This window comes from Streptomyces sp. NPDC034111 (genome assembly GCF_055575375.1).
Window position 1 is genome coordinate 112,870 of sequence record NZ_JBVIST010000010.1, and the last position, 111,923, is coordinate 224,792.

Genomic DNA, 111,923 nt, shown 5'->3' on the forward strand with positions numbered 1-111,923 from the left:
GCTCAAGGCCGGCAAGAACAAGAAGGCCGGCATGGAGCTGGTCAAGTACCTCGCCACGCCGGAGGCGTCGGCGATCTGGGCCAAGGCCGGCGGCTACATCTCCCCCAACAAGAAGGTGCCCGCGGGCGCCTACCACGACGAGGTCACCCGCGATGCGGCCAAGTCGCTGACCGGTGCCGGAAACACCGTGCGGTTCGACATGTCCGACCAGGCTCCCGCGGCCTTCGGCGGCACCCAGGGCGCCGGCGAGTGGAAGCTGCTCCAGGACTTCCTGCGTGACCCCTCCGACCCCGAGGCCACGGCCCACAAGCTCGAGGCCTCCGCGGCCAAGGCGTACGGAAAGTAAGGACCAAGGGCTCCAGCCATGCCTGCCACCACTTCAGCGGTGCCGCCCGCGACCACGCGCGGCGGCCCGCCCCACCCCCCAGGCGGCGCATCCCGCCGGACGGCCGCCCCTGCGCGGCGCGCCGTCCGGCGTCGCCGCCAGATCGCCGCGGTGTTCCTCTTCCCCGCTCTGTTGCTGCTGGGGGCGCTCGTCGCGTACCCCATCGTGTTCTCGATCATCCGCAGCATGTACGACGCTTCGGGTGACAGCTTCGTCGGGGTCGGCAACTACACCCAGATGTTCCAGGACCCGGCCACGCTCCGGGCCATCCGCAACAGCGCGATCTGGGTCGTCTTCGCCCCCGCGCTGCTGACCGGACTCGGCCTGGTGCTCGCCGTGCTGACCGAGAAGATCCGCTGGAAGACCGCCTTCAAGCTGCTGATGTTCATGCCGATGGCGATCTCCTTCCTCGCCGCCGGCATCATCTTCCGGCTCGCCTATGAGCAGGACCCCCAGCGCGGGGTGCTGAACGCGGCCACCGTCGGCATCCACAACAGCTTCCAGGGCGAGTCCGCCTCCTTCCCGACCGCCAAGGCGCGGCTGGGCGACAAGCAGCTGACCAAGCGGCCGGACGGCGGCTACCGCACGTCGCACCGCACCGACCCCGGCAACACCGTCAACCTCGGCCTGGTCGGTGTGGCGCCGAAGGACATGCCGCACGCGGCCAAGCCCGCGGCGCAGGCCGCCAAGGCCCCGGCCGGCAACGGTGAACTGCGCGGTGTGGTCTACCTCGACTTCACCCCCGGCGGTGGCGGCAAGCCCGGCACCGTGGACCGCAGTGAACGCGGGCTGCCGAAGCTCACCGTCGAGGCCGTCGACTCCCACGGCAAGGTGAAGGCCACGGCCACCACCGCGGCCGACGGCTCCTACCGGATCAGTGGTCTGGCTCCGGGGTCGTACGCCCTCCAGTTGCCCGCCAAGGACTTCGCCCCGCCGTACGAGGGCATCTCCTGGCTCGGCCCGGCCCTCATCACCCCCGCCATCATCGGCGCCTATATGTGGATCTGGACCGGCTTCGCCCTGGTCCTCATCGGCGCCGGGCTCTCCTCGATGCCGCGGGACGTGCTGGAGGCCGCGCGGATGGACGGCGCGAACGAGTGGCAGGTCTTCCGCCGGATCACCGTGCCGCTGCTCGGCCCCGTCCTGGGCGTGGTGTTCGTGACGATGGTGATCAATGTGATGAAGGTCTTCGACCTCGTCTACATCATCGCTCCCGGGCCCGTACAGCAGGACGCCAACGTCCTGGCCCTGCAGATGTGGCTGGTCTCCTTCGGCGGCGGCAACAACCAGGGACTGGGCAGCGCCCTCGGCGTCTTCCTGCTGCTCCTGGTGGTGCCGGCCATGGCCCTCAACATCCGACGCTTCCGCAGGAGCCAGTCATGACCACCGTCCAGCAAACCGCCACGCCGCGCAGGCGGTCCGCCGCCCGGCCGGCAAAGCGGGTCAGCCGTGCCGTGATCCAGCTGTTCCTGCTCGTCATCGGCCTGATCTGGCTCACCCCGGCTGCCGGCCTCTTCCTCTCCTCGCTCCGTACGGAGGAGGCGAACGCCAGCAGCGGGTGGTGGACCGCGCTGACCGCGCCCGGCCGGCTGTCGCTCGACAACTACGCGGCGCTGCTGAAGGACACGGGCATCGTCCAGGCCTTCTGGAACACCGTGCTGATCTCGGTGCCCACCACGATCGCCGTCGTGGCGATCGCGGCGCTGGCCGGATATGCCTTCGCCTGGATGGAGTTCCCCGGCCGGGACTGGGTCTTCCTGATCGTGGTCGCCATGCTGGTGGTGCCGATCCAGATCGGACTGCTGCCGGTGGCCAAGCTGTTCGGCTCGCTCGGACTGTTCGGCTCCATCCCCGGTGTGATCCTGTTCCATACCGCGTACGGTCTGCCGTTCGCCATCTTCCTGCTGCGCAATTACTTCGCGGAGATCCCCAAGGAGATGCTGGAGGCCGCGCGGATGGACGGCGGCGGGGAGTGGCGGATCTTCTCCCAGTTGATCCTGCCGCTGGGCCGCCCGGCCATCGCCAGCCTGGCCATCTTCCAGTTCCTGTGGGTCTGGAACGACATGCTGGTCGCCCTGCTCTTCGCGGACAACGAATCGCAGCCGCTGACGGTCGCCCTGCAATCGCAGATGCGGCAGTTCGGCAGCAACATCGGGGTGCTGGCGCCCGGCGCCTTCCTGTCCCTGATCGTGCCGCTGATCGTGTTCTTCGCGTTCCAACGGCACTTCGTCCAGGGGATCATGGCCGGTTCGGTCAAGTAGCTCCTGGTGTGACGCCCCCGGACATCGGGGCCCGCTGTGGTGGACAGCGGGCCCCGGCGCCCGGGGGCGTCTGCGTGTGCCGGGGTGCGGATCCTGCCCTGATGCCTACTGCTCCGGGTCCGGGAGGGGGACCGCCTGCCCCGTGACCCGTACGCGTGCGTCGTCGGGGTGCAGATCGACATAGAGGTCGCTGGGGCGGCCCATGTCCTCGCCCTGCCGGATGTGCACCCGCAGCGGCTCGGTGACCAGGCCCAGGGTGCGCAGATAGCCGCCGAAGGCCGCGGCGGCGGCGCCGGTCGCCGGGTCCTCGATGACACCGCCGACCGGGAACGGGTCGCGGGCGTGGAAGTCCAGGCGGTCCGGAGCCGCGCGGTGCACGAGGTGCACGGTGGTCCAGCCGTGGAGCCGCATGAGGTCGTGCAGCGCGTCGAAGTCGTAGTCGAGGGCGGCCAGTTGTTCCCGGCTCCGGACCGCGAGCACGAGGTGGTCGTTGCCTCCGAAGGCGATGTGCGGCGGGAGTTCGGGGTCCAGGTCGTCCAGGCTCCAGTGCAGCGCCCGCAGCGCCGGCTCGACCTGGGTGGCGTCGGCCGGGTGGGAGTGCGCCGGGACGCTGGTCAGGGTGGCGCGGAGCGGCCCGCCCCCGTCGTCGGTGGTCCCCACCCAGATCTCGCCCGCCGGGGTGTCGAAGACGAGTTCACCGGTTCCGGTCCGGGAGGCGAGGGCGACCGCGGTGGCGATCGTGGCGTGCCCGCAGAAGGCGACCTCGGCGCGGGGGCTGAAGTAGCGCAGCCGGTAGCGGCGGGCGGCGGGGTCATGGGCCGTGACGAACGCGGTCTCGGAGTACCCGACATGGGCGGCGATCGCCAGCATCTGCGCCTCGTCGAGCCCTTGGGCGTCGAGCACCACACCGGCCGGATTGCCCCCTGCGGGGTCCGTGGTGAAGGCGGAGTAGCGCAGTACGGCGGGGGCGGCGGCGAACGGGCGGGAAGCGGTGGGGGACTTCTGTGTGGTCATGGGTTCACCGTGCCACCCGTGGTCGATCGCGTCCAACGATGGTTCTTGCTGGAGCCCATCGGAGGGAGCGATAGCCTGCGCGGGTGGACACCAGACTTCTGCGGACGTTCGTCACCCTCGCCAGGGCGGGCAGCTTCACCGCGGCGGCCCGCTCGCTCCATCTCGCGCAGTCCACCGTCACCGTCCAGATCCGCACGCTGGAGCGGGAGTTGGGGGTGCCGTTGTTCGACCGGATGCCGTCGGGGACGGTCCCGACCCGCGCCGGACTGCGGCTGCTGGAGGAGGCCGAAGCGGTGCTCGATGCGGTGGCCAGGCTGCGCGCGACGGCCGCGTCCGGGCAGGGCGCGGCGGCGGGCGGACCGGTCGAGGGCGAGGTCGCGGTCGGCGCGGGTGATTCGCTGTGCTCCTCACGGCTGCCCGGGGTGATCGCCTCCCTGCGGCGTGAGCACCCCGGGCTGGACGTCCATCTGCGCGCGGCCGACACCGCCACTGCGGTGGACGGATTGCGGGCCGGCCGGCTCGACCTCGCACTGCTGCTGGAGCCGGAGGTCGGCGAGCCGGATCTGCTGGCCCGCAGGATCGCGAGCGAGCCGCTGGCGTATGTGGCGGCTGCGGGCCATCGGCTCGCCGGACGGGCGGCCGGCTGGGACGAGCTGGCGCAGGAGAGCTTCTTCGTGCACGAGGAGGGGTGTTCGTACAGCGACCGGCTCGTCCGCACGTTGCACGGCATGCCTGGTATACGCCCCAGAATCACCCGGTTCGGCAGTATTGATGCGGCCCGGTCGTGTGTCGCGGCGGGTCTCGGGCTGACCCTGCTCCCCCGCATCACGGTGGAACACCACCTGGCGGAGGGCAGGTTGGCGGTGGTGGAGGGCCCGGAGGCCGAGCCGGTGCCCGTCCAGCTCGTACGGCACCGCAGGCGGTGGGTGTCACCTGGCGCCCGGGTGGTGGCGGAGGAGCTGACGCGGGTCTTCGCCACGGGGCCCTGAGGCCGCCCTCGGCGCCCCCTGTGACATCCCTCATAACCGGCCGGGGCGGCAACTAGGCCAGGTAGTAGACCAGCGCCCTGGCGACATATGGGATTTGTCCGTCTTGATAGCGGAATTTCTCACACCGGCCGGAACGGCATTCCGCCCGTCCGGGACTTTCGTCCGCGCATTCGGCGTATAAGGCCTCCTGACGGACCAACAGGAATTCCCCGAAGATCCAGTGCGCAATCAGCACGGCATTACGCCGATGACAAGAGTCGGTGCCGACTACTAAGCGAGGTAGTACATACCTTTCTTGCCTTGCGTGAGAGCGGTCCCAAGAATGACGAGCCCCGGCATCTCCGCAGCTCAGAGGCGGCGCTCAGACCGATCCAGCCGCCCCTGGAGCTCTCCGCGCATATCGAGTGAGGTCACGGATGACGAAGCACCGCAGGACGAGGCATTACCGGAAGATAACCGTCGCCGCTATCGCCATAGGCGCCGTGGCCATTCCCTCCGCAGCCATGGCATGTTGGGGTGACCCGGGGCAGGAGGGGAAGCAGTCGTACGGCCACTGGAAGAGTGGCCAGGAGAAGAACGAGCACTGGAAGAACGGCCACTGGAAGCACGACCACTGGAAGCATGGACACCACCGGCCGGGGAAGGCCGGGGGCAGCGCGAAGCCGGCTGCGGGAGCATCGCAGACCCCCACCGCGTCCCCGAGCCCTTCGTCGACCGCCACCGCGTCCCCGAGCCCTTCGTCGACCGCCACCCCGGGGTCCAGCGCCACCGCCCGCGTGGTGGAGCTCGTCAACAGCGAGCGCAGCAAGGCCGGATGCTCGCCGCTGACCGTGAACGCAAAGCTGACAAAGGCCGCACAGGACCACAGTGCGGACATGGCGCAGCACAAGAACATGTCCCACACGGGCTCCGACGGCTCCTCCCCCGAGGACCGGATCAGCCGTGCTGGCTACAACTGGAGCGCCTACGGCGAGAACGTGGCCTACGGCTACTCCACCCCGGAGAGCGTGATGAAGGGCTGGATGTCCAGCCCCGGTCACAAGGAAAACATCCTCGACTGCTCGTTCAAGGAGATCGGCGTCGGTCTTGCGCAGCCCGGCGACTACTGGACGCAGGACTTCGGCACGGCCGGCTGACGGAGCGCCGGCACTCCGGTCACCTCACGCCCCCGCCCGGTCGTACTCGATCAGCAGATGCCGCGGGCCGCGCAGCACCGGGCTGCGCCGGTATGGCGGCGGATCCTCGACCAGGCGGGGCGCCTCGAGGTGCCGGATCAACTCGGTCAGCGCGATCTGGGTCTCCAGACGGGCCAGCGGGGCGCCGAAGCAGCTGTGGATGCCGCTGCCGAACCCGAGGTGCTGGTTGTCCGCGCGGTCCGGGGCGAAGCGGTCCGGGTCGCCGAACCGCTGCGGGTCCCGGTTGCCGGAGGCGAGCAGCAGGATGAGCGGGGCGCCCTTGGGGACGGTGACGCCCGCGACCTCGATGTCGGCGAGCGGGGTGCGCTGCGGCAGCATCTGGACGGGCGGCTCGTAGCGCAGCAACTCCTCGACCGCTTTGGGCATCAGTGCGGGTTCGCTGCGCAGCCGCGCCAGCTGGTCGGGGTGGCGCAGCAAGGTGAGGACGCCGTTGGTGATGAGGTTGACGGTGGTCTCGTGGCCGGCGATCAGCAGCAGGACCGAGGTGGCCATCACGTCCCACTGCGTCATGCGCCCGCCGGGGGCGTCGCCGTCACCGCTGACGAAGTCGGAGAGCATGTCGTCGGACGGCCGGCTGCGGCGCTGCTCGGCGAGCTCGCCCAGATAGAGGCCCATGGCCTTGCGCGCCTCGGATGCCGCACGTTCCCGCTCCGCGGGGTCCTCGCCCGGCGTGGGGTCGAAACCGGCCACGATGGCGTCCGCCCACTGGCGGAACTGCGGCTCGTCCTCGGTCGGCACACCCAGCAGCCGGCAGATCACGGTGACCGGCAGCGGGTAGGCGAAGTCGTCGACGAGGTCGATCCGGTCCTTGCCCCGGAATCCGGCGATCAGGTCCCCCACGATCCGGGTCATTTCGCCCTGGAGGGCGTCGATCCGGGCCGGGGTGTGGGGCGGGCCGAAGGACCGCATCGCGAGGCCGCGGAGCCGGTGGTGTTCGGGGTCGTCGAGCCCGATGAAGGACGGCGGGAGGTCTCCCCCGGCCGCGGCCTGGTCCGGTGCGGTGCGGTTGCGGCGGTCGGAGCTGATCCGGGGATCGTGCAGCAGGGCCACGATCTCGTGGTAGGTCCCGACCAGATAGCTGCCGTCGTCCTGCCGTGCCACCCCCGCCTCGCGGAGCTCTGCGTAGAGGGGGTACGGGTCGGCGCGGTGGGCGTAGTCGGTAATCCGGTGGAACAGGGTGTCCGCGGGCATGGGCGGGGCTCCTCATCGCTCTGCGTCGCCGGGGAGTGACGGGTCTCAGCGGGCCGGTTGCACAACGGTCAGGCGCCGGTCCGGCAGATGACCGGTCAGGGCGACGGTCGGACCGTGGGAGAGCACCTTCGGGTCCGGTACGTCGGAGGGGACGGGGACCGGGGACTCGGCCTGGTCGGCGATCCCCGGGCCGGGCGGAAAGGGCGCCGCCGTCTCGATCAGGCGCTGGTAGTACTCCAGCGATCTGGCCTGGTTGACGCTGACCGCGGCGGTGACCCGCCCCCGGTAGCCGTAGACGGCGACCAGCCGGGCCTCCTTGAGCGAGCCCTGGGCGATCACCACCTGGTCGGAGAAGGTGGGCACCCCCACCGACTTGATGTTGAGGCCGAACTGGCTGGACCAGAAGGCCGGTACGGTCAAGTGCGGGCGTCTGCGCGGTCCGGGGCTGACCATGTTGTGGGCCGCCACCTCGGCCTGGGCGACCGCGTTGCCCCAGTGCTCCAGGGACAGCAGCTGGTACTCGAAGAGCGGATGGGGGAAGCGGGCCACATCCCCGGCCGCGAAGATGTCGTCGGTGACGATCCCGTACATGTCGAAGGCGCGGCACCCCGCGTCGCAGGTCACGCCCCGAGGACCGGCGGCTAGTCCCGATTCGGCCAGCCACTCGGTGTTGCGGACGGCGCCCAGCGCGACCACGGCGATGTCGGCGGCCACGCGCGTACCGTCGGAGAACCGTGCACCGGTGAGCCGTCCGCCGTCGCCCTCCAGGGCGGTGACCGTCACTCCGCATCGCAGGTCGACGCCGTGGGCGCGGTGCAGCTTCGCGGCCAGTGCGCCGAGCGTCCCGCCGAGCGCACCGACCAGCGGGGCCGGTCCCCGCTCCGCGACCGTCACATCGAGGCCGCGCTCCCGGCAGGCGGAGGCGATCTCCGAACCGGTGAAGCCGGCTCCGATGACCAGCACCCGCCGCGGCCCGGCGTCGAGGCGGTCGGCGAGGCGCCGCGCATCATCGCTCGTGCGCAGGGTGAACACTCCGTCCAGTGCGGCCTCGTCCGGGTTCGGCCAGGGCCGGGCACGGGTGCCGGTGGCGATCAGCAGCCGGTCGAAGGGCACCTCCGTGCCGTCGGCGAGCAGCACCCGCTTGCCGACCGGATCGAGCCCGGCCGCCCGCACACCGAGCTTCCACCGGGCGTCCAGTGCCCGGCGCTGCGGCAGGCCGGTGTGCTCCGCCGGCACCCGGCCGAGCAGCACCTGTTTGGACAGCGGCGGCCGGTCGTACGGCGGCCGCCGTTCCTCCCCGATCAGGGTCAGCGAACCGGCGAACCCCTTCGCGCGGAGCGTCTCGGCGGCCCGCAGCCCGGCGAGCGACGCGCCGACGACCACGATCCGGCCGTCGCGTGGTTCACCGTTCACCGGTGCCCGCCTCCTCCCCCATGAGGATGGCCTGTACCGGACACGCCGCGGCGGCGCGGCGCACCCGTTCCTCCTGCTCCTGGGGGACGACCGGCGTGTACAACAGGGCCTCCTCGCCGTGCAGGGTGAACACCTCGGGCGCGAGGAAGGCGCACTGCGCATAACCCTGGCAGCGGTTGAGGTCGACGACGATGTTCATCCCGCGCACCCACTCCTCCCGCCGCCACGCCCGTCACCTCCGTCCTACTGGCGACCCCCGCGTACGGCAGGCGGCGCTGGCCCATCGGAGGGGTGACGCGGGGTGACGGGGGCGGGGCGACGGGGTGTGGCGGCCGGGGTGCCTCAGAACGGCTTGGTGGGCAGGTACTTGCCGTCCAGGGTGATCACGGCACGCTCACCGCCGTCGGGGTCGGCGACCTTCCGCACATCGAGCCTGAAGTTGATCGCGCTGATGATGCCGTCCCCGAACTGCTCGTGGACCAGGGCCTTCAGCGTGGTGCCGTACACCTGGAGGATTTCGTAGAAGCGGTAGATCGTCGGGTCGGTCGGCACCGTGCCGTCGAGTGAGCCGCGGGTGGGGACGGTCTGGAGGAGCAGCGCGGCGTCCTCGTCCAGGCCCAGCAGCTCGGCGACGGCCTCGGCCGAGGGCCGCGGAAGGGCGTGCTGTCCGAGGACGGCGGCGGTGACGAAGGCGACCGACAGTCCGGCGGCGTCCGCGATCTGCTGCCAGGACAGGTCCTTGCGGGTCTTGGCCGCGACCGCGGTGGTGGCGAGCTCCCGGCGGGCGGTGGGGTCGAGCTGTGCGTGTGCCATGAAAGGGGTCCTTCTGGAGAGGGGTGGTGGTCTCAGGGTGCTGTTCCCGGCGCTCCGCACCGGGGAGGGGTCAGGGGGTGGCCGCCAGCGGGACGAACCGGTCCCGGGACGGCTCGAACGCCTCGACGGTGCCGGTGGCGATGTCGAAGACCCAGCCGTGCACGGACACGGTGTTCCGCGCGAGGGCGCGGGCCACCGAGGGGTGGGTGGCCAGGTTGGCGAGCTGCGTACGGACGTTGTCCCGTACCAGGGCGTCGACGGCGCCGCCGTCCGGCGCGGGCCCGGCCGTACGGGCCCGGGCGGCGTCGGCGTGGCGCAGCCAGTCGGCGACGGCGGGCAGCGTCGAGAGGTCGTGGCCGTGGGCCAGGGCCGTCATCGCTCCGCAGCCGGAGTGCCCGCAGACGATGACATCGGCGACGCCCAGCACGCTGACGGCGTACTCGATGCCGGCGGCCACACCGTCCGCACCAGGGGTGTGGGCGGGGACGAGGTTGCCGGCGGTACGGATGACGAACAGTTCACCCGCCGCGGCCTGGGTGATCGCTTCCGGGACGACCCGGGCATCGGAGCAGCTGATGAACAGCGCGCTCGGGTTGTGGGTGGTGGCGAGCCGGGCGAAGTGTTCCGCCTGGGCCGGAAAGACCTCGCGCCGGAAGCGCTCGACGCCCGCGGCGAGGTGCTGCATGGTGACTCCCTTCGATCGGTCGCCGGTGTGTGAACCGGCGTTGTCGACTGCTCCACCACCCTCGCCGACCTGGACCTATAGGTCCAAGACGAAGAATCCATGGCAGCTATTGGTCTCATCTATAGCGCGCCTATAGTGGGAGCCGTGGCTATCGAACTGCGTCATCTGCGGTATCTGCTCGCGGTCGCCGAGCACGCCGGCTTCACCCGTGCCGCCGAGGCGCTGCACATCTCCCAGCCCACGCTCTCGCAGCAGATCAAGCAGCTGGAGCGCGCGCTGAAGGTGCAGCTGCTCGACCGCACCGGCCGCGGCGTGCGGCTGACCGATGCGGGCGAGGCCTACGTCGCCTACGCACGGCGGGCCCTCCAGGATCTCGCCGCGGCGGAACGTGCCGTGCTCGACGTCCAGGACCTCTCGCGCGGCACGCTGCGGCTGGCGATGACACCGACGTTCACCGCCTACCTCATCGGCCCGCTGGCCGCTGCCTTCCACACCCGGTACCCGGAAATCTCCCTGGAGCTACGGGAGATGACGCAGGATCATATGGAGTCGGCCCTGCTCGCCGACGAGCTGGACCTCGGCATCGCCTTCAGCGGGAGCCACCTTCCCGGCATCGAAGCGACCGCACTCTTCACCGAGACCCTGAGCCTCGTCGTCGGCAACGCCCACCCTCACCGCCGGCGCACCCGTCCACTGCCCGTGGAGGAGCTGGCCGGCCATCAACTGGCCCTGCTGAGCGGCAACTTCGCCACCCGGGTGCATATCGACGAGTACTTCACCCGGCACCGGGTCGCCCCGCGCATCGCGGTCGAGGCCAACTCCATCAGCGCCCTCACCGAGATCGTCCGGCGCGGCACCCTCGCCACGGTCCTGCCCGACGCCCTCACCGTCGGCCACCCGCGCCTCCACCCCGTCCCGCTCAGCCCTCCCCTCCCCGCCCGCACCGTCACCCTCCTGTCACGCGAGGACGCCTACCGCAGCGCCGCGGCCCGGGCGTTCAGCAGCCTGGTCCGCACCTGGGACCCCACCTCCTCCCCCTCGGATCATGGACATGACGAGCAGCCCGCGGACAGGCGGTGAGAGGGGCGGTCGCCGCAAGAAACAAGATCTGACGCTCCTTCCACTTTGCGCGGCCACCGGCGAACCTCGTGGTCACGGGGCCGGAGAGCCCCGGTTTCGGCTACCGAACACACAGGAAGTGGTCACACCGTGGACGAGGCACACACCCCCCACCCCGGGCAGGCGACCGGCACCGGAACGGCCGGCCCGGAGGCGGACGGAGCCGCCGGCTGGTACGTGGACGAGCGCTGCACCAACTGTGACGTCGCCCGCCAGCTCGCGCCCGGGCTGATCTGTGAGGTCGACGGACGCTCCCGGATGCTGCGCCAGCCGCGGGACACGGCGGACGAACACCGGTTGTACGCCGCCGCGTTCGCCTGCCCCACCCGTTCCGTCCGCCCCGCCTCCCGCCGGCTGGAGGCGGCCCGGGACCCGTTCCCGCTGCCGCTCGACGACGACGGCACCGTCCATCTCTGCGGGCACAACTCACCGGCCACCGCGGGCGCCAACTCCTATCTCGTACAACGCCCTTCCGGGACCTTGATGATGGTCGACACCCCGCGCTGGAGCGAGTCGCTGGCCGCACGGTACGAGCAGCTCGGTCCGGTCACCGATGTCCTGCTCACCCACCGGGACCATGCGGCGCACGGCCGCCGGTACGCCGACCGCTTCGGCGCCAGGCTGTGGATCCACGAGGGCGATCTCGATGCGGCCCCGGACGCCGACCGGGTGCTGCGCGGTACCGGGACCGTCGAGATCGCCGAGGGGATGCTCGCCCATCCGCTTCCCGGGCACACCGAGGGGAGCGTGCTCTATGTGGCCGATGAGCGGTACTGCTTCAGCGGTGACAGCTTCTACTGGTCACGCACCCGGGACGACCTGGAGGTGGCGGAGAGCGTCACCTGGTACTCCATCGAAGAGCTGGCCGCGTCGTTGGCCCGGACGGCCGACCGGCTGCGCTTCGAGTGGCTGCTGCCCGGTCACGGCGACCGCAAGCGCCTGCCCGCGCCGCAGATGGCGGAGCGGATGCGGGAGTTGACGTCCCGCGTCCGCCGGCTGCGGCCCCGCCCGGTCGACTTCACCGCGGTGCGCTGGTGAGCCGTCGCCCGCCCCCTCCTCACCCCGGCACGGGAGCCGGTGCCGAGGCGGTTGCCGTCCCTGCGTCGTGTGCCGTACGGCTCTCACGGGCGAGGAGCCGGGTGAGTGCCCGCGCCAGGTCGCCGGTGGGGTTCTCGGACCGGGTGGCCGAACGCCAGCCGACGAACTGGTCGGGGCGCACCAGCAGCGCACCGCTCCCGTCGAGACCGGCGCTCTGCGGCCACCTCCCGTGCGGATCGGTCACCTCAGCACCCGGGGCGATCTTGTACGCACCGAGCTCCACCCCGAGCCGGTCCGCCGCCTCCCGTGCCGCCTGGATCCACCGGTCGCCGTCGGCGCCGGTCAGCAGGGTGAAACGGGACCGCACCAGGTCGAGCGTGGAGAGCCGGCGGCCGTCCCGCTCGACCCACAGGTGCGGGAGGCGGGAGCCGGGGGTGCCGTCCAGGGTGAGGGTGACGTCCTCGCGGGAGGGCAGCTCCGGTTGCGCGCCGATCACGGCGGCGGAGTCATAGCGGTAACCCAGATGCACGACCGGCGCGTTGACGACACCGGCGTCGGCGCGCGCCGACGCCATCTGCGGGCTCTGGTCCCAGTGCAGCCGTGGATCGGCCAGTCGCAGCAGGGACTGCTCCAGTGCGAGCGCCGCCACCGGGCGGCGTTCGGCCGGATAGCTGGTGAGCAGCGCGGGCCCGGCCTGACCGCGCAGTACGGCGGCCAGTTTCCAGGCCAGGTTGTGTGCGTCGGCGATCCCGGTGTTCAGGCCGAAGGCGCCCAACGGCGGGTTGGTGTGCGCCGCGTCGCCGATCAGGAACACCCGGCCGTCCTGGAAACGGTCGGCCAGCAGCCCCCGCGGTCGCCACGGCAAGGTGCTCAGCACCTCCACATCGAGTTCCGGGGCGCCGATTGCCGTACGGATGAGTGCGCGGCAGCGTTCCGGCGTGAAAGCGTCCGCCGAGCCGCCGGTGCTCGGGTCGTACACGGTGTGGAAGATCCACTCCTGCTCGCCGTCGACGGTCACCAGCAGACCGGGCGCGTCGGGGTGGGTGAGGTCGCAGGCGACGAAGGACCGGCCCTTCGTGTAGGCGGCGAGGTCGGCCCGGAACAGGATGTTCACCATGGGACTGCCGAGTTCGCCCGGCCCTGAGGTGGCGATGCCGAGCGCATCCCGTACGCCGCTGCGCGCACCGTCGGCGGCCACCAGGTAGTCCGCCCGGACGACTTGGCGGTCGTTGCTGCCGTGGTCGTGGGCGTGGCCTTCGATGATCGCGGTGACGCCGTCGTCGTCCTGCTCGAAGGACAGCAGCCGGGCCGAGTGTCGGACGAGGGCGCCCCGGTCGCGGGCCGCCGGCAGCAGGACGGAGTCCAGCCGGTTCTGCGGGCAGGTGCCCCGCAGATCGCTCGGGCTGACCTGGCCGCCCGGCCGGGGCGCGGATCCCGTACCCGCAGGCGAGGAGGGCGGCGCGGGCAGTTCGGCCTCGGCCAGGGTCCTGGCGGAGATCTTTCCGAGGCGGCCGGCCGACATATCGACGGCGACCGCGTCGACCGCCTCGTCGATGCCGGTCTCGCGGAGGAATTCCACGGTCCGCGGTCCGAGTCCGGTGGCCCGTGGGTGGCGGGACGGCCCGGCCTGGCGCTCCACGACGAGGCACGCCACCCCGTGGTGGGCCAGGAAGAGCGCGGCGGACAGACCGACCGTGCCACCGCCGGCGATGAGGACGGGAATACGGATTTCGGCCATGACATCTCCCCCGTAATGGCTGAGGACAACAGCGCTCATGGCCATGGCGCCCGGGCTGTGACGCCCAGGGCCACGGCACTTATGGATACAGCGTTTCCACAACGGGTACACCGTAGCCATTGCGCTACGCTGTGCGCAACGGCCCGGACAGGAGGACCCGATGACCGATGCGGCGCAGGAGCCGGCCCCGGCCCTGGTGTGGCAGAAGGACCGGCGCACCCCGCGGCGCCAGGCCCCGAGCGTGGAGCGGATCGTGCAGACCGCCCTCGCCATCGCCGACCAGGAAGGGCTGTCCGCCCTGTCGATGCGCCGGGTGGCCACCGCGCTCCGCTCCGGTACGGCCTCGCTCTATCGCTATGTGGCGAGCCGGGACGAACTGCTGGATCTGATGATCGACGAGGTACACGGCGAAGCCGCCCCGCCGGCCCTCTCCGGCGACTGGCGCCTGGACCTCACCCACGTCGCCCGGGACGTACGCGCCACCCTGCTCCGCCACCCCTGGCTCGGCTCCGAGCTCACCGGCCGCCCCGCGCTCGGCGCGAACTCACTGCGCCGGCACGACCTCGCGCTCACCGCTGCCGCCGCACTCACCCCGGACATCACCTTCGCCACCCGTGCCGTGGACACCGTCATGGCGTACGTCTTCGGGACGGTCGCCCAGGAACTGGCCGAGCTTCAGGCGCAGCGGCGGTCCGGACTGACCGAGGACCAGTGGCGGGCCGCCGTCGGCCCCTACATCCGCGAGGTCATCGACAGCGGCACCTATCCGCAGTTCGCGCGCAGGGTGATCGAGGCCGAAGACGCCACGCCCGCCGAGCAGTTCGAGTTCGGCCTGGCCTGCGTCCTTGACGGCCTCGCGGCCAGGGCCGGCACCACGGGTGCCGCATCGCCCGGTGCCGCTTCCCGCGGAGCCGCGGCCCCCGGGGCCGGGCCCGCCGGCGAGGAGTGAGGAGACGTACCGGGGCTCAGCGCAGGGCGGCGGCCGGAGGACGTTCCCGCACCGCGCCATAGGCCAGGAAGTACGCCGGCACCCGGTTCAACCACCGTGAGGTGGTGAGCAGTTCGGCCGCCCGCTGCGCCCGCCGGGGGTTGCCGAAGGGCGGCTCCCCGGCCAGCACCGGCCCGATGACCCGCCGATGGGCGAGCCGCTGGAGCGCCTGGGTCAGCGCCGTGGTCGGCCAACGGCGGCGCTGGATGGCGCGTACGTCCCGCAGGCCGACCGTGCCCGCATGCAGGGGCCCGACGAGATGGCGGGCGGCGGCGACCGCGTCCTCGACGGCGAGGTTGATACCGATGCCGAAGACCGGCGACATCGCATGCGCCGCATCGCCGATGCACAGCAGACCCGGCCGGTGCCAGCGGCTCAGCCGGTCGAGCCGTACGTCGAGCAGCTTGACCTCGTCCCAGGAGTTCAGCGCCCGCACCCGGTCGGCGAGCCACGGGGCGGCCACCCTGAAGTTGGCCATGAAGGGCGCCAGACCGGCGGCGCGGCGCTCGGCGTCGGTCCCCTTGGGAATCAGCGCGGCGCACTGCCAGTAGTCCCCGCGGTCGATCATGGCGGCGAGGAGACGGTCGCCGGCGCCGCCCACGAGGCCGTGCGGGTCGCCGTCGCGCCGCGGCAGCCGGAACCACCAGGCGTCCATGGGGCAGGCGAAGCTCCGCAGCCCCAGCTCGGGCAGCGACCGGGCCAGTGAGCCCCGGCCGTCGCAGGCGACGGTGAGGGTGGCGCGGAGTTCACCGGTACCGCCGTCGGAGGTGCGGTAGCGCACGCCCACGACCCGGCCGCGGTCCAAGAGGAACGAGGTCGCCCCGGTGCTCATCCGCAGCGAGAAGGACGGCTCCCGCCGGGCCTCGTCCGCGAGCAGGTCGAGCAGGTCCCACTGCGGCACCATCGCGATGTAGTTGAACGCGCCCGGCAGCGCGCCGATGTCTCCGACGGTGACCAGCGAACGGTCCGGCCCCAGCGGCAGTTGAACCGTCGTCACCCGCCGCTGGGGCAGCCGGGCGAACCGCTCGGTCAGCCCGAGGTCGTCCAGCAGGGCGAGCGTGGAAGGGTGCACGGTGTCACCGCGGAAGTCGCGGAGGAAGTCCTGATGCTTCTCCAGGACGGTGACCGCGATGCCCGCCCGGGCGAGCAGCAGTCCGAGCACCATGCCGGCCGGGCCGCCGCCCACCACACAGCAAGTGGTCCGTTCCATGGCCACCGCTCCCTTCCACGAGGTCCCGCGCACCGCGGACGAGCCGCGGGCAGCCGGCGGCACCCCACGGGCGCCTGCGCGGATGCCCGCACCTCACCATCGCACCGCAGTCACCCGCCCCGCACATCCACGCGCTCAGCGGGCGGAGCACGGAAGGCGGGCCCCCGGTACGTCCGCGGTCCGCGGTGCCAGGGCGAGGCCCTAGGCCCTGACCTGCACGGTTACCAGGTGTGGGCGACGTCCACGATCAGCGTGTGCCCGGACTGCTGCACGCGGAACGGCAGCTTCCCGCGCACGCCGAGGCCGACCTGGGTCTGCCCCTCGAAGCTCGCACCGAACTTGGTGTCCTTGAACGTGCGGTAACCGCTGATGTTCACACCCGGCAGCGGCTTCCCGGCCACGCCCGCGTAGGTCTGCTTACCGGTCGACGGGTCATGGCTCGGCACGGACACATAGATCTCCAGAATGGCGCCGCCCTTGACCGGTATCCGCTCACCGGAGCCGTCCTGGTGGAACGCGTCGACATAACCCACGTGGTAGCCGGCCTTGCCCTTGGCACCGAGGTCGAAGACCATCCGGTCGTAGCACGCGCTCCGGCTGGTCTTGATGTTCTTCAGCGAACCGCCGTTCGCGTCCGTGGCCGACTTGGTGCCGCTGCCCCAGTTCACCGCGCAGGCGGCCGCCGAGCCGGCCTTGCCGACCGGGCCGGTCGCGGCGCCGGCCATCCCGGCCGTGCCCAGCAACCCGGCGCCCGCCAGGGCGACCACCGCGGTCGCTGCCCCGAAACGTCGCATGACATACCCCCACAAGAAGAGTTCATTACAGGTGCGTCCGATAGGACGGGTGCCCCGGCCCTCGCGTTGTGCGAACGGTCGATATTCAGCCGTACCGTGGCGAAGTTGTCGTGAAAGCGGGCCCGTTGATCATCTTGCGGCCGCAACCGGGGCACCATGCCGGCCTTCAGTGCACACCGCGCGGACGGAACTGGATGCTGATCCGGGGGCCGGCGGCCCGGGTGCTCTTGGGGATGGCGTGCTCCCAGGTCCGCTGGCAGGAGCCACCCATCACGATCAGGTCGCCGTGTCCGAGCGGCCGCCGTACGGCACTCCCGCCGCGCCGCGGGCGCAGCAGCAGATCGCGCGGCGCGCCCACGGACAGGATGGCAACCATCGTGTCCTCGCGCCTGCCGCGGCCGGTCCGGTCACCGTGCCAGGCCACGCTGTCCCGGCCGTCGCGGTAGTAGCACAGGCCGGCCGTGGTGAACGGTTCCCCGAGCTCAGTGGCGTAATGGGCGGAGAGGGCGTCCCGCGCCTCTTCGAGCACGGGGTGCGGCAGCGGATCGCCCTCGCCGTAGGAGGCGAGCAGCCGCGGCACGTCGACCACGCGCTCGTACATCTGCCTGCGCTCGGCCAGCCAGGGCACCTCGGTGGCGAGCCGCACGAAGAGGGCGTCGGCCCCGCTCAGCCACCCGGGCAGCAGATCGATCCAGGCACCGTCGCCGAGCTCGGTACGGCGCAGCCCGTGGAGCGGGCCGAGACGGATGTCGTCGGTCTGGTCGAAGAGCGAGCCCTGGAGATGCGTGCCCATGCCTCCAGCGTAACCGTTAAATCGAATGCATGTTCTGACCGGTGGGTGCGGTGAGCCGGTCCGGCCCGGTCCCCTGGGCCTCCGGGAGGCGTTTTAACCCGTTGCGGACGCTCCGGCCATGGACTGGATGGGCCACCAGAGCCGTGCCGGACGGGGGCGTGGGCCGAGCACTTCGGCCTCCTCACCGGCCTGCCCGGCCGGGGCGACACCGTGGTCGGCCATGACGTCTGGTTCGGCTACCGGGCCACGGTGATGCCGGGCGTACGCATCGGTCACGGCGCCGTCATCGCCTCCGGCTCCGTCGTCGTCGAGGACGTACCCCACTACGGCGTCGTCGGCGGCAATCCGGCACGCCTCATCCGCCGCCGCTACGGCGACGAGGACATCGCGCGCCTGCTGGACGTCGCCTGGTGGGACTGGCCGGCCGAACACCTCACCGCGCACATCAGCACCCTGATGTCCGGCAGCATCGACGAGCTGGAAGCCGCGGCGCCCACCAGGCAGTAGCCGCCGCCCCCGTTCAGCGGGCGTGGCCCGACGTCACCCCTCCCCCGGGCGCCCGGCCGGCCACCCGCTCGTCGGCCCGTTGAACCGCCCGTTCGTCCGCGGGCGCCAGCCAGAAGTACAGCGGAGGCAGGACGAGTTCCACGGCCGTCAGCACGACCTGGAACCACTGTGGCCAGCCGTGCACGGCCACGGACACGAGCCGGCCCACACCACCGAGCAGAAAGATCCCCGCAAGCCACCGCACCGCCTTCGCGGGGATCGGTGACTGCCGGCCGGCCCAGATCCAGGCGAGGCCGTACCCGAGGAAGACCGGCCCGTAGAACCGCTCCCGGCTGTCGACGGTGGCACCGGCCGAGCCCTCGCCCGGCACCGAGTCGATACCGAGGACGAGGTGGAAAGCACCGATCGCCACGCAGGCGAACCCCATGCTCAGCACCAGCCACTTGAGAACCCTGGCCACGATCCGACACCCCTTCACACGATTGGACACGCGTCCACCAGCAGGGCTCCCACGCCCTCCGGTACCGCTGCTTCCCCGACAAGCACGATATGGCGGCTGACCCGTACGCCACTCAGCCGGCGGCCTGGGCAGCCGCGCGTTCGCGGGCGGCCGCCGCTCGTTGCGGGGCGCCGAGTTGGTCCTCCAGGCGGGCCTTGGCGGCCCAGTTGTACGGGCAGACCGGGCGGAGCTGGATGCGTTCGCTCAGCAGGGTCCGGGCCAGGTCGGTACGGCCTGCGCGGAGGGAGGCCTCGACGAGGGTCCGTTGGATCGCGTCGCGCTGGGCGTGGCTGCCGCCGAAGGTGTGCAGACGGTGGCGGACGGGCAGCAGCAGGTCGGTGGCCGTGACGTAGTCCTGCCGTCCGTAGGCGATCAGTGCCCGGCAGACCGGCAGGCCGATGTCGGACGTCATCGCGCGGTTGGCCACCCCGGGCGCCGCCGCCAGCCAGTCTTCCCGCTCCTGGACGAGGCGTTGGGCCTGGGCGAGGCGGCCTGCTCCCACGTAGGCCATCACCGCATGGGCGTCGTTGAAGGCGTAGTGGGGGCCGTCATGACGGCGCTCCCAGGCATCGGCGAGCCGGGCCCATCGTGCGCTCTGCGCGTCCTGGGCGAGGTACAGCCTCCACAACAGGGCGGCGGCGTCGAGGAGTTCCATCGCCACACCGGCCGATCCCTGGTGGTGCAGGACGGAGTCGTAGATCTCCAGTACGCGGGCGGTGTCGCCGGTCTCCAGGGTGTAGAGGGCGTAGTGCCACCAGTTGTGGACGGTGAGCAGGGTGCCGCTCGCCCAGTCGTCGGTCCGGGCGTCGAGGAAGCGGATTCCTTCGGTGAAGCGTCCGCGCATCTCGTACGTGTGCACCACGCTGTGGATCCCCCACACATCGCGCGGATGCCGGGCCAGGGCCGCCAGGCCGACCTCCTCGGCACGCTCGTAGTGGCCCGACTCCTCCAGTCCGAACGCGTACATGCCGAGCAGCGGTCCATGGTGCGGGTCGTCCTCGTCCCAGGCGTCCAGGGCTCCGCCGATGCGGTCGCGGAGGCGCTGGGCGTCGCCGGTGAGGAAGTCGTGCTGATGCCCGGCGAAGAGGGCCAGCGCATCGCGCGGGAAGGCGACGGAGAGGTCGCCGAGGATGCGGCCTGCGCCGTGGACGTCACCGTCCAGCCACGCCGTTGCGGCGGCGAGATGCATCCGCTCCCGGGGCGTCAGCCGCTCGGTGTCCAGGCCGGAGCGGAAGCGGGCGAAGTCCTCGCGTGCGGCGGCCGCGTCCTTCTCCTCGGTCCCCAGGACACCCAGATAGGCGACCAGGGCCTGGCCCATCACGGAGCGCGGCGAGGCGGCGAGTACCGACCGCGCCGTCTCCATGACCTGGGGGCGGAAGAAGAGCAGGTCGTCCAGGGCCTGTTCGTATGGGGTGAGGGCCTCGGCGCCGGTGTCGGTCATGGCATGTCCGTGCCGATCAGCTGTCATGGGTACCTGTACCTCCGGTGTGACGTGCGGCGCCGCGGCGCGTCCGGTCATCGTGCCCGGCCACGGAGGGCCTCATGACGCCCTTTCAGGCAACTGGCCGAACTGCGTTCACTCACGGCTGTGCCCCGGCACCCGTCCCTCGGCGGAAAACACCCGCCGGAGTCCCGGAGAACACCCCCGTGACGGCCCACGCCGGGGCCGTGGGCGACGCTCCACCCCCAGCCGTGAGCGGCACCCTTCCCCCGCTGCCCCCACCCCCGCACACGTCCCGCCACAGCCGCCGCCCACACCACCTGATCCGGGCTTTTGCGACAGCGGAACCTACGATCGCCGGACAGGGAAGGGGGACCGGATGGACCGGAACATCCGCACCGTGGACGATGTACTCGCGCTCCTGGACGGCCTGTTCGCGCCGGAGGCCGACCGCTGGACGGCGGACGCCGCCTCCTGGTGGGACAGCTTTTACGCGGACCGCTCCAGGCCCGTGCCGTTCTTCGTGGAGAAGCCCGACGAAAACCTGGTCTCGTACCTCGACCGCGGGCTGCTCACCCCGGGGCGCGCCCTCGATCTGGGCTGCGGTCCGGGCCGCAACGCGCTCCACCTGGCCGCATCAGGCTTCGCGGTGGACGCTGTGGACCTCTCCCCGGCGGCCCTCGCCTGGGCCGAGGACCGCGCCCGGGGAGCGGGGGCCGACGTCAGGTTCCACCGCGGCGACGCATTCGCCCTCGTGGACTCCGCACTCCACGGCCCGTACGACCTGATCTACGACTCCGGCTGCTTCCACCATCTGCCGCCACACCGCCGCATCAGCTACCTGGCGCTCCTCGACCGGGCCCTCGCACCCGGCGGCCATTTCGCCCTCACCTGCTTCGCGGCGGGCGCGATGGGTTCCGAACTCGGTGACACCGACTTCTACCGCCAGTCCCGCCTGCACGGCGGCCTCGCCTACAGCCCGGAGTCCCTGCGCCGGATCTTCTCCGACCTGACGGAGCGCGAACTGCGCCGTATGCACGACGAGTCAGCGCAGTCCCCGCGCTTCGGCGAACCCTTCCTCTGGACGGCCCTGTTCCGCCGCGACGCCCCGAGACCGCCGGCCACGCCCGGCCGCGCGCCCGCCTGAGAGGACGGGGCCGCACGGCCCGACGGGCGCCCGGCAGACTCCTGGCGCCCTACTCGCCGGCGCCGGAGCGGCACGCGGAGTGCCCCCAGCCGTCCGGGTTCTTGGCGATCGGCTCACCCGCGGCGTACGAGCGCCCGCAGCGGCAGCGGCCGGGGAACTTGGCCTTCAGGGTCCGGGCCGAGTTCTTGGAGGTCCGCCGCGGCGAGGAGGCCGTCTTCACCGCAGCGCCGCCGGCGCTGCGGCGCGCCCCGGCGGGCCGGGCGGTGTCCGGCGCGGCCGGCGGCTCCGGGGAACCGAGCTCGCTGCCGGCGGCCTCCTGGACGACCGCTGCCTGGCTCGCGGCCCGGTCGGCGAAGTCATTGAGCCGGTCGCCGTCCACCTGGTGCGCGGGTACGTAGCGGAACTCCACCGAGCGCCCGGTCAGCAGGGCGTCGATGCGTACGACGAGCTCCTGGTTGGCGACCGGCTTGCCCGACGCGGTCTTCCAGCCCTTTCGCTTCCAGCCGGGCAGCCAGGTCGTGACGGCCTTCATGGCGTACTGCGAGTCCATCCGGATCTCTAGGGGCACGGCCGGGTCGATGGCCGAGAGCAGACGCTCCAGCGCAGTGAGCTCGGCGACATTGTTCGTCGCGGTGCCCAGCGGACCGGCCGCCCAGCGGACGACGGTCTCCTGGTCGTCAGCGATCACCCATGCCCAGCCGGCGGGCCCTGGGTTCCCCTTCGATGCACCATCACATGCGGCAATCACGCGTTCAGCCATGCGCGCGATCATGCCAGGCAGCTCCCCGGTGAGCGAAGTCGCGTCCGCGGGAGCGACGTGTTAGACGGGTGGGATGGGCCGGGGACGGTGAGGTTGCGCGGCCGTGGTCCGGCGTGCGCCCCTCCCAGGGCAGCTCCTAGGCTGGAGGCAAGACCGCGGTGAGCCTTCCGCCCGCGGCCGGGGCCGAGGGACGCCCTTCCGGCGCCTGCCTGGAGTCGCCATGACGTACCGGTTTTCCGAGAACGAGCAGTTCAACTACGAGATCCTGCTCGCCCTGGGCTCCGCGTGGCGGCAGGGTGCGGAGGTGGGCGAGGTGCTGGCCACCGCGTCCGCCGTGGCGGACGGGGACCCCGAGACATGGCTGTCGGCCTGGTCCGCCCTCGCCCGTACGGTCCGCGAGCAGGCCGAGAAGTGCGCCGCCCGAGGACGCACGGCGAGCGCCCGGGACGGGTTCCTACGGGCCGCCGGGTACTCCGGCACGGCATTGGTGGCGGTCGACGCGGCCCCCGACCCTGAGGCACGCCTGCGTGAGCTCTTCACAGAGCACCGCGACTGCTTCGACCGTTTCGCGGCCCTTTGGGACCCGCCCGCCGAGCGGGTCGCCATCCCGTACGAGGACATCTCGCTGCCCGGCTACCTCATCGGCCCGCCGGGCCACCAGGAGGCCCTGCCGACGGTGATCGTCAACAACGGCAGTGACGGCCCGGTCTCCTGCGCCTGGACGCTCCTCGGCGCCCCGGCGGTGGCCCGCGGCTACCGTGTCCTGCTCTTCGACGGGCCCGGGCAGCAGTCCATGCTCTTCGAGCACGGCGTCACCTTCCGGCCCGACTGGGAGCGGGTCATCACCCCGGTCGTGGACTTCCTGGCCGGTCGCGCGGATGTCGACGCCCGGCGCATCGTGCTGGCCGGCATCAGCCAGGCCGGCTACTGGGTGCCGCGTGCGCTCGCCTTCGAGCACCGGATCGCCGCCGCCGTCGCCGATCCCGGCGTCGTCGACGTCGCGCAGAGCTGGTGGCCCCAACTCGGCCCGGAGATGCGCGCCCTGTGGGACTCAGGCGACCGCGAGACCTTCGACCGCATCCTGAACGAGGCCCTGGAACAGGACCCTGCGCTGGCCGCCATGTGGCGCTGGCGGGCCAAACCGTACGGCGTCACATCGCCCTTCGATCTGCTCACCGAGGTCGCCAAGTACACCGTGGAGCCGGTGGCGCACCAGATCACCACCCCCCTGCTGATCACGGACCCCGAGGGCGAACAATTCTGGCCCGGCGCCTCACGCCGCCTGTACGACGCCCTTCCGGGCCCGAAGGAACTCGTCCGCTTCACCGAGGCCGAAGGCGCCCATCTGCACTGCGAGCCGATCGGCCGCGCCGTCTTCGAACAGCGGGTCTTCGACTGGCTGGACGCGCGTCTGGACTCCGGGGCGGCCCGCTGAGGCCGTACGGGACGGCGCAGGGCGAGAGCACCAGGGGATGCCGAGAGGGACGGCGCTGCCTCGCCCGCACCTGCCGGTCAGTTGCCGGCCGCCTTCTCCGGACGCAGCTCACTCGGCCGTACGATCACGAATCCCTCGCCGTCGAGCCGGAGTTGGACGGCCTCCCCGGAGCCGCCGCGCAGCATCGAGCCGACGCTCTGCGAACGGTGCAGCGTGGTCTGGAGGCTGCTGCTCCAGCCGACCACGGCGTCGGTGTCGACGTGGACCGGGGACTGCGGGGACACGGGTATGACGATGGGGTTGCCCTCACACACGATGCCCAGCTTCCCCTGGCCGCTGAACACGGAGTTGAAGAGCCCCCCGGCGGCCATGCCCGCGCCCTTGACGACCTTGATCTCGTAGGAGAGGGAGGGGTCGAAGCACAGCACATTGCGGCCGTTGACGGAGATGCCGTCACCGGGGGCGAGGTCGATGATGAAGCAGTTGGCCGCTTCGTGCGCGAACCACACCTCGCCGCGTCCGCGCACGGCCATCAGCGCCAGCCCCTCTCCGGTGACCGCTCGCTTGAGGAACTTGCCGACGCCCTGCCCCTGCTTCTCGAACTGCAACTCCCCGCGGTAGGCGACCATCGCACCCTGCCGGGCGTAACACTCGCCGTCCACCGCGTACTTGATCGACTTGGCGTTCTGCTGCGTCATACCGGGGGCGGCGGCCGGAACGGCCATGTTCTCGGAGGCGAAAAGTTCACTGTTCATGACAGGCATCGTAGGCGCGACGCCTGCCCGACCGGCCCCGGCCACCGCTCCCGAGACCGCCTGACGAGCACCGCGCCCCGCCCTCCACCCTGCGATGCGCAAGCCCGTGACGACCGGTCCGCACCGGCGCCCCACGGTCCACCGGCCCTCAGCGACAACCCGATTCGTACAGCCGATCGTCAACTCGGGCTGCCATATCACCTAGAAGTCTGATCTTCGGGCCCTGTCGCCATGGAGCGGAGCCGGCGGGGAAGCAACACCCCCGTACACACAGGCGGCTCACAGCCGTGGTGCATGGCGCTCCCCGCGGAGCAGCGATCGCCATGAGCCGCTTCCTTCACCAGTGAGGAGACCGACTGATGGCTCACCGGATCAAGAGTGCCCTCGTGACCGCCGGCGCCTGCGCCGTCGTCTTCGGTGGGGCCGGTCTGGCCACCGCCGACAGCGGTGCACAGGGCGCGTCGCTCAACTCGGGCGGGATCGTGGGCGGCAACACCATCCAGATCCCCGTCCACATTCCGATCAGCGCCTGTAGCAACACCATCAGCGTCATCGGACTGCTCAACCCCGCCTTCGGCGGCTACTGCCCCAACGGCTGACCCCCGCCCGCACGCCGCTTTCCGGGGTGAGCAGCCTGCCCCTCCGCCGCGTGCCGAGCCCTCAAGCGGACTCTCGGTTTCCCTTCCCGAGGGTCCGCTTTCGGGTGCCGCTGCCACGCGGACGGGACGGATGTTTCACCGGTAAAGCTTCCCTGCCCACGGCACATGGCGGGACGAGTCCCCGCCGCCCCCTAGGCAAGCGCGTCCTCACGTAGCACGATCGACTTAAGGCGTACAAACGACTGTAGGTCGCACAAGCCCCTCGACTCGACGCAGCGGGTCGCGGCACGCTCCCGCTGCGTAACGACCGCACAACACGAGCTTTTCTCCACCACGAGCGCACCGGCGCCGGTGGTCCGACACCGCAGCCAGACGACGCGCCGGTGCGGGAAGCGACACCGTTATGAAACTCCTCGCTGAGCGGCGGCCGGACGCTGATACCCGGCCGCATGAGCTCCGTCCTCCCGCGCTCGGCGCCGATCTCGGCCTGCTCCTCCTCCGTCTGTCGGTAGGGCTGATCATGGCCGGTCATGGCGCCCAGAAACTCTTCGGACTCTTCGGCGGCCAAGGGCTCGCCGAGACGGGCAAGGGTTTCGAAACCCTCGGCTACCGTCCCGGCGAGTTCCACGCCGCCCTGGCCGGAGTCTCGGAGCTCCTCGGCGGTCTCGGCCTCGCGGTCGGACTGCTCACGCCCCTGGCGGCGGCCGCAGTGATCGGCGTGATGATCAATGCCATGGCTCTCGCCGCCCCCCACGGGCTCTGGGCACAGAACCAGGGCCTCGAATACCCCCTCTGCATCGCCGCGGTCGCTCTCGCGGTCGCCGCGATCGGCCCCGGCCGCTTCGCTCTCGACCGGCCCTTCCGCTGGCGGGACGGCGGACTGGGCTGCGCGGCCCTCGCCCTGGGGTTGGGAGGTCTCGGCGCCGCGATCGTTCTGCTGGTGTGACCTGTCCCGCGGCTGCTACCAGGGCGCCACCCACGCGCGGCAGCGTACGGCCCCAAATTCCCGTGCGAAGCGATGGTCGCTGAGCTAGCGTCGGCGCCCATGACTCCTCCTCGTATTCGCCCGCCGTTCGACGCCGACGAGCGGACCCAGCTTGTCGGTTGGCTCGATATGCAGCGCGCGATCATTCAGTGGAAGTGCGAAGGACTGTCGGACGCGGACGCGCACCGTTCCGTGCTGCCGGCCTCGCCCGCCATGACGATGGCGGGCATCGTCTCCCATATGCGGTGGGTCGAACACTGCTGGTTCGAGGCCCTGTTCCTCGGCCGGCCTGCCGTGGGCCCGCAGTTCGAGGGCCCTGAGGATGCCGAGATGATGGTCGACGACATCCCGCTCGACCAGCTCCTCGAGGAGTACAAGCAGCAGTGTGCGGTGTCGAACGAGATCATCGCGGCCCATTCGCTGGATGAGACCGGAAAGCACCCGGACTTCCGTTCCGCTGCCGCGTCCCTGCGGTGGATGCTGCTCCATATGATCGAGGAGACGGCCCGGCACGCCGGCCATATGGACAGCATCCGGGAATTTCTCGACGGCGAAAAGGGCTACTACTGACCCGGCCGGACGGGCAGTTCACGGCGGGTTCCCACCCATAGGGCCGAGCGTAGGACCGAGGCGCGCACGGGTGGGGCGGCTTATTCCCCCGGGACGGTCCCCTGCACCTGTCGCAGGAACGTCGCGTTGTCAGGCGTATGCCGGACCTTCTCCAGCAGCGCTGCCAGGTTCGCCGTGTCGTCCCCGGTCCGGAGGGCGCGCCGGAGCCGGCCGATCGCTGTCAACTCGGGCCGGGAGAGCAGCAGTTCCTCGCGACGGGTGCCGGAAGCCGTGATATCCACCGCCGGGAAGAGCCGTTTGCCCGCGAGCGCACGGTCCAGGCGAAGTTCCATGTTCCCGGTGCTCTTCAATTCCTCGAAGAAGTAGTCGTCGGCCCGGGAACCGGTCTCCACCAGCGCCGTGGCAAGGATGGTCAGCGATCCGCCCTCCTCCGTCCGACGCGCGGCGCCGAAGAACCGCTTGGGCCCGTACAACGCCGCGGCATCAACGCCTCCGCTGAGTGTCCGGCCACGGCCGCCCGAGGCGGAGGCGTTGTTGTGCGCTCGGCACAGCCGCGTCAGCGAGTCGAGGAGGATGACGACGTCCTGCCCGTGCTCGACGAGCCTTTTCGCGCGTTCCACGGCCAGTTCCGCGAGTGCAATGTGTTCGTTCGCCGGCCGGTCGAAGGTAGAGGCGAGCACTTCGCCCCGTACGCAACGGAGCATATCGGTGACTTCCTCCGGCCGTTCATCGATCAGGACCACCATCAGCCGGCATTCGGGGTGGTTATCGGCGACGGCGGCCGCGAGTTGTTGCAACAGAACCGTCTTCCCCGTCTTGGGCGGAGCGACGATCAGCCCCCGCTGCCCTTTGCCGACCGGGGCGATCAGGTCGACGATCCGCGACGTCAGCCCACCGGCCGTACTTTCGAGGCGGATTCGGTGGTGAGGATGCAGCGGCGTGAGGTCACGGAAGTGGGGTCGCCCGTGCAATGCCTCGGGCGGAAACCCGTTGACCGACTCGACGTGGGTGAGCGCCGCCGGACGCCCGCCGCACACCCCCACGACGAAATCACCTTTACGCAGCCCCATTTGACGTATCAGCGGCCCGGGCACGCGGACCTCCGAGGGCGAGGCGAGGCCGGCTTCCGCACGAGGAGCCCTGGGAACCGTAGAAGCCGTAGCGCCCGTACGCGCCGTACGAAGAATGCCGAATTCGCGCCGTTCACTTGGGAAATCCAGGGTGCCGGTCACCGGCACGGAGGCTGCTGTGGCGGTGTTCGAGGCAGCCGGGCGGTCATCGATGAGGGTCATGGGCGGTGTCCTAGGAGAGAGACGAAGGAGGGAAAGGAGAAAGGAGGGAGGGAAGGAAACCGGCAGAGGGGGCAGGGACGTCACGCCCCGAAGCGCGCCCCAGAGGCGGGCGAGAAGACCCGCGGCCGGAGGGAGAGGGCCGTGGTGCCGCATCGCTGGAAGGTGACTGCCGAGCAGTCGGTTGAGGATCGCCGGTCAAGGAAAGACGGGCGCATCAGCGATACGAGGAACGTGAACTACACATGGCACGAAGGTGCGTGTAGCGGGACAGGAACAAGGCACCGAAGCCGAGATATGGCGAACACGAGTGCGCTCCCCTCGCACTGTAGCACGCGGCGAGGCGATCGATGAGAGCGGTCGATGAGATACGGGAGAGGTCACGCGGTACGCGTGGGAACCCCCGTTGTGGATCGGCCGTATGCTGAGGCCGATGTTCACACCCCAGGGACCCACTTTCCGTGAACTCGCCGTCCAGGCGCTGTCCTCCGTCGAGCACGGCTATGACCTGCTCGCCCCGAAGTTCGACCACACCCCGTTCCGGACGCCGGAGTGGATGCTGACTCCCGTCGCGCGAGCGCTGCGGAGGCTCGGACCGTTCGACAGCGGGCTCGACCTGTGCTGCGGTACGGGCGCAGGCATGGACGTACTGCGGCAGGTGTGCCGAGAGCGGGTCACCGGTGTCGATATGAGCGCGGGGATGCTCGCTGTGGCGCGTGCCCGCGCCATGGACGGTGCCCGTGAGCGGACCACCGCCGCCGCGCCGCGCGAGGAGTGGGTGCGGGCGGATGCGCGTGCCCTGCCGTTCGGGCCGGCCTTCGACCTCGCGGTGAGTTTCGGCGCCTTCGGGCACTTCCTGCCCCGGGAACGACCGGGGTTGTTCGCACAGGTCCACTCCGTACTGCGGCCAGGCGGACGGTTTGTGTTCCCGGTCCCGGCGCCGCCCTCACCGGGCTCGGTTGCGTACTGGACGCTGCTGGGCTTCGACGCGGCCATGCGGGTCCGCAATGCGCTGTGGCGCCCGCCCTTCGTCATGTACTACCGCGGGTTCCGTCTCACCGATGTCCGCGCGGAGTTGGCACGGACCGGGTTCGCGGTGCAGCTGTGCGCGCTTCCGGAACTCGGCCGGCGTCCGGACGGCAGCCCTCGATGCCGGCTGGTGGTGGCCACCCGGCAGCCGTGAGGCAGCAGCGGATCCGGGGCATCGGCGGCGCGCATACCCGGCCACACACACCACGGATCCCCCGGCCCCCGACCACTCCACCCCACCCCACTCCGAACCTGCCGCTCCTTCCGCCTCCGACGCCCCCGACGACGGCTCACCGGCCCCCGCACACGGCCGACAACCGTCGCAGCGTCACCCGCATGCCGGCGCGGTTCCGCGCGGCGCGCTGATCTGCCGGAGTGCCGGTGAAGACCAGCCCCAGCATCTCGGCGACCCAGCGGCGCCAGCCGCGGCGGCGGTGGTCGATCCAGTACTCGGTGACCCGTGTCCCCCGGTCCGTCGGTTCCAGCCGGTAGCCCCAACGCGCCACAGGCAGCCCGAACGTGGTGACATCGAAGGCGAATTCACGGCCGGGATCGGCGGTGACGATCCGGCAGACGGTGAACCAGACCCATAGGGCCCGACGGTTGAAGCCCACGAAGCGGTCGCCGCGGGACCACACCCAGAAGACCTCGGGGCTCCACTCCTTCATCCTCCGGATGTCCGCGAGGGCCGTATAGAGGGTTTCTGCTGGGAGGGGGATCTCCAGGGATTCCTCGACGCTCCACTGCCGTTCGCTCGCGCTCACTGCTCTCCCTCCGGCATCGAAGCCCGAGATCTCGCCACGCCGCGGGCGGGGACGCCAGGCATCGCCCCGCCAGACACCGGCTCCGCGGCAGTGGCAATGGCTGTGGTGGCGTTCGTACGGGGCGCGGCGACGACCGCCGCGGCGTCCATGACATGCCGGGCGACGGCCGTCGGATCGGCGAGGACGCTGATGTGCCCGCAGCCGGGCCGGACGATCAGACGGCCGTCGCGACAAGCCTGGAGGAACCGGCGTTCGTCGCGGCGGAGCTGGTCGCGCTCACCGTTCACCAGCCATACGGGGCCCGGATACGCCGAAAGCGATGTCAGCGGGTCCAGTGTGCCCACGGCGTCGATGATGCTCGGCATGATCTCGGAGTTCAGGCCACCCGCGGTCATGGCGCGGGCCGAAGGGCCGGGAAGCGCACGACGGAACCCGAACGCGCTGAGGCGGTCGGCCTGTTCCGGGTACCGGCGCGCCAGTTGTGCGGCCCTCCGGTAGACGCCACCGAGCACTCCGCGCGGTACGGCCGTACAGCCCATCGCCACCAGCCCGAGAACGCGGTCCGGGTGGGCGCCGGCCGTGGCCATGGCGACGTAGCCGCCCAGGGACAGCCCGACGAGCAGCGCCTGACCGCCGAGTTCATCGATGGCGTCGACGACGGCCGCCACGGCGCCGGGCATGGTGAACGGCTCGCCGCGCCGCACCCCATGGCCCGGCAGGTCAGGCGCCGCCGCGGGATGGCGCGTTCCGATGGTTCGGATCACGGGTTGCCACATCGTGCCACTGACGCGCATGCCGTGCACGAACAGGAGGGGCAGCCCGGCTTCGTTGGACTCCATGCTCGACACGCTACCGCGAAATGCAACGCAACGTTGCGTTGTTTCCGATGCTAATCTCCCCCCATGAGCGAGGACGAGGAACGGCAGGACGAGGGACGGCGCGACGAGGAGCATCGGCAGGGCCAGGGCCATCGGCAGGGCGGGGCGCGGCGGAGCGGCAGCGGGCCGCGAAAGACTCAGGAGATCTTCGACGCCACGCTGGAACTGCTCGCGGCCAAGGGCTACGAGGGCCTGACCGTCGAAGGGGTCGCCCAGCGTTCCGGCGTCAACAAGACCACGATCTATCGGTGGTGGCCGTCCAAAGGGGCGCTCCTGGGCGCCGCACTCACGGGGGCGCGCCAGCTCGACCTCCAGCCGCCCGACACCGGGAGCCTCCAGGGTGACTTGGAGGCCCTGCTTCAGACCGTGGTAACCCTGCTCACCGCCCCACCGGCCTCCGACATCGCGGTCGCCACCCTCGGCGCGGTCACCCATAGCCCCGAACTCGCCGAGCATGTACGGGACTTCTTCGCCGATCGGATCGCGCGCGAGCAGCCGCTCTTCGATCGCGCCGTCGAACGCGGCGAACTCCCGGCGGACAGCGACCCCCTGCTTCTGGTGGACCTACTGGCCGGGGCCGCCTGGCTCCGCGTCGTACTCCGGCAGCTCCCCGTCGAGGAGGATTTCGTTGCGCGCGCCGTGCGCACCGTCCTCAACGGAGCATCCACGACCGGTTGAGCAACGCCAGACCTCCCCTCCCGGCCAGCCTCCCCCCATCAGCCACAACCTGACGCCATGCCGCCGACGACCCCTTAAAGGGACCGTTTCACCATCAACTACAACTTTACCGATTCTTGGTGTAGTTGAACTAGATTTCACTCCAGTCTCGAACGCAACAGCGACACATACAGCAACAACCCACACTCAGCACTTCGTTGGGAACAGCCGCTGCCCGTACGTCGCGCGAACGAGCGACGGACGAACTGGATGAAAGGCATAGAGGCAACAGCAAGATGGCACTGAGCAACAGCAGAATGATCCGGCGTGGAAGCCGGTTGATGGCGTTGTCCACGGCATCGTTGGGCCTGGTCGCAGCGATGGCCGTACCGGCTGCCGCGGATGACGACGGTCCCACTCGGCAGCAGCTGATAGCGGACTGCGCATCCGGCGAGGGGAAGTGCAGCTTCAACGAGCCGAAGCTCGGCAAGGCCTTCCTGGGAGATTTCCGCCAGGTCTCCAACTCCCTCTACAATTGCAGTACTTCGGACGCCACGCAGTCGATGGGCTGGTCGGACACCGTGGGCTCGACGGACTCCGCGGGCGTCTCGGTCACCGCCGGCGGCAAGATCGCCGGTCTGATCGACCTGAGTGTGACCGCGACGTACAGCCACACATGGTCGAGCTCGCACACCGAGAACAGCTCCCTGAACATGACGGTGAAGCCCGGCGAGGTGGGCTGGATCTCCCGTGCGCAGGTCATGCAGACCGTCTCGGGCACCTGGCAGACGCATTACGACAGCCCGAAGTGGGGGCACTACTACTGGTTCGTACCGGACAAGGTCACCGGTCCTGCGCCCAACGGTACGGACGGCCAGAGCAATGCGGTGACGGTCAAGACCCGCAAGATGACGCGTGCGGAGAAGGCTTCCTGCTCCTCCGGCACCAAGAAGGGCCACGCCTTCGTGGTGAAGCGCTGAACACGAGGGTACGAACGGCCGACGGCCTCCGACGGAGGCGGCCGGTCGAGGGCCACGGCTCACGGAATCCCGCTTGAGGGGTACGTCTCAAGGGATTCAGCTTGAGGGATATGCCTCAAGGGATGCGGCTTGAGCGATGAGCTCAGGCCGGACACATCAGTGCCACCCTCAGTGCCTCCCGCCCCATCCGGGACCGGGAGGCACACCCGTTTCTCGGCCGCGCGGGACGCCGGGTGTCTGTCCGGTCACCACCACTCGCCTCTGGTTCCTCCATCCGTTCGGGTGCCTGTGATTGTCGTGCCGGAATCGTGCAGTACGCCGCTCAGGAATGCGCCGGTGAGGTCGGCGTCGCCGAGGTCCGTCTTCTTGACGTTCCGAGGCGGCCTTGGAGGTGTTCGGGACCGGTGTTGTCCAGCAGTTCGACGGCCTTGGTACAGCGCTCGGTGATCTGCCCCTGCTCGGCCACAAGGTTCTGAGCCTGGGCAGCGGCGACTTGGTCGCGGGTGGCGTTGAGGGACAAGCCCGTGAACACCAGCGCTCCGATCGCGGTAAACGCGGTGATCATGTTCGCTATGGCTTGCATGTCCGTACGTCCGGTCGCGGGCCTCGTCCGGCGTTGCGGGACGGCGCGGCGACGTATCCGGAGTGGCGGGGTCACTCGATGAGGTTGCCGCAACTCCCCTACCACGAAACCATGATGGCCCGGTGGAGAGCACTCCGGCCCGGCCGAAAACACCAGGGATCATGTCGCCCCGCACAACTGCCGCACCTGCAGCGCCCGCGGCCCGTCGATCTTGTACGTTCCTGCCATGACAGCAAGCCCGGACCGACCCCGTACGACGATCAGCGCCTGGAAGCCGTCGGTACCGGGCATCTCCGAGGTCTTCCACGCGCACTTCACCGAGCACGCCTATCCCGCCCACACCCACGACACCTGGGATCTGATGATCCTCGACGACGGGCTGGTCGACTTCGCGCTCGACCGTCATCGTCATGGGGCGACCGGCAGCGGAACGGTCATCCTGCTGCCTCCCGGTGTCTCCCATGACGGCCGAACGGTCACGGCAACGGGCTTCCGCAAGCGCGTGCTCTACCTGGACATGACCGTGCTGCCCGAGCGCTTGACCGGCAGCGCGGTGGACCGTCCGCTCCTCGACGATGCGCTGCTGCGCCAACGGATCCACCAACTGCATACGTCCCTCGGCCAACCGGGCGATGCGTTCGAGGCCGAGTCCCGGCTCACCTTCATCCGCGAACGGCTGCACTTCCATCTCGACGCGCTTCGCCCCCGCACACCGGGCCGCGAGGCGAACCGCCTGGCCACCGGGCTACGGGAGCTGCTGGACTCCCGGATACCGACCGGCCTCTCCCTGAGCGAGGCCGCCGCCGTCCTCCACGCCCACCCCACCCACCTGGTCCGCTGCTTCAAGCAGACCTACGGGCTGCCACCGCACACCTACCTGACCGGCAAGCGCATCGAGCGGGCCCGCGGGCTCCTGCTCGACGGCCGGCGACCGGCCGAGGTCGCGGCAGCCGTCGGCTTCCATGACCAGGCACATCTGAACCGGCACTTCACCCGCCACATCGGCACCACCCCGGCCCGCTACGCCGCCGCATGGCGCGGCCAGCACTTCCGTGGTGCGTTCAGTGTGCGCGATGGCCGCCGCTGAGTCTTGTACTCCTCCAGCATCAGAGGGCGAACAGTCCTGACTGTGCTGCCGGGGGCTCTGATTCTGGCCGAGCGGGGTGTGACAGCGAGCTGAAAGGCCGTCATTTCCGGCCATGTGCCTTGGTTATCGGCGCTATGTACAGGGTGTTCTCCCTACAGTCCCGGCATGACGCATGGGCATGGCGGGGCCGGCGGACCACTGCTCCGCATATCGCGGGTGTCGGACGAGCAGGTCGCGCCGGAGCTGTCGGTCCCGGGTGACGGTGTCCGGGTGCTGGTCACCGACCTGGACGGCACGCTGCTCGGCGGGGACCGCACGGACCGGTGGCGGCTGCGGCAGATGCTCGACCGGCATCCGGAAGTGACCGTGGTGTTCGCGACCGGCCGCTCTCTGCCGTCCGTCGAGCAGATTCTGCACAGCGATCCGCTCGTACCGCAGCCCCGGTGGATCATCGCGGATGTCGGCGCGAGCGTGATCGACGGGGTGGACGGGAGCCGCGTCGACATCCTCCAGAACCAGCTGCGTCGTGGCTGGCCGGGGCAGCGGCGGGTACGTGCGGTGTTGGCGCGGTTTCCCGAACTCGTCCATCAGGACGGGGTGGTCCAGGACGGCCGGTGCTCGTTCTTCCTGCGCCCCGAGCAGCTGAGGGACGAGCTCACCGATGCGGTAAGGGAGTTGGGTTGCGGTTGGGCGTACTCGGCGGGCCGCTACTTCGACGTACTGCCGGAGCAGGCCGACAAGGGCCATGCCCTCGCCCTGCTGGCCCGTAAGCTCCAGTGGCCCATGGAGTCGGTGCTCGTGGCCGGGGACTCGCTCAATGATCTGTCGCTGTTTCAGCTCGGGGCGCACGGCGTGATCATGAGTAACGCGGAGCCCGCCCTCCGGGACAAGCTCGCCGGTGAGGGCGGTATCCATCGCGGAGTCCGTCCGGGAGCGGCGGGCATTCTGTCGGCCCTGGAGGAGTTGGGCTGGGTGGAACGTGCTCGCCCGGTCGTCGTGGGCTACCACCGTCCTCCGGTGCGGTGGGCCGACGGGCAGTGGCACCAGCCCCTGAGTCCGAACGGCGTACTGCCCACCCTGCGGGGTCTGTTCGGCCCTGAGGGTCCGGATGCCGTATGGGCCACGGCGTTGGTCGAGGAGGGCGGCGGGCCGCACACCGACAGGGGCGTGCCCTACGACGACAGGGGCGTGCCCCACGCCGGCAGCGGCGGCGTTCCGTACGCTGACGGTGGCGTCCCTTTCGCCGGTGGCGAGAGCGCATACGTCAGCGGTGAAGAGCCTCCGCTCCCCCGCCGCGGGCGGCCGCGGCCGGCCGGGCTCCCGTTGGCGTTTCTGCCCGTGGCCTCCGCCCACTGGGCCGCGTACTTCCACCGTGCGTGCAAAGAGACGCTGTGGCCCGCCCTGATGTCCCAGCCCGGCCGGATACGGTTCAGCGCGTCGGCCTGGAGCCACTACGAGAGCTTCAACGCGCGCTTCGCCGAGCACATCAGCGTGCATGCGGCCCGGGGCGCCACGGTCTGGCTGCACGACTACAACCTCTGGCTCGTGCCCGGCTTCCTGCGCGTCGCGCGGCCGGATCTGCCGCTGGGGTTGTTCCATCACACACCGTTCCCGCCGCCGGATGTCTTCGCCCAGCTCCCCACCGCGGGGCAGCTGCGGGACTCCCTCACCTGTCTGGACTGGGCCGGCTTCCACACCGCCGTATTCGCCGGTCACTTCCGGCAGGTGCTCGCGGGCGCCCCTCGGATGCCGCGTACGGGCGTGCACCCTCTGGGTATCGACCGGCAAGCGGTTGAGGATCTGGCCCGCGCGCGCCTCAGGGCCAGGGGACCGCGGGACGGACGTGGCACATCGCGGCCGGCACTGGTCCTGTCGGTGGAGCGACTCGATTACGCCAAGGCTCCGGTGCAGAAGGTGCGTGCCATCGGCGCTCTGCTGGCCGAACATCCGGAGCTACGCGGGGAGTTGGTGTTCCGGCTCGTCTGCCCGCCGCCCGAGCCGGGGATCCGCGTCCACGACACCACCCGGGCGGTCCTCGAACGCGCCGTCGCGGAGGTCAACGGCCGCTGGCGCACCGACGGCTGGGAGCCCGTCGAATACCTTCCCCGGGCCCTGCCCTTCGAAGAGGTCGTCGACCACTACCTCGCCGCTGAGGTGTTCTGGGTGACGTCCCTACAGGACGGCATGAACCTCACCGCCAAAGAGTTCATCGCCAGCCACACCGCCACCGGGCGGTCCGGGGTGCTCGTCCTCTCGCGCCACACCGGAGCGGCCTCCCAACTCGGTGCCGCGGCGCTGCTCACCGAACCGGGCTGCGCCCAGGACCTCGTGGACACCTTGTACCGCGCACTGAGCATGACGCCTGCTCAGCGGGCGGCGCACCTCGCGCGCCTCGCCGCGCTCCTCGACGACCGGACGCCCGCCCAGTGGGCCCAGCAGATCGTTGCCGCCATCCGGCGACCACCATGAGGACCGACCGTCACCGCCACCGCCGGGAAAGGGGTGCGGGCGGGCGGACAGCGGGTATCACCCGGGGGAATCCGCATTTTGCGCTCCCGGGAGCTGCTCATGAAGCACACCCATCCCCTGCCCGGCGACATCGGACTCACACAAATCTCTGGCATCACCGGTCGGTTGATCCGCTTCGGGCAGTGGATCAACGGCGACGGTTTCGCCGACTACGAACACGCCTTCCTGGTCCTGCCCGACGACCAGCTGCTGGAGGCCGAGCCCGGAGGGGCCCGCATCCGCCCTCTCGCCGACTACGACGGGGCCCAAGTGCTCTACGTCTGCCCGGAAGGCCTCACCGAGCAGCAACGCGCCGGCATCTGCGCAGCGGCCGACCGCTATGTCGGGGTGCCGTACAGCTTCCTCGACTACCTGGCGATCGCCACGCACCGGTTCCACCTCCCCGTTCCGGGGCTGCGGCGCTATGTCGCCAGCACCCGGCACATGATCTGCTCCCAGCTCGTCGACCAGTGCTATCTCGACGCCGGTGTGCATCTGTTCGCCGACGGGCGCTGGCCTGGCTATGTGACCCCGATGGCGCTGTACCAACTGCTGGCTCACTGAGCCGGCCGGCAGGTTTGCGCACCATCGGTGCGCCCTGAGAGCGCTGCCGCGAGGGGCGCCGGAGGGCCGGGCACTCGGTGCCCTCATCTGGCCGGCGCCCCGTGGGCTCGCACCTCAGCGGGCTCAGGTGCCGGCCTTCCGGCCGTAGACGTAGACGTCGTCGCCGTTCTTCAGCAGCGACCAGTACTTCTTGGCGTCGTTGGTGCGCATGTTGACGCAGCCGTGCGAGCCGGGCGCGGACCAGACGCTGCCGCTGATGGAGTGGAAGGCCTGACCACCGTCGAAGAACTGGCTGTACGGCATGGCCACGTGGTAGAGGGTCGAGTAGTGGTGCAGATTGCGCCAGTAGATCTTCTTGGCGCCGGTGCGGGTCTCGTAACCGTCGCGGCCGGTGCGGACCGGCACCGGGCCGTACACCAGCCGCGAACCGTCCTGGACCCAGCTGAGCTGCCGGGTCAGATCGACGCAGGCGATCCGCCCCTTGTTGGTGGGGCACTTACCGGCCTTGTTGGGGTTGTGGCCGGCCGCCTGCTGCTGTGCGACGAGGCTCATCACGCCCCAGGTGACCGGGCCCGCGTAGCCGATGTTCGGGGTGATCCCGTGGCTGGTCTGGAAGGCACGGATCGCCCGGCAGTCGGACGCCGACTGCCGGCCGTCGACCGGCAGACCGAGGAACTTCTCGGCCTGCTTCTGGTACGGGCCGGTGGCCGCGGTGCAGGAGGACGCGGACGCAGTGGCGGCCTGGGCGGTGGAGCCGAAGGCCACCGTCAGCGGCACGGTCAGCGCCGTGACGGCGAGCGCCACGCCCACTCTGCGGCCCGCGCCGCCGGGCCGTCGCCCTATTCGCAGGTTCAGTCGTCTCTTCATGCCCGGTATGACTGTTTGCCCGAGTCGCCGGTTGCAGCCGTGACCGACCCGATATTTCTCGTACGTGTTATCCGGCCGTGCGGAGCTTTCCGGTCCGGGTCGGGGCAGCTCCAAATCAGGAGATTTTTGAACATATCGGCCATCTCGGTCCGCGGCCCTTCGGCCGGTTCCGGGGGCGGCGTGCCGTTGTCATGGGTCTCCGTGCTCCATCGGGCAGGGCCCGCCCAGTGCCGACGGAGCGGCTCCCACCATTCGCCGCCCCGGCTTGCGACCATGGGCGCCCCGTCGGGCCTGACGCCCTCCCGTCGCCGCTAAGGAGCCACCATGACCGCCAGCACGGACCTGCTCGTCGATGCCTTCGGACGCATCCGGGAGACCGTCGAGGAAGTGGTCGACGGGCTCAGTCCCGAAGAGCTCGGCACCCGCCCCGACGACGAGGCCAACTCCATCGGCTGGCTCGTCTGGCACCTCACCCGGATCCAGGACGACCATCTCGCCGGTGCGGCCGAGGCCGAGCAGATCTGGACCGCGGACGGCTGGTACGACCGGTTCGGGCTGCCGTTCGCGGCCGATGACACCGGATTCGGGCACTCCGGCAAGGAGGTCGCGGCCGTACAGGACCTGAGCGCCCAGCTGCTGGCGGACTACCACGAGGCCGTCCACGACAACACGGTGCAGTACCTCGCCGGCGTCGAGGACAAGGACCTCAAGCGCATCGTCGACCGTGCCTGGTCGCCACCGGTCACCCTGGGCGTCCGGCTCGTCAGCGTCATCGCCGACGGTCTTCAGCACGCCGGCCAGGCCGCCTACGTACGCGGTCTGCTCGGCCGCTGACGTCCTCAGCTACTGCGGGGCAGGCGGTGCAGATCCACCGTGGTCAGCCGGCCTGCCCGCAGCTCCGCCGTCATATAGGTGCAGTACGGCTGCCGCCGGCGGTCGGTCGGCGAACCGGGGTTGAGCAGGCGCAGCCGGTCGTCGGCCGTGGAGTCCCAGGGGATATGGCTGTGGCCGAACACCAGCACGTCCAGGTCGGGGAACCGCTCGGCGCACCGGCGCTCGCGGCCCTGCGCCGGGCCGGTCTCATGCACCACACCGAGCCGTACGCCTTCCAGTTCCGCGTACGCCACCTCCGGCAGCCGCGCCCGTAGCTCCGGACCGTCGTTGTTGCCGTACACCCCGATCAGCCGCTGGGCACGGGACTCCAGCAGGTCCAGGGTGGCGGCGTCGACCCAGTCGCCGGCGTGGATGACGACATCGGCGCGCGGCACTTCGCCGAGCAGCTGCGGCGGCAGCACCTTGGCGCGCTTGGGCAGGTGGGTGTCGGAGAGGAGCAGCAGGCGCACGAGGCGACGGTAGCCAGGCCGGCGCCCGTGGCCCAGGACCCGGGCCGGGTTTCCGCCGGTCACCTTTCCTGGGCGGTGGGCCGCACCGTGATCTCGTTGATCGCCACATGCGGCGGCTGAGTGACCATGAAGACGAGGGAGCGGGCGATGTCCTCGGCCCGCAGCCAGACGTCCGGCGGCAGCCCGTGTGCCGATGCGGCCCGGCTGGTGCCGAGCGTCATCTCCGTGGTCGTCATGCCCGGTTCGACCAGGCCGACCCGGACGCCGCGGCCGGTCACCTCCTGGCGCAACGCTTCGCTGAAGGAGCACACCGCGTGCTTGGTGGCCGAGTAGACACTGTTGTCCTTACGGGGCACCCGGCCGGCGACCGAGCTCACGGTGACCAGGTCGGCGACGCCACGGGGCCCCTCGCCCGCCGCGCGCAGCAGATGCGGCAGCGCGGCGTGCGACATCCGCAGCACCACCTTGACGTTGAGATCGATCATCCGGTCCCAGTCCGCCGGATCGCTGTGCTCGACGGAACCGCGGGCGCCGAACCCCGCGTTGTTCACAAGGATGTCCAGCCGCCCGAAGTGCTCCACGGCCTGGTCGACCGTGCGACGGGGCCGGTCGGCGTCGGTCAGATCGGCGGTCACCGCGAAGGCGGCGCCACCCCTCCCCTGCTCGTCGATCGCCGCCGTGAGCTCCGTCAGCCGTGCGGCGCGCCGGGCCACCACGGCGACCGAGCAGCCCTCCCGGGCCAGTGCGAGCGCGGTGGCCGCACCGATGCCGCTGGAGGCGCCGGTCACCAGCGCCACACAGCCCGTGAGCGGTTTACGGCCGTCGCCCTGGCCGGTGTTCTCGCGCTGTCCGGTGCCCATGGTGTGTGGTCGCCTTATGCGCGGAAGACCGAGGTGAGGTACGCAAGCAGCTCCGGACTGCTGGCCCCGGCGCAGCGCAGCCCCAGGTAGCCGTCGGGGCGGATGACGAACCCCTCACCGCCGCGTGCGCCGTAGGTCCGGCGGAATGCGTCCAGGCTGTCGCGTACGGCGGGCAGCGGCGGCAGGCCGTCGGTCCGGATGTCCGGGGCGAGGACCGCCCGGACGGTCAGCTGTCCGTGCGCCCTGTTCTGCGCGGCGGTCACCGCCTCGTCGTACTGGGCGAGTTGGGCCGTGTCGTCCACGTAGAGGAGCAGGGTGTGCTCCCGGCCCCGTAGGAGGTCGAAGAGGCGGGACGGGAAGGTGGTGAGGTCGTGGCGCAGACCGGCGCAGTCCGGCGCACGGTCGCCGGGGGCGGGCCCGTCGTGCGGCTGCCGGTCGGTGCCGACGATCGGGCTGCCCCGGTAGGCGACGAGGAGTTGGGCCTCGCGTCGGATCACCGTCGAAGCGTCGTCCGGATCGGCCTGGACGCCCTGGGTGGCGTGCCGGACGGTCCGCTGGACGACTTCCTCGCCCACGGGGTGGCGTTCCGCGTGGTAGCTGGTCAGCAGCTCCTCGCTCGCGAGGGAGCGGACCGCGAGGGCCACCTTCCATGCCAGGTTGTAGGCGTCCTGGATGCCGGTGTTCATGCCCTGGGCGCCTGTGGGCGGATGGATATGGGCGGCGTCGCCCGCGATGAACACCCGGCCCTCGCCGTAACGGTCGGCCAGGCGGTGGCTGATGCGGAAGACCGAGGACCAGCGGAGGGCGGTGGCGCGGGTGGGCTGCTGCGGCGAGAGGCGGTCGAGCACGGCCTGGATGTCTGCCAGGCCGGGGGCTTGACCGTCGTCGGCCGGTCCGTGCAACACGCCGTCGGTGCTGGGACGTTGGGAACGGGAGAGTTCCGGCGGGACGAGCATGGACATCCGGTAGCGGCGACGGCCGGGCAGCGGGATGCACACCAGCAGATCGTCGGTGCGGCCGTCGCTGTGGTGCAGGGCCCGTACGGCGTAGCCGGCCGGCAGGGCCCAGTCGACCTCGACATCGCCCAGCATGTACTCCTCGGGGAGCGCGGCGCCCTCGAAGCCGATGCCGAGGGTTTTGCGGACGATGCTGTGGGCGCCGTCGCAGCCGATGAGGTAGGCGGTGCGGATCCACTCCTGTTCGCCGGAGGGCAGCGCGATCCGGGCCCGGACCCCGTCGGCGTACTGCTCGAAGCCCAGCAGCTCGGTGCCGCGTTCGACGTGCCCTCCCCAGCGCAGCAGCAGCTCTTCGAGAATGCGCTCGGTCTCGTTCTGCGGAAGCGCGGCGAAGCGGTAGGGGATGTCGGGCGGCAGGGTCAGTTCTGTCCGGGCCTGCTGGGTGCCGTTGACGTAGAGCAGCTGTCCTTTGAGGGGGACGGCGGCTTCGAGGACTTCGCGCACCACGCCCATGTGGTCCCAGATCTCCAGCGTCCTGGGCTGGATGCCGACGGCCTTGGCGTACGGCTGCCGGGCGGTGAGCCGGTCGATGATGCGGCACCGAACGCCGCGCCGCCGTAGCTCAGAGGCGGCGGTCAGTCCGACCGGTCCCGCCCCGACGACCAGCACCTCCACGTCGGCCACGGCTGCCTCCCGGGCGGATACGTGCTCCTTTCCAATGCACCACAGCGGGGACCGGCTGTCCATTTCGCCCGAGGGCCGTGCCGGGCCGTCGCCACTTGGGTCCCCGGCGGACCGTCTCCGCGGCCGTCCGGCGGGCAGGGGCTGCCCGCCGGACGGTCGCAGGCTCTCGTCACTGGGTGGCGAGTTCGCGGGGCAGATGGTTCTGCTGGAGGAAGGTCAGCAGGCTCCGGTCCCAGGTGCGGGTGAAGCCCTGGGCCAGTTCGGAGGTTCCGCGGATCGGGACGGGGAGGTGCAGGTCGAGGGCGAAGCCCATCATGCGGGCGATCGTCCGCCACACCCGCGCGTCGGTGGTGCTGCCGACCGCGGCATGGTGCACGGCCAGCAGATGGGCGGCGAGTTCATCGCCGGCGCCGGCCGCGAAGCGCCACCAGTACAGCGCGCTGTCCCACTTGTCGAGGGTGTAGAGGAGGCAGGCGAAGGTGCGTGCGCCGGCCGCGTCATAGTCGGCGGCGAAGGCACCGAGGGTGTCGATGTCCTTGGAGCGGAGCACGATGTGGCACAGCCTCCGGGCCTCGGCGAGGACGACCGCGGGTGGGACCGCGGGGGTCACGATGGGGGTGGGGCGGCGGCGCAGGCGGCCGCGGGCGGCGCTGGGGCGTACGGGGGTGGGGCGTATGCCGCAGACGGTGCCGCGGGTGACCGGCTCCGGGGCCCGGCCGGCGCCTTCGGCGATGCGGATGGCCAGGCGCTGGGTGAAGGCCACCGGGTCGTGGTCGGCGAACTCCCGGTGGACGGCTTCGGCTTGGCGTCGTAGCAGGTCTTCGAGCATCACGCGTCCTCTCCGGCCCCGCAGGAACCGTTCGTCATGATCTCTTTGAGCCGTTGCAGTCCGAGGCTGGTGCTGACCTTGGCGGCGCCAGGGGTGGTGCCCAGCCGCTCGGCGATCTGGTCGTAAGAGAGACCCGCAAGGTGGCGCAGGCGTACGGAGTTGGCTTGCAGCGGCGCGGTGGACTCCAGTTCGTCCAGGGCGAGGTCGAGCGCTTCGCAACTGCGCAGCTCCTGGAGGTAGGCGGTGTCGGGCGGGTCGGCAAAGGGCTGCACCCGGCTGTTACGGATCTCGCGGCGGTAGAAGTCGGAAATCACGCCGTTGAGGATGGTGTAGGTCATGGCCTTGGGGTTGACGTGGGCGAGGATGCGCTCCCACTTGGCGTACATCCGGCAGCCGGCCTCCAAGGTGGCCTCCTCGGCGTCCCGGCGGTCGCGGAGGCGAGCTGCGGCGATGGCGAGGAGGGCCTTCTGTTCACGCTGGAAGAAGACCTCGAAGTCCAGCGGCAGATCGGTCGGGCTGGCCAGGGGGGAATGCTCGTTCACCGGCCCTCCTCGCAGCCATGGCCCGTCGTCGGCGGCAGTGGCGAGGACGGGATGACGGCGTCCGGGGACAGGCCGCGGCGCAGGCGGTCGTGGGTGGTCGTGCCGCGGTACGACGGCACGAGGGTGGTACGGGCGGTGATGGCGTGGCGGTGCTCGGCACGGGCCTGTGAGGCGGTGCGAACCACGCGCCGGACAAGGGCGTCGAGTCCTGTGGCGGTCAACCGGTAGACGCCGACCAGCGCCAGCGCGTACCAGGGCCATGAATGCCGCAAGTGCTCCACGAGCCCTCCCTTCTTGAGAGTTGCTGCCCCCCGCGTCGTTGCGGGTGGGCTGGAACGCGGGCGGCGTTCCTGCCCCTCTCACCGTTGAGAGGGGCCCTCAGGGTTAATCAGGCTTCGCACATAATCAGCAGAAAGTGATCGATCAATTGCACACTGTGCCCCGACCTGCGCTTTCCTCCGTCGAGCGTGATCAATGCCACATTGACGAGAGGTTTAACGACCGGTAACTCCCGTTCGATAACCGGGGGTTCGCATTCGCAATGGATGCGACGGGGTGTCAGCAGTGGCTGCCACCGGGCCCGGACGAACCGTTGCACCGCCCGGAGGGCTGTGCGCGGTGCATGCGTACCTGCGCAGCGCGTGCATCAAGCGCCCCGGGTGCGCTGGGCGGACACCCCGGCCACAGCCGAGTGATCTCCCGGTCTCGGGAGCACGTGCGCCTACGGGAGGAAGGGTGCGCCCCTGCCTGTCGGAGCAGGTGGGCCCCCGGCAGGCACGCCCATGCTCCCCCGGCAAGGGGGCAGGCCGAACCGCCACGGCGCTACCGCGCGCTCTGCCGAGGCGAACTCGGTGCGTGGTTGTCTCGTCCCCGCCGAATTCGTGGCGCCGCACAGGAATCGCGGTACGGGCACCGTCCGAACGCGATTTCCGACACGGCGTCATGTTTCCTCAACGACCGCCAGGGAACTGAGCGGCGAGCTACGGGAGCACACGCATGCAATCTCCGCAGGTATCGGAGTCGAATGGCCGGAATGAATTCCGGGACTACGGGGTCCGGGGCATCACGGCGGCCGTCGCACTACTCGCGGCAGGCGCGCTGAACGTGGCGGCCGGACAGCCGGCCGAGGCGGTGGCCGGCGGGACATGGGACCGCCTGGCCGGGTGCGAGAGCGGCGGCAACTGGCGCATCGACACCGGGAACGGATTCTCCGGTGGGCTTCAGCTGGCCCACTCCACCTGGCGTTCGTACGGCGGCGGGGCGTACGGGGCCCGGGCCGCGCACGCCAGCAGGTCGGCGCAGATCCAGGTGGCGGAGCGGGTGTTGGCGCGGCAGGGCTGGGGCGCGTGGCCGGCCTGCTCGGCCCGGCTCGGGCTCAACGGCTCCACACCGCGCGCCCAGCGGCACACCACCGCGCACCCCGTCCCGCAGCGCAAGACCCCTGCGCCGGCCCGCAAGCGGCTACGGCATCCGCAGTTCCACGAGAAGCGGTACAAGGCGGGTCACCATCGGAGTACCGGCGGCACGATCGTCGTCAACACCGGGGATACCGTGAGCGCCCTCGCCTGCGCCCATGGATTCCGCTGGCAGGAATTCTACCGGGTCAACCGCAAGGCGATCGGCGGGAATCCGGACCTGATTTTCCCCGGCACACGACTTACCGTTCCGCGCGCCGGCGCCCACTGACTCCGGAATAGCGCCGGATAGCGCCGTATTGGCGCGGGCCGCACGCAAGACGGAATACCCGGGTATTCCAGCTGTGGTCTTGCAGTGGATGACAGGCCGTCCGTGGCGCCGCGGACGGCCTGCCCCTGTGCTGTGTTGCGGCGGGGGTTCCGACGTCCCCTGCGCCCGTTACGTCCCCTCCCCCACGGCTGCCCGGACGGCTCCCCCGCGTCTCCCCCGCCTCGCCCGCAACTCCGTTACGACGCGGCGGTCTTCTCGCCGACCCGGGTCATGCAGAGATTCAGCGTCTCGTAGTGGCCCTCGCGTATGTAGTAGCGCGTCTGGCCGGGTTCGCACGCGGCGTGCGGCTCGCGCTTGACGACCTTGTACTTCGCGTCGGGCTTCGCACAGTCGATCAGCCGCAGGACCGGCTCCTCGTCCGTGCCACCGGTCTGCTGCAGGCAGTCCCCGACCTGGGCGGAACCGACGCTGCGGGGGTCGGCCTTGGGGTGCTTGCGGCTCTCGGCGTTGTACTCGTCCTGATGCAGCGCCACCCAGGTGCCCACACCGCCGAAGATCGCGAGCACGATGAGGGCGCGGACGATACCGGGGATGCGCACCTGCCGCGGCGGCCGGCCACCGGGCCCTCCGGAGGCGGGGCCGCCCGTCACCGGGCCGCCGGGGTAACCACCCTGCTGGGGCGCTCCGGGCCCGCCGTACGGGGCCTGTCCCGGCTGCCCGTAAGGGGCTTGGGGCTGCTGCCCGTACGGGCCCTGCCCCGGCTGCCCGTAAGGGGCCTGGCCCGGCTGCCCGTACGGGCCGTAGAGGTTGGGGCCACCCTGCGGAGCGTGGTAGCCGCCCGGCGTCGGGGAGGGCATGGACATGGAAGGTCCCCCTTGCAGTACTGCGTCTCGGTGAATGACAGCGCATGCCCAGCGCGGCGCGCCGCCGTTGATCAACGCAGGTTAACGGGCGGGTCCGCCACCGTCGGCGGTGGGCCCACCCGTTGGTGAGGCTGCGGGGGCAGAGACACCCGCAAGCGGCGCGCCGGACCGGAGCGCCGGCTCAGGCGGCCGGGCGCAACAGACCCGCTGGCGCGTCGCCAGGGCGTGGTGTCTCCTTCTCAGGCGGTCGCGTACACGCGGGTCGCGAACTCCGCGATCTGCCCGTCGGTCAGGTTCTTGGCGAGGTTGGCCTCGGTGATCATTCCGACCAGTTGGTGGCCGCCCTTGACGTCGATCACCGGCAGGCGCTTGATGTGGTTGTTCTCCATGGTCTGGAGGACCTCGGAGGCGTCCGCCTCGGCGTCGATCCAGTGCAGTTCCCCGGCCAGTGAACCGGCCTGGACGGTTGCCGGGTCCACACCCTCGGCACAACAGGTGATGACGATGTCACGATCGGTGATCATGCCCGTCAGCCTGTTGTTGTCACCGCAGATGGGCAGAGCCCCGACGCCGAGATCGCGCATCATCTTGGCCGCGTCGAAGAGCGATTCATGGGCACCCACGCAGCGCACTCCGCCGGTCATGATGTCTCGGGCTCGCAGTTTGCCGGCCATGGTTCCTCCCATTTCAGGAGCGTTGGTTGCCTCGCCTTCGATGACACCACGGATGGGTCTGCGACGCTTCCCGGGGGCGTCCCGGACCGGCCATATTCGGCGACTGCCGGACCGGCCGCCGGCTGCGGGCGTAGGGTCGGCGCCCGTGATGCCGAACCCCTTCTTCGCGCCGAGCGATCTGCCCTACGAGCTGCCGCCCTTCGCGCGGATCCGGTATGAGCACTATCTGCCGGCCTTCGAGCGCGGGATGGCCGAGCAGCTGGACGAGGTGGCCGCGATCGGTGCCTGCGCCGCGCCGGCGACCTTCGGGAACACCGTGGAGGCACTGGAGCGCAGCGGCGCGGTACTGGGCCGGGTGCGCCGGGTGTTCTTCAACAAAACGGCATCGGACACCGATGATGCGCTCCAGGCGCTGGAGGCGGAGATCGCGCCCCGGCTGGCCGCCCACGACGATGCGCTGCTGCTCGATCCCGCACTGTTCGGCCGGCTGGACACGCTCTTCCAAAACCGGGAGCAACTGGGCCTGGAACCCGAGCAGTTGAGGGTGCTGGAGCGGCACCACACGCTCCGGGTGCGGGCCGGGGCGCGGCTCGCCCCCGAGCAGCAGCGGAGGCTGCGGGAGCTCAATGCCGAGATCGCCACGCGATGTGCCGAGTTCCGGCGGAATCTGCGCGCGGCCACGGCCGATGCCGCGCTGGTGCTGGACCGCGCCGAGGAACTGGCCGGGCTGCCGCCGGACCAGCTGGCCGCCGCCGCGGAGAACGCCGAGGCGCTGGGCCACCCCGGCAGGTTCGCGCTCGTGCTGAAGAACTTCTCCCAACAGACCGAGCTCGCCACGCTGGATGACCCCGCGCTGCGCAAGCGGCTGCTCGCGGCCTCGCTAGGGCGCGGCGTGGACAGCAACGGTCCGGTCGCGGTGGCGCTGGCCGGGCTGCGCGCCGAGCGTGCCGGCCTGCTCGGTCATCCGAGCCATGCCGCCTGGGAGGTCGCCGACCGGACCGCGGGGACCACGGAGGCCGTCGAGGAGATGTTCGGCCGGCTGGTCGGTCCGGCCGTCGCCAACGCCGCGCGCGAGGCCGCGGCACTTGCCGAGGCCGCGGGTGTCGCGGAGATCGGCGCGGCCGACTGGCAGTACTACGCCGAGCGGATCCGCAAGGAACGCTTCGATGTCGACGCCGCCGCGCTACGGCCGTACCTGGAGCTGGAGACCGTACTGCGCGACGGCGTCTTCCACGCCGCGGAGCTGGTCTACGGGATCACCTTCACCGAACGCCCCGACCTGACCGCGTACCACCCGGACGCCCGCGTCTTCGAGGTGCATGACACCGACGGCAGCGGGCTGGGCCTCTATATCGGCGACTTCCACGCCCGCGCGTCCAAGCGCGGTGGCGCCTGGGAGAACGATCTGGTGCCGCAGTCGCGGCTGCTCGGCCAGCAGCCGGTGGTGGTCAACAATCTCAACATCGCCAAGCCCCCGGTGGGCGAGCCGACCCTGTTGGCCTGGCACGAGGTCCGCACGCTGTTCCACGAGTTCGGGCATGCGCTGCACGGGCTGTTCTCCGATGTGCGCTACCCGCTGCTGTCCGGGACCGAGGTACCGCGCGATTTCGTGGAGTTCCCCTCGCAGGTCAATGAGGTGTGGGCGGACCGGCCCGAGGTCCTGGCCCACTACGCCCGGCACCATGTCACCGGCGAGCCGATGCCGGCCGATCTGCCGGCCCGGCTGCGCGAGGCGGAGACCTTCGGTGCGGGCTTCCGGGTGGTGGAGCACCAGGCCGCCGCGGTGCTGGACTGGGCCTGGCACTCCCTCTCCGGGGACGGTGAACTGCCGGGCGAGCAGGACGCCGAGGCGTTCGAGGCCGCCGCACTGGAGCGCTGGAGCCTCGCCCTGCCCGCGATTCCGCCGCGGTACCGCACCGGCTACTTCGCGCACATCTTCAGCGGCGGTTACGCGGCCGGGTACTACGGCTACCGCTGGGCGGAGGTACTGGACGCCGATGCCGTGCGGTGGTTCCGCGAGAACGGGAAGAGCGTCCGGGAGAGCGGTGAGATCTTCCGCCGGCAGCTGCTGAGCAGGGGCGGCAGCGTCGACCCGATGGAGGCGTTCCGCGCGGTGGTCGGGCGCGATCCGGACATCGGCCCGCTGCTCGCCCGCCACGGCCTGGTCGCTGAACCTGCGTCTCCCCAGGACGTGTCCGGCGGGTCAGGGCCGGACGGGCCGTAGGGCAGCCCTTCGGCTCACCGCCGGCCGGCCACGAACTCGTGCTCCCGCTCTCCCCGGAGGCGGCCGGCCGGGAGGTTCCGCCCGAAGGCGACCAGCAGCAGGTCCTGGGCGGCGCCGGACAGCGGTGTTCCGGTACCGAAGGACCAGTCGAGGTCGTCCGCGCGGAGCTGGATCCCGCGGAGGTCGGCGCCGAAGAACTTGGCGGACCGGGTGGTGACATGCTCCAGGAGGACACGTATCCGGTCTTCGGGTACCCGGCGGTCGAGGCCGAGGGCCACGGTGATGTCGAGGCCGTGGACCACGTCATGGCCCAGCGCGGACGCGAGACCGCCGACCGGTGGTGTCCAGGGGTGGTGGGCGTTGTCCCGGAGGAAACCGGCGAGTTCGCCCGGGGTGACGGTGGCCGCGTCCTTACGGGCGAGCCGGTCGGCCATCTTGTTGATGTTGCCGCCCGCCTTGACGAGTTCGGCGGCCACTTTGCCGAACGAGTAGCGGAACCCCATCGACATATGGGCCGCCACCTCCCGTACCCGCCAGCCCTCGCAGAGCGTCGGTGCGTCCCACTGCTCGTGCGGCAGAGCGTCCAACATGGCTGCCAGTTCCCGGCGTTCGGCCGCTATCGCCCCTTTGATGTCCATGGTGACAAGGATCTTTCTCCGGCTGCCATAAGTCCAAGAGCTGGTCATTCTCCTTCTCAGAAGCAGTAGTTATGGCACGGCTAGACTCCCGCCCATGGAACTCCGGCAGTTGCAGTACTTCGTCGCGGTGGTGGAGGAGGCGAGCTTCACCCGCGCCGCCGCCCGGCTGCATCTGGCGCAGCCAGGGTTGAGCGCACAGATCCGGCAGCTGGAGAGGGAGTTGGGGCAGCGATTGCTCGACCGCAGCGGCCGTTCGGTGACCGTGACGGAGGTGGGCGAGGCCGTGCTGGGCTACGCCCGGTCCGCGCTCGCCGCCGTCGAGGGGATCCGGCACACGGTGGAGGAGTTCACCGGGCTGCTCCGCGGCCGGGTCTCGATCGGCCTGGTGTCGGGCGCCTCGCTCGGCGCCTTCGATGTACCCACCCTGCTGGCCGATTTCCACGACGACCACCCCCAGGTGGAGATCTCCCTCACCGAGGACACCTCGGAGCGGATGCTCGCCGCGCTGCACGGCGGCGCACTCGACATCGCCGTGGTCGGCCTCGCGGAGGAGAACCCTCCGCCGGGCGTCTCCCTCCAGATCCTGGTCGACGTACCGCTCGTGGTGGCCGTCGCACCGGACGATCCGCTGCTCGCCCGCCCGGACCGTACGAGCGTGCCGCTGGCCGAGCTGCGCGACCGTCCGTTGATCAGCCTGCCGCGCGGTACCGGTCTGCGCGGAGTGCTGGAGCGCGCCTGCGCGGAGGCGGGCATCCGGCCCCGGGTCGCCTTCGAGGCGGCCGCCCCGCCGGTGCTGGCCAGGCTCGCCGCCCGGGGGCTGGGCGTGGCGGTGATGCCGGCGGGGGAAGCGGCGACGGACTTCGGGCTGCGCACGCTGACGCTCACCGGACCGCGGCCGCGCGCCCGGGTCGCGCTGGCCTGGCGGACGGAGGGGCCGGCCGGCCCGGCGGCGCGGGCGCTTCTGGAGCGGCTGCGGACCGCGCTGCCCGCGCCGGGTGCGGCGCGGGCGCCGGCTCACCAGGCCGCGGGCGCGTAGTCCTTGAGGAAGCAGCCGAACAGGTCCTCGCCGAGCTCGCCCCGGACGATCGGGTCGTAGACCCGGGCCGCGCCGTCGACCAGGTCGAGCGGGGCGTGGAAGCCCTCCTCGGCCAGCCGCATCTTCTCGGGGTGCGGGCGCTCGTCGGTGATCCAGCCGGTGTCGACGGCGGTCATCAGGATGCCGTCGGTCTCCAGCATCTCCCGGGCGCTGGTGCGGGTGAGCATGTTCAGCGCGGCCTTGGCCATGTTGGTGTGCGGGTGGCCGGCGCCCTTGTAGCCGCGGCTGAACTGGCCCTCCATCGCGGAGACGTTGACGACGTACTTACGGCGCGCCGCGGCCGCGGCCATCGCCGGACGCAGCCGGCTCACCAGCAGGAACGGCGCGGTCATATTGCACAGCTGGACCTCCAGCAGCTCGACCGGGTCGACCTCGTCCACCTTCTGGATCCAGCTGTTGGTCGGCTGGAGGTCCGGTACCAGCCCGCCGGCGTCGATCGCGGTACCCGCCTCGATCCGGGCGGGCGTGGCGGAGCCGGTGGTCAAGGCGAGGGCGGTGACGTCCTCGGCGGTCAGCCCGCCGCCGGTGGCCGTCGCGGCGGGGAGGGCCGCGGGGGCGCCGCTGCCGAAGTGGCCGAGGACGAGGGAGGCGGGCAGTTCACCGGCGGGCAGCGGGGCGGACTCGGCGGCCAGCAGCTGCCCGTACGCCTGGGGTGAGCGGCGGACGGTCTGGGCGGCGTTGTTGATCAGGATGTCGAGCGGGCCCTCGGCGCTGACCGTGTCGGCGAGGGCGATGACCTGGGCCGGGTCCCGGAGGTCGATCCCGATGATCTTCAGCCGGTGCAGCCACTCCGCGCTGTCCGGCATCGCCTTGAAGCGGCGGATCGCATCGTTCGGGAAGCGGGTGGTGATCGTGGTGTGTGCGCCGTCGCGCAGCAGCCGCAGCGCGATGTACATACCGATCTTCGCCCGGCCGCCGGTGAGCAGCGCGCGGCGGCCTGCGAGGTCGGTACGGGCGTCGCGGCGGGCCCGGTTCTCCTTGGCGCAGGGCCGGCACAGCTGGTGGTAGAACGCGTCGACCTCGGTGTAGCGGCTCTTGCAGATGTAGCAGGACCGAGGGCGTTGCAGGATGCCGGCGATGTCGCTGGTCACCGAGGTGGTGAGGGCCAGGCCCTGGGTTTCGTCGTCGATCCGGTCGGGCGCTCCGGTGGCGGTCGCCGCGGTCACCGCCTTGTCGTTGGCGGTCTTCGCGGCCCGGCGCTCCTGCCGTCTGCGCGCCTTGACCTTGCGGTAAATGCCGGCGGTGGCGCGGCGTATGGTGATCGCGTCGGGGTGGTCGAGCGGCAGTGCGTCCAGCTCTTCGAGCACGCTCAGGCAGACCGCCATCCGCTCCGAGTCGATCCCCGCGCCATCGGCCCGGCCTGTTTCGGTCACCGTCATCGCCGCTGCCGCTTCCCTGTGTTTGTGTGCTCGTCACGCTTCTTGTTCGAGCTTCGGCGGAACTGTACGTATACGAGGGCCGGCCGGCCAAACCGGTGCGGGGCCCGGCGCTCTCCGCACCGGGCCCCGCACCGCTGCCTTGTTCAGTTCACCGGGTCGTGGCGCAGCTCGATGTCGCACTCGCTCCGGCCGGCCGCGCCCAGGCGCAGCGGAGTGGCCGCCGGCGGGTAGCCGCTGGCGATCAGCGTGTACTCGCCGCTGTCGAGGTCGGTGAAGGCGTACGCGCCGTCCTGGCCGCTGGTGGCGGTGCGCACGACGTTGCCCGCCGGGTCGAGCAGGGTCACCCGGGCGTCGTCCAGCGGGCTGCCGTCCGCCGTGCGGACGGTGCCGCGGACCTGGGCGCCGAACGCCAGCCTGACCTCGTACCAGTTGCGGCCGCCCGCGGTGACCTCCGCCTGGAGGGCGGAGGGGCGGTGGTGCGCGGCGCTGACGGCCAGGGTGTAGCTGCCCGGGGTCAGTTCACCGAAGGCGAAGCCGCCGTCCTGGCCGGCCACGCCCGACGCCACGACCTCACCGCGTACGTCGGTGGCCACGACGAGCGCGCCGGGTACCGGCTCGTCGCCCTTCTCCTCGCGGACCTCGCCGGCGAGCCTGGCCGCGTCGCCGAGGGTCAGGTCGTGGGTGAGGGGTTCGTCGTCCACCACGACGGTGCTCGCCTGCGGCTGCCGGGCTCCGGCGGAGCCGATCAGCACATAGGTGCCGGGGCCGGTGGTGGGCAGCGCATAACCGCCGTCGGCCGTGGTCGAGGTACGGCCGAGTTGCCGGCCGTCGACGCTGATCAGCGTGACGGCGGCGGCCGCGACCGGCCGCCCTGCGGCGTCCCGGACGGTTCCCCGGACGGCGGGTCCGGTCACCGCGGTCGCGGCGGTCGCCGGCGTGACCGGTGCCGCCGGGGTCTTGCCGGGATCCGGTACGACGTCGGCGGCCGGCGCTTCGGCCGGCTCGCCGGCCCCGGCGTCCTGACCGTCGGCGCTGCCGGCCGCACCGTCGTCCTCGGCGTCCGCCTGGGCGCGCGCCTGGAGGCCCGAGAGCTGCCGCAGCGGCACCTCCTTGATGAACCACATCAGCACGAAGGCCAGGGCGACGACGACCGCGCCCATCAGGAACACGGTGTGCATCGAGTCGGCGAAGCCGCGCTTGAACGGCTCGGCGAGCCGCGGGTCGAGGTGCTGGATGAACGACGAGTCGCTGAGCACGCCCGAGGAGTCGCCGTTCCCGGGGTGCTTGAGCATGTCCAGTACGGGCTTGTTGGCCGGGTCGTGCAGGACGGCGGGGTCGTGCAGCGCGGCCTGGAAGGGCTCAGTGGACGCGGCGTGCCGGAATGCCGAGGAGATCTTGTCGCCGACCGTGCTGAAGAGCACCGACAGGAAGATCGCCGTACCGGCGGTCGCGCCCATCTGCCGGAAGAACGTGGCGGAGGCGGTCGCCACGCCCATGTCCCGCGGCGGCACCGCGTTCTGTACGGCCAGCACCAGGGTCTGCATACAGCCGCCCAGGCCGAGGCCGAAGACCAGCATGTAGGCCATGGTCTGCCACAGCGGGGTGTCCCACTGGACCCGGTAGTGGAAGAGCAGCATCGCCGCGACCATCAGCGCGGTGCCGATGATCGGGAAGATCTTGTAGCGGCCGGTCGCTGCGGTGATCTGGCCGGAGGCGACCGAGGCGATGATCATGCCCGCCATCAGCGGCAGCATCTGAAGCCCTGATGTGGTGGGGCTGGCGCCCTTCACGATCTGGAGGTACTGCGGGATCATCAGCATCCCGCCGAACATGCCCATACCGATCAGCACGGACAGCAGGCTGGTCTTGCTGAAGGTGCCGTTGCGGAACAGCCGCATCGGGATCAGCGCATCGTCACCGATCCACCGCTCGACGAAGATCCACGCGATGATGCCGACGAGGCCGACGGCGTAACAGATCAGCGACCGGGACGAGCCCCAGCCCCACTCCCGGCCCTGCTCGGCGACGAGCAGCAGCGGGACGACGCCGAGGGAGATGGTGAACGCGCCCCACCAGTCGATGCGGTGATCGCGCCTGCTGTGCGGGATGTTGAGGACCTTGGCGACGACGAACAGCGCGATGATCCCGATCGGCACGTTGACCAGGAAGACCCAGCGCCAGCCGGTGATGCCCAGCAGCTGGCCCTGGCCGGCCAGGGCCCCGCCGATCAGCGGCCCGGCCACGCTGGAGGTGGCGAAGGTGCCCAGCATGTAGCCCTGGTAGCGGGCGCGTTCGCGGGGCGGAACGATGTCGCCGATGATCGCCAGCGCCAGCGACATCAGACCGCCGGCGCCCAGGCCCTGCACGGCCCGGAACGCGGCGAGTTCGGTCATCGAGGTGGAGAAGGTGCACAGCACCGAACCGACGAGGAAGATGCTGATCGCCGTCAGGTAGTACGGCTTGCGGCCGTGCAGGTCGGACAGCTTGCCGTAGAGCGGGGTGGCGACCGTCGAGGTGATCAGATAGGCGGTGGTGGCCCAGGCCTGCTGGCTGAGGCCGTGCAGATCGTCGGCGATGGTCCGGATGGAGGTGCTGACGATGGTCTGGTCGAGCGCGGCGAGGAACATCCCCAGCATCAACCCGCTGAGGATGGTGAGTATCTGACGGTGACTCAGGATACCGGGCCCGGGTATCTCCTTGGTTTCCGCGCCGGGCGGAGAGGTGGCGGTGCTCATGTACGTATCTCTCCTCGCTCCACGGCGGCACCCTGGTCTCCCCCGGGACCCGGCCGTGTGTGTTGTCGTTCTGCCATGTCCTCGTTGAGGCGGCCCAGCAGCCGGATCAGATCGGCCCGGTCCTGCGGCGACCACGGCTCCAGGAGCGCGGCCAGCTCGGCGTCGCGCTGACGGCGGTAGTCCTCGAAGGCGGCACGGCCCGCCTCGGTCGCGGTGAGCAGCGATCCGCGGCGGTCCTCCGGATCGGGACGGCGGGCGACCAGCCCCCGGTCGACCAGCGAGCGCACCTGACGGCTGACGGTCGACAGATCGAGGAACGCATCGGCGGCCAGATCGGTGGCCCGCATGTCCCCGCCCACCACCAGCCGGGCCAGCAGCACCCGGTCGGCGGCACCGCCGTCGGTCTTGGCGCGCTGCTTCCACGCCGCGATCAGCCGGGAGAAGCGGACGATCTCCGTCCCCAGCCCCGCGGCCGCCTCTTCCAGCGCCGACGAGGCGGTGACCTCCGGGGCCGGCCCGTCGCAGCCAGGGAGCGTGCCCTCGTGCATCGTCGTGATCCTTCACGGTGAGTTCTCGGGGTCCAGCAGCAAATACATTGCTTGTACCCAGCAAGCTTAGCGACGGATCTCACCGCCGCGCACCGGGCACTCTTAGCGCTCACCCCGGGGCGGTCACCCGGCGCCGGGCTCGCACTGCTCGGACTTCTTGACCACGATGAGGACGACCTTGCCGTCCTCCCTCGGCGTGCCCGGTGCCGGGGACTGGGCGCAGACCTTCCAGGACGCCGGCCACAGGACGTGGCGGTGGGCGCCGCGTCCGTCCCTGAACTGGATGCCGGTGTCGTAGTCCAGGGCGTGATAGGCCTCGACCAGGCCCTTGCCCCTCACATCCGGCATGGTGGGTCCGTCGGCGTGGGCCGGGCCGGACGCTACCGGTGCGGCCAGGGTCAGGGCCGCTACTGTGGCGGCCTTCGCGATGCGGGTCTTGACGGTGCGGGTGTCATTCACCACCGGTGAACGAGCGCCGCGGTGGGCCGGTCACTCGCCGCTCCCGTCCTCCTCGGCGCCCACCAGGTCCCGGGCCAGGGCGACCCGGGAGAGCTCTACTGCGCCCCACAGGATCAGGCCGATGCCCAGCGCTTCGGGGACCAGCCACCAGCCGGCCCGGACCCGTTCGTCGAAGAGGGTGACCCCCAGCGACAGGCTCACCAGCGCATCGCCGAGGGTGAGGACCGGCTGAGAGGCGGTCAGCGGCCCGGACTGCATGGCGTTCTCGAAGAGGAAGAGGGCGGTGACGCCGACGGCGGCGAAGCCGTAGGTCTGCCACGAGGCGAAGAACTCGGCGGGGCCGCCACTGCTCCAGGCGTAGGTGGCGTCCTTCATCAGGGCCGCGGTGAGCGCGTAGGCGACGGCTGCCGAGGCGGCGAAGCAGGCCGCCCGTACGGCTCCCGCCCCGCGGCGCAGCGCGGCACCGGCCGCCAGGGCGATCACCGCGGCGCAGACCGCGAGCGCGGGCACCCAGCGGCTGAAGGGGGCGTGGTCGGTGCCGATGGTGGGCGCGGCGGCCGCGAGGGCGGAGCCGAGGCCGACCACCAGAAGCGCCACGCCCACCCAGCCGCGGCGCGGGATCCGCCCGCCGAGGAGCAGCCGTCCGACGAGCAGGGTCAGCGGAAGTTCGAGGACGAAGATCGGCTGGACCACCGAGAGGGCGCCCTGCGAAAGCGCCAGCGCCTGGAAGCAGGCGGCGGCGATGACCGCGAGCATGCCGCCGAGCCAGGCGGCGCGGTGCAGCAGATCGACGAGCAGGCCCAGCCGCAGACCGGAGGCGAGCGGGACGGTACGTGCCGCGCGCCGCTGCAACACCGTGGCCAGTGCGTTGCTGGCCGCCGCGAGCAGCGCGAACACCACGGCCGGCCATGTGCTCATGCCTCCACCTCCCGCACCGTTGCCCGACCTCGACGCTATCCGGAGGCGTGCCGGGGACGATCGACGACACGGGCGCCGGGCAGCCGCATTCGCTGCGCCGCGCGGCTGCGCCCCTCCCGCACCCTCCATGATCGGCGCACGCGTCTTCGGCGATCCGGCGATGGCGGATGCCACCCGATTCCGCGCGTCCGGCTCATCCCAAAGGGGTGACACACGTTCGGGCCGTCCCGGTGGCCCGTCGGCCGCGGCGGCTGAAGGCTGGGGCCGAGGGTGCGTCCGTACCGCGCAAGGAGACTCCCCATGGCCCCCACCTACCGCTACGAGGACCTGAGCGCCCTGTTCATCAACTGCACCCTCAAACGCTCCCCGGAGCCCAGCAACACCGAGGGGCTGGTCGAGAAGAGCCGCGGGGTCATGGCGGACAACGGGGTCAGGACCGAGGTGATCCGGGCGATCGACCATGACATCGCGACCGGGGTGTGGCCGGACATGACGGAGCACGGCTGGGCTTCCGACGCCTGGCCGGACCTGTACGCAAAGGTGCAGGCCGCCGACATCCTGGTGCTGTGCGGGCCGATCTGGCTGGGCGACAACAGCTCCGTGATGAAGCAGGTCATCGAGCGGCTCTACGCCTGTTCCAGTGTGCTCAACGACCGTGGCCAGTACGCCTACTACGGCCGGGCGGGCGGCTGTCTGATCACCGGCAACGAGGACGGCATCAAGCACTGCGCCATGAATGTCCTCTACAGCCTCCAGCACCTCGGCTACACCATTCCGCCGCAGGCCGACGCCGGCTGGATCGGCGAGGCCGGGCCCGGCCCCTCGTACCTGGATCCCGGATCGGGCGGCCCGGAGAACGACTTCACCAACCGCAATACGACGTTCATGTCCTGGAACCTGATGCATATCGCGGCCATGCTCAAACAGGCGGGCGGCATCCCGGCCCGGGGCAATCTGCGCACCGAATGGGACGCCGGCTGCCGTTCGGACTCCGCCAACCCCGAGCACCGCTGAGCGCCCGGGGCCGGGCGCGCAACATGAGGGCCGCTCCGCCGTCACCGGTCCCCAGATGGCCGCGGTATGTCGAGTTCGCCCCGGGTGTCCTGGTCGCCGGCGGGCTGGTCTGGGACGCGCTGTCCCCGGCGGACTACTGGGGCGATCCGATGCTGACGGCGGCCAGCGTGACGGCCGGTGCGCTGCTGTCGCTGCGGCACACCCTCGCGGTCGGGATCGCCCTGGTCGGCGGCGTCTTCGCACTGACCGTGAAGGACGGCACCGCCGGCGACATCGTGGGCTATCTGGAGCTGATCAACACGGTCTTCGCCGCGCTCATGGGCGTCGGCGTCAACCGGGTGATCGCCCACCACGGCCGGCATCTGGACGTCGTCCGGATGGTGGCGGAGTCGGCGCAGCGTGCCGTGCTCCCCGAGCCGCCGCAGCGCATCGGCCCGCTGGCCATCGCCGCGCGCTACCAGGCCGCGCAGAGTGAGGCGCGCATCGGCGGTGACGCCTACGCCGTGCAGCGCACCCCCTTCGGCGTCCGGTTGTTGATCGCCGATGTACGCGGCAAGGGGATGGGGGCGGTCAGCGCGGTCTCGGTGCTGCTGGGTGCCTTCCGCGAGGCGGCCGAGCAGGAAGCGGAGCTGCCGGCGCTGGCCGACCGGATGGAACGGGCGCTGCTGAGGGAGAGCGGTCAGACCTCCGAGGAGGACCGGCTGGAGGGTTTCATCACGGCGCTGCTCTGCGAATTCCTCCCGGGCGCCGACGGACTGCGGATGCTGAACTGCGGCCATCCCGCCCCCTACCTCTGCCACCGCGCCGAGGTCCGCGCGCTGGAGACCGGCGAACCGGGCCTCCCTCTGGGGATGGGCGCACTGGGCGGCGCCCGTCCCGCTCCCGCCGACCTGCCGTTCCCGGTGGGCTCCACACTGCTGCTGGTCACCGACGGCGTCACCGAGGCCCGCAACCGTGCCGGAACCTTCTACGACCCCGTGACCCAGCTGGCGGGCCTCGGCCCGTTCCAGGAGCCGCAGGAGGTGATCGACCTCCTGGTCCGAGAGGTCGAACGCTGGACCGGCGGGCCGCGCGACGACGATATGGCGGTCCTCGCGATGACCCGGAGGCCGACTGTCTGACACCGCGGGGCGGCCCACCGATCCGGGCTGCCCGTGGCTGCGCGGAACGGGAGATCAGACATCAAAAACAGGCACCAAGCAGAGGAATCGCCGCGAAATGCGCCGTGTGATACCGGCTGTGCGGGCCGTGGGATGAGAAGATCAATCAGAGCATCAGCATCCGCCCCGAGCGTCCATCGCTCCCGCGCAGATCGGAGTTGATGTGTCCGACAACAGACCAGCACTGCACAACAGAGCGGCCCTGCTCAGTCAGCGCGCCGCCGTCATCCTTCTCCTGGGAGCCCTGACCGGCATCGGCGCCGGCGTGCTCACCTGCTTCAACGGCGGCACCCTGGCTTCCGCGGCCCTTGTGGGCGGCGCGGCCTTCGGCGCCGCCGTCACCTTTTTCCATACGGTCATCGACTGAGCAGCAGCGACGAGGTGCCGGACCCCGACGGGCCGGTGACCACGACGAGTTGGCCGAGCGGCAGCCGTACGGTGAGGTCCTTGAGGTGGTGTGCTCGATGACGGGCACGGTGTCGCCCTGGACCCCGCGGCCACCCGGGCCGGGCGGCCGCTCAGACGGTCACAGACCGTGCCCGCCAGGGACCACACCCAGGCGCTGACGCCGGCGTGCGTACCGCCGCCCTGCGGGTGTGGGAGTCCGCCGGTCTGCTGACTCCGTAGCGTGACGAGGGCACTCGCTACGGCAGGGGCCGGTGCTCTCCCTGGCTCTCCGGCGATTCGGAGGCACCCTCCGCCGGGTGGACCGGAATCCGCGGTGTCACATGCGGTGCGCCACCGGACGGCAAGTGCCAGACTTGAGACACCGCCCGGCCGCCTGGCCGGCGCCCTTGTCGCCGAGGGGAACATCATGACCTGGGCATCTTGGACCACTGTCGGGATACACGCCCTCCCCGGCGCGGTGCGCACCGAGGAGATCGGCGTGATCAACGGCGACCTGACCATCCATACGACCTGGTCGGAGGACCTGGCCCACGTGGCCGTGCAGCACACCGGATCCTCGGACTGGTACACCATGGCCGGCAGTCCGGTCCCCTGCCCGTCCGAAGAGGCCAGCCGCTCGTTCCACCAGGCCGTCGTCGAGGCCGTACGGGGTGGAGACCGGGCCGAGGCGTCTCTTGAGGAGCTGTTCGACCCGCAGCGTGCGGCCGCTTCGGCGCGGCTGCAGAGCCGGCAGCCGCGGGACTGACCGCCGAAGCCTCCTCGGAGGAGCACAGCGGCCTGACAGTGAACTGACGTCTCCGGCGCCACAGCAACACGCGCCTACGCCGGGCCGTACACCCTGAAGGCAGCCGGCCCCCTGATCGCCCCGGGCGGCAACCGCCCGGGGCGTCCTTATGCATCGGCGCCCTCATACCATCGCGGCCCTTTGCGGCCAACTCGCCACAGTATCAGCTGGTTTGATCGGCCTGCCTGATACATCCGATCTGCCCGTGAATGTCTTTACCGGCCGGGTCGACGCCCGCTCATCCGCCGGCAATTCGGTGCGGTCACCGAGCAACCATTTCGCGCCACTTCATGTCTCCTGAGGCAGAGCACAGTTGGTCACTTTACGACTACCCAAAGGTGATCAATTGTCAAATTTCGACCACGAATTGTGAATTCTGATCATTTCGCTTTACATGCTCATGCCAGTCCCTAGAGGGTTTGCGCGGGGCCGAACGGCCCCCGCGGTGCACAACGGCACCGTGCGTACGGGCGGTTGGCCAGCCGACCGCCCCCGCAGCGCTAAGGACCCCCAGCAGTGCGTAGACCCCACATACGCAGCCGCCGCCGCGTCACGATCGCCATCGCGGTGGCAACGGCCGCAACCCTTGCGGCGGGCGTGGCAACCACGGCCATCGCGACCACCTCGGACACTCCGACCGCCTCCCCCTCCTCAACTCCCGCCCTCGGCAAGATCGTCGACGCCGCCCGCGCCGCCGCGTATGCACACGCTTCGGCCACCGGCGTCAGCAAGAAGGACACCCTCAAGGCCGTCGACACGATGGTCGACAAGGACGGCCGGCAGCACGTCCGTTTCGTCCGCACCCACCGCGGGCTGCCGGTGGTCGGCGGTGACCTCGTCATCCACCTCACCGCCAAGTCGGCGTACGAGAGCGTGACCCGCGCGTACCGCCACAAGGTCGACCTCTCCAGCACCGACCCGAAGCTGTCGGCCGGTCAGGCCCGGTCCAAGGCCGCCGCCGTGGCGGAGGGCCAGGCCGGCGAGGCCCAACTGGTCCTGGACGCCCGGGACGACCAGCTCACGCTGGCCTACCAGGTGGAGGTCACCGACAGCCGTACCGCCGAAGCCGACGGCGCCCGTACGGTCCTGCTCGACGCCACCACCGGCAAGGTGCTCAGCAACACCCTCGCCAACGACTCGTTCCTCTCGCCGGCCCTCCAGGAGAAGCTGCGCAAGCGGGGCGAACGGCTCAACCCCGCCACCGGGCTGCTCACGCCGGCGCAGCCGGCCGCGGGCCAGGCGGCCAAGGACGCCGGCTTCCCGGGCGCGGCCAACGGCAGCGGCGCGTCCTTCTTCGTCGGCAGGGTGCCGCTGTCGACCACCCAGACCGCGAAGAAGTCCTTCATCCTCAAGGACTCCACCCGCGGGAACACCGAGACCCGGGACGCCGGCGACAAGCCGCTGGAGAAGTTCAGCGACGGCAAGGCCTTCACCAGCACCACCAACCGCTGGGGCAACGGCACCACCAGCGACCGGGCCACCGCCGCCGTGGACGCCCAGTACGGCGTCACCAGCACGCTCGACTTCTACAAGAAGACGTTCGGGCGCAAGGGCATCAAGAACGACGGCCGCGGGGCGCGCGCCCTGGTGCACTTCGGCAACAAGGTCGGCAACGCCTACTGGTCGTCGGAGTGCGGATGCATGCTCTACGGCGACGGTGACGGCAAGACGTTCGCCAAGCCTCTGGTCGTCCTGGACGTCACCGGCCATGAGCTGACCCACGGGGTCGTCGACGCGACCGCCAACCTCCGGCCCACCCGGGTCGACGAGGAGGGCAACCAGTTCGGCGAGCCGGGCTCGCTCAACGAGTCGCTGGCGGACATCTTCGGCAGCGCGGTGGAGTTCTCCACCAACAACCCGAAGAACCCGCCGAACTACCTGATGGGCGAGAAGCTCGGCCTGGAGCAGAAGTTCCTGCGCCGTCTGGACAAGCCCTCGCTCGACAAGCTCGAGGGCACCGTCGACTACTGGTCGAAGGCGTCCTACGACACCGAGGTGCACGCTGGCTCCGGCGTCTCCTCGCACGCCTACTACCTGCTCGCCGAGGGCAGCGGGAAGAAGACCATCGGCGGCGTCGACTACGACTCCCCCACCTACGACCGCTCCACGGTGACCGGCATCGGCCGGACCAAGGCGACGGCGATCTTCTACCAGGCGCTGACCCGGTACATGGTCTCCACGACCGACTTCCACGACGCCCGGACCGCGACGCTGCGCGCGGCGAAGGATCTGTACGGCGCCAAGAGCACCGAGTACAAGACGGTGAACAAGGCCTGGGCCGCGGTGAATGTGACGGCGGCCAACAAGCCGTCGGCCAAGCACTGACGCCGGCTTTCCCCTGTGGTGCCCCCGCCGCCCGGCGGGGGCACCGTGCTGCCCGGCCCGGGTCCCTCCGCCGGTCCTCGACGCCGCGGCCCGCGGGCGCCTACGTTTGAGCGCATGATCACAGATGGTCGCGGCAGCGGGGCGAAGCCCCAGGGCGGCGAGGGCGACGGCGGCCCACGGCGCGCCGGCTACCTCGTGGCGGCCGGCGTGTTCGCCATCGGTATGGCCGGCACGACGCTGCCCACCCCGCTCTACGGGCTCTACCGCGAACAACTCGGTTTCTCCGAGCTGATGGTGACCGTGATCTTCGCCGTCTACGCCCTCGGCGTGATCACCGTGCTGCTCCTCGCGGGCAACGTCTCGGACACCGTGGGGCGGCGTCCCGTGCTGTTCTGCGCCCTGGGCCTGTCGGCGGCGAGCGCGCTGTGCTTCCTCTTCGAGGGCGGGGTGCCGATGCTGCTGCTGGGGCGGGTGCTGTCCGGGTTCGCCGCCGGGCTGTTCAGCGGTGCCGCCACCGCGGCCGTACTGGAGCTGGCCAAGCCCGGGCAGGAAGCGCATGCCGGGTTCGCCGCGACCGCCGCGAACATGGGCGGCCTCGGCTGCGGCCCGTTGCTGTCCGGGCTGCTGGCCCAGTACGCCCCCTGGCCGCTGGCCCTCCCCTTCCTGGTGCACCTGGGCCTGGTGGCACTTGCCGCCGTGGCGACCTGGAGCCTCCCGGAAACGGTCGCTCACCCGCACCGCCCACGCACCCTCCGCCCCCAAAGACTCCGTCTGCCGCCCGAGGTACGGGGCGTCTTCACCCCCTCGGCCATCGCCGCCTTCGCGGGGTTCGCGCTGCTGGGCCTGTTCACCGCGGTCGCCCCGAGCTTCGTCGGCCAGACCCTGGGCGTGCACAACCTGGCCGTCGCCGGCTCGGTCGTCTTCACCGTCTTCCTCGGCTCGACCGCCGGGCAGTCCCTGTCCGGACGGATCGGCGCACGCAAGGCCCTTCCCGTCGGCTGCCTGGTGCTGGTGGCGGGCCTCCTGCTGGTGGCCACCTCGCTCGCCGTGACGTCGCTCCCCCTGCTGGTCATCGGCGCGGTCTGCGGCGGCATCGGCCAGGGCCTGGCCTTCCGTGCGGGCCTGACCGCCGTGGGCCGCGCGGCACCGCCCGAGCACCGCGGCGGCACCATCTCCGCCTTCTTCCTCGTCGCCTACCTCGGCATCTCCCTACCGGTCGTCGGCGTCGGGGCGCTCGCCCAGGAACTCGGGCTGCGCAGCGCGGGCCTGACCTTCTCCGCCTGCGTCATCGCACTCGCCGTCGCCGTCGGCCTGTACGTACTGCGGCGGCCTCCTACGACCGACAACTGACGGCCGTAGGGCCCGCCGCGGCCGATGCACGGGCCGCCCCCGTCTCACTCCTTCAGTCGGCCGGCTTCACTCCTCTGCCTCCCACGGCACGCCCTTTCGGCGGAGGCCGGAAACCCTGGGACCCAGCCGGACCCCTCGGCACAGTGACAGAGATAGTGAGATTCACATGGCCACGTCTGCCCCTACCGCCCCGCCGAGCCGCATCCGCCGTGCGTGCGTCCTCACCGCAACGCTCCTCGCAGCGCTGCTGACCGCCGCCGGACCGGCCGTCGCCGAACCGGCCGCGCGGCCCGCCCTGGCGGCATCCGCGACCAAGCCCCTGATGTTCATGGGCCTCGGCACGGTCGCCGGGCTCACCCTGCTCGCGGGCGTGGGACTGGTCGCGAGTGCCCGTCGACGGCGGAGCAGCAGCACTCCGCCCTCGGACCACTGCTGACGAAAGGACCCGACCGCTCATGGGCACCCTCACCACCACGGACGGCACGGAGATCTTCTTCAAGGACTGGGGTACCGGCCGGCCCGTGGTCTTCAGCCACGGCTGGCCGCTCAATGCGGACGTCTGGGACGACCAGATGCATCTGGTCGCCAGCGCCGGCTTCCGGGCCGTCGCCCATGACCGCCGCGGTCACGGCCGGTCCGGCCAGCCCTGGCACGGCAACGACATGGACACCTACGCGGACGATCTCGCGCAGCTGATGGAGACCCTGGACCTGCGCGACGCGGTCCTGGTCGGGCACTCCACCGGCGGCGGTGAAGTGACCCGCTACATCGGCCGCCACGGGACCGGCAGGGTGTCCAAGGCGGTGCTCCTCAGTGCCGTCCCGCCGCTGATGCTCAAGACCGAGGCCAACCCGGAGGGGCTGCCGGCCGATGTCTTCGACGCCATCCGCTCCGGCGTCGCCGCCGACCGGTCGCAGTACTACAAGGACCTGAGCGAGAGCTTCTACGGCGCCAACCGGCCCGGATCGACCGTCTCCCAGGGGGTCCGTGAGGCGTTCTGGCTCTGGAGCATGCAGATGGGGGTCAAGGGCGCGCTCGACTGCATCAGGGAGTTCTCCGAGACCGACTTCACCGAGGACCTCAAGCGGTTCGATGTCCCGACCTTGATCGTCCACGGTGACGACGACCAGATCGTGCCGCTGGTCGCCGCCGGCCAGAAGACGGCCCAGCTGGTGAAGAACGCCACGCTCAAGATCTACCCGGGTGCGCCGCACGGTCTGTCGGCGGTCAGTCCGTACAAGGACGACTTCCACGCCGACCTGCTGGCCTTCCTCAACGCCTGAGCGCCGCCCGGCGGGCACAGACATGCCGGTGCCGGCCGAACGACCCGTGGTCGTACCGGCCGGCACCGGTGGGGTGCAGCCCGGATCAGTGGCGGTCGCCGCCGCCGTAGCCGTAGCCGCCGCGCTCACAGCCCTCGCTGAAGGCCGGGCCGACGTGCTCGAAGACGGCCGCGTTGAGCCAGCACGAGGCGTGGTGGCCGTGGCCGTGGTGGTTGTTGTGGTGGTGGCCGTGGTGGCGGTCCTTGCCGTGAGCCAGGGCGGCGCTCGCACCGCCCATGACGATGGTGGTGGCCAGGGCGCTGGCGGCAATCGCGGCGCGGATGCGCATGTTTGCTCCTCAGGAGGATCAAAGGGGTGTACCGACCTTTTCAGGGATCACCTTCACAGAATCCGCTAAAACCTGACTCATCATTAATTGCGCGAGTCGGAGTAACGGGCCGTCAGTTCGCGGCGGCGGGACCACGCCCGTCGCGGGTGCCGCAGGCCGGGGAGGCCGGGCCGGGCGGCCTCGTCGAATCAGGGGATCCGCACGCTCAACGCGTAGAGCCGGGTGGTCTGTTCGCTGCTGGTGTTGTCGTCCGATACGAGGTACAGCGGGCGCTGCCCTTTGTGGGAACCGGTGGTCCATGGCTTCCCCAGGGCCATCCCCTCGACGTTCTCCAGCAGGGGGTTGACCAGCCTCCCCGGGTGGGTCGGGACGGCGCCGGGGTCTCCGGCGGGGCACTCTCCGAGGTCGAAGAGCAGGCTGTGCTCGACGAAGGCATCGGCAGGCTGGTCGTAGAGCGCCTTGCTCTCGTCCATGGGTCCGACCCCCTTGAGGGGGACGTCGTAGACCCGGATCGCATTGCCGATGCCGTCCACGTACTGCCGCTCCAGGGCGAGCAGCCGGTCGTCACCGGCCGAGACCAGCTCGGCCAGGTACATGCCCTCCTTGGCCTGGTACGCGTACTGCCGGTCCGGCCGGTAGGCGCCGCCCGGTGTGCCGATATAGCGCTGGATGCGGAGCAGATTGCGGCCGCGGGCGTCACCGTCCTTGCCCAGGGCGCCCTCCATGGCGGCGTAGAGATACCGCCCGTCCGGGGAGACGGTCAGCGATTCGATCGCGCGCCCGGCCTGACCCTCACCTTTCGGGCCGGTCCTGAACACGGGCGGGACCGGCAGGTCCTTCCCCACCTGGGTACCGGTGTCCATGCTGAAGCGGCGGATGGCCGGGCCGGTCTCCGAGGCAACCAGGATCGTCCCGCCGCCCCGCTCGACGACCAGGCCCTCGCCGTCGAACCATTCGGAGGGTTTGGTGCCGCTGCGGGTGCGCAGCGTCTTGGCGGTCAGTGCCTCGGGGTGAAGGTGCTCCGGCGGGCCGAGCCGTAGCGGGAAGACCCGTCCCGTCTGATTGTCCGTCAGCGCCAGGGCCTGGCCGGGGCCGGTGAGCGCGAGCGCGGACAGACCGCCGATGATTTCGCCGGCCGGCTGTTTCTTGTCGAGGGCGTCGGAGTAGCTGAGCAGCGTGGCCCGTGGCGAACAGGCACCGCCCGGCTGTTGTGGATGAAGCTCGCGCCACCACTGCCATGCGGGCGGGGCGGCCAGTCCGGCGACCAGGCCGATCACCAGCGCGCCCGCCGCCAGCAGCCGGGGCGCGAGGCGCACGGGGGGCGGGGCGGGCTCCCGGCGCTCCCTGGGCGGCGGGGCGACGGCCACATTGCGTACGAAGGGCAGCAGGCCCACCCCGCCCTCGTCCCGGTCCTGGGGTTCCTGCGGCTGGGGCAGCCGACGGGCGGCCATCCGCTCCCACACGGCCTCGAAGATCGCATGCAGCCCCAGCATCTCGGGCCCGTCGGCGACCCCCTCGCGCAGGACGCCCACCAACTCCCCGGTGAAGGCCGTACATCGCTTGGGATCGGGGGCGTGTGACTTGCGGTCGGCGGAGGTGGACGTCATGACATAGGCGCCCCGTACCCCCTTCAGGGTCTTCCCCGAGGCCCGGACCCCGCGGTCCGCGACGGACATCCCGCCCTTGAGGACCCGGCCGCTGTAGCAGCAGTCGAGCAGCAGGACCCGGCGTTCGGCGGAGCCGTGGTCGCGCATGGCGCGGCGGATATAGGCATCGCTGACGGCGGTCTCGGGCTGATCCTCGACCGAATCGGGGAGGGTGAGGTAAAGGTCCTCCTCACTGCGGTCCAGCAGGCCGTGGCCCGCGTAATAGACGATCAGGGTGTCCGCGGCCAGCTTGGCCGCCTCGCGGACCGGGGCGACCAGCGCGGCGGCGGACTCCGGGTTGGCGACCGTCGTGATCCGCTCCGGGGCCATGCCCAGGATCGCTTCGTCCGTGAGTGCGGCGGCCAGTTCGCTGAGGTTGTGCCGGACGCTGCGCAGCGGTTCGAGTTCGGAGTACCGGTCGACGCCGATGAGCACACAGGCGGAGCGGGCCGGGTCGATCCGCCGCTCCTCCCCGGTGCCCGCGCCCGCCACGGCCATACCGTCGGTCACCTCCCCGCCTCCCGGTCCCCGTCGTGCTCGTCATCCGCCTCCGCCTCCGGCAGCGGGGGCGGTAACGGCCGCACCGGAACGCCCTGGAACATCTCCCTGAGCGCGTCCAACTCCTCGGCCGTGGCGCCCTCGACATGGATGACGGTCTGCGACCGTGGCCTGCGACCGTCGCGCCAGGCCGCGTACGAGAACGGCAACTGGGCCAGCGTCGCAAGCGTCGACACCACGGCGAGCACCGCTTCGAGGTCGCCGCCCATCCCGCCGGGCCCGGTCCGTTCGCGCACCGGCTCGATCCGCAGGTGGCCGCGGAGCGCACGGTCGTCCTGTAGCCATGTGCAGAGCGACCGCAGCTCCTTCCGGCTGTCGGGACCGGTCAGCTCGAACCTGATGTCCATCGCACTCCCCCGGGCGTGCCTCACGTCACGTCAATCCCAGTGTGCCTGCTGCCACTGACACAACTGCCGGTTCTTCACCGGACGTTAGCCGTCCGGACATCCTCCGGTGTCCAGGACAGGGGCGGTCCGCGGTCCGCGGTCCGCTCAGGCTCCTTCCTCCGCCGTCTGCCCGGCCACCTGGCGTACCGGCCCGGTGGCCGGCCGCAGCCCGAGGGTCACCAGGGCGACGGCCACGGCGAGGAAGGCGGAGAGCACGGCGAAGCCGGTCACGCTGGAGCCGGTGGCGTCGGTCAGCCAGCCGACCAGATAGGGGCCGGCGAAACCGCCGAGGTTGCCGAGGGCGTTGATCAGGCCCATGGCGACGGCCACCACCTCGAAGCGCAGCAGCTCGCCGGGGATCGCCCAGAACGGTCCGTACGGTGCGTAGACCGCGGCGGCCGTCAGACACAGCAGCAGCATCCGCGGCAGCGCGCCCTCCACGGCCTGGCCCAGCAGCAGTGTGGCGACCCCGATGACGAGGGGGAGGGCCACCGCCCTGCGTCGTCTGCCGGTGCGGTCGGACCAGGCGGCGTTGGCGACCATGACGGCCAGGGCGATGGTGAACGGGATCGCGGTGAGCAGCCCGACCTCGGTGGAGGAGCCGTTGTGGGTCAGCTCCTTGATGACCGAGGGCAGCCACAGGTTGAAGCCGTAGAAACCGGTGATCCAGAAGAAGTAGACACCGATGAGAACCAGGACCGGCTTCTGCCGGGCCGCCTCCAGGTAGGAGCCGCTGCCCGCCGCCGGCTTGGCGGCCTCGTCGGCGGCGAGGGCGCGCTCCAGGTGGCCGGCCTCGTCGGCGGAGATCCACCGGGCCTGTGCGGGGCGGTCGGCGACGGTGAACCACCAGACCACCGCCCACAACAGGGGCGGCAGTCCCTGGAGTACGAGTACCCAGCGCCAGCTCGTGTGGTCGAGCATCCAGCCGGACAGTGGCGCCATCAGTACGGAGGAGAGGGGCAGACAGGCCATCCACAGGGCGTTGGCGCGGGCGCGCTCGCGCAGCGGGAACCAGGAGGCGAGCAGGATGAGGACGGCGGGCCAGACGCCGCCCTCGAAGACGCCCAGCACGAAACGGGCCACGTAGAACTGCGACTTGGTCTGTACGAGGCCGGACAGCGACGCGGCAAGCCCCCACGCGAGCATGAGGACGAGGACGGTCTTCCGGGCGCTCCAGCGCTGGGCGAGGATCGCCGCCGGGATCTGAAGGAAGACATAGCCGACGAAGAAGACGCCGCCGACCAGCCCCTTGTCCGCGTTGGAGAGCTCCAGGTCGCCGTGCATGAAGGGGAGGATGACGGAGACGTTGTTCCGGTCGAGGTACGCCAGCATGTACATGATGGCGGCGACGGGGATGACATACGCCCAGCGCTTGGCGGGGGCGGTGGGTGGGGCCTGGTCGGTCATCGGGCGGCTGCCGTTCCGTAGACGGTGCGGATCCGGTCGGCGTAGTGACCGAATCACGCATTACTCCATGCGTGATTCGCGCAACTCGCGCTTCAGACTGGCTACTTGCCCGACGGACTGTCAAGAGGTGTACGGGGGCCGCCCCCCACGGCGCGCACCGACCAGCCCGCTTCCGTGAACGCCCCCAACTGCCGCTCCCCGCCCCCGGAGATCAGCCCGGTACCGGCGGGCATCGCCGCCCAGTAGGGAAAGCCCCCTGCCCCACCGAGCTTGGAGTGGTCGGCGAGGACCCAGGCGGCCCGGGCGCAGCCGGCCATCGTCTCCTTCAGGGCGGCCTGTTCGAGGTCGGGACAGTTGATGCCGCGGCGGGGGTCGAGAGCGTCGGCGCCGAGGAAGGCGAGGTCCGGGGTGAGCCGCTGGAGCGCCTGTTCCGTACGGGTGCCCAGCAGCGATTCGTTGGGGCGCCGCAGCCGGCCGCCCAGCACCACGACCTCGACCTGCGCGTCGGCCAACTCCACCAGGGAGGACAGCCCGTTGGTGACCACGGTGATGTCGGTACGGTCGCGCAGCTCGTGCGCCAGCCGGGCGACGGTGGTACCCGCGTCGAGGAGCACCACGTCGCCGGTGCGGACCAGGGCGGCCGCGGCGCGGGCGAGGGCGTCCTTCTCGGCGCGCTGCTCACGCTCCTTGTCGTGCCAGGAGCGCTCCACGGCGCGGTGGTCGACCGCACCGCCGTAGGTACGGGTGATCCGGCCGAGCGCGGCCAGCGTCGCCAGATCGCGGCGGACGGTGGACAGGGAGACATCGAACTCCGCCGCCAGGTCGTGCACGCTGATGTCGCCCGCGCCGAGCAGTTCCACCATCCGCTCGCGACGGCGCCGGGTGGCCGAGCGCTCCCCACTGGTCACGTCACTGTCCGCCTCACTGTCCGGCCGTCAAGTTGCGTGTTTCGTGCAACTTGAGGCTAACAGTCGAGCGGTGAGCCGCGAAGGGTGTGGCGGCCGGGGGTCCGGGGTTCAGGCGAGCACCTTGGCCTTGGCCTTCTGGAACTCTTCCTCCGTGATGTCGCCGTGCGCCTTCAGATCGGCGAGCTTCGCCAGCGACTCCGCGTGCTGAGCGGTCCGGTCCCCGGTCGCAACGGTCTCCCGTAGATAGGCCTGCAACTGCTTCTGCTGCTGCTCGGCATGGGCGACCTCACGTTCGGTCATGCTGTGCCCGCGCGCGAGCACGTAGATGAAGACACCGAGGAAGGGCAGCAGAATCACCAGGACGAGCCATCCCGTCTTGGCCCAGTTGTTGAGGTCCCGGCTGCGGAAGATGTCCCCGATGATCCTGACCAGCAGGAACAGCCACATGACCCACAGGAAGATCAGGCACATCGTCCAGAATGCGTTGAGCAGCGGATAGTCCATCACGGCCTCCTTCTGATCCGAGCCGTGCCTACCTCTCAAGCATCGCCGCCGTCTGGTTCCGCCGCGACCAGGTCATCGGTGGCCAGCGCCTGCTCCGTCCAGATGACCTTGCCGCTCGCCGTGTAGCGGGTCCCCCAGCGCTCGGCGAGCTGGGCGACCAGGAAGAGACCTCGGCCGCCCTCGTCCGTGGTGGCGGCCTGCCGCAGATGCGGCGAGGTGCTGCTGCGGTCGGAGACCTCGCAGATCAGCGAGGTGTCGCGGATCAGCCGTACCTGGATGGGGCCGGAGGCGTAGCGGATGGAGTTGGTCACCAGCTCGCTGAGGATCAGCTCGGCGGTGAACGCCTCGTCCGCCAGCCCCCACTCGATCAGCTTGTGGACCGCCGCGGCCCGTATCTGGGCCACCGCCGAGGGGTCGGGCGGCACGTCCCAGTCGGCGACGTGCGAGGCGTCCAGCACCCGGGTACGGGCGACCAGCAGGGCGATGTCGTCGGTGGGCCGCTCCGGCAGCAGGGCGCTGAGCGCGGCCTCGCAGGTCTCTTCCGGTGTGCGGTGCGGCCGGCCGGTGAGGGTACGGCTCAGCAGCGCCATCCCCTCGTCGAGGTCCCGGTCACGGTCCTCGACGAGTCCGTCGGTGAACAGGACCAGCCGGCTGCCTTCGGGCAGCTGCCGGTGCCAGGTCTCGAAGGGCAGGCCGCCGAGTCCCAGCGGCGGGCCGCCCGGAACCTCGGCCGTCTCGGCGGTGCCGTCCGGCCGCAGGACCATCGGCTGGACGTGTCCGGCGCGCGCCATCGTGCAGGTCCCGGCCGCCGGGTCGTAGATGGCGTAGAGGCAGGTCGCGCCGGTCACCGAACCCGCGGCTCCCTCGGCGCCCTCGTCCTGGTCGATCCGGGTGACGAGCTCGTCGAGGTGCCAGAGGATTTCGTCGGGCGGCAGGTCGAGGTTGGCGAAGTTGTGGACCGCGGTGCGCAGCCGGCCCATGGTGGCGGCGGCGTGCAGTCCGTGTCCGACGACGTCCCCGACGACCAGCGCCACCCGGGCACCGGGCAGCGGGATGATGTCGAACCAGTCCCCGCCGACGCCGCCGAGTCCGCGGCGCCCCGCCTGTGCGGGCAGATAGCGGTAGGCCGCCTCCACGGCGTTCTGCTCCGGCAGGGCGCGCGGCAGCAGGCTGCGCTGGAGGGTGACCGCCATGGTGTGTTCGCGGGTGTAGCGGCGGGCGTTGTCGATGCTCACCGCGGCGCGGGCCACCAGCTCCTCGGCGAGGGAGAGATCCTCCTCCTCGAACGGCTCCGGTTCCTGCGAGCGCCAGAAGATGACCACGCCCAGAATGGCGCCGCGGGCGCGCAGCGGAACGGCGATCCGTGAGTGGATACCGTGGGCGACGATCTTCTTGGCCCGCTGCGGACTCTGGAGGTGCCAGCCGCCGAACGCGGCCAGATCCGTCTCCAGGACGGGTTCGCCGCTGACGAGCGCGGCGCCGAGCGAGGTGGCCGGATCGAAGCGGATCAGCTCGCCGACCGGATACAGGCCGCTGTCCGCGGGGACACCGCTGGCCGCGGTGCGCCGCATCTCGGTGCCCGCACCGGTGGGGGGCGTCGGCTCCTCACCCGTCAGCACGTCCTGCGCCAGGTCGACGGTGACCATGTCGGCGAACCGGGCCGCGGCGAACTCCGTCAGCTCCTCGCAGGTGCGCACGACGTCGAGGGTGGTGCCGATCTCCGTACCGGCGTCGTAGAGCAGCTTGAGGCGCCCGCGTGCCACGTCGGCCCGGCCGGTGAGCGCCCGCAGCTCGGTGGTGTCACGGAGCGTCGTCACGCTGCCGGGCGGCCCGCCGGCCTGGTCCGTCGAGCGCTGGTTGACGGCCAGCAGCCGTTCACCGACCGGGTGGACCTCGTCGGTGACGGCGCGGCCGGAGGCCAGCAGATGGGCGGTGGAGGGGTCGAGCCCGAGATCGGCGACCTGGCGCCCCTCGACATCGGTCGGCAGATCGAGCAGCCGCCGCGCCTCGTCGTTGGCGAGCAGCACCCGGCCGTCACCGCCCACGATGATCACGCCTTCGCGTACGGCGTGCAGCACCGCGTCGTGGTGCTCGTACATCCGGGTCATCTCGGCGGGGCCGAGGCCATGGGTCTGGCGGCGCAGCCGCCGGCTGACCAGTGCCGTGCCGCCGGTGGTGAGGGCGAGGACACCGGCCGCGGCGCCGAAGAGCAGGGGGAACTGGTCGTCGACGACCCCGCTCACCTTCTTGATGGTGATCCCGGCCGAGACCAGGCCGATGACCTTGCCGTTGTCGCCGAAGACCGGCACCACCGCCTGGACCAGCGGCCCGATCGTCCCGACGATCCGCTCGGTGACCACACCGCCGGCCAGCGCCGGCTGCAACGTGCCGACGAACTTCTTCCCGATCCGGTTGGTGATCGGGTGGGTGTAGCGGATGCCCTCGGTGTTCATCACGACGATGAAGTCGACCCCGGAGAGCTTCCGGGCAGCCTCGGCCTTCGGTTGCAGGACGGCGGTCGGGTCAGGGCTCTGGAGCGCCGCCTGCATGCCCGGCGCGTTCGCGACCGACTGGGCGACGGCGACCGATCGGTTGCGGGCCTCGCGCTCGGAGTCGGACCGGGATTGCAGCACGAGCGCCGCCATGGCGGCGGCGACCAGCAACACCACGATCGCCACCTGCAGGAGAAAGACCTGACCTGCGACAGTTCGCATCCTGAGAACCGAACGCGGGCGGCCGTAGCGTCCGGCCATGTCCTCTTTCTACACCTCCCGCATACGGTGGGCGAGCCGCGCACTGCGGAGCGCAGCAACCAGGGCCCGCACGGGACCGGGCGGCCTCACGGGCTGTTTTGAGGATCGTCCCGTGATCCGAGGCCTGGCGCCAGAGGGCGGAGAGACCCCCGGGTAGGTTTTACTGCTACACATATGCGAACGTCCTCGACCAACGGGACATAAGCCTGGTCAAGTGGGTCACCTCGTCGGAATACGTCGCTCAGTTTCTGGACTGCGCATGTAACTCTCCCCACAGGTTTGAACTCCGATCGGCCGCGGGTATGCCGGTCGAGCGATCTGTGCCCCGGCGCAACATGCCTGGTCAGCCCGGCCCAGCCCGGGCCGGGAGCCGTCGCCGGGGCCGCTTCGGGGCCGGCCTCTCCGTCATGTCTCCGTCATGTACGTCGGCGAAGCGGTATGAGACGTTCGTGGGCATGCATGTTCCAGAGGAGATCCGTGCCGAGGCGGCCGCCCTCATCGACCACCACGCGCTCGGACTGTGGAAGCCCAACGCCGGCGACCGACGAGTCGCCGTGGCGTTGTTCCGCTTCCTCGAAACCGGTCTGCCCCTCACGGGCGAGCAGATCCGGTCCGTCCTGGCACACGCAGAACCGGCGGACGGCACCAGCGAGCGGCTGCTCAACCTGCTCCGGATGACCGCAGGCCTTCTCGACGACGCCCCGACGGCCGAAGGCCCCGTCGGCCGCGACGCCGTCGACCACGTATGCCTGCTGCTGGACGCCCTGGCACTCTCCCGCCCTGCCGACCTCTGACGGCCGTCCGGCGTACTCCCGCGCCGCCGGCTGCTGACCGGCCTGGCGGCTCCCACCCTTCGGAGCTCTGACCAGCCGGCGCGCTCCCGCCCTTCCAGGCTCCGACCGGCCGGCGCGCTCCCGCCCCGTCGGCCGGTGACCGGCCTGGCGCGCTCCCGGCCCGCCGGCCGGTGACCAGCCCGGCGCGCTCCTGGCACGGCCCGCTCGGCTGCACGTCTCCGGGGCCTGCCACGGGCCTGAGGCTTCCCCTTGGCGGCGAGTTGCTGGCCCCGGCCCCCGGCCCTGTAAGCCGCCCGCTCTGCGCCACGCCTCTCCGCCTCTCTGCGCCCCCTGCCCGCGTCACTGCGCCGCCCCGCACCCCGGCCCCTCCCCGCGTCGCTACGCCGCCCCGCACCCCGGCCCCTCCCCGCGTCACTGCGCCACCCCGCACCCCGGCCCCTCCCCGCGTCACTGCGCCACCCCGCACCCCGGCCCCTCCCCGCGTCACTGCGCCACCCCGCACCCCGGCCCCTCTCCGCGTCACTGCGCCACCCCGCACCCCGGCCCCTCTCCGCGTCACTGCGCCACCCCGCAACTCCGCCCCCTCCCCCACCCCGCTAGGGGTGGGCACCCGCGTCACTACACCCGCCCACCCCCCGAAGGGGGGTGGGCGGCGGGGAAAAAACAAGAGGTGCGGGTGGGCTGCGGGGAAAACAGGGGACGCGGGCAAGCAGCGGGGAACAAGAAGGAGCCACCCGGACTACAAGGACGGGGACTCCCGGACGCCGGACAGCCCACCCACCACACCAGAAGGCCCACCAACCCCGAAGCCCGCCCGGGCAGTTGCTCCGGGCGGGCTTCGGGGTTGGGCTCGGCCGCCAGAGTGCGCTGAGCGCGGCCGTATGGAGTGGGCAGACGGCCTGCATCGGCACAGACCTCGCGTCGGCCCAGGCGACCTCAAACGGCCTCGGGCGACCTCACATACCCTCGGGCGACCTCAGACGGCCTCGGGCGACCTCAGACGGCCTCGGGCGGCCTGAGTTCGGCCACGGGCGACCTCGCCTCGCCCCAGGGCACCCCTGACCGCTCGAGGACGCCGTCAGATGAGCTCAGGCGCCCTGAACGACCACTGGACGACCAACACACGAGCTCCAGCGGCCTCCGACCGGCCTACGACGCCCTGCGCCTACGCCGATGCCGATGCCGATGCCGTGGCCGTAGAGGTGGCCGAGGCCTCAGCAGCGGTCGCAGGATCCTCGACGGGGGCCTGGCCGTCCTCGGGGACCGAGATCACCCAGTGGGTCTCCTGGCGCGGGCGCAGGTAGAACGCCCAGTACAGGGCTGCGGCGATGACGATGGCACCGGTGATGACCAGGCTCTTGGCGCTCTGCTGGTAGAGCACCCAGCCCAGCACGACGATCAGCAGCGCGGGGATCGCCGGCCACAGCGGCATCCGCCAGGCCATCCGGTGCTTGTGCTCGCCGCGGCGGGAGACCAGGGCGCCCAGGGCGACGAAGACGTACATCGCGGCGACGGCGACGCCGGTGACCTCGCTGAGGGTGTCGAGGTTGACGAAGCAGAGCGCCGCTCCGGGGACACCGACCGCGAGAGTGGCCGCCCACGGGGAGCCGAAGCGCCGTCCGACGTGTGAGAAGACGCGGTTGACGGCGGTCGGCCAGGCCGCGTCGCGCGCGGAGGAGAAGACCACCCGGGAGTTCTGGATCACCATCACGATCGCCGCGTTGATGATCGCCAGGGCGATGCAGAGGCTGACGAACGTACCGACGCCGGAGTTGCTCCACTCCTGGACCATGCCGGCGACGTCGCCGGCACCGAGGGTCTTCAGGTCGGGCGCGCCGAGGGTGATCGCGACCACCGGGATCAGTACGACGGCCGCGCCGATGGCGAGGGTCCACAGCACGGTGCGGGAGACGTTGCGGCGGGGGTTCTCCATCTCCTCGGCGAGGTACACGGCGGTGGAGAAGCCCTGGAGGATGAAGAGCGCGGTGGCCAGTCCGGTCACGATCAGACCGGCGGTGACCGCCGTGGTGTGTCCGTGCCCGGCGTCGATGACGGGGTGGACCAGCACGGACGCGGAGCGGTTGGTGTGGGTGAAGCCGAGGAAGGCGACGACCGCGCAGGCCACGACCTCGAGTACGAGGAAGATGCCGGTGATCCAGGCGTTGGCGCGCAGGTCGAGCAGGCCCATGGCGGTGGCCAGCAGCATCACGGCGGCGGCGGTGTACTGCGGATCCAGGTGCATGATCGGCGCCAGATAGTCGGCGGTACCCAGGGCGATGATGGGCGGCACGATCATGACGACGATCAGCGAGAGTATGAAGACCAGCCATCCGGCGAGGCGGCCCATGAGGGTGCCGACCATGGCGTACTCGCCGCCGGAGCTGGGGATCAGCGTGCCGAGTTCGGAGTAGGTGAAGGCCACCCCGATACACAGCAGGGCCGCGATGGCGATGGTGAGCGCGGCGCCCGTGCCCAGTCCGGCGAACGAGTCCGGCACGATCACGAAGAGCGAGGACGCCGGGGTCAGGCAGGAGAGCGTGAGCAGGGTTCCGCCGACCACACCGATCGACCGGGTGAGTTGGGGGGCCTTGGCGGCGTCCCCTTCCGCTGCGCTACGGGTGTCCCGCTCGGGAGCTGCGGCGGCAACAGGCGTGTCGGGCATATCGGTTATCCGTGTCCCATCGATGCTGGCGGCAAGAGGGGCGCGTTCGGGGAAGTGCGCCGTAAAGCGGTACGGACCCGGCTGAACCGCAGGCGCCGCTTTGGTGACCGAATAAAACCCCCGCCATCGACTCGCGTCAAGGTCTTGCCAATACCGTGAGACAACGAAATCCGTAGCCGATCGAGCCATCAGGGGCGCTTATCCACGATGCGGGCGTTCATCAGGAGCGGATTCCGCGGTATGGGGGCACGGGGTGGGGGCTCCCCCGGGCGGCGCCGAGTGCACCGCCGAATCCGTTGAGGTGGGGTGCGGTACGGGCGAAACTCGCGGCCTCGGTCATTCCTCGCAGGCGTGCACGTGGGCGATGAGCAGGGCGACATCGTCATGGCCGTGTTCATCGCGCAGCGCGCCCAGGAGCCGGTCGCACAGTCCCTCCAGGTCCTGCTCGGGCTCGGCGAGGAGGGAGAGCAGGGTGTCCAGGCGGGTGTCGATGGCCTGTTCACGGGTCTCGATCAGCCCGTCGGTGTAGAGCACCAGCCGGTCGCCCTCGCGGAGCGGAACGGTGGTCTGTTCGAAGGGGACACCGCCGACGCCGAGCGGGGCGCCGGTGGGCAGATCGAGCAGTTCGGGCGGCCGGCCCGGACGGACGAGGACCGGCGGCAGATGCCCGGCGACCGCGATCCGGCACAGGCTGCGGTGTGGGTCGTAGACGGCGTACAGGCAGGTCGCGAAGGCGGGGTCGAGGCCGACCGCGATGTGGTCGAGATGGCGCAGCACCTCGGCGGGGTCGAGGTCGAGGTCGGCCAGTGCGCGGGTGGTGGTGCGCAGCTGGCCCATGGTGGCGGCGGCGTTGATGCCGCTGCCCATGACGTCGCCGACCACGAGGGCGGTCTTGTCGCCGGACACGGGGATGGCGTCGAACCAGTCGCCGCCGACCTCGCTGGCTGCCTGGGCGGGCTGGTAGCGGTAGGCGATCTGCATGGCCTTGGGCTGCGGCGGCCGGTGGTTCATCAGATGGCGCTGGAGGGTGAGCGCGGTGCGGCGTTCGCTCTGGTACGAGCGGGCGTTGTCGATGCAGACCGCGGCCCGGGCGGCCAGTTCGACGGCGAGCACCGCATCGTCCTCGTCGAACGGGACGGGGTTGCGTACGCGGTAGAGCGAGAGCGCGCCGAGCACCTCGCCGCGGGCGATCAGCGGTACCGCCAGATAGGAGTGGAGGCCGGCCTTCCCCAGGAGGGCGGCGCCCTGCGGATCCGCGGCGATGTGTGGCAGGTCCGCGTCGCTCACGTGGGCGACGCGGACCGGGCGGGCCTCGGTGACACAGCGGGTGATCAGCCGGTCGGCCTCGTAGGAGGCGATCTGGCCGGTGGGGTCGGCCGCGCGTATGGCCTCGGTGGTGTACGCGGTGGACACCGCGAGGGCACGGAAGCGGGCCGGGCCGCCGCGGGAGAGCGAGCCCGGGCGCCGGCCGTTCAGCACGGCGTCGAGGACGTCGACGGCGGCCATGTCGGCGAGTTCGGGCACGATGACATCGGCCAGTTCGTGGGCGGTCTGGTCGACGTCGAGGGTGGTGCCGACGGTTGCGGAGGCGTCCGCGATGAGGGCCAGCCGGCGGCGGGCGCGGGCCGCTTCGGTGGCCGCCCGGTGCTGCTCGGTGACGTCCACGACGGAGGTGGCCAGGCCCAGCACCCGGCCGTGGGCGTCCTCCAGCCGGTAGTACGACACCGACCAGGCCTGTTCGGCGTGCGGGTCGGTGGCGGTGTGGCCGACGGTGTACTGGCCGAGCAGTGGACGGCCCGTCTCCAGGACCTCGCGCATCCGGGCGACGACGACGTCGGTGTCGAGAAAGGACAGCGCCTCGTGGACGTGCCGGCCGATGTGCTGGTCGGCGGGCAGGTCGTTGATCCGCTCCAGCGCCGGGTTGACCATGACGAAGCGCAGGGAGGTGTCGAGGACGGCCAGTCCGATCGGCGACTGGGCCACCAGCCGTACGGACAGCGCCAGATCGCGTTCGACCCGTCGCAGCACGGTCTGGTCGGTGGCGATGCCCAGTGCGTAGGACTCCCCGCGCTCGTCCGTCAGGCGCATATTGCGGAATTCGACGAGTCGGGTGCTGCCGTCCTTGTGCTGGACCGGGAAGACCCCTGCCCAGCCCTCGCCGCCGGACATGACCTGGGAGAAGAGCTGGAGTACCAGCTCGACGTGCTCCGGTGCGACCAGCAGCTGGGCGGCGGACCGGCCCAGCGCCTCGTCCGCGCTCCAGCCGAACAGCTCCTCGGCCTGGGGGCTCCACAGGATGATCCGCCCGTCCGCGTCCAGCATCACGGCGGCCACGCCCAGTACGTCGAGCAGGCCGCCGGGCTTCCCCGGTGCGGCCCCGACCTGGGCGGCACCCTCGGGGAACGCGTCGGTGGCACCCATCCAGGCACTCCTTCCGCCGGTCACCGCTGACCGACAGCCGTGGCGCTCTCCGTACATCGGCCGATTCTCGCCGTGCTGGCGATGCCCTCCATCATCTCTCGACACGGGACGGCCCCGCAGGGAGAGCGAGATCCGCAGGGCATGGGCGTTCCGTGCGCGAGGGAGCATTATCCGCCGCCGCGCCCAGGTCGGCGACCTGGTCGCCGATATTCGGGGCGATGATTCCGGCCTGGGTTCGGGGCCGGGGGGACGGGCGGAGGCCGTACGCGGCAAGGGCTGTGGCCGGGGCGGCCGGTGCGCAACACCCGCGGTGCGCGCCTGGACTTGGGGATGTCGATCTCCAGCGGCTACCCTGACATTTCGTTGCCTCTAGCAACTAAATACTGGTATCGCACCCCGGCGACAGTGACCGCGCTCCGCCGGTGTCAGGAGGAAGCCCGACATCATGTCCCTCACCGACCGGACATTCCGCACCTACGTGGAGGAGAACCTCGATGCACTTAGCGCAGACCCGACCCGTGAAGCACTGGTCCATCAGGGACGCCGGGTAACGGCAGGCGAGTTCCGCGCACTGGTCCACCGCATGGCCCGGGCGCTGCGCTCCCGGGGCATCGGCCGGGCCGCCACCGTCACCCTGCTCAGCGGCAACCTTCCGGAGACCCTGGCCGCCCGCTACGCGGCCAACCTGATCGGCGCCCGGGTCAACCACCTCTACAACAAACTGTCCGCCGAGTCCCAGGCCCATATCGTCCGCGATGTGGAGACCCGTGCGCTGATCGTCGACCCTCGCTATGCCGAACGGGCCGCCGAAATCACCGAGTTGGCGCCGGTGCCGGACGTCCTCGTCCTCGGCCCTGCGAAGGCCGGCGCGGATCTGCTGGAGCTGGCGGCCGGCCAGTCCGACGCGCCGTTCGCGGGACTGGCCGAACCCGGCGATGTCTGCACCATCCGCCACACCGGGGGCACCACCGGCCACCCCAAGGGCATCTGCAGCACCTTCGAGCAGGCGCGCTGGTTCCGCGGAGTGCTGCCGGAGCAGCCGGAGTTGGAGCGGCGGCAGCTGGTCTGCACGACCCTGGCGCACGCCGCGGGCCTGATGGCCGACAACACGCTGCACTCGGGCGGCACGGTCGTACTGCTCGACGACTTCGATCCCCGGACCGTGCTCGCCACCCTCGCCCGCGAGCGGATCACCGACATGTTCCTGCTGCCGCCGCTGCTCTACCAGTTGATGGACCATCCGGACGCTCCGCACACCGACACCTCCAGCCTGCGGACGCTGACGTACGGCGGCTGCCAGGCCTCACCGGCCCGGATAGCCGATGCGGTGCGGAGGTTCGGTCCGGTGCTGCTTCAGGGGTACGGGCAGAACGAAGCCGGCGCCATCAGCGTGCTCCGCCAGGAGGACCACGATCCGGACCGCCCCGACCGGCTGCGCTCCGCGGGGAAGGTGCTGTCCGACGTCGAGGTGGCGATCCGCGACACCGCGGGCCGCGATCTGCCGCCCGGCGAGCACGGCGAGGTCTGCGTCCGCTCCGGCACGGTCATGAAGGGTTACTGGAAGCAGCCCGAGCTGACCGCCGAGGTACTGCGGGACGGCTGGCTGCACACGGGCGACATCGGATTCCTCGACGACGAGGGCTACTTGACCATCGTCGACCGGATCAAGGACATGATCGTCGTGGTCGGCGGCCATGTGTACACCACCGAGCTGGAGGACCTGCTGAACTCGCACCCGCAGGTACGGCAGAGCGCGGTGTTCGGCGTCCGTGACGCGGACCGTATGGAGCGGGTGTACGCGGCGGTCGTCCGGGCGCCCGGCAGCACCGTCGACGGCCCGCAGCTGCGCGAGATGGTACGCACGGAGCGCGGCGCGATGTACGAACCGGCCCGGATCACCTTCGTCGAGGAGCTGCCGCTGACCGATGCCGGGAAGCCGGACAAGAAGGAGCTGCGCCGGCAGGCCGAGCAGGAGGCCGGCGCCGCCGGGTGACAGCGACGGGCCGCCGCAGCTGGGCGCTGCGGCGGCCCGACTGTGCTTCACCCAATTAGAACCAGCCGAAGAGGCCGAAGGGGAAGAAGCCGAAGCCACGGCCGTAGCCGAAGCCGTCGTAGCCGTTGTGGTGGTGGTGGCAGCCGTGGTGGTTGCGCCCGTGGTGGTCGTAGCCCTGCTGCTGCACAACCGGCTTCTCGGGGGCGGCCGAAGCCACGCCGGCGAGCGGAACGACGGCGGCAGCGGCGAGAGCCGCAGCGGCAACGGAACGGCCTATGATCTTGCGCATTGCGTTTCTCCTGTTTGGCAGGAAATCGGACATTGCGATGAGTACCGCGCAGGACCTCAAACCGTGCAGACACGGCGAACAGCCACTCAAACAGCCCCAAGAATTGCTCCAATAGCGGTAATGGAAAGGCAAAGCGTGCGGGTGACGGGCAAGGTCAGAGCCGGATGACGACCAGCGCCGTGTCATCGGTGGCTCCGCCGGGCGGCAGCAGCTCGGCCAGCAACGCATCGGCAAGCGCCTCGGCCCCGGCGCCCCGGTGCCGGGTCAGGCAGTCGGCCAGCCGCGCCAGACCGACATCGATGTCCTCGCCCCGGCGCTCGATCAGCCCGTCCGTGTACAGCACCAGCACCGCACCGTCGCTGAAGGGGACCTGCTCCTCGGGGCGGGCCGCATGCTCGGGCCGCGCCCCCAACGGCGGGTCGGTCGCCGCGTCCAGCAGCTCCACCGTGCCGTCCGTGTGCAGCAGCGCCGGCGGTGGATGCCCGGCGCTGCTGTAGACGAGGGTGTGGGTGGCCCAGTCGATGACGGCCTGCACGGCCGTGGTCGATTCGGCGCCGTCCACGGACCGCGCGTAGATGCCGAGCACTTCCAGCGCCCGGGCGGGGCCCCCGGCGACCATGGTGGCGGCCCTCAGGGCGCTGCGGAGCTGGCCCATGACGCAGGCGGCCGCCAGCCCGTGGCCGACGACGTCGCCGACGGCCACCGCCATCCGGTCACCGGGCAGTTCGGCCAGGTCGTACCAGTCACCGCAGACGTTGAGGGCAGTGATCGCCGGCTGGTAGCGCACCGCCGCCCGGTGGTGCCCCACGGGGCGGGGCCTGGGCAGCATTGCTTCCTGAAGGGCCAGCACCACCTCCCGCTCCCGGGCCCGGGCGGCCCGCAGCCGGTCGTTGACCTCCTGGAGCTCCTGGGCCCGGTTGTAGAGCTCGGCGGCCATCCGCTCCCGGTCGCCGTGCGGCCTGGTGCCGGCCCGGACGATCTCGGTGACCTCCTCGATCCGGTGCACGATCAGCTGCACCCGGCCCTCGGCGTCGAGGACGGGTGTGTTGACCGGGCTCCAGTAGCGCTCCTCGAACACCCCGGGACGGCCGGGGGCCTCGACGTCGTAACGTTGCAGCGCCATCGTGTCGCGCTCGCCGGTGGACAGCACGCGCTCCAGGGAGGCCAGCAGGTTGCGCATGCCCGACGCATCGGGGTCGGCGGGGTTCTCGGGGAAGACATCGAAGAGGTAGCGGCCGACCACCTCGTGGTGTTCGCGCCCGGTCCGGTGCAGCAGCGCCTCGTTGGCGTCGAGGATGACGAACCGCGGGCTGAGCAGCAGCACGCCGCCCGGCAACGCCTGGAAGACCGCCTCGTAGTCGATCGCCGGTCCACTCATGTGCGGCCCGCATCCCACGGCGGGCCCGGCCTCACCCCGGTGCCCGCTCCGCTGTCCTTCGCCACGTGCGGAATGATCCCGTCCGCTCGGCGGGCGCGCATGCCGGGACGGCCGCCCCGCGGCGCCGCGGGCGCACGAACGGGGAGGCAGGCCCGGCCGTGACGCGGCCGCGGCGGTTACGGCCGTTCGGGTCGGCGGGCCCGGAGACGCCGCCGGACGGACTCAGCGCTTACGGGCCCGGCTCGGCTGGACCCGGGCCGGCTCGCCGGGCATCTTCGGATGGTCCGGCGGGTAGGGCATATCGGCCAGCCCCTCGTCCGCCGCGTACCGGTCGGCGAGTTCCAGCACGGACTCCAGACCGAAGGCGTGGTCCGCCATGTCGGCGTGCACATCGCCGAGTTCGGCGAAGCGCGGCGGCACGGTCCGCAGATCGAAGTCCTCGGGCTCGGTGTCCGACAGCTCCTCCCAGCGCAGCGGGGTGGAGACGGTCGCCCGGGGCCGGGCGCGCAGCGAGTAGGCAGAGGCGATCGTCCGGTCCCTGGCCATCTGGTTGTAGTCGACGAAGACCTTCGCGCCCCGCTCCTCCTTCCACCACGCCGAGGTCACCAGGTCCGGCATCCGGCGCTCCATCGCCCGGGCCAGCGTGATCGCGGCCCGTCTGACCTCGGTGAACGTCCAGCGCGGCAGGATCGGTACATAGACGTGCACCCCGCGGCCACCGGAGGTCTTGGGCCAGCCGCGCAGCCCGTGTTCGGTGAGCAGGGCGCGCAGTTCGTGGGCCACCCGTACGGCGTCGGCGAAGTCCGTACCGGGCTGTGGGTCGAGGTCGATCCGCAGCTCGTCGGGGTGCTCGGTGTCCTCGCGGCGTACGGGCCACGGGTGGAAGGTCAGACACCCCAGGTTGGCCGCCCAGACCACGGCGGCCGGCTCGGTGGGGCACATCTCGTCGGCGAACCGGCCGCTGGGGAAGGCGATACGGGCGGTGGGCAGCCAGTCCGGCAGGCCCTTGGGCGCCCGCTTCTGGTAGAAGAACTCGCCCTCGACGCCGTCGGGGAAGCGCTGCATGGTGGTGGGCCGGTCGCGCAGGCCCCGCAGCGCCCCGTCCACGACGGCGAGGTAGTACTGCACGACGTCCAGCTTGGTGAAGCCGCGCTCCGGGTAGTACGTCTTGCCGGGGTTCGACACGCGCACCGTGCGCCCCGCGACGTCCAGTTCGACAGCTCCGCCTCCGGCCATGACTCCACGCTAGGTTCCGGCAGCCGGTGGCGCGCGCCGGAACGCCGGTACCCCGTGCCCCGGCAGGCCTCCCGGCGCGCGGGAAGCGCCGCCGGGCCTCAGGATCGGGACCATGGATCTGCCTGTGATGCCCCCGGTCTCCCCCATGCTCGCGAAGCTGGTGACGGACATCCCCGCCGGCATGCAGTACGAGGCCAAGTGGGACGGCTTCCGGGTCATCGTCTTCCGGGACGGGGCGGAGGTCGAGATCGCCAGCCGTACGACGAAACCGCTCAACCGCTACTTCCCCGAGGTGGTCGCCGCGGTCCGGGAACAGCTGCCGCCGCGCTGTGTCCTCGACGGTGAGATCGTCATCGCCCATGACGGCCGGCTGCACTTCGAGGAGCTGCTGGAGCGCATCCACCCGGCCGCCTCACGGGTCCGTACGCTGGCCGGGCGGACGCCCGCCTCGCTCGTGGCCTTCGATCTGCTGGCCCTGGGCCAGGAGTCGCTGATGGCCGAGCCGCAGGCGGCGCGCCGTGAGGCGCTGGTCGAGGCGCTGCGGCCGGCCCGGGCTCCGGTGTACACGGCGCCCGCGACGACGGATCAGGAGCTGGCGCGCAGGTGGTTCACCCAGTTCGAGGGGGCGGGGCTGGACGGGGTGGTGGCCAAGCCGCTCGCCCTGCCGTACCGGCCCGGTGACCGCGCGATGTTCAAGATCAAGCATGCCCGTACCGCCGATTGTGTGGTCGCGGGCTACCGGCTGCACAAGAGCGGGCCGGTGGTCGGCTCGCTGCTGCTGGGGCTGCACGACCGCGCCGGGCAGCTCCAGCACGTCGGGGTGTGCGCCTCGTTCCCCATGGCCAGGCGGCGCCGGCTGGTCGAGGAGCTGGCGCCGCTGCGGATGGACGACGTCACCGAGCACCCCTGGGGGACGTGGACGGACGAGGCGGCGCACGCATCCCGGCGGATGCCGGGCGGGCCGAGCCGATGGAGCGGCGGCAAGGACCTGTCGTGGGTGCCGCTGCGCCCGGAACGGGTGTGCGAGGTGGCCTACGACCACATGGAGGGCGACAGGTTCCGGCACACCGCCCAGTTCCGCCGCTGGCGGCCCGACCGTACGCCGGAGAGCTGCACCTACGCCCAGCTGGAGGAGCCGGTGGGCTACGACCTGGGGCAGCTGCTCAAGGGGTGAGGGCCGCCGTCGTCAGCGCTGGTCGGCCTCCGGTGGCCAGCGGCGGCGGCTCTCCCCCGGCGCGAGATGGTCGACCACATCGGCCAGTTCCCGGCAGGCCTGCTCGATCTTGCGCCGGATGGCGTTCTGTTCGCTGACGATGGCCGACAGCAGCAGCGCGGTGAGCGCCGCGGACGCGTTGAGGGCCTGGAGGTTGACCATCGCCTCCAGCAGGCTGCTCCCCTTGAACGGTCCGGTGCGGCCGACCGCCGAGGAGATCGCCAGTACGGACACCACCAGGACGCAGGGCGCCGCACCCGCCAGCTGGAAGCGCAGCGCCGCCCACACGATCAGGGGAAAGACCAGGAACAGCAGCGAGAGCTCGCTTCTGACCGCCACCAGGGAGACCAGGACCGTGGCGACCGCCAGGGCCACCGCCTCACCCCAGCGCAACCCGGGGACGTCCCGCGGCCACCGGATCGTCCGCAGGGTCAGGACAAGCGGGGTGACGACCAGGATGCCCATGGCGTCGCCCACCCACCAGGCCGCCCAGGTACGCCAGAAGCCGCCGGGCGGCAGCTGACCGGTCAGCACCTGGCTGCCGGTGCCCAGCGTCGCGCTGATCAGCATGCCGGTGAAGGCACCGAGGACGACCAGGGCCACTCCGTCGCGCAGCCGGTCCAGTTCGGGGCGGAAGCCGGCCCTGCGGAGCATCAGACAGGCGCACACCGGGGCGAGGGTGTTGCCCACGATGACGCCGATGCCCGCAACGTCGGGCCGGGTGAGGGTCGCGATGACCAGGAGCGTGCCGATGGCGATGCCGGGCCAGGTCCACAGGCCCAGCAGGAGCAGACTGCTCAGGGCGATGCCGGTGGGCGGCCATAAGGGCGTGACCACCGCGCCGGCGACCACCACCTGGTCCAGCAGACCGATCCGTGCGGACGCGTAGTAGACGGCGGCGAGGACGAGGATCGTCAGGGCGGCCGGTGCGAGACGGCGGAGTTCCTCGGTGCGCACCACATCAGCCATCAGACAACGCGGGCGGCCGGGCGTCGGCAGCGACACGCGCCCCCGGTGCGTGCTTCACCCGGTGCTTGCCGTCGCCGCCGTCGAAGCGCAGCACGATCACCGCGGCGTCGTCGGTGTGCCCGGTGAACTCGGCCACGCTCATCGCCGCCGCGGCCACCGTCGCCGGATCTCCGGCGGCGTTCGCGCTGACCAGCCGGGTCACCTGATTCAGCCCGGCCTCGATCGGGAACGACGGCCCCTCCACGACGCCGTCGGTGAGGAGCACGAACGCGCCGGCGGTGGGGAGCCGGCGGCGGGTGACGGGGTAGCTCTCCCCCGGCACGATGCCCAGCGGCAGGCCTCCGGGGTCGTCGGCGAGGCCGAAGCGGCCGTCGGTGGTGGCCCAGATACCGGGGACATGGCCGGCCCGGGCGCTGGACAGCTCCCAGGCGACCGGGTCGAAGCGGACGAAGGTGCAGGTCGCGAAGAGCCCGCAGTCCACCGAGAGCAACAGGTCGTTGGCCCGGCTCAGCACTTCTCCGGGGTCGGCGGCATGGGTGGCGACGGCCCGCAGCCCGAAGCGGATCTGTCCCATGAAGGCGGCGGCCTCCACGTCGTGGCCCTGTACGTCACCGATGCAGAAGGCCAGCGATCCGTCGGGCAGCCGGAAGCCGTCGTACCAGTCGCCGCCGATGTCGAGGCCGTGCCGGGCGGGCGCATAGGTGGCGGCGGCGCGCAGCCCCGGCAGTTCGGGCAGCCGGGCCGGCAGCATCTCGTGTTGCAGCGCCTCGGCCAGCTCCACCCTGGCCCGCTGCTTCTCGGCGCCTTCGCGCGCCTGGGCGGTCAGCCGCCCGAGTGTGGTCAACAGGTCGTCGGCGCTCGCGGACCGCGGGGGACGACGCCGAAGCATGGATCGCTCCAAGGTGCACCGGTGAGGGGCCCTACGGGGGTGCGCTCCGTGCGGCAGCCCGCGGTGGCCTCCTGACCTGGCCTCATGGGGCTCACGGGGTGGGGAGCCCGCTCTTCCCGACTCATCATATTTCTGCGGTGTGACTTCCGCTTGACGGCCGGGCGGCGACGGCTGTCCGAGGAGCGCTGTGAGGCCCGTCGGCAGGGCTGCGGGAAGGCCTGGGCGCGCTGCCGTGAGGCGAGGCGTTCGGGTGACGCCGTGCGGGGCGTGGTGGGGTCCCACCGCGCCCCGCACGATTACCCTCTGCAAGCGCTCGTGCTCATGCCGCGGCGGGGCGGCCCGCCGCCAGATGCCGGACTCCGGACCGTACGGCCCAGAAGAAGACCGCGAGCGCCAGGGCGGCCACGGTGATCGAGTCGTACGGGGCGGGGAGCAGGCCGGAGCCCTCGAAGGTGCCGAGCCAGGACAGCACGGTCAGGGCGGCGAGGTAGGCCACCAGCCAGGCGCCGGTGCGCAGTTCGGCGGCGAGCGGGCGGGCGGGTCCGGCGCCGTCGCTCTCGACGGCCGCCGTGCCGCCGCGGGCGCCGGGGCGGCGCATGGCCAGGAAGATCAGCAGTCCGGCGAGGACGAGGGGCAGCGCCAGTCGCAGGTCGTGCCAGCCGGACCAGTAGACGAACTCGCCGGCCACCACGAAGCTGAGCGGTGCGATCCAGCGCAGTCCGGGCACCCAGCCCGCGGTGTGGCCGCCGGGTTCGGCGCGGAAGACGGCGACGGCGACCGCGGAGGCGGCGTAGATGAGCAGATACATGTCGCCCATCACGCTGACGATGTCCTGCCAGCCGCCGAACGGCAGCAGAAACACCACGATGACCAGGAGGTTGGCGACCAGTGCGCGGCGCGGGATGCCGAAGCGCTCGTTGACCTTCATGAAGTACCGGGGAATGGTGCCGTTCTTGGCGAGGGCATAGGTGTGCCGGGCGTTGATCGCGACGCCGACGTACGCGGAGCCGCCGGGCGAGATCACCGCGTCCGCGTAGAGCAGGCTGGACAGCCAGTGCAGGTTGAGGATCAGGGCGAGCTGGCCGAACGGCGACTCGAAGGAGATCCCCTGCCAGCCGTGGCCCAGCAGGTTCTCGGGGACGGTGAAGAGGAACGCCAGTTGCAGGGCGAGGTACATGGCCACGGCCAGGGCGATGCCGGTGAGGACCGCGGCGGGGATGGTCCGGCGCGGGTTGCGGGTCTCGCCGGAGAAGTCGAGCGGGGCCTGGAAGCCGTTGACGGAGTAGACGATGCCGCCGCCGGCCAGCGCGGTCAGGCAGGCCACATAGCCGTACGGGGCGAAGCCGCCGTGGTCGGTGAGCCGGCCGGAGTGCCAGCCGGAGGCGATCAGCGCGAGCACGGTGACCACCGGGATGGCTATCTTGAACACCGAGACCAGGTTGTTGAGTTGGGCGAACATCCGCACCGCGAACCAGTTCAGCGCCGTCAGCAGCACACTGAGGCCGGCCGCCAGGGCGAGCCCGGACAGGGTGAGGGTGTGGCCGTTGTAGAGGCCCGGGAGGAAGTGCGCGGCGTACTGCATGATCGCGCTGATCTCGGCGGCCGTACCGCCCACCGACAGCAGCGTCGACCAGCCGATGAGGGTGCCCACCAGCCGTCCGCTGGCGAACAGCGGCCAGCGGACCGTGCCGCCGCCCTCCGGCCTGGACGCCCCGAGTTCGATCAGGACCAGGGCGATCAGACCACACAGCAGACCGGCACCGACCCAGGACAGCAGCGCGGCGGGGCCGGCCGTCCGGGCCGCGTACATGGCGGCGAACAGCCAGCCGGAGCCGACGATGTTGGAGAAGCCGATGCCGGTCAGCCCCCAGAACCCCAGGTCGCGGTGCAACCGGCGCTCCTGCGCCTGCACTTCGGGCGTGCCGGCCCCGTCGGCCCCCTCTGCTGTCTGATGCTCTGCCACGAAAACGCTCTCCTTGCTTCGCTGTTCCGGCTCGCCGGACCCTACTTGACGATCACCGGACGTGAGTTCGGCGTCCACGGACGCCCTCAGGAGACCTCGGGCATGGTTCGCGCAGAGCGGGTAGGGGACGACTCGGGAGCCGCATCGGTTCACGGGGATGCCGGCTCCGCCGTAAGGGCGGATCGAGGCAAGGAGCAGCCGGATGACACTGCCGTGGCGTGAGGACGAGGGGTGGCGCCGCCGCTACCCGCAGCCCGGGCCCGACTGGACGCAGGGCATGCCGCAGGGGCCGACGGAGCCGCTGACGCCCATGGGGCGGGTCGAGCAGTACGGCAGGATGGGGAGCGCGCTGCGCGGCGGCCATATCGCTTCCTGGCAGCGGAAGATGATCCTCGGCTTCGCCATCGGCGCCGTCGTGGTCACCGTGCTGTCGGTGCTGCTGGTGCTCTTCGGCTGACCGTACGCCGGAGCCGTCCGCCAGGAGTCAGCTACAGGTCCAGCAGCCCGACCAGCAGGCGGAACGGCCGGCGCGGTGCCCCCGGGGGTGACGCCGGTCGACCGGGCGCTCCTCGGTGTCGTCGGCGGCGAGCGCACGCAGGCCCGCGAGCTGGGCGCACAGCACGACGGTGAGCGCGGCGAGTTCGTCGGGTTCGGCGTGGCCCTTCTCGATCCGCAGCGAGAGATGGGGCAGTTCGCTGGCCGGCGTGTGCTCCCCGGGGGTTGCGCCCGCACCGGCCGGGGTGCCTTCCTGGCCCGCCGCGGTCTCCTCGTTCGGTGCGGTCTCCTCGATCCGGGTGCCCTCGCCGCCGGTTCTGCTCTCGTCGGTGAATGCGTTCATGTGTGGGGGTCCATGGGCTCGGGGGCGGTGCATGGCAGGTGACGAGCCGCCCCGGTGTTGCACTGTCCGGGTTCGGGGCCGTGTTCGGACAGGTCACAGGGCCGACGCTAGGAGCGCGGTGCGGCGCTGTCGCGCCGGGAGCGGTCCGGCTGCGCCATTCGGGCGCCCGGCCGGGGTCCCAGGCGTGATATCCGGCGCCGGGGCCGTGTTGCTGCCGGTCCGCCACATCAGGGGCGGCGACGATCCGGCACAGGTATGTGCAGGCACGCGGGTGCGGGATGACGCAGTCAGGATGGCGGGACGATGAGACGTGATCAGGCCGGCGACGAACGTGCCCTTGTGCGGGACGACGGGCGCCGGGAATTCCTCAAGTGCGCGGCGGGCGTGGCCGGGGTCGCGGCGACGGCGGGGCTGAGCGGTGAGGCCGCCGCGGCGGACCGCCCGGTGGGCGTGCTGAGCGACGACGGGCGGGAGCTGCCCGACAAGGTCTCCTTCCACGGTCGCCACCAGGCCGGGATCATGACCGCCCAGCAGCTCTTCGCCGGCTTCGTCGGCTTCGATGTGCTCGCCGAGAACCGCGACGGTCTGGTGGAGCTGCTGCGCAGGCTCACCCACCGCTCGCGGGTGCTGACGGCCGGTGTGAAGCCCCGGGACGAGCGGATCGCGGCGGAGCGGCCGACCCCCGACTCGCTCACCATCACGTTCGGCGTGGGGGCCTCGCTGTTCGACGACCGGTTCGGGCTCTCCGGGCACAAGCCCCGGCATCTCAAGGCGATGCCGGCCTTCCCCGACGACCGGCTGGAGCCGCCCCGCTGCCACGGCGATCTGTCGCTCCAGGTCTGCGCGGAGCACCCCGACGCCATCGTCCATGTGCTGCGCGATCTGTCCCGGGAGACGGACGGGCTGCTGAGGCCCCGCTGGCGGGTGGATGCCTTTCTCAACCCCTCCCGGCCCTCCGGAGCGCGGCGCAACTTCCTCGGCTTCAAGGACGGGATCGTCAACCCGGACACCGCGTCCGGCCGGGAGATGGACCGGCTGATGTGGGTGACACCGTCCTGCGGTGAGCCGGACTGGGCGCTGGGCGGCTGCTACCAGGTGCTGCGGCTGATCCGCTTTCATGTCGAGAAGTGGGACAAGGTGCCGCTGGAGCGCCAGGAGCGGATCTTCGGGCGGCGCAAGGCGAGCGGTGCGCCCCTGGGCCGCGAGTACGAGACGGACGCGCCGGACTACCACGGGGACCCGCACGGCCGGCAGATCCCGCTGGACTCGCACATCCGGCTGGCCAATCCCCGTACCGCCAAGACCGACGCCTCCCGCTTCATGCGCAGGAGTTACAACTACGACGACGGTTTCGACAAGCGCGGGCGGATGAACCTCGGCCTGGTCTTCTGCGGCTATCAGCAGGACCCGGAGCGGCAGTTCGCGGCCGTGCAGCGGCGCCTGGAGCACGAGCCGCTGGCCGAGTACATCACCCCGATCGGCGGCGGCTACTTCTTCATCCTGCCCGGCGTACAGGACGCCGACGACTGGTTCGGCTCCCGGCTGCTGAAGAAGGTCTGAGCGGATGAAGGGCTGAGCGGGACAGCGGGCCGAGCGCGCGGTTGACGAGCGCAGGGCGGCGCGCGCGACGGACGGGCATCCGCCGCGCGCGCCGTCGTCGTACCGGCAACGCTCAGCAGATCCGGGGCAGTTGCTCCCCCAGCGGCAGGTCGACCACCCGGGTGCCGCCGAGCGGGGTGCGGGCCACGACCATGCCGGGGTGGGTTTCGACGGCTTCGCCGATGATGGTGGCGCCGGCGCCGAGGGGGTGGGTGCGCATGGCGGCGAGGACGGCGTCGGCGTGCTCACGGGGGACGAAGGCGACCAGCTTGCCCTCGTTGGCGACGTACATCGGGTCCAGGCCGAGGATGGCGCAGGCGTTGGCGACGGCCGGGGGGACGGGGATGGCGCGTTCCTGGATGACGATGCCGGTGCAGGAGGCACTGGCGATCTCGCACAGCGCCGCGGCCAGGCCGCCGCGGGTGGGGTCGCGCAGTACGTGCAGGTCGGGGGTGACGGCGAGCATGGTCTCGACGAGGCCGCCGAGGGCGGCGCAGTCGCTCTCGATCTCGACGCCGAATTCCAGGCCTTCACGGACGCTCATGATCGCCACACCGTGGACGCCGATGTCACCGCTGATGATCACCACATCGCCGGGGACGACGCGCTGCGGGCGCAGGTCGACACCGGCCGGGATCAGCCCGATGCCGGCGGTGTTGATGTAGACACCGTCGCCGTGGCCCGCCTCGACGACCTTGGTGTCGCCGGTGGCCACCTCGACCCCGGCGACCCGCGCGGCCGCACCCATCGCATCGGCGACACCGGCGACCACCGGCATCTCGACGCCCTCCTCCAGGATGAAGCCGCAGGAGAGGTAGGCGGCCCGGGCGCCGCTCATGGCGAGGTCGTTGACGGTGCCGTTGACGGCGAGGTCGCCGATGCTGCCGCCGGGGAAGAAGAGCGGCCGGACGACGAAGGAGTCGGTGGAGAAGGCGAGTCGGGCGCCGCCGAGGGTGACCGCGGCGGAGTCGCCGAGCTGGGCCAGGACCTCGCCGCCGAAGGCGGGGACGAAGATCTGCTGGACGAGTTCGGCGGAGAGCGCGCCGCCTCCGCCGTGTCCCATGACGACACGGGGCTGGTCGCGCAGCGGGGTGGGGCAGGTCCAGCCGGAGATGTCGACGGTGGGCAGGCCGCGGTCGGCCGGGGTGGGGGCGTTGGACGACGCCGCAAGGGGGGCCTGGGAGGTGTGGGGGGTGTCAGGCAACGGGGCTCGCCTCCAGCGGGGTGGGCGTGGTGCCGAGTCGGCGGTAGAGGTAGTAGGCGGCGCAGGCACCCTCGCTGGAGACCATGGTGGCGCCGAGCGGGGTGCGCGGGGTGCAGGTGGTGCCGAACGCCTCGCACTCGTGCGGCTTGAGGAGCCCTTGCAGGACCTCGCCGCTGCGGCACGCGGCCGGTTCGCGGGTGGTGATGCCGTCGACGGAGAAGCGGTGCTCGGCGTCGTACTCGCGGTAGCGCTCGGAGAGCCGCCAGCCGCTGGCCGGGATGGTGCCGATGCCGCGCCAGGAGCGGTCGGTGACCTCGAAGACGTCCGCGAGCATGGCCTGGGCGGCCGGGTTGCCCTCGGTGCGGACGGCGCGCGGGTAGGCGTTGTCCACGGTGTGCTCGCCGCGCTCCAGTTGGCGGACCGTGCGGCGGATGCCTTCCAGGATGTCCAGCGGTTCGAATCCGGTGACGACGATCGGGACCCGGAAGCGTTCGGCCAGGGCCGGGTACTCGCTCATGCCCATCACGCTGCACACATGCCCGGCGGCGAGGAACGCCTGGACCCGGCAGCTGGGCGAGGTCATGATCGCCTCGATGGCGGGCGGGACCCGGACGTGCGAGACCAGCAGGCTGAAGTTGGGGATGCCGAGCTTACGTGCCTGATGGACCGTCATGGCATTGGGTGGCGCGGTGGTTTCGAACCCGATGCCGAAGAACACCACCTCGCGGCCGGGGTTCTGCTGGGCGATCTTCAGTGCGTCCAGCGGGGAGTAGACGACCCGTACGTCGCCGCCCTCACTGCGCACCTGGAACAGGTCGCGGTCGCTGCCGGGGACACGGAGCATATCGCCGAAGGAGCAGAAGATCACGTCGGGGCGGGCGGCGATCTCCAGGGCCTTGTCGATGACCTCCAGCGGGGTGACACAGACCGGGCAGCCCGGCCCGTGGATCAACTCGACCTGGTCGGGAAGGAGTTGGTCGATGCCGTGGCGGATGATGGTGTGGGTCTGGCCGCCGCAGACCTCCATCAGGGCCCAGGGCCGGGTGACCGTGGCGCGGATGTCGTCCAGCAGCCGGCGGGCCAGCTCCGGGTCCTGGAATTCGTCGATGTACTTCACTGCCGCGCCTCCTGCGCCGTAGTGCTCACGGTGGCCGCCGGAGCATCACTCACCCCAGGGGCCGCTTCCTGCCCGCCCTGGGCTGCGGCCGCCTCCCAGGGGTCGCCGAACTCCTCCTGGAGCAGGCCCAGTTCCTCGAAGAGGGCGAGGGTCTGCCGGGCCGACTCCTCGTCCAGGCGCTGGAGTGCGAAGCCGACGTGGACGATGGCGTACTCACCGACCTTCAGGTCGGGGACGTACTCCAGGCACACCTCCTTGACCACTCCGCCGAAGTCGACGGTGGCCATCCGGGTGCCGTCCCGTTCCTCGATGTCCAATACCTTGCCGGGTACCGCCAGGCACATGGGAACTCCTCGTCATGGGTACGTTGCGGCTGCCTCGCCGCGATGCCGGTCAGGGCAGCCCCACCCCGCCGTACAGGGGTGCGGTACGGGCCGCCACGACGATCTGGCCGAGGGCCAGTCCCCCGTCGTTGGGCGGGACCCGGCGGTGGCGCAGCACGGTGAAACCGCCGTGCCGCAGCAGGCGGGCGGTGGCCTCGGCCAGCAGGGTGTTGGCGAAGACCCCGCCGGTCAGTGCGACGGTCTCCAGGCCCGTGCGCTCCCGGGCCAGCGTGCAGCTGCGCGCCACCAGGTCGGCGACCGCGGTGTGGAAGCGGGCGGCGATCAGTGCCGGGGCGGTGCCCGCGCGGACGTCGGCGACGACGGCGGCCAGCAGCGGTGCCGGGTCGGCGAGGGTGTCGGCGGCCGCCGGGCCGGTCAGGTCCGGCGGTGCGGCGTGCAGGCCGAAGGCGTAGCCGGGACCCTGGTCGGTGCCGGCGGCCAGAGCCGCGGCCTCCAGCTCGATGGCGGCCTGGGCCTCGTACCCGGCGTGGTGGCAGATCCCGGCGAGCGAGGAGACTGCGTCGAAGAGACGGCCCATGCTGGAGGTGGGCACACAGTTCAGGTCGCGCTCCAACTGCCGTGCCAGCAGCCGCCGTTCGTCGGGCGGGCAGGCCGCGACGGGGGGCAGGTCGTCGGCCCAGTCAAGGCCGGCGGCGCGCAGATGGGCCAGCGCCATGCGGTAGGGACGCCGTACGGCGGTGTCGCCACCGGGCAGCGGGACATACGCGAGCCGTCCGAAGCGGCGGTAGCCGTCGTAGTCGGCCAGCAGGATCTCCCCGCCCCACACGGCCTGGTCGTCGCCGTAGCCGGTGCCGTCGAAGGCCACGCCGATGACCGGCCGGCCGCCGTCGAGGCCGTGTTCGGCCATGGCCGCGGCGATATGTGCATGGTGGTGCTGGACGCGGACGAGCGGGCGGCCACGGGTGTGGCGCTCGGCCCACTGGCCGGAGCGGTAGCCGGGGTGCCGGTCGGCGGCGAGCAGCTGGGGGCGCACACCGGTCACCGTCTCCAGGTGCGCCTCGGCCTTCTCGAACGCGAGCTGGGTGGCGAAGTCGTCCATGTCGCCGATGTGCGCGGACAGCCAGGCGCGGCGCCCCTCGGCGAGGCACAGCACGTTCTTGAGGTCGCCGCCGGCCGCGAGCGCGGGCCGTACGGGCACCGGGAGCGGGACGGGGAACGGCGCGTAGCCGCGGGAGCGGCGGATGATCAGCGGTTCCCCGTCGCTGATCCGGACCACGGAGTCATCGCACGGGATCCGGATCGGCCGGTCGTGGGTGAGCCAGGCGTCCGCCAGCTGCCCCAGCCGCCGCACCGCCTCCTCGTCGTCGGTGACGATCGGTTCGCCCGCGAGGTTGCCGCTGGTCACCACCAGCAGCCGGGGGCCGGGAGGATCGCCGGGCAGACCGAGCAGCAGGTGGTGCAGCGGGGTGTACGGGAGCATCACGCCCAGGTCGGGGCTGCCGGGCGCAACGGCCTCGGACAGCGCCGGTGCGCCGGGGCGCGGTGTGGGTTCCGGGATCCGGCGCAGCAGGACGATCGGGCGCCGGGGCCCGGTGAGCAGTGCGCGTTCCTCGGCCCGGACGCGCACCAGGTGCTCGACCTCGGCGATCTCACGGGCCATCAGGGCGAACGGCTTGTCACCGCGGGCCTTGCGGCGGCGCAGCAGGGTGACGGCGGCGTCGTCGGAGGCGTCGCACACCAGGTGGTAGCCGCCGAGGCCCTTGACGGCCACGATCGCGCCGTCGGCGAGGAGTTGCCGGGCGCCGGCGACCGGATCGGGGTCCGGTGCCGGCCGCGGCGGTGCGGTGCGGTCGGCGGGATCGGCGGTCAGCAGGCGCAGCCGGGGGCCGCAGTCGTGGCAGGCGATGGGCTGGGCGTGGAAACGCCGGTCGGCCGGGTCCGCGTACTCCCGCGCGCACTGCCGGCACATCGGGAAGCGGTCCATGGTCGTCAGCGCCCGGTCGTAGGGCAGCCCGTCGACGATGGTGAAGCGCGGCCCGCAGTGCGTACAGGTCAGGAACGGGTGCCGGTGGCGGCGGTCGGCCGGATCGGTCAGCTCGGCGAGACAGGCGTCGCAGGTGGCGGCGTCCGGAGCGACCAGGGTGCGGGCGGGGCCGTGGCCACGGGAGGGGCGGATGGCGAATCCGGGGTCGCCGACGAACGCGATGGCCTCTGCGTCGACGGCCTCCACCACGGCGAGCGGCGGCGCCTCGCCGCTGATCCGCTCGGCGAAGCGGGCCAGCGCTTCGGGCGCGCCCTCGACCTCGGCGACCACTCCCTCGGCGGTGTTGGTCACATGGCCCGCGAGACCCAGTCCGGTGGCGAGGGTATGGACGAACGGCCGGAAGCCGACGCCCTGGACGACGCCGCGCACGGTGATCCGGCGGCGCGCGGCGGCCGTGGCGGGGGCGGGAGCGGGGGTGCGGTCGACCTGCCCGGTGGTCATGAGCGGCTCGGCGCCACGGAGCCGGGATCGGGCCGGCGGACGTGGCCGCCGGTCACCCGCGGGGCGTGGACGTGCTCCTCGTCGCGCGGCTGCCCCTCCTCGGCGTCGTGGACGTGGTGGGACTTACGGGTCATCACCGGGATGTGCACCGGCGCTCCGTCGCGCGCCGCCAGCGCCCGGTCCAGCAGCACCCCGTCCCCCTCGCCGGCGCGCGCCGAGGTGAGCACGACCTCGACGCCGGGGTTGATCCGCTCGACATTGGCGCGGAACTCCGCCTCGTCGAAGGAGACCGCACCGGCGATATCGGTCTTGGTGACGACGACGAGATGGGCGAGCCCGAACGCGGTGGGGTACTTGAGCGGCTTGTCCTCGCCCTCGGTCACCGACGCCAGCACCACGCGCAGCGTCTCCCCCAGGTCGTAGGAGGCCGGGCAGACCAGGTTGCCGACGTTCTCGATGAACAGCAGCCGGGTGTCGGCGGGCAGCCAGCCGTGCAGGTGCCCGCCCAGCATCTCGGCCTCCAGGTGGCACAGCCCGTCGGTGAGGATCTGTTTGACGGGGACTCCGGAGCGGGCCAGCCGTACCGCGTCGTTCTCGGTGGCCAGGTCGGCGGTGAGCGCGGCGACGGGGATGCCCCGGTCGCGGGCGAGGGTGAGTTCGCGCTCCAGGAGGGCGGTCTTGCCGCTGCCGGGGCTGGAGAGCAGATTGACGACCGCGGTGCCCCGGGCCGCGAGGTCCTCGCGCAGGGTGTGGGCGCAGGCGTCGTTCTTGGCGAGGACCGCCTGTTGCAGGTCGACGACACGGCACATGGTTCAGCGCTCCTGATGAATCGGTAGGTGTGCCGGGGCGTCGTTCCAGCACACGCTGACGATCTGCAGTTCACGGCCGGAGAGCAGCCCGTCCGTCGCACCGCCGCAGCCCGGGCAGCTGAGCCGGGGTGGCATGCCCGTCGGCCAGGTGCGGGCACAGGGGCCACAGCGGGCGCGGGCCGGCACCGTGTCCAGGGCGAGTTCCGCGCCCTCCAGCACCGTGCCCGCACAGGCGAGTTCGAAGGAGAAGGTCAGGGCGTCGGGGACCACTCCGGCCAGTTCGCCGACCTGGAGGCGGACGCTGCGGACCGCGGTGGCCCCGTCGGGCCGGGCCGCGCCTTCGACCTGGTCCACGACCGCAAGCGCGATGGACATCTCGTGCATCGGTCCCTCTCTGGTGCGGGACGACCGGGTGCCGCTCGGCTTCATTAGACGGCGCTGCGACGGGGCGGCCGGGGTGCCTCGCCGGGGCGGAGCGGTGGCGTACACCGTTCGGTGCAGCGCGGTGGGGTCACATGGACCGCATGCGCAGGTACCGCTTGAGGTCGGGCAGCATGGTCTTCAGAACGAGCGCGAGCGCGGCGGCGGCCGCACCGCTGAGAATGAGCTTCAGCATGGCGTGTGTTCCTCTCACTGGGTGTGGCGCCCGGCGGCGGCCGGTGCCGGCTCTTCCTCGGACGTCCGGATCGGCTCGTCCTCGGCGGTGGGTGACGGTTCGTCCGCGGTGGCCGGTTCGGGGTCGTCCTCGGCGGCCGGTGCGGGCATCTCGTCCGCGCCGACGAGGCTGCGGATCAGGCGGACCGCCTCGTCGACCGCGGCCTCGACCGGTGCGCTGAGGCCGATTCCTTCGGCGAGGTCGGCGGGTTCGCAGCCGACGACCATGACGCGCTGCGGGCGCCGGCCGCCGGTGCCCGCGCTGAGCGTGTCGAGCAGCGCGAGCACGGTGTCGGGGGTCATGTGGTGGCCGTCGAGCGCGGTGTCCCTGGGCCGTTCGGCGGCGGGGTCGGTGGCGTCGAGCAGGTGCAGCGTTCCGGGTTCACCGCCGTGCGCGGCGGCGTCCACGAGCAGCACGGTGTGGTAGCCGTCCAGCATCTGGTAGGCGAGGTGAATGCCGCGTACGCCGGCGTCGACCACCTCGACGCCCTCGGGCAGGGGGTGTTCGGTGAGCCTGCGCACGGCCTCGACACCGAAGCCGTCATCGCCGAGGAAGATGTTGCCGACCCCGGCGATCAGGGTCTTTCCGTGCGGTGCGGTGACGGGGGCAGCGGTGTTCACGCGTCCTCCAGAGGGGCGATCTCATCGGGTTGGAAGTACAGGAACCGGCCCTGCTCCCGCCGGATGTCGGCGCCCGGATCGCCCTCGACGGTCACCGCGAGGTGCACCCCGCCGTCGACGTCGTGCAGGACCGCCTCGACATGGGCGGTGCGGCCCTGGAGGAAGAGGTCCTGGGCGTCGGTGCGGCGCCGGCCCGGCTTCAGCAGCACCCGGCTGCCGGCGCCGACCTGCCGGCCGTCGACGGTGATCCGGTCGCGTACGGGATCGACGCTGCGGTCGCCCTCCGGGTCCCACCAGGGGGTGTCGGGGCGGACGCCGGGTACACCGGGGGCGGCCGGCGCTTCGGGAGCGGCCGGGCCGGGTGCGGTGACCTCGCGCAGCGCCCGTACGGCGCCGTGCAACCGTTCCAGGACCTCGGGCGGCAGGGTGTCGGCGAGCTCGATGACCTCGGCGGCGCGCGGGTCGGTGCCGCGGGCCTCGCGTTTCTCCTGGTCGGTCAGGGCCGCGGTGCGCAGGGTGAGGATCTCGTCGATCTCCAGCGCGTCGTAGAGCGCGCCGGGGCTTTCCGGGGCGATGGCCGGGTGGTCCTCCAGGATGATCGGGGAGGACAGCACGACATCGGCGCGGCCCGGCTCGCCGGCCAGCACCGGCCAGACGTGCTCATTGCGACAGGCCGCGACGGCGGCCCTGGCCCATTCGGGCGGGTCGGTCATGGACAGGAACGAGCCGGCGCTCAGGCCGAGCAGGAGGTGCGCGCCGACCAGGGAGTGCGGGAGGGCCGCGTCCCGGTCGGTGCCGGTCTCGCCCGGTGTCCACTCACTGGTGTTCTCGACGGTCGCGGTCAGCCGCAGCGCCGCGTACGGTCCTTCGAGCTCGGTCGCGGTCAGCCGCACCCGCCCGTTGACCTCGGCGCGGTGGCGCACCAGCCGGCCGACCGGCCGGCCGTCGGCGTCGTGCACCAGCTCGGTGTCCTCGCGCGCGGGCCGGGTGAAGGGGATGGTGAGGCCGTCACCGGCCAGTTTGGAGACCTCCGCCTCGAGCGTGATGCGCTCCTCGGTGCCTTCGTCCCAGGGGACCAGGACCCGGTCGGGCAGTTCGAGGGCGTCGACGGTGTGGAAGCCGTCGGTGCCGAGGCGTTGGACCGTACGGCGCTGGGCGTGCAGAAACCGCAGTTCGGCCGAGAGCCGGGCGCCGGCTCTGGGCTCCATGAGGCATTCGGTGCGCTGGGAGGAGTGCTCCGCGCTCCCGGCGCCCCAGCGCGGCGGTACGAGCACGCCGAACTGCCAGCGCAGCCGGTTCTTGGCGGCGGAGGCGCGGTACGGATAGAGCACATAGCCCTCGAAGAGCACGGCGTCGGCCACCTGGCGGGCGGCGGCGAAGCGGTCCGCCGTGTCGTCGGGCAGGACGCTGGTCGTCACGGCGCGGTCCTCTCGCTGACGGGGCGGGCGGCGGCGCGGGGCAGCGGCCGGGCGTGTGGTGCGGGCGGTGGTTCGGGGCCGTCGGCGCCGGCCAGCAGCGCCTCGACGGCCGCCTGCCAGGAGGGCAGGGCGTGCCGGGAGCGGTAGGCGAGCAGGGCGTCGAGGGTTTCGCGGGGCAGCCGCAGCCAGCCGGAGCCGGGGAAGTGTGTCTCGGTCATCTCCTGCCAGACGGCGACGGGCATCCGTACGGACGCCTCCTTGCTCCAGGGCACCGGGTGGACCTGGAAGCCGCCGGCGCCGGCGAAGACCGTGCCGGAGAAGAGCAGCAGCAGTGGGATCTCGCCGTCGCGCAGCGCATGGAAGTAGCGGCCGGCGGCCACCTCCAGGTCGTAGGAGCACGGGACGGGGAGGTCCACCTCGGTCTCGCCGGTGAATCCGGGGACGACGAGGGAGACCTGGGCGAACTGGAGGGCGTGCAGGGTGCTGCCCCAGCGGGACCGGGCGCCGAAGAGGTCGGCCAGCGCTTCGGCCTCGTCCTCCCGGTAGTTCCGCCGCGCCGGTTCGATACGGAGCTGGCAGCGCAGGGCGATGGCGTGCACCCGGGCGGCGGGGTCGGCGGCGGTGAGGCGGAGCCGGAAGAGGAGGGTGGGGGCGGCTGCGTAGCGGTCGGCGCGTACGCCGGTGCATTCGAAGGACAGCTCGGTCACGGCCGGTCGTCCTCTCTGGGTGCGCGGGCCCGGCGTGCGACCTTGGTGAAGAAGTCGCCGAGCGCGGCGCGGGCCTCGGCGCCGCCGTCGAAGCCGTGCCACAACAGCCGCATCCGGCCGACGAGTTCGTAGCAGGCGTCGACCGGCACCAGGTAGCAGTCGATGCGGCCTTCGAAGCGGCGCAGCAGCAGCGCCTCGACATCGGGCCGGAGCAGGGCGGCCAGCCGGCTGGCGGTGAGCACGGTCTGCCAGGTGGACGGGTCGAGTTCGCTCTCGGTGGCGCCGGCCGGGCTGGGGTAGAGCGCGATCAGCCGGTCCAGTGCGCTGTTGCGCAGGAAGAACGCGACGCCGACCGGGATCCGCAGCAGGTCCCAGGCCGCCTCGTCGAGGGTGTGGCCGGGGTCGGCGAGATAGCGGTCGGGGACCGTACGGAACTGTCCGGTGCCGGCGCCGGGGCGTTCGAAGAGCAGCGCGCAGGGGGTGCAGGCGCAGGCCAGGGCGCGGCGTTCGGTGTCGACGAGGTGGCGGTGGTTGTGCTCGGCGAGCACCACGGCGCACAGTTCGCAGCGCTCGGGGGCGGGGGGTGCGGGTGTGCGGAAGCGGCGCAGGCCACGGTGGGCGCCGGGCGGCCCCAGGCGCGTCGGCGCGTTCTGCGGGCCGCTCACGAGGCGGTGACGGCGGTCGGTGGCCGGCGGGAGATCTGGAGCAGGGCCGGCTCGGGCGGGGCGGCGGCCGCCTCCCACTGCACCGAGGTCACCTCGGGTGCGAAGCAGCGCACCGCGGCCTCGACCGCCTCCTGGCCGGCGCCGGCCGAGCTCGGGCAGCCGCAGCCGCCGGAGCCTCCCGGACGCAGCCGCAACGCCCCGGTGTCCGGGTCGAACTCCGCGACGTCGGCCGGGTGCTGGCCGCGGACGCTGTCGAGGGCCCGGTCGATTCGGGCCGCGGGGGGCTCGGGGTGCAGATCGTGCAGGACGAGCAGGCTGCTCACCAGCTCGTCGCGGAGCAACGCCGCCCCCGGTCCTTCGCCGCCCCCGCCGCCCTCCACGAGGCGCATGACGCGGGCGAGTCCCGCGCCGTAGAAGTCCATCAGGACGCGGACGAGCTCTTCGGCGGCGGCGCTCACCTCGCGGTCGTCCCGCCGGGCGAGCCGGTCGAGGATCTCCTCGACCCGTCGGCCGGCTTCCTCGGCGTGCGGCACGGCGGCCGGATCCTGGGCGGTGGCGGCGCTCATCCGGACAGTCCGCTCAGGCCGGTGGGCACATGCATCTTCTGTACGGACCGGCCGTCGCCGACGTACATGTGGACGCCGCAGGGCAGACACGGGTCGAAGCTGCGCACCGCGCGCATGATGTCGATGCCCTTGAAGTTGTCCGGGGAGTTCTCCTCGAAGATCGGGGTGTTCTGGACGGCGTCCTCGTACGGGCCCGGGGTGCCGTAGGTGTCGCGGGTGCTGGCGTTCCAGGGCGTCGGCGGGTACGGGTGGTAGTTGGCGATCTTGCCGTCCCGGATGACCATGTGGTGCGAGAGGACGCCGCGGACCGCCTCGGTGAATCCGACGCCGATGGACTCGTCGGGGACCTCGAACTTCTCCCAGGTCTGGGTGCGGCCGGCCCGGACCTCCTCCAGGCCCATCTCGGCGAAGTGCAGCGCCATGGCGGCGGAGTACGCCTGGAAGTAGGTGCGGGCGCGGTTGCGCTCCAGCGCGTTGCTCCACTTCGGGATCTTCCACTCGAAGCGCACCTCGGGCCGGGTCATGCTGCGCGGCAGGTCGATGACCACGCTCTGGCCGGTGGCCTTGACGTAGGGGGTGTCGACGAGTCCGGACAGCGCGGTGGACCACAGGCGGGCGAGCGGGCCGCCGCCGGTGTCCAGTGCCAGGTGCTCCTTGCCGTCGAACCAGCGCGGGGACATCACCCAGCTGTACTTGTCGGCGAAGTCCCGCTTCTGCGGGGCGGGGATGGTGTGCTGGTTCCAGGGGTGGCGCGGGTCGACAGGGTTGCCGAGCGGGTCGTGGGTGACGAACTGCTCCTGGCCCGCCCAGTCCTGGTAGTAGGAGCTGCCCAGCAGGATGCGGATGCCGAGGTTGATCTCGGTGAGGTCGTTGGTGACCAGTTTGCCGTCGATGATGATGCCGGGGGTGACGAACATCTTGCGCCCCCAGTCCGTCATGTTGCGGTAGGTGAAGTCGCAGTGCTCGGGGTCGTTGAAGGCACCCCAGCAGCCGAGCATGACGCGACGCCGGCCGACCTCCTCGTAGCCGGGCAGCGCCTCGTAGAAGAAGTCGAACAGGTCGTCATGGAGCGGTACCACGCGCTTCATGAACTCGACGTAGCGCATCAGCCGGCTCATGTAGTCGGTGAAGAGCTGGACGCTGGCGACGGTGCCCACCCCGCCCGGGTAGAGCGTGGAGGGGTGCACATGGCGGCCCTCCATGAGGCAGAACATCTCCCGGGTGTAGCGGCTGACCTGGAGCGCCTCGCGGTAGAACTCGCCCTCGAGGGGGTTGAGGGCGCTCATGATGTCGCCGATGGTGCGGTAGCCGTGCTGGTCGGCGTGCGGCGCCTCGGTGCGCTGCGCGAGTTCCCACACCCCGGGATTGGTCTCGCGGACCATCTTCTCGCAGTAGTCGACGCCGACCAGGTTCTCCTGGAAGATGTTGTGGTCGAACATGAACTCCGCGGACTCACCGAGGTTGATGATCCACTCCCCCAGGTGCGGGGGCTTGACCCCGTAGGCCATGTTCTGGGTGTAGACCGAGCACGTGGCGTGGTTGTCGCCGCAGATGCCGCAGATCCGGCTGGTGATGAAGTGGGCGTCACGCGGGTCCTTGCCGCGCATGAAGACGCTGTAGCCGCGGAAGACGGACGAGGTGCTGTAGCACTCCGCCACCCGCTTCTGCTTGAAGTCGATCTTCGTGTGGATACCGAGGCTGCCCACGATCCGGGTGATCGGATCCCAGGACATCTCCGTCAGACCGCTGCCGTCACCGGCCGTCTTCGTCGTCGGTGCCATCGTGTGTGCCGTTGCCCTTCTTTGCGCGCGGGAGGTGGGGGTCGGACGGAGGGTCCGGGCGGTGCCGGACGGGTGCGTGGTGTGCGCTCACCACGGCTTCCGGTACCCGGTGGTCAGTTGGTCGCCGCGGTGGCGCCACTTGGGCTCGTTGTCGACGGTCTTGGCCGTGATGCTGCGCAGCCGGCGCACGACGCTGCCGTACGCGGCGCTGGCGGTGCTGGAGACCCGGCCACCGGGCGGCTCGTCCATGAACGGCATGAACTTGTCGGGGAAGCCGGGCATGGTGCAGGCGATACAGATACCGCCGACGTTCGGGCAGCCACCGATGCCGTCCATCCAGCCCCGCTTGGGCACATTGCATTTGACCACGGGGCCCCAGCATCCGAGCTTCACGGAGCACTTGGGCGAGTCGTAGGTGGTGGCGAACTGCCCCTGTTCGTAGTAACCGGCCCGGTCACAGCCCTCGTGCACGGTGTGCCCGAAGAGCCAGGACGGCCGCAGCTGGTCGTCCAGCGGGATCATCGGGGCGGCGCCCACGGCCTGGTAGAGCAGGTAGGTCAGGGTCTCCGAGAAGTTGTCCGGCTTGATGGGGCAGCCGGGTACGCACACGATCGGGATCCCGGCCTTGGAGGTCCAGTCCCAGCCCAGATAGTCGGGCACGCCCATGGCGCCGGTGGGGTTGCCCGCCATGGCGTGGATACCGCCGTAGGTGGCGCAGGTGCCGATCGCGACGACGGCGAGCGCCTTGGGGGCGAGGCGGTCGATCCACTCACTTGTGGTGATCGGCTGGCCGGTCTCCGGGTTGTCGCCGAAGCCGCACCAGTAGCCCTCCGGTTTGATCGTCTCATTGGGGATGGATCCCTCGATGACCAGCACGAACGGGTCGATCTCGCCGCGCTCGCCCTTGAAGAACCACTCGATGAAGGTGTCCGAGCCCTGGACCGGCCCGCTCTCGAAGTCGATCAGCGGCCAGTGGACGGCGACCTTGGGCAGCCCCGGTAGCGCGCTGAGCGCGATCTCCTCGATGCTCGGCTGGGTGGCTGCGGTGAGTGCCACCGAGTCACCGTCGCAGCTCAGTCCGGCGTTGATCCAGAGAATATGGATCGGCGACTCGTCCTCGGCGGACGGCTTTCCGTTCTCGGCGGCCTTGGCGGCCACGCTCGATGCTGCGGACATGGGGATGTCTCCTCGGCGGATATGCAACGAAAGCGCACATTCGAGGCTTCCGTCATCCTTGGTAACACCGCTGCCCGCCCCGGGCCGGTCACCGGGGGCCATTGCGGTGACTCCCCGCTTCGCACCGACGCCAAAGGGCGCCCGCTCGGCACGGGCGCCCTTGTGGAGCTCTTACGTTCTCTTACGGCCGTCAGCCCTGGGCCCCGGCCTCCACCGCGGTCACATCGAACCGCCCGCCGCAGACCCGCAGCCCGCGGCTGCTCGTCGTCATCGAGTCCTTGGAGCCGGGCGGGTAGACGAAGACCAGCTGCGAGTTGGCCCAGCACGGGGTGTCCGAGACGCCCTCGTTGAGGGTGTGGAGCACGGCGTGCGCGCTCTGGCCAGGCTGGAGCCGGACGACGCTGCCGCGGCCGCCCTCACGGGTGGCCGGCTTGCCGACCGCCGAGCCGTCGCGGTTGATCAGCGAGACCCCGGGGAAGCCGCGCAGCGAACAGGCCTTCTTGCCCTTGTTGGTGAAGATGAGGGGGTAGCGGATGTTGCCCGCGCCGATGTCGGAGGCGCCCAGGCGCAGCGACATATTGGCGGCGGTGCAGCGGTCCGACGCCGTCATGGTCGAGGCGTGCGAACGCGCGGCGGTCGGGGCGATACCGGTCGCCTTGCCGCCGGGCGACGCCGCCGCGTGCGACGACTGCTCGCCGCCGGCCGAGGACTGCCCCTTCGCGCCGGTCGACCGGGGGCTGTCGCCGCTCTGCTGGTTCTGGGAGGTGGCGGGTGCGTCGGCCGACGAGGGGCGGGATGCGGCGCCGGGCCCGTCCTGGCAGGCGGTGAGCGTGAGCGCCGCGACGGCGATCAGCGATCCGGCGGCGACACGACGGCCGCGGCCGAGCGTCTTGGTGGTGAGCGACATAAGTGTCCCCCTCGTCTCGTAGGTGCGAGCTCTCGTATGGGTGCGTCCGGTCCGTCCGTTGCTCTTCCAGCGTGACTCCGGTCACTGCCGGTCCGCTAACGAGGCACTAACACACCGCTAACGAGCCGACGTGCCCGGCACGCCGAGGATCCCGGCACCTGTGTGACCAGCCAGGATTCCAGGTGCGCCGCTCAGGCTCGCAGATAACTCCCGAGTTGCGGATGCGGCACCACGAGGTTCGGCCTACTTCCCCCGGCCTTGGTCGGCGCCGATGTCCGGCGGGTCGGGCACCGGATTGCCGTAGAAGTCCCGGTTACCCCCGCCGCGGACGGCTATGCCGGCGCCCAGGGCCGGGGAGCCGGCCCGCAGCTGCACGTCGTCCGGGGCGACGAACCGGGGGTCACCGGGCACCGCCCCGGTGACCCCCGTGGGGAGGGCGGATATGCGGGCCTACAGGTTGTGGTCATAGGTGTTGTGTGCATCGGCAAGCGGGGAGCCGGCCGCGGCACCGGCGAAGATGTTGTTGCGGAAGGTGACCCCTCCGGGGCCGTTGCTGCTGACCATGGCCGTGTCCGGGGCGTTGGTGGTGACGGTGTTGTTGTGCACCAGGGTGCGGGTGCCGGGGCCGCAGACGACCGAAATGACGCCATAGGGCGCGGTGGTGTTGCGGCCGTTGACGCTGACGTTGTAGCGGACGGTGTTGCGGTCCGTACACCGGCGTGTCGCGGGGCCCGGATCCGGGTGGTGCGACACACCGATGGTGAGGTGCCGGTGGGGGCCACATCGTTGAGCACGTGGTGACGTGACGGGTGACAAGACGAGCCGGACGAAAGTGCAAGCGCTGCCCCGGAGAGTACGACCCCGGCGAGGCGTCCGGCGAAGGTGCCGGAACGGAACCCGGGGGAACTGTAAGGGAGTTGGCGCTGTGCGGGAGTTGGGTGGCGGCGCGCCATGGCCCAACGGTGGCGCCGTCAGCCGGCCACGCCGGCCGGCTGGGTGAGGTCCAGGTCCAGGGTCCGGTCGGTGCCGGGGCTGAGGGATATCGGGGTGGCGTGGGGCGGGTAGCCGGCCGCGGTGAGGGTGTAGTGGCGGCCGCCCAGGCCGGAGAAGGTGAAGGCGCCGTCGCGGCCGGTGAGGGTGTGGCCGGTGATCGTGCCTTCCTCGGCGAGGCTCACGGCAGCGTTGGCCAGCGGCCGGCCCTGGGGGTCGCGTACCGTCCCGCGGACAGCGGCGGCCGGCTTCAGCCGGGCATCCTGTCGGGCCGGATCGCCGCCGGACAGGGTGAGCGTGCGAGCCTGCGGCTGGTGGCCGGGTGCGGTGAGGACGAGGACATAGCTGCCGGGCGGAGGCGGGGCCAGGCCCCAACTCCCTTGCGCGTCCGCGCTCGTACGGGCCACCACCTCGCCGGCGGCATCGGTGACGACGATGCTCCCGCCGGCCTGCGGGCTGCCGTCCACACCACCGAGCAGGGTTCCGCCCAGCCGGCCGCTGCGCTCAAGTATCAGATCCACTTCGGTCGGGGCGTCCTCGCCGGGGTACATGGCGGAGGCTGCGTGCGGGGTGTGGCCGGGCGCGGCGCCCGTGAGGACGTAGCTGCCGGCCGCCGGGGCGGTGAGCGCATAGCGGCCGTCGGCGCTGGCCGTGGTGCTGCCGGCCTGCCGTCCGCCCTGGTCGGTCAAGGTGATGCTCGCGCCCGGGACCGGCGCACCCGCACCGTCCCGTACCCGGCCCGAAAAACCGACCGGGCAGTCGCTTGCCGTGTCCGCTGCGGCGGTGGGCGCGACGGAGGGGCCGTCGGCGAGCGCCGGGCGGGAACCCGTCCGCTGCGACGGCAGGAAAGAGGCCAGTGCGAGGCCGACGAGTACCGCCGCCGTGGCGATCAGGAAGGCGACCCGGAATCCGGCCATGGTGGGCACCGTGACCGGCCCTACGGTCGTCGACATATCGGCCAGCACCATGCCGATCACCGCGCTCGAGACCGAGGTGCCGATCGAACGCATCAGGGTGTTCAGGCCGTTGGCCGCACCGGTCTCGGAGGGGTCGACGGCGCCGTTGATCAGCGCGGGCAGCGAGGAGTACGCCAGGCCGATCCCGGCGCCGACGACCACCGCGATGATGACGGTCTGCCAGGGGGCGTTCATCAGGCCGATGCCCGCGCCGTAGCCGACCCCTATGACGAGCATGCCGAGCAGCAGGGAGACCTTGGGGCCGCGCCGGGCGGCGATCCGCGCGTACAGCGGGGCGACGAGCATCATCGTCAGCCCCAGCGGCGCCACACACAGACCGGCCACCACCATCGACCGGCCGAGGCCGTAGCCGGTCGACCTGGGCAGCTGGAGCAGCTGCGGCAGCACCAGTGAGATGGCGTAGAACGCGACGCCGACCGTGATCGAGGCGAGGTTGGTCAGCAGCACCTCACGGCGTGCGGTGGTCCGCAGATCGACCAGCGGGTCGCCGATGCGCAGCTCCAGCACGCCCCACAGCACCAGGATCAGGGCCGCGGTGCCGAAGAGGCCGAGGGTGGTGGGTGAACTCCAGCCCCAGTCACTGCCCTTGGTGAGCGGCAACAGCAGGGCCACCAGTCCGGCGGAGAGCCCGAGGGCGCCCACCACGTCGAAGCGGCCCGGGGCGCGGACCGGGGTCTCCGGGACGACGCGCAGGGTGAGCAGCATCGACAGCACACCGAGCCCGGCTGCGCCGAAGAACAGGGCGTGCCAGTCGGCGTGTTGGGCGACCAGGGCCGCGGCGGGCAGCGCGAGTCCGCCGCCGACACCGATGGACGAGCTCATCAGGCCCATGGCCGACCCGAGCCGTTCACGCGGCAGCTCGTCGCGCATGAGGCCGATACCCAGCGGGATGGCGCCCATGGCGACGCCCTGGAGCGCCCGGCCGACGATCATGGTGAGCAGATCGCTGGTGAATCCGCAGATCAGTGAGCCGCCGACCATGACCGCGAGGCTGGTCAGCTGCATCCTTCGCTTGCCGTACAGATCACCGAGCCGCCCCATGATGGGCGTGACGACGGCACCGGAGAGGAGGGTCGCCGTCATGACCCAGGTCGCGTTGCCGGGCGCCGTGTTGAGCAACACCGGCAGGTCCTTGATGACCGGTACGAGCAGTGTCTGCATGACCGCGACGACGATGCCGGAGAAGGCGAGAACCGGGACGATACCGCCGCGGGCTCTACGGCCTTCGCCCTCGGCGGGAGCGGGAGCCGGGGGTGCTGCGGCGGTGGCCGCCCTTCCGGGCAGCGGCTTCGTCGTCCGGATCATGCGTGCGGCCTCCAGGGCGGCAGAGGTGGGTGCGGCAGGGCCACGGATATGTGCATGGCGAACGTTTTCCGTGGCGGCCCGTGTTCCGCACCTCGCCACGCGCCTCCCTGCAACGGCGATGTTCTGCCGCACGCCACTCCCCCGACCCCGGCTCGATGCCGACCCCCCGTCGGCCCCACTGGATCCAGTGAAGCGCACACCACTGACAGTCCGTCCGGTGCCACCGGACCCACGACCGAAAGACAAGGGCGCCGCGCATCCTCCGCGGCGCCCCTCACCACTGCCCGGCCGTCCCGTGCGAACCCCAGGCTCCTTACCCCTCAGCAATCAACACCGCGTGCGCGGTATGTTTTCCGGCCCCTGGAACACCATGAACAACCCGAATCACCCGATGTACTGACACTCAACTCACCGCGACACCGGCGTCAACGCCGGCCCGGACCGACGACAGCGACTTCCGCTGGAGTTCGGCATCCAGCAACTCTCCGCGCCCGGGGTCCAGATTGAGCCTGGCGAGGACGGCCGGAACCGCGATGCTGGGGAGCGTGTGCTGGAAGAAGACGGTGAGCCGATAGCAGAGGTCGGCCTGGTTGGTCAGCGCCTGGGACATCATCTGGATGCCGGCGAAAGCACCGACGAACAGCTCGGCGGTCTCGCGGACGACCACGCTCTCCAGGATTTCACCGCGGTCCCGCGCCTCATTGAGAAGGCCTTCGACGAACACGGTCCAGGAGATCATCGACCGCTTGCGATCCAGGTGGTTGGAGCCCTGCTCGACCGCCAGCCGGGCCGCCCCGCGCTGCATCGGGTCGCTGCGCAACCGGAACGCCAGCACCTGGCCCGAATCGACAAACTCCTGCAACTTGATCTTCTGCGGCTCGACGGCGATGTCGGTCACATGCTCTTCGAGCACGGCCAGTGCCAGTTGCTCCTTGGAGGCGAAGTGGAAGTACAGGGCGCCCTTCGTCACCCCGGCACGCTCCAGGACCTCGGCGATCGTCGCGCGGTCGTAGCCCTGCTCGTCAAAGACTGACGCGGCCGCCTCCAAGATCACTCGCCGGGTCCGGATCGCGCGGTCCTGTTGTGCCACAGGACGCCTCCTGTCTGTCGAAGCCTTCAAGTTCCGCACAGCTAGCTACCGCTCAAGTCGCCGCCCCATCAGCGTATTTCCCTTTTCCATCGGCCCGGCATTGAAAATAAAACCGGATGGTACGTATCTTAACAGCGATGGACATCATCCCGTAGAGATGCCTGGGGGCAGTCATGAGCGATGCGTTGCACGTCAGCGACACAGTTCAGCACAGCGCCCCACATCGGTTGCACCTGAACCCCGACCAGCGCGCCACCTCGCGACCGCTCCCCAGCAGCCATGTTCCCTGCGAATACGTCCACCGTCCCATCGTTGACGACATTCTGGTCACGTCATGGCGCAGACTGAACGACTCCCACTTCTCCGTCACCGCCCGGTGGCCCCACGATCATGGATATTTCACCCCCGGTCGTGGCCGTCACCACCCCATCCTCGTTGGCGAAACCATCCGCCAGGCCGGGCTGCTGCTCTCCCACACCGAACTCGGTGTCCCGGTCGGCCACCACTTCATCCTCGGGGACCTCGTCTACACCGATCACCCCGGCCCTCTCGACTCCGGCAACGGACCCACACCGCTGACGATCGACGTCGCCTGTAGCAAGATGCGGATGCGGGCCGGCACGCTGATCAGCGGCCGCTTCGACATGACCATCCGCGGAGGCGGCCGGATCGTGGCGACCGGCCACTCCCATGTCACCGTCACCTCGCCCGCCGTCTACCGCCGGATCCGCGGTGAACGGCTGACCGCACGCCGTGCCCTCGGCCCGCTCCCGACGTCCGTCCCGCCCCGGCTGACCGGCAGCGCCACCGACCAGGACGTCCTGCTCTCCCCCACCGACCGGCCCGACCGCTGGCTGCTGCGCATCGCCCCCGGCCATGCGGCGGTCGTCAATCCGGCGAACGATCATGTTCCGGGCATGGTGCTGCTCGATGCGGCGCAGCAGGCCGCTCACGCGCTGACCGCGCCGGACAGCTTTGTGCCGTACGCCTTCGGCACCGAGTTCCACCGCTACGCCGAGCACGGCATCCCCTGCATGATCGAGGCCATCCGCGTCCCGTCGGCAGTGCCGTGTACCACCACCGTCCAGGTCACCGGCTCACAGGACGGCAAGCCCGTTTTCGTCTCCACCCTCACGGCGCTGGACGCGCGCGGCTGAGCGCACACCTCACGCGCCGCACGCTCCCTCGCGCTCCCCACCGCACTCGACGGCAACCGGCGACCTGCCCGCCGACACGTACACGGAAGGCCGAACCCATGGGTGACCTCAACGGAAAGACCGCGCTGGTAACGGGTTCCAGCCGGGGAATCGGCAGGGGCATCGCCCAGCGCCTGGCTCAGGACGGTGCGCTGGTCGCCGTCCACTACGGGACCAATGACATCGCGGCCAAAGAAACGGCCGAAAACATCACCAGCGCCGGGGGCCAGGCCTTCATAGTCGGTACTGAACTGGGTGTTCCCGGTGATGCGGAAGCCCTCTTCGCGGCGTTCGACGCCGAACTCGCTGCGTACGGCGCCGAACCCGGTCTCGACATCCTCGTCAACAACGCGGCGACCAGGTTCTCCGGGCGCATCGGCGAGGCCACGGAAGAGGAGTTCGACCGCACGATCGCGGTCAACATCAAGGCGCCGTTCTTCATCGTCCAGCACGGCCTGCGCCGTATGCGGGACGGCGGACGCATCATCAACATCTCGTCGGCGGTGACGACTACGGCGCACCCGTCGTCCATCGCCTACAGCGTCTCCAAGGGCGGACTGGACACCCTCACACTCACCCTTGCCAAGGACCTCGGCGAGCGCGGGATCACGGTGAACACCCTCGCCCCCGGCTGGGTCGATACGCATGTGACCGCGGCGCGGACGGCGACGCCCGAGGGGCGGGCGGCGCTGGCGTCCTACTCCGTCTTCAATCGCATCGGGCAGCCCGCGGACATCGCCGATGTCGCCGCGTTCCTCGCCTCGGACGACTCCCGCTGGATCACCGGCCAGCGCATCGACGTCACTGGCGGCTCCACGCTCTGAACCCGCCGTGCCCGTCCACCTGCTCGGGGCGAAGGCCGGCGTCGTCAGGCGTCGTGGAAGACCA

General features: G+C 71.2%; 107 protein-coding genes and 1 pseudogene (2 of these 108 only partly in view). 39 read left to right on the top strand and 69 right to left on the bottom strand.

Going from position 1 to position 111,923, the window contains the following annotated elements; translation table 11 throughout:
* The 3 genes in view from ACZ55A_RS22870 to ACZ55A_RS22880 are tightly spaced (at most 18 nt apart) and all read left to right on the top strand, a layout consistent with a single transcriptional unit that may run on beyond the window.
* Positions 1-346: the 3' portion of an ABC transporter substrate-binding protein gene (locus ACZ55A_RS22870; protein WP_468842922.1), read on the top strand. The gene continues 989 nt to the left of window position 1, outside the view; only the last 346 of its 1,335 coding nucleotides appear in the window; its start codon lies off the left edge, out of view; its stop codon occupies positions 344-346.
* Between the two features lie 18 nt (positions 347-364).
* Entirely contained in the window at positions 365-1,768 is a 1,404-nt protein-coding gene (locus ACZ55A_RS22875) for an ABC transporter permease subunit (RefSeq protein ID WP_468842925.1), read from the top strand.
* The gene (locus ACZ55A_RS22880) at positions 1,765-2,646 is read left to right on the top strand and encodes a carbohydrate ABC transporter permease (protein ID WP_468842928.1); all 882 of its coding nucleotides are present in this window, start codon (positions 1,765-1,767) and stop codon (positions 2,644-2,646) included. Before ACZ55A_RS22875 ends, ACZ55A_RS22880 begins: the two co-directional genes overlap by 4 nt.
* A gap of 105 nt (positions 2,647-2,751) precedes the next feature.
* On the opposite strand, the gene ACZ55A_RS22885 is transcribed toward ACZ55A_RS22880, so the two are convergent.
* Entirely contained in the window at positions 2,752-3,660 is a 909-nt protein-coding gene (locus ACZ55A_RS22885) for a PhzF family phenazine biosynthesis protein (RefSeq protein ID WP_468842931.1), read from the bottom strand.
* A gap of 83 nt (positions 3,661-3,743) precedes the next feature.
* Here ACZ55A_RS22885 and ACZ55A_RS22890 point away from each other — a divergent pair, with 83 nt between their 5' ends.
* Both ACZ55A_RS22890 and ACZ55A_RS22895 read left to right on the top strand, forming a co-directional pair.
* Positions 3,744-4,649: a LysR family transcriptional regulator gene (locus tag ACZ55A_RS22890; RefSeq protein WP_468842933.1), complete on the top strand. Its 906-nt coding sequence runs from the start codon at positions 3,744-3,746 to the stop codon at positions 4,647-4,649.
* A gap of 416 nt (positions 4,650-5,065) precedes the next feature.
* Positions 5,066-5,785 (top strand): CAP domain-containing protein, encoded by a 720-nt coding sequence (locus tag ACZ55A_RS22895; RefSeq protein ID WP_468842936.1) that lies wholly within the window; start codon positions 5,066-5,068, stop codon positions 5,783-5,785.
* A 24-nt stretch (positions 5,786-5,809) separates the two neighbouring features.
* On the opposite strand, the gene ACZ55A_RS22900 is transcribed toward ACZ55A_RS22895, so the two are convergent.
* The 5 genes from ACZ55A_RS22900 to ACZ55A_RS22920 all read right to left on the bottom strand — a co-directional run bounded on the left by ACZ55A_RS22900 (position 5,810) and on the right by ACZ55A_RS22920 (position 9,947).
* On the bottom strand, positions 5,810-7,036 hold the full coding sequence (locus tag ACZ55A_RS22900) for a cytochrome P450 (RefSeq protein WP_468842939.1): 1,227 nt from the start codon (positions 7,034-7,036) through the stop codon (positions 5,810-5,812).
* A gap of 45 nt (positions 7,037-7,081) precedes the next feature.
* The gene (locus ACZ55A_RS22905; RefSeq protein WP_468842942.1) at positions 7,082-8,449 is read right to left on the bottom strand and encodes an NAD(P)/FAD-dependent oxidoreductase; all 1,368 of its coding nucleotides are present in this window, start codon (positions 8,447-8,449) and stop codon (positions 7,082-7,084) included.
* Positions 8,439-8,648 carry a ferredoxin gene (locus ACZ55A_RS22910; protein WP_468842945.1) on the bottom strand — a complete coding sequence of 70 codons (210 nt, stop codon included), beginning with the start codon at positions 8,646-8,648 and terminating at the stop codon, positions 8,439-8,441. The genes ACZ55A_RS22905 and ACZ55A_RS22910 overlap by 11 nt, the downstream gene beginning before the upstream one ends.
* A 143-nt stretch (positions 8,649-8,791) precedes the next feature.
* Positions 8,792-9,262, bottom strand: a complete 471-nt coding sequence (gene cynS / locus ACZ55A_RS22915) for a cyanase (RefSeq protein ID WP_468842948.1) — start codon at positions 9,260-9,262, stop codon at positions 8,792-8,794.
* Between the two features lie 70 nt (positions 9,263-9,332).
* Positions 9,333-9,947, bottom strand: coding sequence for a carbonic anhydrase (locus ACZ55A_RS22920; RefSeq protein WP_468842950.1), 615 nt, complete (start codon positions 9,945-9,947; stop codon positions 9,333-9,335).
* A 144-nt stretch (positions 9,948-10,091) separates the two neighbouring features.
* Here ACZ55A_RS22920 and cynR point away from each other — a divergent pair, with 144 nt between their 5' ends.
* Together cynR and ACZ55A_RS22930 are read left to right on the top strand one after the other, a co-directional pair.
* The gene (gene cynR / locus ACZ55A_RS22925; RefSeq protein WP_468842953.1) at positions 10,092-11,027 is read left to right on the top strand and encodes a transcriptional regulator CynR; all 936 of its coding nucleotides are present in this window, start codon (positions 10,092-10,094) and stop codon (positions 11,025-11,027) included.
* Between the two features lie 216 nt (positions 11,028-11,243).
* On the top strand, positions 11,244-12,104 hold the full coding sequence (locus ACZ55A_RS22930) for an MBL fold metallo-hydrolase (protein ID WP_468843225.1): 861 nt from the start codon (positions 11,244-11,246) through the stop codon (positions 12,102-12,104).
* A gap of 19 nt (positions 12,105-12,123) precedes the next feature.
* On the opposite strand, the gene ACZ55A_RS22935 is transcribed toward ACZ55A_RS22930, so the two are convergent.
* Complete coding sequence (locus tag ACZ55A_RS22935) at positions 12,124-13,842, bottom strand: FAD-dependent monooxygenase (RefSeq protein WP_468842956.1); 1,719 nt, start codon at positions 13,840-13,842, stop codon at positions 12,124-12,126.
* Between the two features lie 160 nt (positions 13,843-14,002).
* Here ACZ55A_RS22935 and ACZ55A_RS22940 point away from each other — a divergent pair, with 160 nt between their 5' ends.
* Positions 14,003-14,791 (top strand): TetR/AcrR family transcriptional regulator, encoded by a 789-nt coding sequence (locus ACZ55A_RS22940; RefSeq protein ID WP_468842959.1) that lies wholly within the window; start codon positions 14,003-14,005, stop codon positions 14,789-14,791.
* A 16-nt stretch (positions 14,792-14,807) separates the two neighbouring features.
* Here the strand turns inward: ACZ55A_RS22940 and ACZ55A_RS22945 are convergent, their stop codons facing one another.
* From ACZ55A_RS22945 to ACZ55A_RS22955, 3 genes are all read right to left on the bottom strand, one after another.
* Positions 14,808-16,040 carry an FAD-dependent oxidoreductase gene (locus tag ACZ55A_RS22945; protein ID WP_468842961.1) on the bottom strand — a complete coding sequence of 411 codons (1,233 nt, stop codon included), beginning with the start codon at positions 16,038-16,040 and terminating at the stop codon, positions 14,808-14,810.
* A gap of 221 nt (positions 16,041-16,261) precedes the next feature.
* Positions 16,262-16,834: an AMIN-like domain-containing (lipo)protein gene (locus ACZ55A_RS22950; RefSeq protein WP_468842964.1), complete on the bottom strand. Its 573-nt coding sequence runs from the start codon at positions 16,832-16,834 to the stop codon at positions 16,262-16,264.
* A gap of 166 nt (positions 16,835-17,000) precedes the next feature.
* Complete coding sequence (locus tag ACZ55A_RS22955; RefSeq protein ID WP_468842967.1) at positions 17,001-17,627, bottom strand: alpha-ketoglutarate-dependent dioxygenase AlkB; 627 nt, start codon at positions 17,625-17,627, stop codon at positions 17,001-17,003.
* A gap of 111 nt (positions 17,628-17,738) precedes the next feature.
* Between ACZ55A_RS22955 and ACZ55A_RS22960 the strand changes: the two are divergent.
* Positions 17,739-18,134 (top strand): annotated as a pseudogene (locus tag ACZ55A_RS22960) (CatB-related O-acetyltransferase); the annotation flags it as partial.
* A gap of 13 nt (positions 18,135-18,147) precedes the next feature.
* Here the strand turns inward: ACZ55A_RS22960 and ACZ55A_RS22965 are convergent.
* Positions 18,148-18,594 (bottom strand): DUF4345 domain-containing protein, encoded by a 447-nt coding sequence (locus ACZ55A_RS22965; RefSeq protein ID WP_468842969.1) that lies wholly within the window; start codon positions 18,592-18,594, stop codon positions 18,148-18,150.
* 112 nt (positions 18,595-18,706) lie between these two features.
* Positions 18,707-20,101: a tetratricopeptide repeat protein gene (locus ACZ55A_RS22970; protein ID WP_468842972.1), complete on the bottom strand. Its 1,395-nt coding sequence runs from the start codon at positions 20,099-20,101 to the stop codon at positions 18,707-18,709.
* 352 nt (positions 20,102-20,453) lie between these two features.
* Here ACZ55A_RS22970 and ACZ55A_RS22975 point away from each other — a divergent pair, with 352 nt between their 5' ends.
* A complete protein-coding gene (locus tag ACZ55A_RS22975) occupies positions 20,454-21,221 on the top strand; it encodes a class I SAM-dependent methyltransferase (RefSeq protein WP_468842975.1) in 768 nt (255 codons plus the stop codon).
* Positions 21,222-21,270: 49 nt separating this feature from the next.
* On the opposite strand, the gene ACZ55A_RS22980 is transcribed toward ACZ55A_RS22975, so the two are convergent.
* Positions 21,271-21,993, bottom strand: a complete 723-nt coding sequence (locus ACZ55A_RS22980) for a ribonuclease H family protein (RefSeq protein WP_468842977.1) — start codon at positions 21,991-21,993, stop codon at positions 21,271-21,273.
* Between the two features lie 208 nt (positions 21,994-22,201).
* Between ACZ55A_RS22980 and ACZ55A_RS22985 the strand changes: the two genes are divergently transcribed.
* On the top strand, positions 22,202-23,416 hold the full coding sequence (locus ACZ55A_RS22985; protein WP_468842980.1) for an alpha/beta hydrolase family protein: 1,215 nt from the start codon (positions 22,202-22,204) through the stop codon (positions 23,414-23,416).
* A 77-nt stretch (positions 23,417-23,493) separates the two neighbouring features.
* Here ACZ55A_RS22985 and ACZ55A_RS22990 read toward each other — a convergent pair whose 3' ends face one another.
* Positions 23,494-24,171, bottom strand: a complete 678-nt coding sequence (locus ACZ55A_RS22990) for an AIM24 family protein (protein WP_468842982.1) — start codon at positions 24,169-24,171, stop codon at positions 23,494-23,496.
* A 359-nt stretch (positions 24,172-24,530) separates the two neighbouring features.
* On the opposite strand from ACZ55A_RS22990, the gene ACZ55A_RS22995 reads away from it, so the two are divergent.
* From ACZ55A_RS22995 to ACZ55A_RS23005, 3 genes are all read left to right on the top strand, one after another.
* The gene (locus ACZ55A_RS22995) at positions 24,531-24,770 is read left to right on the top strand and encodes a chaplin (RefSeq protein WP_468842985.1); all 240 of its coding nucleotides are present in this window, start codon (positions 24,531-24,533) and stop codon (positions 24,768-24,770) included.
* A gap of 403 nt (positions 24,771-25,173) precedes the next feature.
* Positions 25,174-25,716 (top strand): DoxX family protein, encoded by a 543-nt coding sequence (locus ACZ55A_RS23000; RefSeq protein WP_468842988.1) that lies wholly within the window; start codon positions 25,174-25,176, stop codon positions 25,714-25,716.
* Between the two features lie 99 nt (positions 25,717-25,815).
* Entirely contained in the window at positions 25,816-26,325 is a 510-nt protein-coding gene (locus ACZ55A_RS23005; protein ID WP_468842990.1) for a DinB family protein, read from the top strand.
* An 80-nt stretch (positions 26,326-26,405) separates the two neighbouring features.
* Here ACZ55A_RS23005 and rho read toward each other — a convergent pair whose 3' ends face one another.
* Complete coding sequence (gene rho / locus ACZ55A_RS23010; protein ID WP_468842993.1) at positions 26,406-27,617, bottom strand: transcription termination factor Rho; 1,212 nt, start codon at positions 27,615-27,617, stop codon at positions 26,406-26,408.
* A 430-nt stretch (positions 27,618-28,047) separates the two neighbouring features.
* Here rho and ACZ55A_RS23015 point away from each other — a divergent pair, with 430 nt between their 5' ends.
* Positions 28,048-28,797, top strand: coding sequence for a class I SAM-dependent methyltransferase (locus ACZ55A_RS23015; RefSeq protein WP_468842996.1), 750 nt, complete (start codon positions 28,048-28,050; stop codon positions 28,795-28,797).
* 136 nt (positions 28,798-28,933) lie between these two features.
* On the opposite strand, the gene ACZ55A_RS23020 is transcribed toward ACZ55A_RS23015, so the two are convergent.
* Both ACZ55A_RS23020 and ACZ55A_RS23025 read right to left on the bottom strand, forming a co-directional pair.
* Positions 28,934-29,407 (bottom strand): SRPBCC family protein, encoded by a 474-nt coding sequence (locus ACZ55A_RS23020; RefSeq protein WP_468842999.1) that lies wholly within the window; start codon positions 29,405-29,407, stop codon positions 28,934-28,936.
* Complete coding sequence (locus ACZ55A_RS23025) at positions 29,404-30,246, bottom strand: alpha/beta fold hydrolase (RefSeq protein WP_468843002.1); 843 nt, start codon at positions 30,244-30,246, stop codon at positions 29,404-29,406. Before ACZ55A_RS23025 ends, ACZ55A_RS23020 begins: the two co-directional genes overlap by 4 nt.
* Before the next feature lie 63 nt (positions 30,247-30,309).
* Here ACZ55A_RS23025 and ACZ55A_RS23030 point away from each other — a divergent pair, with 63 nt between their 5' ends.
* Together ACZ55A_RS23030 and ACZ55A_RS23035 are read left to right on the top strand one after the other, a co-directional pair.
* Positions 30,310-30,963, top strand: a complete 654-nt coding sequence (locus ACZ55A_RS23030) for a TetR/AcrR family transcriptional regulator (RefSeq protein ID WP_468843005.1) — start codon at positions 30,310-30,312, stop codon at positions 30,961-30,963.
* A 320-nt stretch (positions 30,964-31,283) separates the two neighbouring features.
* Positions 31,284-31,922 (top strand): hypothetical protein, encoded by a 639-nt coding sequence (locus ACZ55A_RS23035; RefSeq protein ID WP_468843007.1) that lies wholly within the window; start codon positions 31,284-31,286, stop codon positions 31,920-31,922.
* A 322-nt stretch (positions 31,923-32,244) separates the two neighbouring features.
* On the opposite strand, the gene ACZ55A_RS23040 is transcribed toward ACZ55A_RS23035, so the two are convergent.
* Positions 32,245-32,487 carry a hypothetical protein gene (locus tag ACZ55A_RS23040; protein WP_468843010.1) on the bottom strand — a complete coding sequence of 81 codons (243 nt, stop codon included), beginning with the start codon at positions 32,485-32,487 and terminating at the stop codon, positions 32,245-32,247.
* A 244-nt stretch (positions 32,488-32,731) separates the two neighbouring features.
* Between ACZ55A_RS23040 and ACZ55A_RS23045 the strand changes: the two genes are divergently transcribed.
* From ACZ55A_RS23045 to ACZ55A_RS23055, 3 genes are all read left to right on the top strand, one after another.
* A complete protein-coding gene (locus ACZ55A_RS23045; protein ID WP_468843013.1) occupies positions 32,732-33,592 on the top strand; it encodes a helix-turn-helix domain-containing protein in 861 nt (286 codons plus the stop codon).
* A 165-nt stretch (positions 33,593-33,757) separates the two neighbouring features.
* A complete protein-coding gene (locus tag ACZ55A_RS23050) occupies positions 33,758-36,061 on the top strand; it encodes a trehalose-6-phosphate synthase (RefSeq protein ID WP_468843016.1) in 2,304 nt (767 codons plus the stop codon).
* Positions 36,062-36,160: 99 nt separating this feature from the next.
* Positions 36,161-36,664: a C40 family peptidase gene (locus ACZ55A_RS23055; RefSeq protein WP_468843018.1), complete on the top strand. Its 504-nt coding sequence runs from the start codon at positions 36,161-36,163 to the stop codon at positions 36,662-36,664.
* Positions 36,665-36,787: 123 nt separating this feature from the next.
* Here the strand turns inward: ACZ55A_RS23055 and ACZ55A_RS23060 are convergent, their stop codons facing one another.
* On the bottom strand, positions 36,788-37,531 hold the full coding sequence (locus ACZ55A_RS23060) for a L,D-transpeptidase family protein (protein WP_468843020.1): 744 nt from the start codon (positions 37,529-37,531) through the stop codon (positions 36,788-36,790).
* Positions 37,532-37,855: 324 nt separating this feature from the next.
* Here ACZ55A_RS23060 and ACZ55A_RS23065 point away from each other — a divergent pair, with 324 nt between their 5' ends.
* The gene (locus tag ACZ55A_RS23065; protein WP_468843023.1) at positions 37,856-38,365 is read left to right on the top strand and encodes a mycothiol transferase; all 510 of its coding nucleotides are present in this window, start codon (positions 37,856-37,858) and stop codon (positions 38,363-38,365) included.
* A gap of 5 nt (positions 38,366-38,370) precedes the next feature.
* On the opposite strand, the gene ACZ55A_RS23070 is transcribed toward ACZ55A_RS23065, so the two are convergent.
* The 6 genes from ACZ55A_RS23070 to ACZ55A_RS23095 all read right to left on the bottom strand — a co-directional run bounded on the left by ACZ55A_RS23070 (position 38,371) and on the right by ACZ55A_RS23095 (position 43,026).
* Positions 38,371-38,874: a metallophosphoesterase family protein gene (locus ACZ55A_RS23070; protein WP_468843025.1), complete on the bottom strand. Its 504-nt coding sequence runs from the start codon at positions 38,872-38,874 to the stop codon at positions 38,371-38,373.
* 59 nt (positions 38,875-38,933) lie between these two features.
* Positions 38,934-39,734, bottom strand: a complete 801-nt coding sequence (locus tag ACZ55A_RS23075) for an SDR family oxidoreductase (protein ID WP_468843028.1) — start codon at positions 39,732-39,734, stop codon at positions 38,934-38,936.
* A 14-nt stretch (positions 39,735-39,748) separates the two neighbouring features.
* Positions 39,749-41,374: an FAD-dependent monooxygenase gene (locus ACZ55A_RS23080; RefSeq protein ID WP_468843031.1), complete on the bottom strand. Its 1,626-nt coding sequence runs from the start codon at positions 41,372-41,374 to the stop codon at positions 39,749-39,751.
* Between the two features lie 169 nt (positions 41,375-41,543).
* Positions 41,544-42,203, bottom strand: coding sequence for a hypothetical protein (locus ACZ55A_RS23085; RefSeq protein WP_468843034.1), 660 nt, complete (start codon positions 42,201-42,203; stop codon positions 41,544-41,546).
* Complete coding sequence (locus ACZ55A_RS23090) at positions 42,203-42,745, bottom strand: RNA polymerase sigma factor (protein WP_468843037.1); 543 nt, start codon at positions 42,743-42,745, stop codon at positions 42,203-42,205. The genes ACZ55A_RS23085 and ACZ55A_RS23090 overlap by 1 nt, the downstream gene beginning before the upstream one ends.
* Entirely contained in the window at positions 42,742-43,026 is a 285-nt protein-coding gene (locus tag ACZ55A_RS23095) for a hypothetical protein (RefSeq protein ID WP_468843039.1), read from the bottom strand. The genes ACZ55A_RS23090 and ACZ55A_RS23095 overlap by 4 nt, the downstream gene beginning before the upstream one ends.
* A 715-nt stretch (positions 43,027-43,741) precedes the next feature.
* Here ACZ55A_RS23095 and ACZ55A_RS23100 point away from each other — a divergent pair.
* Complete coding sequence (locus ACZ55A_RS23100; RefSeq protein ID WP_468843042.1) at positions 43,742-44,431, top strand: LysM peptidoglycan-binding domain-containing protein; 690 nt, start codon at positions 43,742-43,744, stop codon at positions 44,429-44,431.
* Between the two features lie 236 nt (positions 44,432-44,667).
* Here ACZ55A_RS23100 and ACZ55A_RS23105 read toward each other — a convergent pair whose 3' ends face one another.
* Both ACZ55A_RS23105 and ACZ55A_RS23110 read right to left on the bottom strand, forming a co-directional pair.
* On the bottom strand, positions 44,668-45,294 hold the full coding sequence (locus tag ACZ55A_RS23105; protein ID WP_468843044.1) for an LppU/SCO3897 family protein: 627 nt from the start codon (positions 45,292-45,294) through the stop codon (positions 44,668-44,670).
* A gap of 239 nt (positions 45,295-45,533) precedes the next feature.
* Positions 45,534-45,968: a CBS domain-containing protein gene (locus ACZ55A_RS23110; protein ID WP_468843227.1), complete on the bottom strand. Its 435-nt coding sequence runs from the start codon at positions 45,966-45,968 to the stop codon at positions 45,534-45,536.
* A 148-nt stretch (positions 45,969-46,116) separates the two neighbouring features.
* Here ACZ55A_RS23110 and ACZ55A_RS23115 point away from each other — a divergent pair, with 148 nt between their 5' ends.
* On the top strand, positions 46,117-48,192 hold the full coding sequence (locus ACZ55A_RS23115; protein ID WP_468843229.1) for a M3 family metallopeptidase: 2,076 nt from the start codon (positions 46,117-46,119) through the stop codon (positions 48,190-48,192).
* Between the two features lie 14 nt (positions 48,193-48,206).
* Here the strand turns inward: ACZ55A_RS23115 and ACZ55A_RS23120 are convergent, their stop codons facing one another.
* On the bottom strand, positions 48,207-48,830 hold the full coding sequence (locus ACZ55A_RS23120) for a maleylpyruvate isomerase family mycothiol-dependent enzyme (RefSeq protein WP_468843047.1): 624 nt from the start codon (positions 48,828-48,830) through the stop codon (positions 48,207-48,209).
* 94 nt (positions 48,831-48,924) lie between these two features.
* Here ACZ55A_RS23120 and ACZ55A_RS23125 point away from each other — a divergent pair, with 94 nt between their 5' ends.
* Entirely contained in the window at positions 48,925-49,866 is a 942-nt protein-coding gene (locus ACZ55A_RS23125; RefSeq protein WP_468843050.1) for a LysR family transcriptional regulator, read from the top strand.
* Here the strand turns inward: ACZ55A_RS23125 and ACZ55A_RS23130 are convergent.
* From ACZ55A_RS23130 to ACZ55A_RS23150, 5 genes are all read right to left on the bottom strand, one after another.
* On the bottom strand, positions 49,845-51,305 hold the full coding sequence (locus ACZ55A_RS23130) for an SDR family NAD(P)-dependent oxidoreductase (protein ID WP_468843053.1): 1,461 nt from the start codon (positions 51,303-51,305) through the stop codon (positions 49,845-49,847). The two genes, ACZ55A_RS23125 and ACZ55A_RS23130, sit on opposite strands and share 22 nt — an antisense overlap.
* A gap of 143 nt (positions 51,306-51,448) precedes the next feature.
* Positions 51,449-54,040 (bottom strand): MFS transporter, encoded by a 2,592-nt coding sequence (locus ACZ55A_RS23135; RefSeq protein ID WP_468843056.1) that lies wholly within the window; start codon positions 54,038-54,040, stop codon positions 51,449-51,451.
* Positions 54,037-54,588, bottom strand: a complete 552-nt coding sequence (locus ACZ55A_RS23140) for a MarR family winged helix-turn-helix transcriptional regulator (protein WP_468843058.1) — start codon at positions 54,586-54,588, stop codon at positions 54,037-54,039. The genes ACZ55A_RS23135 and ACZ55A_RS23140 overlap by 4 nt, the downstream gene beginning before the upstream one ends.
* 123 nt (positions 54,589-54,711) lie before the next feature.
* Complete coding sequence (locus tag ACZ55A_RS23145; protein WP_468843061.1) at positions 54,712-55,050, bottom strand: PASTA domain-containing protein; 339 nt, start codon at positions 55,048-55,050, stop codon at positions 54,712-54,714.
* A gap of 27 nt (positions 55,051-55,077) precedes the next feature.
* Positions 55,078-55,965, bottom strand: a complete 888-nt coding sequence (locus ACZ55A_RS23150; RefSeq protein ID WP_468843064.1) for a DMT family transporter — start codon at positions 55,963-55,965, stop codon at positions 55,078-55,080.
* 300 nt (positions 55,966-56,265) lie between these two features.
* Between ACZ55A_RS23150 and ACZ55A_RS23155 the strand changes: the two genes are divergently transcribed.
* From ACZ55A_RS23155 to ACZ55A_RS23190, 8 genes are all read left to right on the top strand, one after another.
* A complete protein-coding gene (locus ACZ55A_RS23155; RefSeq protein ID WP_468843066.1) occupies positions 56,266-56,979 on the top strand; it encodes a flavodoxin family protein in 714 nt (237 codons plus the stop codon).
* 23 nt (positions 56,980-57,002) lie between these two features.
* A complete protein-coding gene (locus tag ACZ55A_RS23160; RefSeq protein ID WP_468843069.1) occupies positions 57,003-58,100 on the top strand; it encodes a PP2C family protein-serine/threonine phosphatase in 1,098 nt (365 codons plus the stop codon).
* Positions 58,101-58,302: 202 nt separating this feature from the next.
* Positions 58,303-58,506 carry a hypothetical protein gene (locus tag ACZ55A_RS23165; RefSeq protein WP_468843072.1) on the top strand — a complete coding sequence of 68 codons (204 nt, stop codon included), beginning with the start codon at positions 58,303-58,305 and terminating at the stop codon, positions 58,504-58,506.
* A gap of 447 nt (positions 58,507-58,953) precedes the next feature.
* Positions 58,954-59,292, top strand: coding sequence for a hypothetical protein (locus ACZ55A_RS23170; protein WP_468843074.1), 339 nt, complete (start codon positions 58,954-58,956; stop codon positions 59,290-59,292).
* A gap of 555 nt (positions 59,293-59,847) precedes the next feature.
* On the top strand, positions 59,848-61,656 hold the full coding sequence (locus ACZ55A_RS23175) for a M4 family metallopeptidase (protein ID WP_468843077.1): 1,809 nt from the start codon (positions 59,848-59,850) through the stop codon (positions 61,654-61,656).
* Between the two features lie 114 nt (positions 61,657-61,770).
* On the top strand, positions 61,771-63,006 hold the full coding sequence (locus ACZ55A_RS23180; protein WP_468843080.1) for an MFS transporter: 1,236 nt from the start codon (positions 61,771-61,773) through the stop codon (positions 63,004-63,006).
* A 166-nt stretch (positions 63,007-63,172) separates the two neighbouring features.
* Positions 63,173-63,442, top strand: a complete 270-nt coding sequence (locus ACZ55A_RS23185; protein ID WP_468843083.1) for a hypothetical protein — start codon at positions 63,173-63,175, stop codon at positions 63,440-63,442.
* Between the two features lie 19 nt (positions 63,443-63,461).
* On the top strand, positions 63,462-64,289 hold the full coding sequence (locus tag ACZ55A_RS23190; RefSeq protein ID WP_468843086.1) for an alpha/beta fold hydrolase: 828 nt from the start codon (positions 63,462-63,464) through the stop codon (positions 64,287-64,289).
* Positions 64,290-64,374: 85 nt separating this feature from the next.
* Here the strand turns inward: ACZ55A_RS23190 and ACZ55A_RS23195 are convergent, their stop codons facing one another.
* The 7 genes from ACZ55A_RS23195 to ACZ55A_RS23225 form a co-directional block, all read right to left on the bottom strand.
* Positions 64,375-64,617 carry a hypothetical protein gene (locus tag ACZ55A_RS23195; RefSeq protein ID WP_468843089.1) on the bottom strand — a complete coding sequence of 81 codons (243 nt, stop codon included), beginning with the start codon at positions 64,615-64,617 and terminating at the stop codon, positions 64,375-64,377.
* A gap of 188 nt (positions 64,618-64,805) precedes the next feature.
* The gene (locus ACZ55A_RS23200; RefSeq protein ID WP_468843091.1) at positions 64,806-66,773 is read right to left on the bottom strand and encodes a caspase, EACC1-associated type; all 1,968 of its coding nucleotides are present in this window, start codon (positions 66,771-66,773) and stop codon (positions 64,806-64,808) included.
* Positions 66,770-67,168 (bottom strand): effector-associated constant component EACC1, encoded by a 399-nt coding sequence (locus ACZ55A_RS23205; RefSeq protein WP_468843093.1) that lies wholly within the window; start codon positions 67,166-67,168, stop codon positions 66,770-66,772. The genes ACZ55A_RS23200 and ACZ55A_RS23205 overlap by 4 nt, the downstream gene beginning before the upstream one ends.
* A 144-nt stretch (positions 67,169-67,312) precedes the next feature.
* On the bottom strand, positions 67,313-68,614 hold the full coding sequence (locus ACZ55A_RS23210) for an MFS transporter (RefSeq protein ID WP_468843095.1): 1,302 nt from the start codon (positions 68,612-68,614) through the stop codon (positions 67,313-67,315).
* A gap of 101 nt (positions 68,615-68,715) precedes the next feature.
* Entirely contained in the window at positions 68,716-69,522 is an 807-nt protein-coding gene (locus tag ACZ55A_RS23215) for a DeoR/GlpR family DNA-binding transcription regulator (RefSeq protein WP_468843097.1), read from the bottom strand.
* 108 nt (positions 69,523-69,630) lie between these two features.
* Positions 69,631-70,026, bottom strand: a complete 396-nt coding sequence (locus ACZ55A_RS23220) for an SHOCT domain-containing protein (RefSeq protein ID WP_468843100.1) — start codon at positions 70,024-70,026, stop codon at positions 69,631-69,633.
* Positions 70,027-70,061: 35 nt separating this feature from the next.
* Positions 70,062-72,779 carry a SpoIIE family protein phosphatase gene (locus tag ACZ55A_RS23225; protein ID WP_468843103.1) on the bottom strand — a complete coding sequence of 906 codons (2,718 nt, stop codon included), beginning with the start codon at positions 72,777-72,779 and terminating at the stop codon, positions 70,062-70,064.
* 455 nt (positions 72,780-73,234) lie between these two features.
* Here ACZ55A_RS23225 and ACZ55A_RS23230 point away from each other — a divergent pair, with 455 nt between their 5' ends.
* Positions 73,235-73,573: a hypothetical protein gene (locus ACZ55A_RS23230; RefSeq protein ID WP_468843106.1), complete on the top strand. Its 339-nt coding sequence runs from the start codon at positions 73,235-73,237 to the stop codon at positions 73,571-73,573.
* A 1,165-nt stretch (positions 73,574-74,738) separates the two neighbouring features.
* On the opposite strand, the gene ACZ55A_RS23235 is transcribed toward ACZ55A_RS23230, so the two are convergent.
* Positions 74,739-76,235: an APC family permease gene (locus tag ACZ55A_RS23235; protein ID WP_468843108.1), complete on the bottom strand. Its 1,497-nt coding sequence runs from the start codon at positions 76,233-76,235 to the stop codon at positions 74,739-74,741.
* 336 nt (positions 76,236-76,571) lie between these two features.
* Entirely contained in the window at positions 76,572-78,656 is a 2,085-nt protein-coding gene (locus ACZ55A_RS23240; protein ID WP_468843111.1) for a SpoIIE family protein phosphatase, read from the bottom strand.
* Between the two features lie 445 nt (positions 78,657-79,101).
* Here ACZ55A_RS23240 and ACZ55A_RS23245 point away from each other — a divergent pair, with 445 nt between their 5' ends.
* Positions 79,102-80,649 carry an AMP-binding protein gene (locus ACZ55A_RS23245; protein ID WP_468843113.1) on the top strand — a complete coding sequence of 516 codons (1,548 nt, stop codon included), beginning with the start codon at positions 79,102-79,104 and terminating at the stop codon, positions 80,647-80,649.
* A 55-nt stretch (positions 80,650-80,704) separates the two neighbouring features.
* Here ACZ55A_RS23245 and ACZ55A_RS23250 read toward each other — a convergent pair whose 3' ends face one another.
* The 3 genes from ACZ55A_RS23250 to ligD all read right to left on the bottom strand — a co-directional run bounded on the left by ACZ55A_RS23250 (position 80,705) and on the right by ligD (position 83,552).
* Positions 80,705-80,938 carry a hypothetical protein gene (locus tag ACZ55A_RS23250; RefSeq protein WP_468843116.1) on the bottom strand — a complete coding sequence of 78 codons (234 nt, stop codon included), beginning with the start codon at positions 80,936-80,938 and terminating at the stop codon, positions 80,705-80,707.
* A 154-nt stretch (positions 80,939-81,092) separates the two neighbouring features.
* Positions 81,093-82,316 (bottom strand): PP2C family protein-serine/threonine phosphatase, encoded by a 1,224-nt coding sequence (locus ACZ55A_RS23255; protein WP_468843119.1) that lies wholly within the window; start codon positions 82,314-82,316, stop codon positions 81,093-81,095.
* Positions 82,317-82,538: 222 nt separating this feature from the next.
* Complete coding sequence (gene ligD, locus ACZ55A_RS23260) at positions 82,539-83,552, bottom strand: non-homologous end-joining DNA ligase (protein WP_468843121.1); 1,014 nt, start codon at positions 83,550-83,552, stop codon at positions 82,539-82,541.
* Positions 83,553-83,664: 112 nt separating this feature from the next.
* Between ligD and ACZ55A_RS23265 the strand changes: the two genes are divergently transcribed.
* Positions 83,665-84,726 carry an ATP-dependent DNA ligase gene (locus ACZ55A_RS23265; RefSeq protein WP_468843124.1) on the top strand — a complete coding sequence of 354 codons (1,062 nt, stop codon included), beginning with the start codon at positions 83,665-83,667 and terminating at the stop codon, positions 84,724-84,726.
* Positions 84,727-84,738: 12 nt separating this feature from the next.
* Here the strand turns inward: ACZ55A_RS23265 and ACZ55A_RS23270 are convergent, their stop codons facing one another.
* From ACZ55A_RS23270 to ACZ55A_RS23280, 3 genes are all read right to left on the bottom strand, one after another.
* Positions 84,739-85,725: an MASE1 domain-containing protein gene (locus ACZ55A_RS23270; protein WP_468843231.1), complete on the bottom strand. Its 987-nt coding sequence runs from the start codon at positions 85,723-85,725 to the stop codon at positions 84,739-84,741.
* 1 nt (position 85,726) lies between these two features.
* Entirely contained in the window at positions 85,727-86,623 is an 897-nt protein-coding gene (locus tag ACZ55A_RS23275) for a PP2C family protein-serine/threonine phosphatase (RefSeq protein WP_468843127.1), read from the bottom strand.
* A 319-nt stretch (positions 86,624-86,942) separates the two neighbouring features.
* On the bottom strand, positions 86,943-88,514 hold the full coding sequence (locus ACZ55A_RS23280; protein ID WP_468843234.1) for an APC family permease: 1,572 nt from the start codon (positions 88,512-88,514) through the stop codon (positions 86,943-86,945).
* Between the two features lie 274 nt (positions 88,515-88,788).
* On the opposite strand from ACZ55A_RS23280, the gene ACZ55A_RS23285 reads away from it, so the two are divergent.
* Entirely contained in the window at positions 88,789-89,043 is a 255-nt protein-coding gene (locus ACZ55A_RS23285; RefSeq protein ID WP_468843129.1) for a hypothetical protein, read from the top strand.
* A gap of 27 nt (positions 89,044-89,070) precedes the next feature.
* Here ACZ55A_RS23285 and ACZ55A_RS23290 read toward each other — a convergent pair whose 3' ends face one another.
* A complete protein-coding gene (locus ACZ55A_RS23290; RefSeq protein ID WP_468843132.1) occupies positions 89,071-89,424 on the bottom strand; it encodes an acyl-CoA carboxylase subunit epsilon in 354 nt (117 codons plus the stop codon).
* A 303-nt stretch (positions 89,425-89,727) separates the two neighbouring features.
* Between ACZ55A_RS23290 and efeB the strand changes: the two genes are divergently transcribed.
* Complete coding sequence (gene efeB, locus ACZ55A_RS23295; RefSeq protein ID WP_468843134.1) at positions 89,728-90,984, top strand: iron uptake transporter deferrochelatase/peroxidase subunit; 1,257 nt, start codon at positions 89,728-89,730, stop codon at positions 90,982-90,984.
* 112 nt (positions 90,985-91,096) lie between these two features.
* Here the strand turns inward: efeB and hypE are convergent, their stop codons facing one another.
* The 19 genes from hypE to ACZ55A_RS23390 form a co-directional block, all read right to left on the bottom strand.
* Positions 91,097-92,152 carry a hydrogenase expression/formation protein HypE gene (gene hypE / locus ACZ55A_RS23300; protein WP_468843236.1) on the bottom strand — a complete coding sequence of 352 codons (1,056 nt, stop codon included), beginning with the start codon at positions 92,150-92,152 and terminating at the stop codon, positions 91,097-91,099.
* Positions 92,153-92,219: 67 nt separating this feature from the next.
* Positions 92,220-93,344 (bottom strand): hydrogenase formation protein HypD, encoded by a 1,125-nt coding sequence (gene hypD, locus ACZ55A_RS23305; RefSeq protein ID WP_468843137.1) that lies wholly within the window; start codon positions 93,342-93,344, stop codon positions 92,220-92,222.
* Complete coding sequence (locus ACZ55A_RS23310; RefSeq protein WP_468843140.1) at positions 93,341-93,688, bottom strand: HypC/HybG/HupF family hydrogenase formation chaperone; 348 nt, start codon at positions 93,686-93,688, stop codon at positions 93,341-93,343. The genes hypD and ACZ55A_RS23310 overlap by 4 nt, the downstream gene beginning before the upstream one ends.
* A gap of 49 nt (positions 93,689-93,737) precedes the next feature.
* Complete coding sequence (gene hypF / locus ACZ55A_RS23315; RefSeq protein WP_468843143.1) at positions 93,738-96,173, bottom strand: carbamoyltransferase HypF; 2,436 nt, start codon at positions 96,171-96,173, stop codon at positions 93,738-93,740.
* Positions 96,170-96,982, bottom strand: coding sequence for a hydrogenase nickel incorporation protein HypB (hypB, locus tag ACZ55A_RS23320; protein WP_468843146.1), 813 nt, complete (start codon positions 96,980-96,982; stop codon positions 96,170-96,172). Before hypB ends, hypF begins: the two co-directional genes overlap by 4 nt.
* Positions 96,983-96,985: 3 nt before the next feature.
* Entirely contained in the window at positions 96,986-97,366 is a 381-nt protein-coding gene (locus ACZ55A_RS23325) for a hydrogenase maturation nickel metallochaperone HypA/HybF (protein WP_468843149.1), read from the bottom strand.
* 127 nt (positions 97,367-97,493) lie between these two features.
* Complete coding sequence (locus tag ACZ55A_RS23330) at positions 97,494-97,598, bottom strand: DUF6893 family small protein (RefSeq protein WP_468843152.1); 105 nt, start codon at positions 97,596-97,598, stop codon at positions 97,494-97,496.
* A gap of 14 nt (positions 97,599-97,612) precedes the next feature.
* Positions 97,613-98,257: a hydrogenase maturation protease gene (locus tag ACZ55A_RS23335; protein WP_468843155.1), complete on the bottom strand. Its 645-nt coding sequence runs from the start codon at positions 98,255-98,257 to the stop codon at positions 97,613-97,615.
* On the bottom strand, positions 98,254-99,675 hold the full coding sequence (locus ACZ55A_RS23340; protein ID WP_468843157.1) for a hypothetical protein: 1,422 nt from the start codon (positions 99,673-99,675) through the stop codon (positions 98,254-98,256). Before ACZ55A_RS23340 ends, ACZ55A_RS23335 begins: the two co-directional genes overlap by 4 nt.
* Positions 99,672-100,382 carry a DUF6084 family protein gene (locus tag ACZ55A_RS23345; RefSeq protein WP_468843160.1) on the bottom strand — a complete coding sequence of 237 codons (711 nt, stop codon included), beginning with the start codon at positions 100,380-100,382 and terminating at the stop codon, positions 99,672-99,674. The genes ACZ55A_RS23340 and ACZ55A_RS23345 overlap by 4 nt, the downstream gene beginning before the upstream one ends.
* The gene (locus tag ACZ55A_RS23350; RefSeq protein ID WP_468843163.1) at positions 100,379-101,047 is read right to left on the bottom strand and encodes a DUF5947 family protein; all 669 of its coding nucleotides are present in this window, start codon (positions 101,045-101,047) and stop codon (positions 100,379-100,381) included. Before ACZ55A_RS23350 ends, ACZ55A_RS23345 begins: the two co-directional genes overlap by 4 nt.
* Positions 101,044-101,613: a hypothetical protein gene (locus ACZ55A_RS23355; RefSeq protein ID WP_468843165.1), complete on the bottom strand. Its 570-nt coding sequence runs from the start codon at positions 101,611-101,613 to the stop codon at positions 101,044-101,046. The genes ACZ55A_RS23350 and ACZ55A_RS23355 overlap by 4 nt, the downstream gene beginning before the upstream one ends.
* Positions 101,610-103,394, bottom strand: coding sequence for a nickel-dependent hydrogenase large subunit (locus ACZ55A_RS23360; protein WP_468843168.1), 1,785 nt, complete (start codon positions 103,392-103,394; stop codon positions 101,610-101,612). The genes ACZ55A_RS23355 and ACZ55A_RS23360 overlap by 4 nt, the downstream gene beginning before the upstream one ends.
* An 87-nt stretch (positions 103,395-103,481) precedes the next feature.
* Entirely contained in the window at positions 103,482-104,570 is a 1,089-nt protein-coding gene (locus ACZ55A_RS23365) for an NADH-quinone oxidoreductase subunit B family protein (RefSeq protein WP_468843171.1), read from the bottom strand.
* A 190-nt stretch (positions 104,571-104,760) separates the two neighbouring features.
* A complete protein-coding gene (locus ACZ55A_RS23370) occupies positions 104,761-105,477 on the bottom strand; it encodes a DUF4232 domain-containing protein (protein WP_468843174.1) in 717 nt (238 codons plus the stop codon).
* Between the two features lie 243 nt (positions 105,478-105,720).
* Positions 105,721-105,888, bottom strand: coding sequence for a hypothetical protein (locus ACZ55A_RS23375; RefSeq protein ID WP_468843177.1), 168 nt, complete (start codon positions 105,886-105,888; stop codon positions 105,721-105,723).
* A gap of 39 nt (positions 105,889-105,927) precedes the next feature.
* On the bottom strand, positions 105,928-106,230 hold the full coding sequence (locus tag ACZ55A_RS23380) for a hypothetical protein (protein ID WP_468843180.1): 303 nt from the start codon (positions 106,228-106,230) through the stop codon (positions 105,928-105,930).
* A gap of 218 nt (positions 106,231-106,448) precedes the next feature.
* Positions 106,449-108,749: an MFS transporter gene (locus ACZ55A_RS23385; RefSeq protein WP_468843183.1), complete on the bottom strand. Its 2,301-nt coding sequence runs from the start codon at positions 108,747-108,749 to the stop codon at positions 106,449-106,451.
* A gap of 403 nt (positions 108,750-109,152) precedes the next feature.
* Positions 109,153-109,839, bottom strand: coding sequence for a ScbR family autoregulator-binding transcription factor (locus tag ACZ55A_RS23390; RefSeq protein ID WP_468843186.1), 687 nt, complete (start codon positions 109,837-109,839; stop codon positions 109,153-109,155).
* 173 nt (positions 109,840-110,012) lie between these two features.
* Between ACZ55A_RS23390 and ACZ55A_RS23395 the strand changes: the two genes are divergently transcribed.
* Both ACZ55A_RS23395 and ACZ55A_RS23400 read left to right on the top strand, forming a co-directional pair.
* Entirely contained in the window at positions 110,013-110,996 is a 984-nt protein-coding gene (locus tag ACZ55A_RS23395; protein ID WP_468843189.1) for a ScbA/BarX family gamma-butyrolactone biosynthesis protein, read from the top strand.
* Positions 110,997-111,094: 98 nt separating this feature from the next.
* Positions 111,095-111,859 (top strand): SDR family oxidoreductase, encoded by a 765-nt coding sequence (locus ACZ55A_RS23400; protein ID WP_468843191.1) that lies wholly within the window; start codon positions 111,095-111,097, stop codon positions 111,857-111,859.
* A 44-nt stretch (positions 111,860-111,903) separates the two neighbouring features.
* On the opposite strand, the gene ACZ55A_RS23405 is transcribed toward ACZ55A_RS23400, so the two are convergent.
* Positions 111,904-111,923, bottom strand: the final stretch of a protein-coding gene (locus tag ACZ55A_RS23405) for a 2OG-Fe(II) oxygenase (protein WP_468843194.1). The gene runs 748 nt beyond the window's last position; the window shows 20 of its 768 coding nt (coding positions 749-768); its start codon lies beyond the right edge, outside the window — the gene reads right to left on this strand; it ends in the stop codon at positions 111,904-111,906.

Bases quoted from the DNA above. Each gene is read 5' to 3' on its own strand.
- ACZ55A_RS23040 (WP_468843010.1), bottom strand. From the start codon at position 32,487: ATGATCACCGCGTTTACCGCGATCGGAGCGCTGGTGTTCACGGGCTTG.
- ACZ55A_RS22955 (WP_468842967.1), bottom strand. From the start codon at position 17,627: ATGGGCACGCATCTCCAGGGCTCGCTCTTCGACCAGACCGACGACATC.
- ACZ55A_RS23220 (WP_468843100.1), bottom strand. From the start codon at position 70,026: ATGGACTATCCGCTGCTCAACGCATTCTGGACGATGTGCCTGATCTTC.
- ACZ55A_RS23015 (WP_468842996.1), top strand. From the start codon at position 28,048: ATGTTCACACCCCAGGGACCCACTTTCCGTGAACTCGCCGTCCAGGCG.
- ACZ55A_RS23025 (WP_468843002.1), bottom strand. From the start codon at position 30,246: ATGGAGTCCAACGAAGCCGGGCTGCCCCTCCTGTTCGTGCACGGCATG.
- cynS (WP_468842948.1), bottom strand. From the start codon at position 9,262: ATGGCACACGCACAGCTCGACCCCACCGCCCGCCGGGAGCTCGCCACC.
- ACZ55A_RS23140 (WP_468843058.1), bottom strand. From the start codon at position 54,588: ATGCACGAGGGCACGCTCCCTGGCTGCGACGGGCCGGCCCCGGAGGTC.
- ACZ55A_RS23115 (WP_468843229.1), top strand. From the start codon at position 46,117: ATGCCGAACCCCTTCTTCGCGCCGAGCGATCTGCCCTACGAGCTGCCG.
- ACZ55A_RS22880 (WP_468842928.1), top strand. From the start codon at position 1,765: ATGACCACCGTCCAGCAAACCGCCACGCCGCGCAGGCGGTCCGCCGCC.
- ACZ55A_RS23235 (WP_468843108.1), bottom strand. From the start codon at position 76,235: ATGCCCGACACGCCTGTTGCCGCCGCAGCTCCCGAGCGGGACACCCGT.
- ACZ55A_RS23355 (WP_468843165.1), bottom strand. From the start codon at position 101,613: ATGAGCGCCGCCACCGCCCAGGATCCGGCCGCCGTGCCGCACGCCGAG.
- ACZ55A_RS23360 (WP_468843168.1), bottom strand. From the start codon at position 103,394: ATGGCACCGACGACGAAGACGGCCGGTGACGGCAGCGGTCTGACGGAG.
- ACZ55A_RS23240 (WP_468843111.1), bottom strand. From the start codon at position 78,656: ATGGGTGCCACCGACGCGTTCCCCGAGGGTGCCGCCCAGGTCGGGGCC.
- ACZ55A_RS23030 (WP_468843005.1), top strand. From the start codon at position 30,310: ATGAGCGAGGACGAGGAACGGCAGGACGAGGGACGGCGCGACGAGGAG.
- ACZ55A_RS23325 (WP_468843149.1), bottom strand. From the start codon at position 97,366: ATGCACGAGATGTCCATCGCGCTTGCGGTCGTGGACCAGGTCGAAGGC.
- ACZ55A_RS23105 (WP_468843044.1), bottom strand. From the start codon at position 45,294: ATGTCCATGCCCTCCCCGACGCCGGGCGGCTACCACGCTCCGCAGGGT.
- ACZ55A_RS22920 (WP_468842950.1), bottom strand. From the start codon at position 9,947: ATGCAGCACCTCGCCGCGGGCGTCGAGCGCTTCCGGCGCGAGGTCTTT.
- ACZ55A_RS23050 (WP_468843016.1), top strand. From the start codon at position 33,758: ATGACGCATGGGCATGGCGGGGCCGGCGGACCACTGCTCCGCATATCG.
- ACZ55A_RS23185 (WP_468843083.1), top strand. From the start codon at position 63,173: ATGGCCACGTCTGCCCCTACCGCCCCGCCGAGCCGCATCCGCCGTGCG.
- ACZ55A_RS23150 (WP_468843064.1), bottom strand. From the start codon at position 55,965: ATGAGCACATGGCCGGCCGTGGTGTTCGCGCTGCTCGCGGCGGCCAGC.
- ACZ55A_RS23005 (WP_468842990.1), top strand. From the start codon at position 25,816: ATGACTCCTCCTCGTATTCGCCCGCCGTTCGACGCCGACGAGCGGACC.
- ACZ55A_RS23290 (WP_468843132.1), bottom strand. From the start codon at position 89,424: ATGAACGCATTCACCGACGAGAGCAGAACCGGCGGCGAGGGCACCCGG.
- ACZ55A_RS22970 (WP_468842972.1), bottom strand. From the start codon at position 20,101: ATGACAGCTGATCGGCACGGACATGCCATGACCGACACCGGCGCCGAG.
- ACZ55A_RS23205 (WP_468843093.1), bottom strand. From the start codon at position 67,168: ATGGACATCAGGTTCGAGCTGACCGGTCCCGACAGCCGGAAGGAGCTG.
- hypB (WP_468843146.1), bottom strand. From the start codon at position 96,982: ATGTGCCGTGTCGTCGACCTGCAACAGGCGGTCCTCGCCAAGAACGAC.
- ACZ55A_RS23035 (WP_468843007.1), top strand. From the start codon at position 31,284: ATGGCGTTGTCCACGGCATCGTTGGGCCTGGTCGCAGCGATGGCCGTA.
- ACZ55A_RS22985 (WP_468842980.1), top strand. From the start codon at position 22,202: ATGACGTACCGGTTTTCCGAGAACGAGCAGTTCAACTACGAGATCCTG.
- ACZ55A_RS23110 (WP_468843227.1), bottom strand. From the start codon at position 45,968: ATGGCCGGCAAACTGCGAGCCCGAGACATCATGACCGGCGGAGTGCGC.
- ACZ55A_RS23255 (WP_468843119.1), bottom strand. From the start codon at position 82,316: ATGAGTGGACCGGCGATCGACTACGAGGCGGTCTTCCAGGCGTTGCCG.
- ACZ55A_RS22900 (WP_468842939.1), bottom strand. From the start codon at position 7,036: ATGCCCGCGGACACCCTGTTCCACCGGATTACCGACTACGCCCACCGC.
- ACZ55A_RS23285 (WP_468843129.1), top strand. From the start codon at position 88,789: ATGACACTGCCGTGGCGTGAGGACGAGGGGTGGCGCCGCCGCTACCCG.
- ACZ55A_RS23130 (WP_468843053.1), bottom strand. From the start codon at position 51,305: ATGACGGTGACCGAAACAGGCCGGGCCGATGGCGCGGGGATCGACTCG.
- ACZ55A_RS23310 (WP_468843140.1), bottom strand. From the start codon at position 93,688: ATGTGCCTGGCGGTACCCGGCAAGGTATTGGACATCGAGGAACGGGAC.
- ACZ55A_RS22950 (WP_468842964.1), bottom strand. From the start codon at position 16,834: ATGCGACGTTTCGGGGCAGCGACCGCGGTGGTCGCCCTGGCGGGCGCC.
- ACZ55A_RS23400 (WP_468843191.1), top strand. From the start codon at position 111,095: ATGGGTGACCTCAACGGAAAGACCGCGCTGGTAACGGGTTCCAGCCGG.
- ACZ55A_RS23370 (WP_468843174.1), bottom strand. From the start codon at position 105,477: ATGTCGCTCACCACCAAGACGCTCGGCCGCGGCCGTCGTGTCGCCGCC.
- rho (WP_468842993.1), bottom strand. From the start codon at position 27,617: ATGACCCTCATCGATGACCGCCCGGCTGCCTCGAACACCGCCACAGCA.
- ACZ55A_RS23060 (WP_468843020.1), bottom strand. From the start codon at position 37,531: ATGAAGAGACGACTGAACCTGCGAATAGGGCGACGGCCCGGCGGCGCG.
- ACZ55A_RS23230 (WP_468843106.1), top strand. From the start codon at position 73,235: ATGCATGTTCCAGAGGAGATCCGTGCCGAGGCGGCCGCCCTCATCGAC.
- ACZ55A_RS23225 (WP_468843103.1), bottom strand. From the start codon at position 72,779: ATGGCCGGACGCTACGGCCGCCCGCGTTCGGTTCTCAGGATGCGAACT.
- ACZ55A_RS23045 (WP_468843013.1), top strand. From the start codon at position 32,732: ATGACAGCAAGCCCGGACCGACCCCGTACGACGATCAGCGCCTGGAAG.
- ACZ55A_RS22875 (WP_468842925.1), top strand. From the start codon at position 365: ATGCCTGCCACCACTTCAGCGGTGCCGCCCGCGACCACGCGCGGCGGC.
- ACZ55A_RS23160 (WP_468843069.1), top strand. From the start codon at position 57,003: ATGAGGGCCGCTCCGCCGTCACCGGTCCCCAGATGGCCGCGGTATGTC.
- ACZ55A_RS23330 (WP_468843152.1), bottom strand. From the start codon at position 97,598: ATGCTGAAGCTCATTCTCAGCGGTGCGGCCGCCGCCGCGCTCGCGCTC.
- ACZ55A_RS23100 (WP_468843042.1), top strand. From the start codon at position 43,742: ATGCAATCTCCGCAGGTATCGGAGTCGAATGGCCGGAATGAATTCCGG.
- ACZ55A_RS23075 (WP_468843028.1), bottom strand. From the start codon at position 39,734: ATGGGCACCGGACAGCGCGAGAACACCGGCCAGGGCGACGGCCGTAAA.
- ACZ55A_RS22895 (WP_468842936.1), top strand. From the start codon at position 5,066: ATGACGAAGCACCGCAGGACGAGGCATTACCGGAAGATAACCGTCGCC.
- ACZ55A_RS23365 (WP_468843171.1), bottom strand. From the start codon at position 104,570: ATGTCCGCAGCATCGAGCGTGGCCGCCAAGGCCGCCGAGAACGGAAAG.
- ACZ55A_RS22910 (WP_468842945.1), bottom strand. From the start codon at position 8,648: ATGAACATCGTCGTCGACCTCAACCGCTGCCAGGGTTATGCGCAGTGC.
- hypF (WP_468843143.1), bottom strand. From the start codon at position 96,173: ATGACCACCGGGCAGGTCGACCGCACCCCCGCTCCCGCCCCCGCCACG.
- ACZ55A_RS22885 (WP_468842931.1), bottom strand. From the start codon at position 3,660: ATGACCACACAGAAGTCCCCCACCGCTTCCCGCCCGTTCGCCGCCGCC.
- ACZ55A_RS23275 (WP_468843127.1), bottom strand. From the start codon at position 86,623: ATGCTTCGGCGTCGTCCCCCGCGGTCCGCGAGCGCCGACGACCTGTTG.
- ACZ55A_RS23125 (WP_468843050.1), top strand. From the start codon at position 48,925: ATGGAACTCCGGCAGTTGCAGTACTTCGTCGCGGTGGTGGAGGAGGCG.
- ACZ55A_RS22990 (WP_468842982.1), bottom strand. From the start codon at position 24,171: ATGAACAGTGAACTTTTCGCCTCCGAGAACATGGCCGTTCCGGCCGCC.
- ACZ55A_RS23000 (WP_468842988.1), top strand. From the start codon at position 25,174: ATGAAACTCCTCGCTGAGCGGCGGCCGGACGCTGATACCCGGCCGCAT.
- ACZ55A_RS22945 (WP_468842961.1), bottom strand. From the start codon at position 16,040: ATGGAACGGACCACTTGCTGTGTGGTGGGCGGCGGCCCGGCCGGCATG.
- ACZ55A_RS23055 (WP_468843018.1), top strand. From the start codon at position 36,161: ATGAAGCACACCCATCCCCTGCCCGGCGACATCGGACTCACACAAATC.
- ACZ55A_RS22935 (WP_468842956.1), bottom strand. From the start codon at position 13,842: ATGGCCGAAATCCGTATTCCCGTCCTCATCGCCGGCGGTGGCACGGTC.
- ACZ55A_RS22940 (WP_468842959.1), top strand. From the start codon at position 14,003: ATGACCGATGCGGCGCAGGAGCCGGCCCCGGCCCTGGTGTGGCAGAAG.
- ACZ55A_RS23085 (WP_468843034.1), bottom strand. From the start codon at position 42,203: ATGCTCGAAGACCTGCTACGACGCCAAGCCGAAGCCGTCCACCGGGAG.
- ACZ55A_RS23190 (WP_468843086.1), top strand. From the start codon at position 63,462: ATGGGCACCCTCACCACCACGGACGGCACGGAGATCTTCTTCAAGGAC.
- ACZ55A_RS23245 (WP_468843113.1), top strand. From the start codon at position 79,102: ATGTCCCTCACCGACCGGACATTCCGCACCTACGTGGAGGAGAACCTC.
- ACZ55A_RS23210 (WP_468843095.1), bottom strand. From the start codon at position 68,614: ATGACCGACCAGGCCCCACCCACCGCCCCCGCCAAGCGCTGGGCGTAT.
- ligD (WP_468843121.1), bottom strand. From the start codon at position 83,552: ATGGCCGGAGGCGGAGCTGTCGAACTGGACGTCGCGGGGCGCACGGTG.
- ACZ55A_RS23195 (WP_468843089.1), bottom strand. From the start codon at position 64,617: ATGCGCATCCGCGCCGCGATTGCCGCCAGCGCCCTGGCCACCACCATC.
- ACZ55A_RS23395 (WP_468843189.1), top strand. From the start codon at position 110,013: ATGAGCGATGCGTTGCACGTCAGCGACACAGTTCAGCACAGCGCCCCA.
- ACZ55A_RS23135 (WP_468843056.1), bottom strand. From the start codon at position 54,040: ATGAGCACCGCCACCTCTCCGCCCGGCGCGGAAACCAAGGAGATACCC.
- ACZ55A_RS22980 (WP_468842977.1), bottom strand. From the start codon at position 21,993: ATGATCGCGCGCATGGCTGAACGCGTGATTGCCGCATGTGATGGTGCA.
- ACZ55A_RS22975 (WP_468842975.1), top strand. From the start codon at position 20,454: ATGGACCGGAACATCCGCACCGTGGACGATGTACTCGCGCTCCTGGAC.
- ACZ55A_RS23250 (WP_468843116.1), bottom strand. From the start codon at position 80,938: ATGCGCAAGATCATAGGCCGTTCCGTTGCCGCTGCGGCTCTCGCCGCT.
- ACZ55A_RS23120 (WP_468843047.1), bottom strand. From the start codon at position 48,830: ATGGACATCAAAGGGGCGATAGCGGCCGAACGCCGGGAACTGGCAGCC.
- ACZ55A_RS23065 (WP_468843023.1), top strand. From the start codon at position 37,856: ATGACCGCCAGCACGGACCTGCTCGTCGATGCCTTCGGACGCATCCGG.
- ACZ55A_RS23180 (WP_468843080.1), top strand. From the start codon at position 61,771: ATGATCACAGATGGTCGCGGCAGCGGGGCGAAGCCCCAGGGCGGCGAG.
- ACZ55A_RS23170 (WP_468843074.1), top strand. From the start codon at position 58,954: ATGACCTGGGCATCTTGGACCACTGTCGGGATACACGCCCTCCCCGGC.
- efeB (WP_468843134.1), top strand. From the start codon at position 89,728: ATGAGACGTGATCAGGCCGGCGACGAACGTGCCCTTGTGCGGGACGAC.
- ACZ55A_RS22995 (WP_468842985.1), top strand. From the start codon at position 24,531: ATGGCTCACCGGATCAAGAGTGCCCTCGTGACCGCCGGCGCCTGCGCC.
- ACZ55A_RS23385 (WP_468843183.1), bottom strand. From the start codon at position 108,749: ATGATCCGGACGACGAAGCCGCTGCCCGGAAGGGCGGCCACCGCCGCA.
- ACZ55A_RS23155 (WP_468843066.1), top strand. From the start codon at position 56,266: ATGGCCCCCACCTACCGCTACGAGGACCTGAGCGCCCTGTTCATCAAC.
- ACZ55A_RS23265 (WP_468843124.1), top strand. From the start codon at position 83,665: ATGGATCTGCCTGTGATGCCCCCGGTCTCCCCCATGCTCGCGAAGCTG.